This window comes from Pseudomonas sp. 18175, assembly GCF_050432925.1.
Taxonomy (GTDB): Bacteria; Pseudomonadota; Gammaproteobacteria; order Pseudomonadales; family Pseudomonadaceae; genus Aquipseudomonas.
In genome coordinates, this window is record NZ_JBKFTO010000011.1 from 1 (window position 1) to 111,645 (window position 111,645).

The 111,645-nt window shown below is 58.8% G+C and carries 112 protein-coding genes and 1 tRNA gene (1 of these 113 only partly in view); 62 read left to right on the forward strand and 51 right to left on the reverse strand.

What is annotated here, in order from left to right; genetic code table 11:
• Positions 1–118 precede the first annotated feature (118 nt).
• On the forward strand, positions 119–706 hold the full coding sequence (locus ACLD1Y_RS16165; protein ID WP_429478887.1) for a zinc-binding dehydrogenase: 588 nt from the start codon (positions 119–121) through the stop codon (positions 704–706).
• Positions 707–783: 77 nt separating this feature from the next.
• Positions 784–2,103, forward strand: a complete 1,320-nt coding sequence (locus ACLD1Y_RS16170; RefSeq protein ID WP_429478889.1) for an MFS transporter — start codon at positions 784–786, stop codon at positions 2,101–2,103.
• Positions 2,104–2,136: 33 nt separating this feature from the next.
• Here ACLD1Y_RS16170 and ACLD1Y_RS16175 read toward each other — a convergent pair whose 3' ends face one another.
• From ACLD1Y_RS16175 to ACLD1Y_RS16190, 4 genes are all read right to left on the reverse strand, one after another.
• Positions 2,137–2,979: a GntR family transcriptional regulator gene (locus ACLD1Y_RS16175; protein WP_429479101.1), complete on the reverse strand. Its 843-nt coding sequence runs from the start codon at positions 2,977–2,979 to the stop codon at positions 2,137–2,139.
• A gap of 578 nt (positions 2,980–3,557) precedes the next feature.
• Complete coding sequence (locus tag ACLD1Y_RS16180) at positions 3,558–3,941, reverse strand: hypothetical protein (protein ID WP_429478890.1); 384 nt, start codon at positions 3,939–3,941, stop codon at positions 3,558–3,560.
• A 91-nt stretch (positions 3,942–4,032) separates the two neighbouring features.
• On the reverse strand, positions 4,033–4,479 hold the full coding sequence (locus tag ACLD1Y_RS16185) for a hypothetical protein (RefSeq protein ID WP_429478891.1): 447 nt from the start codon (positions 4,477–4,479) through the stop codon (positions 4,033–4,035).
• A gap of 47 nt (positions 4,480–4,526) precedes the next feature.
• A complete protein-coding gene (locus ACLD1Y_RS16190; RefSeq protein WP_314481801.1) occupies positions 4,527–4,922 on the reverse strand; it encodes a DUF6957 family protein in 396 nt (131 codons plus the stop codon).
• A gap of 257 nt (positions 4,923–5,179) precedes the next feature.
• On the opposite strand from ACLD1Y_RS16190, the gene ACLD1Y_RS16195 reads away from it, so the two are divergent.
• On the forward strand, positions 5,180–5,677 hold the full coding sequence (locus ACLD1Y_RS16195; RefSeq protein WP_314481797.1) for a transcriptional regulator: 498 nt from the start codon (positions 5,180–5,182) through the stop codon (positions 5,675–5,677).
• A gap of 349 nt (positions 5,678–6,026) precedes the next feature.
• On the forward strand, positions 6,027–6,362 hold the full coding sequence (locus tag ACLD1Y_RS16200; RefSeq protein WP_314481794.1) for a hypothetical protein: 336 nt from the start codon (positions 6,027–6,029) through the stop codon (positions 6,360–6,362).
• Between the two features lie 240 nt (positions 6,363–6,602).
• On the opposite strand, the gene ACLD1Y_RS16205 is transcribed toward ACLD1Y_RS16200, so the two are convergent.
• Positions 6,603–7,433, reverse strand: a complete 831-nt coding sequence (locus tag ACLD1Y_RS16205) for a hypothetical protein (protein ID WP_429478892.1) — start codon at positions 7,431–7,433, stop codon at positions 6,603–6,605.
• Between the two features lie 255 nt (positions 7,434–7,688).
• On the opposite strand from ACLD1Y_RS16205, the gene ACLD1Y_RS16210 reads away from it, so the two are divergent.
• The 4 genes from ACLD1Y_RS16210 to ACLD1Y_RS16225 all read left to right on the forward strand — a co-directional run bounded on the left by ACLD1Y_RS16210 (position 7,689) and on the right by ACLD1Y_RS16225 (position 10,407).
• On the forward strand, positions 7,689–8,018 hold the full coding sequence (locus tag ACLD1Y_RS16210; RefSeq protein ID WP_429478893.1) for a hypothetical protein: 330 nt from the start codon (positions 7,689–7,691) through the stop codon (positions 8,016–8,018).
• 312 nt (positions 8,019–8,330) lie between these two features.
• On the forward strand, positions 8,331–8,603 hold the full coding sequence (locus ACLD1Y_RS16215; protein ID WP_314481785.1) for a hypothetical protein: 273 nt from the start codon (positions 8,331–8,333) through the stop codon (positions 8,601–8,603).
• A gap of 35 nt (positions 8,604–8,638) precedes the next feature.
• Positions 8,639–9,283: a hypothetical protein gene (locus ACLD1Y_RS16220; RefSeq protein WP_314481782.1), complete on the forward strand. Its 645-nt coding sequence runs from the start codon at positions 8,639–8,641 to the stop codon at positions 9,281–9,283.
• Positions 9,280–10,407, forward strand: coding sequence for a hypothetical protein (locus ACLD1Y_RS16225; RefSeq protein ID WP_429478894.1), 1,128 nt, complete (start codon positions 9,280–9,282; stop codon positions 10,405–10,407). The genes ACLD1Y_RS16220 and ACLD1Y_RS16225 overlap by 4 nt, the downstream gene beginning before the upstream one ends.
• Before the next feature lie 245 nt (positions 10,408–10,652).
• Here ACLD1Y_RS16225 and ACLD1Y_RS16230 read toward each other — a convergent pair whose 3' ends face one another.
• The 5 genes from ACLD1Y_RS16230 to ACLD1Y_RS16250 form a co-directional block, all read right to left on the reverse strand.
• Positions 10,653–13,250, reverse strand: a complete 2,598-nt coding sequence (locus ACLD1Y_RS16230) for an AAA family ATPase (protein WP_429478896.1) — start codon at positions 13,248–13,250, stop codon at positions 10,653–10,655.
• A gap of 143 nt (positions 13,251–13,393) precedes the next feature.
• Positions 13,394–14,176, reverse strand: a complete 783-nt coding sequence (locus ACLD1Y_RS16235; protein WP_429478897.1) for an SIR2 family NAD-dependent protein deacylase — start codon at positions 14,174–14,176, stop codon at positions 13,394–13,396.
• Positions 14,177–15,062: 886 nt separating this feature from the next.
• Positions 15,063–15,719, reverse strand: coding sequence for a hypothetical protein (locus ACLD1Y_RS16240; protein WP_314481773.1), 657 nt, complete (start codon positions 15,717–15,719; stop codon positions 15,063–15,065).
• 4 nt (positions 15,720–15,723) lie between these two features.
• Positions 15,724–19,131 (reverse strand): hypothetical protein, encoded by a 3,408-nt coding sequence (locus tag ACLD1Y_RS16245; RefSeq protein WP_429478898.1) that lies wholly within the window; start codon positions 19,129–19,131, stop codon positions 15,724–15,726.
• Positions 19,128–20,546 (reverse strand): tyrosine-type recombinase/integrase, encoded by a 1,419-nt coding sequence (locus ACLD1Y_RS16250; protein WP_429478899.1) that lies wholly within the window; start codon positions 20,544–20,546, stop codon positions 19,128–19,130. The genes ACLD1Y_RS16245 and ACLD1Y_RS16250 overlap by 4 nt, the downstream gene beginning before the upstream one ends.
• A 350-nt stretch (positions 20,547–20,896) precedes the next feature.
• Between ACLD1Y_RS16250 and ACLD1Y_RS16255 the strand changes: the two genes are divergently transcribed.
• Complete coding sequence (locus ACLD1Y_RS16255) at positions 20,897–21,187, forward strand: hypothetical protein (RefSeq protein WP_314481767.1); 291 nt, start codon at positions 20,897–20,899, stop codon at positions 21,185–21,187.
• A gap of 273 nt (positions 21,188–21,460) precedes the next feature.
• Here ACLD1Y_RS16255 and ACLD1Y_RS16260 read toward each other — a convergent pair.
• Positions 21,461–21,548: transfer RNA gene (locus ACLD1Y_RS16260), tRNA-Ser, on the reverse strand.
• A gap of 285 nt (positions 21,549–21,833) precedes the next feature.
• Between ACLD1Y_RS16260 and ACLD1Y_RS16265 the strand changes: the two genes are divergently transcribed.
• On the forward strand, positions 21,834–22,505 hold the full coding sequence (locus ACLD1Y_RS16265; RefSeq protein WP_424081513.1) for a Bax inhibitor-1/YccA family protein: 672 nt from the start codon (positions 21,834–21,836) through the stop codon (positions 22,503–22,505).
• A 67-nt stretch (positions 22,506–22,572) separates the two neighbouring features.
• Here ACLD1Y_RS16265 and murB read toward each other — a convergent pair whose 3' ends face one another.
• The 8 genes from murB to ACLD1Y_RS16305 all read right to left on the reverse strand — a co-directional run bounded on the left by murB (position 22,573) and on the right by ACLD1Y_RS16305 (position 29,418).
• Positions 22,573–23,592, reverse strand: a complete 1,020-nt coding sequence (gene murB, locus ACLD1Y_RS16270; RefSeq protein ID WP_429478901.1) for a UDP-N-acetylmuramate dehydrogenase — start codon at positions 23,590–23,592, stop codon at positions 22,573–22,575.
• A complete protein-coding gene (locus ACLD1Y_RS16275; RefSeq protein ID WP_429478903.1) occupies positions 23,589–24,053 on the reverse strand; it encodes a low molecular weight protein-tyrosine-phosphatase in 465 nt (154 codons plus the stop codon). The genes murB and ACLD1Y_RS16275 overlap by 4 nt, the downstream gene beginning before the upstream one ends.
• Positions 24,053–24,817, reverse strand: a complete 765-nt coding sequence (kdsB, locus tag ACLD1Y_RS16280; protein WP_429478905.1) for a 3-deoxy-manno-octulosonate cytidylyltransferase — start codon at positions 24,815–24,817, stop codon at positions 24,053–24,055. The genes ACLD1Y_RS16275 and kdsB overlap by 1 nt, the downstream gene beginning before the upstream one ends.
• Positions 24,814–24,999 carry a Trm112 family protein gene (locus ACLD1Y_RS16285; protein ID WP_105522807.1) on the reverse strand — a complete coding sequence of 62 codons (186 nt, stop codon included), beginning with the start codon at positions 24,997–24,999 and terminating at the stop codon, positions 24,814–24,816. Before ACLD1Y_RS16285 ends, kdsB begins: the two co-directional genes overlap by 4 nt.
• 24 nt (positions 25,000–25,023) lie before the next feature.
• Positions 25,024–26,034, reverse strand: a complete 1,011-nt coding sequence (gene lpxK / locus ACLD1Y_RS16290; RefSeq protein ID WP_429478906.1) for a tetraacyldisaccharide 4'-kinase — start codon at positions 26,032–26,034, stop codon at positions 25,024–25,026.
• Positions 26,034–26,462 carry an ExbD/TolR family protein gene (locus tag ACLD1Y_RS16295; protein ID WP_429478908.1) on the reverse strand — a complete coding sequence of 143 codons (429 nt, stop codon included), beginning with the start codon at positions 26,460–26,462 and terminating at the stop codon, positions 26,034–26,036. The genes lpxK and ACLD1Y_RS16295 overlap by 1 nt, the downstream gene beginning before the upstream one ends.
• A complete protein-coding gene (locus tag ACLD1Y_RS16300) occupies positions 26,459–27,094 on the reverse strand; it encodes a MotA/TolQ/ExbB proton channel family protein (protein WP_065885051.1) in 636 nt (211 codons plus the stop codon). Before ACLD1Y_RS16300 ends, ACLD1Y_RS16295 begins: the two co-directional genes overlap by 4 nt.
• A 98-nt stretch (positions 27,095–27,192) precedes the next feature.
• Entirely contained in the window at positions 27,193–29,418 is a 2,226-nt protein-coding gene (locus tag ACLD1Y_RS16305; protein WP_429478910.1) for a DNA internalization-related competence protein ComEC/Rec2, read from the reverse strand.
• Between the two features lie 135 nt (positions 29,419–29,553).
• Between ACLD1Y_RS16305 and ACLD1Y_RS16310 the strand changes: the two genes are divergently transcribed.
• Positions 29,554–30,069 (forward strand): DUF2062 domain-containing protein, encoded by a 516-nt coding sequence (locus ACLD1Y_RS16310; protein ID WP_429478912.1) that lies wholly within the window; start codon positions 29,554–29,556, stop codon positions 30,067–30,069.
• 3 nt (positions 30,070–30,072) lie between these two features.
• Here the strand turns inward: ACLD1Y_RS16310 and ACLD1Y_RS16315 are convergent, their stop codons facing one another.
• Positions 30,073–31,443, reverse strand: a complete 1,371-nt coding sequence (locus tag ACLD1Y_RS16315; RefSeq protein WP_429478913.1) for a histidine kinase sensor domain-containing protein — start codon at positions 31,441–31,443, stop codon at positions 30,073–30,075.
• Positions 31,430–32,158, reverse strand: coding sequence for a response regulator transcription factor (locus ACLD1Y_RS16320; protein ID WP_429478914.1), 729 nt, complete (start codon positions 32,156–32,158; stop codon positions 31,430–31,432). The genes ACLD1Y_RS16315 and ACLD1Y_RS16320 overlap by 14 nt, the downstream gene beginning before the upstream one ends.
• A 205-nt stretch (positions 32,159–32,363) precedes the next feature.
• On the opposite strand from ACLD1Y_RS16320, the gene ACLD1Y_RS16325 reads away from it, so the two are divergent.
• The 4 genes from ACLD1Y_RS16325 (at position 32,364) to ACLD1Y_RS16340 (ending at position 37,046) form a co-directional block, all read left to right on the forward strand.
• Positions 32,364–35,117: a response regulator gene (locus tag ACLD1Y_RS16325; RefSeq protein WP_429478915.1), complete on the forward strand. Its 2,754-nt coding sequence runs from the start codon at positions 32,364–32,366 to the stop codon at positions 35,115–35,117.
• A 26-nt stretch (positions 35,118–35,143) separates the two neighbouring features.
• Complete coding sequence (locus tag ACLD1Y_RS16330) at positions 35,144–36,133, forward strand: 2-hydroxyacid dehydrogenase (protein WP_429478916.1); 990 nt, start codon at positions 35,144–35,146, stop codon at positions 36,131–36,133.
• Between the two features lie 71 nt (positions 36,134–36,204).
• Positions 36,205–36,645 carry a hypothetical protein gene (locus ACLD1Y_RS16335; RefSeq protein WP_429478917.1) on the forward strand — a complete coding sequence of 147 codons (441 nt, stop codon included), beginning with the start codon at positions 36,205–36,207 and terminating at the stop codon, positions 36,643–36,645.
• A complete protein-coding gene (locus ACLD1Y_RS16340) occupies positions 36,642–37,046 on the forward strand; it encodes an META domain-containing protein (protein ID WP_429478918.1) in 405 nt (134 codons plus the stop codon). Before ACLD1Y_RS16335 ends, ACLD1Y_RS16340 begins: the two co-directional genes overlap by 4 nt.
• A gap of 142 nt (positions 37,047–37,188) precedes the next feature.
• Here the strand turns inward: ACLD1Y_RS16340 and ACLD1Y_RS16345 are convergent, their stop codons facing one another.
• Complete coding sequence (locus tag ACLD1Y_RS16345; RefSeq protein WP_429478919.1) at positions 37,189–37,650, reverse strand: TlpA family protein disulfide reductase; 462 nt, start codon at positions 37,648–37,650, stop codon at positions 37,189–37,191.
• A gap of 115 nt (positions 37,651–37,765) precedes the next feature.
• Between ACLD1Y_RS16345 and arsC the strand changes: the two genes are divergently transcribed.
• From arsC to ACLD1Y_RS16360, 3 genes are read left to right on the forward strand one after another with little or no spacing between them, the layout of a single operon-like run.
• Entirely contained in the window at positions 37,766–38,119 is a 354-nt protein-coding gene (gene arsC, locus ACLD1Y_RS16350) for an arsenate reductase (glutaredoxin) (RefSeq protein ID WP_429478920.1), read from the forward strand.
• A complete protein-coding gene (gene wrbA / locus ACLD1Y_RS16355; RefSeq protein ID WP_429478921.1) occupies positions 38,116–38,730 on the forward strand; it encodes an NAD(P)H:quinone oxidoreductase in 615 nt (204 codons plus the stop codon). Before arsC ends, wrbA begins: the two co-directional genes overlap by 4 nt.
• The gene (locus ACLD1Y_RS16360) at positions 38,714–39,121 is read left to right on the forward strand and encodes a DUF2069 domain-containing protein (protein WP_429478922.1); all 408 of its coding nucleotides are present in this window, start codon (positions 38,714–38,716) and stop codon (positions 39,119–39,121) included. The genes wrbA and ACLD1Y_RS16360 overlap by 17 nt, the downstream gene beginning before the upstream one ends.
• A gap of 125 nt (positions 39,122–39,246) precedes the next feature.
• On the opposite strand, the gene ACLD1Y_RS16365 is transcribed toward ACLD1Y_RS16360, so the two are convergent.
• Entirely contained in the window at positions 39,247–39,918 is a 672-nt protein-coding gene (locus ACLD1Y_RS16365; RefSeq protein ID WP_429478923.1) for a DNA-3-methyladenine glycosylase I, read from the reverse strand.
• A gap of 67 nt (positions 39,919–39,985) precedes the next feature.
• Positions 39,986–40,810, reverse strand: a complete 825-nt coding sequence (gene ttcA / locus ACLD1Y_RS16370; RefSeq protein ID WP_429478924.1) for a tRNA 2-thiocytidine(32) synthetase TtcA — start codon at positions 40,808–40,810, stop codon at positions 39,986–39,988.
• A gap of 413 nt (positions 40,811–41,223) precedes the next feature.
• Here ttcA and ACLD1Y_RS16375 point away from each other — a divergent pair, with 413 nt between their 5' ends.
• Together ACLD1Y_RS16375 and ACLD1Y_RS16380 are read left to right on the forward strand one after the other, a co-directional pair.
• Positions 41,224–41,826 (forward strand): Yip1 family protein, encoded by a 603-nt coding sequence (locus tag ACLD1Y_RS16375; RefSeq protein ID WP_429478925.1) that lies wholly within the window; start codon positions 41,224–41,226, stop codon positions 41,824–41,826.
• Between the two features lie 129 nt (positions 41,827–41,955).
• Positions 41,956–42,450, forward strand: a complete 495-nt coding sequence (locus ACLD1Y_RS16380) for a SprT family zinc-dependent metalloprotease (protein ID WP_429478926.1) — start codon at positions 41,956–41,958, stop codon at positions 42,448–42,450.
• A gap of 105 nt (positions 42,451–42,555) precedes the next feature.
• Here ACLD1Y_RS16380 and ACLD1Y_RS16385 read toward each other — a convergent pair whose 3' ends face one another.
• The gene (locus ACLD1Y_RS16385; protein ID WP_429478927.1) at positions 42,556–43,719 is read right to left on the reverse strand and encodes a CaiB/BaiF CoA transferase family protein; all 1,164 of its coding nucleotides are present in this window, start codon (positions 43,717–43,719) and stop codon (positions 42,556–42,558) included.
• Between the two features lie 157 nt (positions 43,720–43,876).
• On the opposite strand from ACLD1Y_RS16385, the gene tusD reads away from it, so the two are divergent.
• From tusD to ACLD1Y_RS16415, 6 genes are all read left to right on the forward strand, one after another.
• Positions 43,877–44,269, forward strand: coding sequence for a sulfurtransferase complex subunit TusD (tusD, locus tag ACLD1Y_RS16390; protein ID WP_429478928.1), 393 nt, complete (start codon positions 43,877–43,879; stop codon positions 44,267–44,269).
• 1 nt (position 44,270) lies between these two features.
• Positions 44,271–44,621, forward strand: coding sequence for a sulfurtransferase complex subunit TusC (gene tusC / locus ACLD1Y_RS16395; protein ID WP_122489804.1), 351 nt, complete (start codon positions 44,271–44,273; stop codon positions 44,619–44,621).
• A complete protein-coding gene (gene tusB, locus ACLD1Y_RS16400) occupies positions 44,621–44,899 on the forward strand; it encodes a sulfurtransferase complex subunit TusB (protein WP_185706677.1) in 279 nt (92 codons plus the stop codon). The genes tusC and tusB overlap by 1 nt, the downstream gene beginning before the upstream one ends.
• The gene (locus tag ACLD1Y_RS16405; RefSeq protein WP_429478929.1) at positions 44,896–45,231 is read left to right on the forward strand and encodes a TusE/DsrC/DsvC family sulfur relay protein; all 336 of its coding nucleotides are present in this window, start codon (positions 44,896–44,898) and stop codon (positions 45,229–45,231) included. Before tusB ends, ACLD1Y_RS16405 begins: the two co-directional genes overlap by 4 nt.
• Positions 45,228–46,229, forward strand: a complete 1,002-nt coding sequence (locus tag ACLD1Y_RS16410; protein WP_429478930.1) for a glycosyl transferase family protein — start codon at positions 45,228–45,230, stop codon at positions 46,227–46,229. The genes ACLD1Y_RS16405 and ACLD1Y_RS16410 overlap by 4 nt, the downstream gene beginning before the upstream one ends.
• Positions 46,230–46,317: 88 nt before the next feature.
• Positions 46,318–47,313 carry a glutathione S-transferase family protein gene (locus ACLD1Y_RS16415; protein WP_429478931.1) on the forward strand — a complete coding sequence of 332 codons (996 nt, stop codon included), beginning with the start codon at positions 46,318–46,320 and terminating at the stop codon, positions 47,311–47,313.
• Between the two features lie 107 nt (positions 47,314–47,420).
• Here the strand turns inward: ACLD1Y_RS16415 and cysG are convergent, their stop codons facing one another.
• Genes cysG through ACLD1Y_RS16445 form a run of 6 tightly spaced genes read right to left on the reverse strand, consistent with a single transcriptional unit; the run spans position 47,421 to position 54,923 of the window.
• Positions 47,421–48,815, reverse strand: coding sequence for a siroheme synthase CysG (gene cysG, locus ACLD1Y_RS16420; protein WP_429478932.1), 1,395 nt, complete (start codon positions 48,813–48,815; stop codon positions 47,421–47,423).
• Positions 48,816–50,096: a serine--tRNA ligase gene (gene serS / locus ACLD1Y_RS16425; RefSeq protein WP_105698586.1), complete on the reverse strand. Its 1,281-nt coding sequence runs from the start codon at positions 50,094–50,096 to the stop codon at positions 48,816–48,818.
• 16 nt (positions 50,097–50,112) lie between these two features.
• Entirely contained in the window at positions 50,113–50,487 is a 375-nt protein-coding gene (gene crcB, locus ACLD1Y_RS16430) for a fluoride efflux transporter CrcB (RefSeq protein ID WP_429478933.1), read from the reverse strand.
• Positions 50,487–51,809, reverse strand: coding sequence for a replication-associated recombination protein A (locus ACLD1Y_RS16435; RefSeq protein WP_429478934.1), 1,323 nt, complete (start codon positions 51,807–51,809; stop codon positions 50,487–50,489). The genes crcB and ACLD1Y_RS16435 overlap by 1 nt, the downstream gene beginning before the upstream one ends.
• Before the next feature lie 27 nt (positions 51,810–51,836).
• A complete protein-coding gene (lolA, locus tag ACLD1Y_RS16440; protein ID WP_429478935.1) occupies positions 51,837–52,460 on the reverse strand; it encodes an outer membrane lipoprotein chaperone LolA in 624 nt (207 codons plus the stop codon).
• A 54-nt stretch (positions 52,461–52,514) separates the two neighbouring features.
• Positions 52,515–54,923 (reverse strand): DNA translocase FtsK, encoded by a 2,409-nt coding sequence (locus tag ACLD1Y_RS16445; protein ID WP_429478936.1) that lies wholly within the window; start codon positions 54,921–54,923, stop codon positions 52,515–52,517.
• Between the two features lie 496 nt (positions 54,924–55,419).
• Here ACLD1Y_RS16445 and aat point away from each other — a divergent pair, with 496 nt between their 5' ends.
• From aat to infA, 3 genes are all read left to right on the forward strand, one after another.
• Positions 55,420–56,100 carry a leucyl/phenylalanyl-tRNA--protein transferase gene (aat, locus tag ACLD1Y_RS16450; RefSeq protein WP_429478937.1) on the forward strand — a complete coding sequence of 227 codons (681 nt, stop codon included), beginning with the start codon at positions 55,420–55,422 and terminating at the stop codon, positions 56,098–56,100.
• A gap of 55 nt (positions 56,101–56,155) precedes the next feature.
• The gene (locus ACLD1Y_RS16455; protein ID WP_429478938.1) at positions 56,156–56,863 is read left to right on the forward strand and encodes an arginyltransferase; all 708 of its coding nucleotides are present in this window, start codon (positions 56,156–56,158) and stop codon (positions 56,861–56,863) included.
• 100 nt (positions 56,864–56,963) lie between these two features.
• A complete protein-coding gene (gene infA / locus ACLD1Y_RS16460) occupies positions 56,964–57,182 on the forward strand; it encodes a translation initiation factor IF-1 (protein ID WP_002553999.1) in 219 nt (72 codons plus the stop codon).
• 246 nt (positions 57,183–57,428) lie between these two features.
• On the opposite strand, the gene clpA is transcribed toward infA, so the two are convergent.
• Together clpA and clpS are read right to left on the reverse strand one after the other, a co-directional pair.
• Positions 57,429–59,699 (reverse strand): ATP-dependent Clp protease ATP-binding subunit ClpA, encoded by a 2,271-nt coding sequence (clpA, locus tag ACLD1Y_RS16465; RefSeq protein WP_429478939.1) that lies wholly within the window; start codon positions 59,697–59,699, stop codon positions 57,429–57,431.
• A gap of 29 nt (positions 59,700–59,728) precedes the next feature.
• The gene (clpS, locus tag ACLD1Y_RS16470; RefSeq protein ID WP_005789091.1) at positions 59,729–60,097 is read right to left on the reverse strand and encodes an ATP-dependent Clp protease adapter ClpS; all 369 of its coding nucleotides are present in this window, start codon (positions 60,095–60,097) and stop codon (positions 59,729–59,731) included.
• A 225-nt stretch (positions 60,098–60,322) separates the two neighbouring features.
• Here clpS and cspD point away from each other — a divergent pair, with 225 nt between their 5' ends.
• Complete coding sequence (gene cspD, locus ACLD1Y_RS16475) at positions 60,323–60,592, forward strand: cold shock domain-containing protein CspD (RefSeq protein ID WP_429478940.1); 270 nt, start codon at positions 60,323–60,325, stop codon at positions 60,590–60,592.
• Between the two features lie 63 nt (positions 60,593–60,655).
• On the opposite strand, the gene icd is transcribed toward cspD, so the two are convergent.
• Positions 60,656–61,912, reverse strand: a complete 1,257-nt coding sequence (gene icd, locus ACLD1Y_RS16480; RefSeq protein ID WP_429478941.1) for an NADP-dependent isocitrate dehydrogenase — start codon at positions 61,910–61,912, stop codon at positions 60,656–60,658.
• Between the two features lie 494 nt (positions 61,913–62,406).
• Between icd and ACLD1Y_RS16485 the strand changes: the two genes are divergently transcribed.
• The 24 genes from ACLD1Y_RS16485 to ACLD1Y_RS16600 all read left to right on the forward strand — a co-directional run bounded on the left by ACLD1Y_RS16485 (position 62,407) and on the right by ACLD1Y_RS16600 (position 89,469).
• Positions 62,407–64,632 carry an NADP-dependent isocitrate dehydrogenase gene (locus tag ACLD1Y_RS16485; protein ID WP_429478942.1) on the forward strand — a complete coding sequence of 742 codons (2,226 nt, stop codon included), beginning with the start codon at positions 62,407–62,409 and terminating at the stop codon, positions 64,630–64,632.
• A 156-nt stretch (positions 64,633–64,788) separates the two neighbouring features.
• Positions 64,789–65,235, forward strand: coding sequence for an NUDIX hydrolase (locus ACLD1Y_RS16490; RefSeq protein WP_429478943.1), 447 nt, complete (start codon positions 64,789–64,791; stop codon positions 65,233–65,235).
• A gap of 59 nt (positions 65,236–65,294) precedes the next feature.
• The gene (gene mnmA / locus ACLD1Y_RS16495) at positions 65,295–66,419 is read left to right on the forward strand and encodes a tRNA 2-thiouridine(34) synthase MnmA (RefSeq protein ID WP_429478944.1); all 1,125 of its coding nucleotides are present in this window, start codon (positions 65,295–65,297) and stop codon (positions 66,417–66,419) included.
• Entirely contained in the window at positions 66,416–67,039 is a 624-nt protein-coding gene (hflD, locus tag ACLD1Y_RS16500; protein ID WP_017737157.1) for a high frequency lysogenization protein HflD, read from the forward strand. The genes mnmA and hflD overlap by 4 nt, the downstream gene beginning before the upstream one ends.
• 125 nt (positions 67,040–67,164) lie before the next feature.
• The gene (gene purB, locus ACLD1Y_RS16505; protein WP_429478945.1) at positions 67,165–68,535 is read left to right on the forward strand and encodes an adenylosuccinate lyase; all 1,371 of its coding nucleotides are present in this window, start codon (positions 67,165–67,167) and stop codon (positions 68,533–68,535) included.
• Between the two features lie 84 nt (positions 68,536–68,619).
• Positions 68,620–69,786 (forward strand): JmjC domain-containing protein, encoded by a 1,167-nt coding sequence (locus tag ACLD1Y_RS16510; RefSeq protein ID WP_429478946.1) that lies wholly within the window; start codon positions 68,620–68,622, stop codon positions 69,784–69,786.
• Positions 69,779–70,201, forward strand: a complete 423-nt coding sequence (locus ACLD1Y_RS16515; protein ID WP_429478947.1) for a GNAT family N-acetyltransferase — start codon at positions 69,779–69,781, stop codon at positions 70,199–70,201. The genes ACLD1Y_RS16510 and ACLD1Y_RS16515 overlap by 8 nt, the downstream gene beginning before the upstream one ends.
• Positions 70,202–70,421: 220 nt before the next feature.
• Positions 70,422–71,159, forward strand: a complete 738-nt coding sequence (locus ACLD1Y_RS16520) for a secretin N-terminal domain-containing protein (RefSeq protein WP_429478948.1) — start codon at positions 70,422–70,424, stop codon at positions 71,157–71,159.
• Between the two features lie 484 nt (positions 71,160–71,643).
• Positions 71,644–72,969: an isocitrate lyase gene (gene aceA, locus ACLD1Y_RS16525; RefSeq protein WP_017737152.1), complete on the forward strand. Its 1,326-nt coding sequence runs from the start codon at positions 71,644–71,646 to the stop codon at positions 72,967–72,969.
• Positions 72,970–73,627: 658 nt separating this feature from the next.
• Positions 73,628–74,041 carry an NADH-quinone oxidoreductase subunit A gene (locus tag ACLD1Y_RS16530; protein WP_003219575.1) on the forward strand — a complete coding sequence of 138 codons (414 nt, stop codon included), beginning with the start codon at positions 73,628–73,630 and terminating at the stop codon, positions 74,039–74,041.
• 10 nt (positions 74,042–74,051) lie between these two features.
• On the forward strand, positions 74,052–74,726 hold the full coding sequence (locus ACLD1Y_RS16535; protein WP_012724951.1) for a NuoB/complex I 20 kDa subunit family protein: 675 nt from the start codon (positions 74,052–74,054) through the stop codon (positions 74,724–74,726).
• A 73-nt stretch (positions 74,727–74,799) separates the two neighbouring features.
• Entirely contained in the window at positions 74,800–76,584 is a 1,785-nt protein-coding gene (gene nuoC, locus ACLD1Y_RS16540; protein ID WP_105522763.1) for an NADH-quinone oxidoreductase subunit C/D, read from the forward strand.
• 2 nt (positions 76,585–76,586) lie between these two features.
• Positions 76,587–77,084, forward strand: a complete 498-nt coding sequence (gene nuoE / locus ACLD1Y_RS16545; RefSeq protein ID WP_105698603.1) for an NADH-quinone oxidoreductase subunit NuoE — start codon at positions 76,587–76,589, stop codon at positions 77,082–77,084.
• The gene (gene nuoF, locus ACLD1Y_RS16550; protein ID WP_105698604.1) at positions 77,081–78,436 is read left to right on the forward strand and encodes an NADH-quinone oxidoreductase subunit NuoF; all 1,356 of its coding nucleotides are present in this window, start codon (positions 77,081–77,083) and stop codon (positions 78,434–78,436) included. The genes nuoE and nuoF overlap by 4 nt, the downstream gene beginning before the upstream one ends.
• Before the next feature lie 135 nt (positions 78,437–78,571).
• Positions 78,572–81,283 carry an NADH-quinone oxidoreductase subunit NuoG gene (gene nuoG, locus ACLD1Y_RS16555; protein WP_429478949.1) on the forward strand — a complete coding sequence of 904 codons (2,712 nt, stop codon included), beginning with the start codon at positions 78,572–78,574 and terminating at the stop codon, positions 81,281–81,283.
• Positions 81,280–82,287, forward strand: a complete 1,008-nt coding sequence (gene nuoH, locus ACLD1Y_RS16560) for an NADH-quinone oxidoreductase subunit NuoH (RefSeq protein WP_017137518.1) — start codon at positions 81,280–81,282, stop codon at positions 82,285–82,287. The genes nuoG and nuoH overlap by 4 nt, the downstream gene beginning before the upstream one ends.
• Positions 82,288–82,298: 11 nt before the next feature.
• Positions 82,299–82,847, forward strand: coding sequence for an NADH-quinone oxidoreductase subunit NuoI (gene nuoI, locus ACLD1Y_RS16565; RefSeq protein WP_003174725.1), 549 nt, complete (start codon positions 82,299–82,301; stop codon positions 82,845–82,847).
• Between the two features lie 9 nt (positions 82,848–82,856).
• Positions 82,857–83,360 (forward strand): NADH-quinone oxidoreductase subunit J, encoded by a 504-nt coding sequence (gene nuoJ, locus ACLD1Y_RS16570; protein WP_003174726.1) that lies wholly within the window; start codon positions 82,857–82,859, stop codon positions 83,358–83,360.
• 2 nt (positions 83,361–83,362) lie between these two features.
• Positions 83,363–83,671 carry an NADH-quinone oxidoreductase subunit NuoK gene (gene nuoK, locus ACLD1Y_RS16575; RefSeq protein ID WP_003174727.1) on the forward strand — a complete coding sequence of 103 codons (309 nt, stop codon included), beginning with the start codon at positions 83,363–83,365 and terminating at the stop codon, positions 83,669–83,671.
• Positions 83,668–85,521 (forward strand): NADH-quinone oxidoreductase subunit L, encoded by a 1,854-nt coding sequence (gene nuoL / locus ACLD1Y_RS16580; RefSeq protein WP_429478950.1) that lies wholly within the window; start codon positions 83,668–83,670, stop codon positions 85,519–85,521. Before nuoK ends, nuoL begins: the two co-directional genes overlap by 4 nt.
• Before the next feature lie 49 nt (positions 85,522–85,570).
• Complete coding sequence (gene nuoM, locus ACLD1Y_RS16585; protein ID WP_010209575.1) at positions 85,571–87,103, forward strand: NADH-quinone oxidoreductase subunit M; 1,533 nt, start codon at positions 85,571–85,573, stop codon at positions 87,101–87,103.
• Between the two features lie 7 nt (positions 87,104–87,110).
• Positions 87,111–88,574 (forward strand): NADH-quinone oxidoreductase subunit NuoN, encoded by a 1,464-nt coding sequence (gene nuoN, locus ACLD1Y_RS16590; RefSeq protein WP_429478951.1) that lies wholly within the window; start codon positions 87,111–87,113, stop codon positions 88,572–88,574.
• 240 nt (positions 88,575–88,814) lie between these two features.
• Positions 88,815–89,165 carry a toxin gene (locus tag ACLD1Y_RS16595; RefSeq protein ID WP_429478952.1) on the forward strand — a complete coding sequence of 117 codons (351 nt, stop codon included), beginning with the start codon at positions 88,815–88,817 and terminating at the stop codon, positions 89,163–89,165.
• Entirely contained in the window at positions 89,155–89,469 is a 315-nt protein-coding gene (locus tag ACLD1Y_RS16600) for a helix-turn-helix domain-containing protein (RefSeq protein ID WP_429478953.1), read from the forward strand. Before ACLD1Y_RS16595 ends, ACLD1Y_RS16600 begins: the two co-directional genes overlap by 11 nt.
• Positions 89,470–89,606: 137 nt before the next feature.
• Here the strand turns inward: ACLD1Y_RS16600 and ACLD1Y_RS16605 are convergent, their stop codons facing one another.
• Together ACLD1Y_RS16605 and ACLD1Y_RS16610 are read right to left on the reverse strand one after the other, a co-directional pair.
• Positions 89,607–90,359 carry an outer membrane beta-barrel protein gene (locus ACLD1Y_RS16605; protein WP_429478954.1) on the reverse strand — a complete coding sequence of 251 codons (753 nt, stop codon included), beginning with the start codon at positions 90,357–90,359 and terminating at the stop codon, positions 89,607–89,609.
• A 133-nt stretch (positions 90,360–90,492) separates the two neighbouring features.
• Entirely contained in the window at positions 90,493–91,320 is an 828-nt protein-coding gene (locus tag ACLD1Y_RS16610; protein ID WP_429478955.1) for an arylamine N-acetyltransferase family protein, read from the reverse strand.
• A 121-nt stretch (positions 91,321–91,441) separates the two neighbouring features.
• On the opposite strand from ACLD1Y_RS16610, the gene ACLD1Y_RS16615 reads away from it, so the two are divergent.
• Positions 91,442–91,678 carry a DUF6555 family protein gene (locus ACLD1Y_RS16615; protein ID WP_429478956.1) on the forward strand — a complete coding sequence of 79 codons (237 nt, stop codon included), beginning with the start codon at positions 91,442–91,444 and terminating at the stop codon, positions 91,676–91,678.
• A 31-nt stretch (positions 91,679–91,709) separates the two neighbouring features.
• Here the strand turns inward: ACLD1Y_RS16615 and ACLD1Y_RS16620 are convergent, their stop codons facing one another.
• Complete coding sequence (locus ACLD1Y_RS16620) at positions 91,710–91,907, reverse strand: DUF6021 family protein (protein WP_429478957.1); 198 nt, start codon at positions 91,905–91,907, stop codon at positions 91,710–91,712.
• Between the two features lie 14 nt (positions 91,908–91,921).
• Complete coding sequence (locus ACLD1Y_RS16625; RefSeq protein WP_429478958.1) at positions 91,922–92,098, reverse strand: hypothetical protein; 177 nt, start codon at positions 92,096–92,098, stop codon at positions 91,922–91,924.
• Between the two features lie 118 nt (positions 92,099–92,216).
• Between ACLD1Y_RS16625 and ACLD1Y_RS16630 the strand changes: the two genes are divergently transcribed.
• Complete coding sequence (locus ACLD1Y_RS16630) at positions 92,217–92,738, forward strand: DUF3087 family protein (RefSeq protein WP_429478959.1); 522 nt, start codon at positions 92,217–92,219, stop codon at positions 92,736–92,738.
• Positions 92,739–93,291: 553 nt separating this feature from the next.
• Here ACLD1Y_RS16630 and ACLD1Y_RS16635 read toward each other — a convergent pair.
• The 11 genes from ACLD1Y_RS16635 to ACLD1Y_RS16685 all read right to left on the reverse strand — a co-directional run bounded on the left by ACLD1Y_RS16635 (position 93,292) and on the right by ACLD1Y_RS16685 (position 101,559).
• Positions 93,292–94,425, reverse strand: coding sequence for an MFS transporter (locus ACLD1Y_RS16635; protein WP_429478960.1), 1,134 nt, complete (start codon positions 94,423–94,425; stop codon positions 93,292–93,294).
• A 46-nt stretch (positions 94,426–94,471) separates the two neighbouring features.
• Entirely contained in the window at positions 94,472–95,836 is a 1,365-nt protein-coding gene (locus tag ACLD1Y_RS16640) for an MFS transporter (protein ID WP_429478961.1), read from the reverse strand.
• Positions 95,837–95,922: 86 nt separating this feature from the next.
• On the reverse strand, positions 95,923–96,378 hold the full coding sequence (locus ACLD1Y_RS16645; RefSeq protein WP_429478962.1) for an alpha/beta fold hydrolase: 456 nt from the start codon (positions 96,376–96,378) through the stop codon (positions 95,923–95,925).
• Complete coding sequence (locus tag ACLD1Y_RS16650) at positions 96,371–97,120, reverse strand: HvfC/BufC family peptide modification chaperone (protein ID WP_429478963.1); 750 nt, start codon at positions 97,118–97,120, stop codon at positions 96,371–96,373. Before ACLD1Y_RS16650 ends, ACLD1Y_RS16645 begins: the two co-directional genes overlap by 8 nt.
• Positions 97,121–97,136: 16 nt before the next feature.
• A complete protein-coding gene (gene bufB / locus ACLD1Y_RS16655) occupies positions 97,137–97,961 on the reverse strand; it encodes an MNIO family bufferin maturase (RefSeq protein ID WP_429478964.1) in 825 nt (274 codons plus the stop codon).
• Positions 97,962–98,117: 156 nt separating this feature from the next.
• On the reverse strand, positions 98,118–98,390 hold the full coding sequence (bufA2, locus tag ACLD1Y_RS16660) for a BufA2 family periplasmic bufferin-type metallophore (RefSeq protein ID WP_429478965.1): 273 nt from the start codon (positions 98,388–98,390) through the stop codon (positions 98,118–98,120).
• Between the two features lie 25 nt (positions 98,391–98,415).
• Positions 98,416–99,177 carry an alpha/beta fold hydrolase gene (locus ACLD1Y_RS16665; RefSeq protein ID WP_429478966.1) on the reverse strand — a complete coding sequence of 254 codons (762 nt, stop codon included), beginning with the start codon at positions 99,175–99,177 and terminating at the stop codon, positions 98,416–98,418.
• A 12-nt stretch (positions 99,178–99,189) separates the two neighbouring features.
• On the reverse strand, positions 99,190–99,603 hold the full coding sequence (locus ACLD1Y_RS16670; protein ID WP_429478967.1) for a DoxX family protein: 414 nt from the start codon (positions 99,601–99,603) through the stop codon (positions 99,190–99,192).
• Positions 99,600–99,872 (reverse strand): BufA1 family periplasmic bufferin-type metallophore, encoded by a 273-nt coding sequence (locus ACLD1Y_RS16675; protein WP_429478968.1) that lies wholly within the window; start codon positions 99,870–99,872, stop codon positions 99,600–99,602. The genes ACLD1Y_RS16670 and ACLD1Y_RS16675 overlap by 4 nt, the downstream gene beginning before the upstream one ends.
• A gap of 220 nt (positions 99,873–100,092) precedes the next feature.
• Positions 100,093–100,563 (reverse strand): hypothetical protein, encoded by a 471-nt coding sequence (locus ACLD1Y_RS16680; RefSeq protein WP_429478969.1) that lies wholly within the window; start codon positions 100,561–100,563, stop codon positions 100,093–100,095.
• A gap of 120 nt (positions 100,564–100,683) precedes the next feature.
• Positions 100,684–101,559 carry a Dyp-type peroxidase gene (locus ACLD1Y_RS16685; protein WP_429478970.1) on the reverse strand — a complete coding sequence of 292 codons (876 nt, stop codon included), beginning with the start codon at positions 101,557–101,559 and terminating at the stop codon, positions 100,684–100,686.
• Positions 101,560–101,697: 138 nt separating this feature from the next.
• On the opposite strand from ACLD1Y_RS16685, the gene ACLD1Y_RS16690 reads away from it, so the two are divergent.
• Both ACLD1Y_RS16690 and ACLD1Y_RS16695 read left to right on the forward strand, forming a co-directional pair.
• Positions 101,698–103,314, forward strand: a complete 1,617-nt coding sequence (locus tag ACLD1Y_RS16690; RefSeq protein ID WP_429478971.1) for an NADP-dependent glyceraldehyde-3-phosphate dehydrogenase — start codon at positions 101,698–101,700, stop codon at positions 103,312–103,314.
• 187 nt (positions 103,315–103,501) lie between these two features.
• Positions 103,502–104,563: an FUSC family protein gene (locus ACLD1Y_RS16695; RefSeq protein ID WP_429478972.1), complete on the forward strand. Its 1,062-nt coding sequence runs from the start codon at positions 103,502–103,504 to the stop codon at positions 104,561–104,563.
• A gap of 181 nt (positions 104,564–104,744) precedes the next feature.
• Here ACLD1Y_RS16695 and ACLD1Y_RS16700 read toward each other — a convergent pair whose 3' ends face one another.
• Entirely contained in the window at positions 104,745–105,503 is a 759-nt protein-coding gene (locus ACLD1Y_RS16700) for a TetR/AcrR family transcriptional regulator (protein WP_429478973.1), read from the reverse strand.
• Between the two features lie 358 nt (positions 105,504–105,861).
• Here ACLD1Y_RS16700 and ACLD1Y_RS16705 point away from each other — a divergent pair, with 358 nt between their 5' ends.
• From ACLD1Y_RS16705 to ACLD1Y_RS16720, 4 genes are read left to right on the forward strand one after another with little or no spacing between them, the layout of a single operon-like run.
• Entirely contained in the window at positions 105,862–106,569 is a 708-nt protein-coding gene (locus ACLD1Y_RS16705; protein WP_429478974.1) for an ABC transporter ATP-binding protein, read from the forward strand.
• Positions 106,566–107,765 carry an ABC transporter permease gene (locus ACLD1Y_RS16710; protein ID WP_429478975.1) on the forward strand — a complete coding sequence of 400 codons (1,200 nt, stop codon included), beginning with the start codon at positions 106,566–106,568 and terminating at the stop codon, positions 107,763–107,765. Before ACLD1Y_RS16705 ends, ACLD1Y_RS16710 begins: the two co-directional genes overlap by 4 nt.
• Positions 107,758–109,236: a TolC family protein gene (locus tag ACLD1Y_RS16715; RefSeq protein WP_429478976.1), complete on the forward strand. Its 1,479-nt coding sequence runs from the start codon at positions 107,758–107,760 to the stop codon at positions 109,234–109,236. Before ACLD1Y_RS16710 ends, ACLD1Y_RS16715 begins: the two co-directional genes overlap by 8 nt.
• Entirely contained in the window at positions 109,226–110,470 is a 1,245-nt protein-coding gene (locus ACLD1Y_RS16720) for an efflux RND transporter periplasmic adaptor subunit (protein ID WP_429478977.1), read from the forward strand. Before ACLD1Y_RS16715 ends, ACLD1Y_RS16720 begins: the two co-directional genes overlap by 11 nt.
• Positions 110,471–110,722: 252 nt before the next feature.
• Here the strand turns inward: ACLD1Y_RS16720 and ACLD1Y_RS16725 are convergent, their stop codons facing one another.
• A protein-coding gene (locus ACLD1Y_RS16725; protein ID WP_429478978.1) for an FAD/NAD(P)-binding protein crosses the window boundary here: on the reverse strand, positions 110,723–111,645 show its 3' portion. Its footprint extends 472 nt past the window's final position; only the last 923 of its 1,395 coding nucleotides appear in the window; its start codon lies beyond the right edge, outside the window — the gene reads right to left on this strand; it ends in the stop codon at positions 110,723–110,725.

Genomic DNA, 111,645 nt, shown 5'->3' on the forward strand with positions numbered 1-111,645 from the left:
CGCTGGAATAGGACTTTCGCATCATCTGCACACCTCGGGTTTGGGCGCCATCATAGCGCCCTATTGATGTGTCCAAATTCATTAGGCCAGTTCAAGCCCGCTCCCTGAAGGCTTAGATATGGGAAGCGGCGCTCTGATCGAGCCCTTGGCATGTGTACTACACGGTTTCCGCCGCTCTCCATCAATGCGACATAAAAGAGTGCTGGTTTACGGTGCGGGCTCAATTGGTTTGCTGGCCACCGCTGTGGCGCGGGCCGAAGGAGCGACATCAATTGATATCATCGAGCCTAGCAAGGTGAGACGCGATGCAGCGATTGAGTTCGGTGCTACAAAGGTATTTGCACCAGGCCAACGCACGACTGAGCGCGATATCGATATCGTAATTGAAGCCAGTGGGCATATCAGCGCTGTATCGGACGCAATTAAACGTCTCGCATATCGTGGAACGCTTCTACAGATGGGGGTATGCAGCCCTGAAGATCATATCCACCTGCACCCTTACGATTTGTTCGACAGAGAACTCACATTGTCCGGGTCGCAATCTCTCGAGTCATCCTATCCCGACGCGATAAAGAAGATTACCGACTTGCCGAACCTGGCAGAGCGCATGGTGAGTCACACCTTCCCACTGGCTAACTTCGCTGACGCTCTAGAAGCAGCTCGTTCCGAAGGCGCTCGGAAAGTGCAAATCCTGCCCCAAGTGTAATACCACCTGAATTCGTAACACCCATTAGCGTGCTGGAATATTCAGCGCGCTGCCTTTGATCACCCGGAGAATAACAAATGACCGTTAATAAGGTTTCCGGATTCAGCAATGCAGCTCCTGCTTCAACCGTTATCGAACGCAGTGGCCTGCCGCCGTCGTTGATATGGGGTTTTATCGGCCTGCTTTTGTTCATGATCGGCGACGGGGTTGAGTCTGGATTTATCGCGCCCTTCATGACTGAGAAGCTCGGTTCAATGCACCAAGCTGCTATTGCGATCACGCTTTATGGCTTTACTGTGACGCTTGGTTCTTGGTTGGCCGGAGCGCTGTCAGATGTATGGGGGCCACGCCGAGTTATGCTACTTGGACTCACCATTTGGGTAGTTTTCGAAGTGCTCTTCCTCGGCTGGGCAGTGCCGTCACAAAACTTTGAATTGATGATGGCGTTCTATGGACTGAGGGGTTTTGGATATCCATTCTTCGCGTATGGCTTCCTCGTATGGGTGCTTTCTGCTACTGAAGCACGCCGCCTAGGGTCAGCTGTAGGCTGGTTCTACTTCGCATTCACGGGCGGCCTCCCCACTCTGGGTTCTCTCTTCGCAAGTGCTTCTGAACCGCTAATTGGTGAATATGCGACGCTCTGGATATCGTTGGGGTTATTGATTACAGGCGGGATTACCGCCTTGATAGGTCTGCGAGGTAAAGCTGGCGGTGATCGGTTGGCGCCAGAAGGCGTAACAGCAGTTCAAAGCATTATTGCCAGCTTCACAATCGCCTTTTCGAATCCCAAAATTGGAATGGGTTGCCTAATACGCATAGTCAATACAGCGCCCCAATTTGGATTCTTGGTTTTCCTCCCAACCATTTTTGGTGAAGAGCTGGGGTTCGGGACTGCCGGATGGCTGAAGCTTGTGTTTACCCTAGGTGCCGCGAATATTTTTGCGAATCTTTTTTTCGGCGTCCTCAGCGATAAGCTGGGGTGGCACTTCACTCTTCGGTGGTTTGGATGCGTCGGATGTGCTGTCAGCACCCTGTGCCTTTACTACCTTCCACACTATTTTCCTGGGCAGTATTGGATCGCAGTCCTGTGCGCTGCCTTCTATGGAGTTGCTCTAGCGGGCTTTACGCCAATATCAGTCTTAATGTCACTGATCGCACCTGAGCAAAAGGGAAACGCGATTGCGGTTTTGAACCTCGGAGCAGGTGCCGCGACGTTCGTAGGCCCTCTAGTGGTGGCAGTTTTCATGAGTTCGATCGGTGCGGGCGGGGTGACAATCATTTTCGCTGCAATGTATGTCCTAGCAGGCCTCTCAGTCCGCTGGCTCACCATTCCTGAAGAGTCACGCGTCGCTGTCGAGAAAGGAAAAACGCTGCAAGAGCTTGCTGATCCAATCTGATTTGTACAGTTTCAGCGGTCGCGCGATAGACCCTTATCGCGCGCCCAACTGGACGGTGCTGACATTGACCTCTAGGGGAATCACATCACTACTCACCCAAGTGTCATAGATATCGAAACGCTGTCCATCTTGCGACCACGATACAGACCGAATGTGAAGGACGGGGCTACCCTCAGGAATCTGCAAGTGATGTGACACTGGATGAACTGCAGCCATCGCCCGGATGGTTCTATTTGCGCCCGCCAAAGAATACCCCGCTTCAGTTAAAAGCTCACTGAACGAAGCATCACCGCTCAAAACCCCAACTGCGCCCTCTATGGTAGAGACCAGAAAGGGTGGGCTGTAGTTGAAACTATAAAGAGCGGGCTTTCCGTCCAGGCAACGAAGACGCTCAAGACAGTACCCTTCGGTATGTGCAGGAATATTGAGAGCGACGCACGCAAATGGAGGCAGCTCAGCTCTGCCGGAGCTTAGAACTTGCGTTGTGACAGATCGGTTTTGATGGCCCATCGCGTTTTCCAAGAAGCCTTGGACGCCTTGTATCATCCACCCGTGATTTTCCTCAGGGACTAACGCATATACTCCTCGTCCGTTGACCCTCGTCGCGCAGCCACGAGTTTCAAGCAGCCTTAGAGCCTGCCTAACAGTAGCCCGAGATAAGCTGAACTCCGTGCAGAGGTCATTTTCGCTCGGAAGCCTTGATCCGGCTTCTATATCACCCAACGCGATTCGGTGCTCCAACACGTCGGACAATTGCTGGTAGTAAGGCGTTGTAGATAAGCGATCAATCGAGGTTGCGGCGATGGTAGTCATTGATTCTGCTAACTGGTTTTGAGACAGATACGTACAGTACATACAGCTTAGCTCCCGCGCCATAGGGAGCCAAGCAAATTCCAGCAGGCTCCCCCAGGTCTGGACACCCCACAACAGCGCCAAAAGATAATTTTTTAGAAACCGCCGAAGGATTAATCGCTTTCACAGCCCTGCCGCCTTCTAGAGATGGGGTTTCCTACGAGCTCAGCTGTGTATCTCTCGCGAGAGTGAGTTTGTCATTAACCGGCTTAACGTCCAGAACCGCATTGATTGGTTGTGCTCATATGGCAGTGAAAAACGCCAGATTGAAAGTCCTTCTCCTTCGACTTAACGTCACCCAGACCCTATGTGAATTCGCCGGCAAGTAGTTCAACAAGAAAACGTTTGCTGAACAAGCGTTCAATAAGCCTCAGAAAGCACTCCGCTGACTTCCCTGGTTTGCATGACAGCGGACACGGACTTGGTGACAAATGTACCAAGACCTAAATTCGGGGTGACTACAAATGGCCCATCGCGGCTGTACAACTCAAAGATACCGGAAGCAATAGTGATGACCTTGCCTTTCCTCAAGAGCATGAATCCACCTCGACCCATAACTCACAACAGCAAGCAGAGGCCTCCCCTGCCCCACCAATGAAATATCACTGCAAGATCCGAGGAGTCGGATGGTACGGCCCCTTAGTAGTACGCAGAAAATCACGCAAGCTCGCGCGGCCATTTTGGCGCTGAAAAGTCGCCAAGACATAACGGCTATTCTCCGTCGTCATTATCCAGAACCGCCCCTCGCGCTCGACTTTCAGCACGTCAGAAGTACGGATCAAATGACCGTCGCCAAACCGCCCGTACTGATCCTTGCGCTTGTGACCGAAGACCACACCGATACCTGCGCGCGACCTGATGAAAACTCCACAAAGGTAAGCGGTCACCGGAACATCAAAGCCTTGCTGCTGAGCCCGAATGATTCGCACGAGGTCAAAATCCGTATGCCGCTTCCCATGAAAATTCACATCAATCGTATCCAGCATTCATTGCTCTCCGTTAGCGGAATGTATGGCTTTACCAGGAACTGCGCACGCTACCAAGCGTGCTGGTATCGTGCGAAAAACTTGGTATATTTCAGGCTGATCGAATCATACTTTCGAGAAAAATCGGCCGATGATTTTTGAGCGAGTCGACACGAAAACCCGAGCGGTGCGAGCTGTGGTATACAAGCCCAGCTTTAACCTCGATTAGGCAGACTTCAAAGTCATCACCGTCGTCACCAACTGTCACTTTAACTACGCGATCCATACTCCAGCCGTCACGGCTATTCATCCATGGCGGGGTGACTACACATACGTCGACTATCATCTCCTCAGCGCTTTGCTGCACAAGCATTTGCTGCAGTTTGTGCTCACCTTCAATCATGCGTGTGAACTCGGTGCTGCGGCCTTGCTCGGTGATTCGGACGGTAAGGTGATACCAGTGCGATCTAAGTACCCGTGACACACCCTGCCAGTGCATCAAGCCTTCGCCGAACAATCCTGGAATGCCAATAGCGTCTGAGTCTTCGGTTCTGAACATCAGGTGCCTCAGTTTTCTGCGGGCGCAAAGCAGCCCGGTTGGTTAATTCAAAATAGAGAAAAGATCTCTTTAATGGTTGCTGATTTGCGATGACCCGGCCCGAGAAGCACGTAGACGCTATTCCGAGTTTCGAACAGAAAGCCGTCGTTGAATGCAGTACCAATACTCGATCTCACCCACTGGCCTGGCTCGAAACGCCTCTGCTCATCGTCCACGACTTTGTGAGCAAACATAAACATTGGTTGGCAGCCTGCAGCGGCTACTTTGGCTCGCTCGCGGTCGGTGACGATGGCGTCCAGGATGATCCACTCCTCAACAGCACATAGAGGCAGTCGTTTGTATCGTGTTCTGGCTGCTGTCATCGCGTCTTCCAGGCTGAGTTCTGAGCCCGTTAGAGGGGCTCCGCTGCCTCCCAAAAGCCCTTCATCGACAACTCCAACCATGTGCGACCCCTTGAATCCATTTATGAGTGATAAAGCCCGCCTTACGGGAAGCTGGCAGCGAGTAGCGAGTAGCGAGCTATTTTTTATGGACACCGAAACGTGCTCAGCTAATTTCCATGAATTGTCAAAACCGCGACAGAAAGCATGGTCTTGGGTCGTCTTGCCCCTCGCCTCAGCATGATATGCGCAATATTACCTCATTTTGACATTTAACGGAAACCCTCCTGTGTGGCTATATCCTGACTTTTGAGTGAGCCATGCAACTTAGAATCGCACTCGCTGGCGCAATCCGAGCCCTACGCCTGCAGCGTCAGCTTCGACACGAAGATCTTTCCGACGCTTCCGCGAAATCCAAACTCAGCGCCCTTGAGCGAGGCGAAACAAGTATTACCCTTGAGAAGTTCGAGAACCTTGCTGAGGGCCTTCGAATAGACCCTCTGGCCCTACTCGCCTTGTGTCTATCCAAACGTCTAAATACCCCCTATCCCGCTCTAATGGAGACGGCTTTAAAGCAGCTTCGAGCTTTTGAGAAAGAAGGAGGGCTGGGGATTCTTGCAGAACAGTTTCCTGACGGAGAAGTCTGCCGCCGTAAGCCAGGCAAGCCTCAGAATAGGGTGAGCGAAAACGTCGTTCGCGAGCTCAAGGCGGCAGGGATGAATCAATCGCAGATTGCACGCGAAACAGGCCTAGCTCTATCGACTGTCCATCGATACTGGAAGAGGATTAACGCTACCGATACTGAAGCGAATGGATGATGAGCATCGAGTTGGTTTCGTGGACGACTTCGGTAATTCCGACCAGGAGGCATCGAAAGGCGGAATCTCTGGCTTCTCCGTCGTTTCTGCCATTCTCGTAACTGATCAAGATCTGGAGGTCATGTACGAACAAACGAAGGCCTGTAAAAACTTCACTTTCGGGCCGGGGATATCGACTCAAGGAACCTGAAGTCCAAGGACGCCAACCGCCACGTCCAGATGTTGAATGACTTGGCGGTGATACCATTCAAGCCGTACTTTTCAACTGTCGATAAATTTCGGATCCATAACGACGAAAAACTTCGTTTCAAAACCTCGTTCATTAAGCACTACCCAGTTGAGGCGTTCTATGAGTTCAGAGCTAACTGAAGAAGAAATGCGTCGTGCCCTATTCGGTGCGGCTCCGCCCGGAGTCCAGGCTTCTATTACTCCGGTGCAGGAGCCTGCGCCAGAGGTTGTTTTCACCAAGCCAGTAGCAACTCACGCAGCCAAAAAGAACGTGGGGAAAGCAATTACGTCCAGGCTTAGGGTTACGCTCCGTGTTGGGAACGAATTCGAAGGGACGATGCACGAGCTGATCCACGAGGCCGACACGCTGAGCTCGCTGCTTGCTGGGCAGGAAGCTATGAGGGCCGCAAGGAAGAAGTACAAGTATGTGGAATTTGTATCGGTTAAATCGATGTAGACTACGCAGTAGGGCCACTAGATAAACCAATTTTGGACGGTCAATAGTAGGAATACCCAGCGCCTACTTGCCATGTATGTAGCGATGACGCCCCAAACTCACCCTGGCAATAGACAGACGAGCGCTAGGCGAGGGAGAAGCATTTGAGGCCAGCTACGCGAGCAGGGTTGGAACATCCAGCTTTGTAGCCTTCTGAATGCCAACCCCAACCCATTCCGTGACGGAAATGACCAGACCGCCTTAAACGCCGGAATCGCTCACAGGCTTCTTCCAACGCCATCTCAAACGGTCATCCTGATCCAAAACCCACAAGCCCGACCAGATCGCCAGCCAGAACTGAGCCGTCAACAGCCATCGGTTGCTCATGACCCACCCGATAGCCTTGGCGCCCACGCGCACCCATGGGGCAGCATATTTTGGCCCACCGTCAGCTACAGGAACATACATGCCCGAGTAGGAGTAGGTGCCAAACCATCGCCAATAAATTTCGAGCTCCTGTTTGGCAAATTTCACCGCATCCAAATTCCAATCCATGTCCCAGCGCTTAGACCACTGGGAGTTCCATGTCGATGTTTGAGTTAAGGTCTGAGTCAGACCATCCGGAACAACGATGTTGTGACCATTGCTCAGATCGATGCTGCAGTGGATGAGGCGATAGGTATCTAAAGAGAACCGCACCCTGTCGTTCGTCACCTCGATCAGCTCGCACACTGGCTGGTTAATCAATTTGAAAATGGCCGGTGACGTGTCCAAATCAACTGCGATGATCCTGTCTTGGTATTTCACACCCATGCCGCGACCTTCGAATACACATTCGAGGCGGTTAACTGTGCCTTCCATTGACCTCAAAGCGATTCTGGATTCCTGAGGCTGCGCGTCTGTGGATTCCGCGAGATAAACGCTGTACTCCAAATACTCGCCGAGCGGATTCCAAAACGAACCCAGGTCATGCTTGCTCGTCCAGCGACGATGAGAATGGAGGTAGGTTTTATAGAACAATGCCCTCTCTACCTTTCTCCAGCACCAGCCAGCTACAAATCCAACGACGCCCAAAGGAATTGAAAGGGCCATTCACTTTTCCTTTTGACTAAACATTGCAGCGGTCGCACACCCGTGTACCACCGTCCAGAAATGACTATCTTGCCACATGCGGCACTAGGGAAGTTATGGGGGCCAACAAACGAAAATACAATCAGCATGATTTCTGCCAGCTCAACTATCCTCCCTTCCACAATGCACCAGTGGACGAAGATTGAGGTTGTAAAAAGCATGAAGAAAAGAAGACCATCGACGGCCTAGCCCCATTACATTGCAAGGATGCTCTGCATGCAAGCCAAAACGCTCAAATCCCTTATCTCTGAACACGGTGTTTCCTTCGACGCGACGACCATCATGAACGCACTGGTCAAAACCGGGCATGCGGAGGTGTTCCAGTACCCCAGCACGACGGGGAGCGGAGTGATGAAGTCATTCAAGCGTCTCACGGATCTAGCTGAACCCTTCGGGATCAATAAGAGTTCAACGGGCCACCCGTTCAAAACTGAGCCGAAATTCTACGCCGAAGCCTTCGCTGATTTGCTTAGTGTGGTGGTGCGTCAACTTCATGAAGAAACAACCGTGCTCGCAGCAGCATGTGGGGGACTGAAGGATGTTTGATCACAACGCCCACCCCTAACCCAAAACCAAGTAGTGGGAGCTACCAGCGTTGCTGGCAACGACTTAAATAGCTGGAACATCTGGGCCAGGCCCTGGGCGATGCAGGCGGAGTGCACAGGCGTGAAGATGGACGCCTGCTTGGCCAAGACCGGTCAGCACGAACGGGCTAGATTTACGAAAGCCGACCCAAAACGGATATATCAAATACTCGCCTTGGCCAGCTCCCAGCGCTGGTACGCGCGCCCGCCAATCGTTACTGCCACACGGTGATGACAGGCTTCGCCCATCGCGCGATCTACCTAAGGAACAGCAATGATCGACACCGTACACAACCAGCGTCTAGTAAAAGCCTACGAACGCATTGATTTCATAGGAACGGCTACAGACCTTGAAAGCCTCGTGCTGTTGTTTGGCAGAGCATACGGATATATCGAATCGCTTCGTGACACCAATGTATTGCCCAGTGGCACGTTTGCAAACATGGAGAAGCAAGCACGGGCGAACTTCGAAACGACCAACGCCCGCCTAGGAGCCAACGCCCGATCGCCTGAACTCGTAGCGCCATCGTGGAATACTAAAAAGTGAGGCTGGGCTAGGAACCACATTTGAAGGGAAGATCAGTGAACGCATTACAGGCAATCAGCAAGGCGCTTCAAATGAAGCTTGCAGCCTTTCAGAGGTGTCCTCAAGAGGAGGATGAAGAACACCTGCGCGGAGCAGCGCTTCTCGCAATCGATGTAGGAATCATCATGAACGCTCCAGCACTCCTAACCGAAGCACAGCAAGTGATCAGTTGGATTGAGGAATGGACTACTGAGCAGTGGCATGATCATGCGGCCGCAATGGAAGAAAGCCATCTGGCCTGGGAAAAAAGCCAAGAGCCTTTGTACGAATCGAATCGATTGGCAAAGGCTCTTGTGGGCCGCGAGTACAATGACCCAAGATGGGTCGAGCTTGTAGACGCATACCGCGAGGCCTTCCCTACATTCATCGTACGCAATTGCGTGTTTGCAAGGCTTTCCCCAAAACAGATGGCATTTCGACTCCGCGATTTTTTGAGCAAAACCATCCAGGAAAAAAAGCTTGGCCGAACCCCGACCGAGCCCGACATGTTGGAGTGCCTACCTGAAGCGAAAGCCCGACTTCAAACCCAGATACTGAGCTATCTAGAGCGGGCGCTACCAGGCTTCGATTTCGACGGCCATCCAATTCTTGAACGATACTCAGAAACGCGCACTGACACGCTATTTAAGGGGAGAATATGAGCGTAGAGAAGAACGGATTTCGAGACATCTTCAACTTGGAGCACCACCTCCCCTCTGAGGGAGAGTTTACAATTGGCCCCTACCGGATCAGCGTCAGCAAGGGGCTCATTGAAGCCGACTTTGCCCGGTCGCAACGGCTTGTATTTGGTTCCGCCTTCCGATCTTCCGGGCTTATGAACACCGTAACTGAAGAGCCAGCAACTTCAGGCTCTTGGGGCGTAACGGCTGCGGTGGCTGAGCACGAGGGGTTAGATCAAGCCTCAGTCCTCCTGCCCGACAATCCGTGGGTGAATGGAGCCTATGACCTGTCTGTCATCCTTTCTCTTCTTACCGGTCGCCATGTGCGCGTAGGGAACGATGCTGAACCCTATTTGCCTATTTCTGCTGGCTTGGGTCTAACTAGCAAAAACTTTTTCCGCACTCATCCTGCGATCGATTGGTCATTACTTCCAGCATTACGGGCAGCTGGCGCTGGCGAAGCGATGGAAGCGGTGATGCTAGCAATGACAAACAGTAATATGGGCGTGAAAGTCGCGATGGGATCGGCGGCGCTCGACGGCCTCAACACCCGATGGTTTAGCGCCTCTGACACTAATCGTTATACCAGGGAAGTGAAAGAGCAGGTCAAGGCCGCATCGCTGGCCTTCAAGGCTCATCTGGAAACAGCAGGCATAAGCCAGGATCTCATTGCTGACATGATGCCCCGCCTGCCAAACGTTGCGAATGAATCTGCGCTCGCTAAGCTCACAGCCTTCTTGAAGGCCTGTGGCATGTATCCGGAAAATCCTAATGAAGAGGCCCCGAAACGGCTCAAATGGCTGAACGTGCTTCGAAATTCCATTGCCCATTCGGGCTCAATTAAGTTCGATATTGCGGAAACCCCTGAGGTGTCCTTCCAGGTAGCGGGCGCTATAGCGCTGCTGCTCCAGGACATCAGCCGAATTTACATTGCGAAATACCTACTCAAGATCGAAGATCGGGGTGTTGATGAAGCGCAACAGGCCGTGATGACCTTCTTCCTGAATGGAAAGTACAATGGCCAAGACATCATTGCAGAGGACTATGAGACCTACCGGCAGCGGTTGATCGACCACTACGAAGAATTTGGCAATCTTGACCTCTAAGGCAAAAGTTGTTTGGGGAGAGCAGAAATACTCTCTCAATCATAACAAGAGCCACTGTCCTTCTATGACTATTCACCAAAGATCGTGGCAGGCAGGGTGGTGAATAGCTAGGGTGAACACCTACATCCCAAAATACAAATCAGGCCTTTTGCTGATAGTTAAAAGTCTGGACATTCTGAAAATCGAAAGGTCTGCGGAGGTCAGAATCGGAAGGCCCAACTCGATTCTAACCTCTATTCAACAGGTCAAGCGGCTCGAGACCCAAACTCCGCAATCCAGCGTTGCAAGCCCGTGACATCGACTTCAAATACATCCAGTTCAAGTGTGCTGCTGGGCTTCTCGTCGGACTGAGCATGTTCAAATACTGAGTAGCGGGTCATCAGGTCATCAATGAATACGCAGTCTTCATTCGTCACCTTAGCAACCTTGTGCAGCTTGCCTTGAGTATTGATCGCGCGTCTGAAGCGGCCTACGACATCCGCCAAAAGAATGTGCTCAACCGTTTTCTCGACGATCACCCTGAAGTCACTGCATGCGCTTTTGCCTAGCGTCTCGTAATCGTCGACCTCAACCCTGTCCTGGTGTTTTTTCAGACGCGTAATAGTGTTGTCGATTAATCCGCGAAGTGCGCTCTCCGGCTTCAGGTCTCGAGCGCTAGCGGTAGCGACGATTCCTGCCACCTTGTCCATTCGCCTTAGAGAGACCAATGTCGGCTTAACGGAAGGCATTCCTGGCATCTTGTTCCATTTTTCCGTAACCGCGTCGACTAATGCCACTAGAGAGAGCCGGTGAGTAAAAATGATGACCTGTCGAGTCGCTGATAAGGACACCAAACGCTCGACGACTCTCTCCTCAAAATCTTGGTCAAGCGACGAAATTGGATCATCAAAAATGAAGGGGGCAAGTTGGTTCGAGCCCGTGGTGTCTGCCAGAAACGCAGCCAATGCGGCAATTCTAGTTTCACCCTCGCTCAATATGTAATCCAGGCCATGTGAGCCATACGCACCGACGAGATTCAATCCGAAGGTGATCTTCCCTTTACCACCCGATTTACTCTGCGGAGCAATTGGCATGCGGTGGCCGCCCAATAGCTTCAGTTCCTCTAGGAATCGCGTTTGATAACCAGCGTCCAGCTCGGTTTTGGCCAACTCATTTTTCTTGGAGGTCAGGGAGTTGGTAGCGGCTGAACGGGAGGCTTTGTCTATTGCCGCAACGGCGATCAACCTAGCCCTTTCAGCACTGATTGACGCCTTGTTCTGTGAAAGCCATTGCTTGGCTTGGAGTTGCTGGACTTGGTTCTGCACTGCCTGACGATGTTCATCTTGTAACAGGGCAGACAGGCTCGCTTCCTCGGTGATCAAATCTGCAGACTTGGTTTTTACCGCTTCACTGATACTCGTCCAGTCGAAAGCTTGCAAGGTGCCAACAGGGCTTCCCAGTACGACTTGATCACGCCTCGTTTTGAGCATGCCAAGCCACGTGATCGCATCGGCTTCCTCGAAGCCCAACGTGGACATGTGAACGATCCAGTCGGCTTGCCCTGGAAGAGTTGGCAAGCGGGCTTTGTGGTCAGTAAAACTTTTTTCAGCCTTCTTGGCGGCTGTCTCAAGGCCGTCAGTGACGAACTTCTCAAAACCAGCCAGGCGGGCTTTGGCATCCTCGTCAAGGCTTTGATGGCAAAGCACGCAGCGTGAGTCAGCTGCAATATTGGGAAACTGAGATTCTGTGTAGGCCGTGCCGTTGGAGTACGCGCGTGCGTACTCCCACATATCCTGCCAGGTCGCAGAGCCAACACCGTCGAGCTCGGCTTTACCGAAAATCGCTGCCGCCGCTTCCTGGCTCGAATTCCTGGCCTTAACAGCGGCGTTTTTCAGGGTCTCTAGCGTACCTGCCGTCGCATCGTTCAATCCCTGCTGAAGTGTCGACATTGCTGTTTCAATACTTTTCAGCGCAGTTTTTTCTTTGCTGATGCTCAGCAGCCGACCCGCAATATCCTTCTCTGCGAGTAAGGCCTCTTTCTCGATGCGTTCCCGATCAAGAAGATCGGTGTACAGACATTCCTTATCAATAATCGCGGTCGTGGTTGAACTCTTCAGGCCTTGAAGCCATTTTGCTTCTGCGGTGTGATTTAGCGTTTCTGGAATGGCGGGTAACGCTTTGCTGAGCAGTGATTTCTCTCTTGCAAGCTCTGCGCTAACAGCGTCCGCTGTGACAATCAGCGCGGATACAAACTTCATCCGACTGGGCTCGTAGCATGCCTCAGTCCTGCCCATGTATTGCTGGGCAGCCTTGCTATCAAACACCTGTGCGTGTCTTAGCGCTTTGTGGGCCCCGCTAGGAATGTCCCAGTGAATATCAGCCGGCTTACCGTCAATTGACACCTTGAAATGAGCACGACAGGGGGTAGGTTTTGGATCGAAGACGTTGCTTCGTATCTCGTCCTTGGATCTTGATCCGCAGATCTCCTTTAGCAGCCTTGCAAACCCGCTCTTGCCAGTTCCATTCTGTCCGTAGATCACTGAGAGATTACTTTTGCCGAATTGGAGGTTGGCGCCAGCCTTGATGGCGTTCAGCCCATGCACATCCAAGATCTCCTCGATCCGAAGCAAAGGTCTATTGGCTACCTGCGACAGCGTTCCAGGAGTAACTGTTAAAAAGCGTGGGTCAGCCTCGTCCTTGGCTTCGAGCTTGCAAAGCGTGGCAAGCGTTTTGATTTCATCTTGATTCAGCTGCCGCTTCGAGTCGATCAGCATACGAGCTGCGGTCTGTAGCCATTTGGGCCGTCCGTTCAACCAAATCTCAAAATCATCGGCTACAACCGGTTCTGTCTCAATTATCGACATGGCAGACCTACCTCACGAGGGAATCCATGAGCGTAGATGCAATATGGCCTTTTGCCTCTACCTAGCCACCATAATGGTTACAAGATGTGGCCGTCAGGAATTCTAAGTGAGCCCAAGTCGCGGAGCGCGGGCACTGAATAGCCTCATTCTACGAAGCATTCGGGCCCAAGAGGATCGCCAAAAGCTTCGGTAAGTAGACCTCGCATCAACACCGAAGCCGGCCCTTGAAGAAAATGCTCCCGACCGCTGATGTCGAACCGCACGGGATTGATGTGAACGACAGTCGCCCCATGACCCAGAGCACGTAGCGGAAGCTCAGCAGCTGGATAAACGATTCCGGACGTACCAATCGAGAGGAAGACATCACACTTCTCTGCGGCATCCAGCCCTGAACTCCAAGCATCCTCAGGCAGCATCTCACCGAACCAAACAACCCCAGGCCGGACGTACCCGCTGCAGGCACTACATTGTGGCGGCTCAATCCGACTTCCGTTTTCGGGCAGTGCATCCGACGTACCGGGCAACGTGTACGCCTGCCCACAATCGATGCACCGAGGAGAGTGCAGGCTTCCATGCAGATGAATCACCTCTTGGCTGCCCGCGCGCTCATGAAGGTCATCAACATTTTGCGTGATGACAGTCAGCTTGGGCACGCGCTTGGCAAGCTCCGCAATGGCTCGATGGGCCTCATTGGGTTGCGCCCGGACAACCTTCTGTCTGCGCCACTCGTACCATCCCCAGCAGAGCGCAGGGTCGCCTCTGTACGCATCACTGGTGGCAAGCTTGGCAGGGTCGAAGTGCTCCCAAAGACCCGTCAAAGCATCTCTGAAGGTAGGAATACCGCTCTCCGCTGAGGCGCCAGCACCAGTAAATACGACTACGTGCTTAGCCTCCCTCAATTGCTGAGCCAGCGTACTGCTTGTCATGAGCACTCCTTGGACATGGGTTTCATTTTTGGTGCCGTCACTCTGGGTGCTGAATGGGTAGCTGGTGATTGTCAGTCAAAAACTAAGAAATTCTAAAAAATTTAGATAGGTAATTTCTTGCAGAGGTTGATTGCCGTGCCATCTCCACTCCCTGCTCAGCCGAGGTGATTTCGATGAATTGCCATTTGATCCTCGGGAAGATCAGTTCGGGGTTCTGCGTTGGGATAGTATGAATAAACAGCGCGGTAAAGAATTAGAAATTTAGAAATTCAATGCCTTGAGGAACTCAGTTTCTTGAGCAATGGAGGGTGCTACATGCACGAGCAGCACCGACTTGGTCTGGTCTCGGAGAAGGCCAAGATTCAGGACTCGTCGACATTTCTTCATGTGAAGCTGGGCAATGCCTATTAGCTCGAGAAGCTCAATCTGATCCGCAGCATCGAAGCAGGTAATCAGTATGGCGAATACCGGGGAGACGAAGACGATCAGGATGATAACGATGAAACCAATCGTGGAGACCGCCTCTCCGACGTGTTAAAGCGGGTCAAAGAGTCAGAAACTATAGGTTGCGCTTATCGCTGAGCAACTGCTGCTCTCGGGGTTGGCGGATGCCGCGCGGGAGCTTGGCTAGACGTGGACGACCATCAATAGGCTATGGACGACCGACCCGCAGGTCGATAATTAGTGAAAAGCATTGTTGTTATTGGGAACTAACACAGAACACGGATAAATTGCTTTCTTCAGTACGGGCCGCTCACCTTCGCAATGTAGGCCACGGCTATTGGGTTTTGGGCGCAAACATATGATCGATAAAGGCGAACTATCCCTAGCAACGACATCATACCTTTGCGAACTATGCCTCTGCATTACCGAGACCAGCAAGAAGCTAAAAATGCAACTTTTTACGCAATGCTTCAAGTCGTAAAAGATCATCGTAAGTCGCAACCAAATCCATTGGCCCATGTAAACCTGCGACTTTGAAGTCCCTATCTTCCTCACCAGGCATTTTGGTGATAAACATTCCGCCCGCGCCGCTAAGCACGTCATCAAGCATCCTGATAACGAATTTAAGCTCCTCTGCTAAATAGTCGTTATCCTGCCTTAATTTCTCACCATCCATGCTCAACGCCGGGTCAATGCCTGAGTCAAGATTCCGAATTGTGAGCTTGAGCTGCTCAATGTGGCCCGCAAGACTGGCATTTCGAATTTTCAGAGCTTCGAAGTCCGAGGAGCTTACGGATACAGGAACAGAAGACTCAATACTCAGACTCAAATGCTGTTCGAGAAGTCCTCGGTATTTATCATTTCGTAATAACGTGACATGACTGATGGGCTTGAATTTTTTAACCTGCTTATCGGTAGGCAAGGTTAAATAGACCCTCAACTCAATTTCAGCGACAATCTTGGCAACACCTACGGCCAAATTCGTCACATTCTCAAAAGTTGCAGATGACAAAACATCCAAAGCGTTCTGGATTCTCGTAATCCGGGCAGCCCTGGCATCTTCTCGGTGTGCTTCAAATGGATCAACGCGCGGTGCCAAGAGATTAGCCCTCCAAAAGAGTGACGCCGATTTTAGCAGAGATGTATTCTGCCGGCTTAGCTTCAAAGGACGGATTAGCAGCAGCATGCCCGATTTTAACCACATCCCTCACGTCCAACACCCCGGCTGAAAGCATGCTCGCAATCTGCGATGAAAGCTGATGACTCGGAGGTCTAGGGTCGACACGCAACAACTCTTCAAATTTACCTTGTTGGACAAGCATCATGCCACGCATATAGGCAAATTTCTGATCAAGACGTGCACTGTTAACATCTGGGAAATTTTGTACATCGATAAGACGCTTCAACAAATGCTCACCGTCTGAAAGGCTAATTTTCTTATAATGAGCGGCCAACCCGTTCTTGTCGCTTAGGAAGAGGCTTTTGAAATCCCCATCATTAGCCATCTTATAAAGTTGCTGTTCAATTGCTTCCAGTGCACACGCCTCTCTGGCATGGCGGTCATACTCACCATTGAGAGTCTCCTCTACCTGGTGATTCCGAGAGGACGGTTTCAAAGCCTGATATTCCTTCAGTTTGTCCAAAACACCCCGCATCATTTCTTTAGACTTATCCTTCTCTGCACACACAGCAGGCAGGTGGTCAACGCCTCGGATTGCGTAAGGGCAAAGCGCGCAGGGTCTACCCACGCCGATTTGATCCACGACCTCTTTCGGACAACGGTTGCCGAAAGGACAAATATGACAATTATTGTATGCCAGTGTCGTGTAGCGTTTGGCGCGTAAGACCTCTAGACCGTTTTGCTCCTCCTTCACCCCAGTCAAACTCATCAGGCCATGCGTTTCAATAGCCTTGATTGGGTCTTGATGGATACTGTCCTTCAACCTTGCATTCAGCTTGAGAACTGCCTGCGCAAGTTCTGGTGCTTCCCCGCCTTGAAGCTTGTCCATATTTTTGGTCATATAGTCAGCGAGTAGTTTCTGGTGGTCGGGCATATTCTCATCATCGAAAATGGTGTAATACCATACAAGCTCTTCTGTCTGCCCCGTCATAAATTGACCAATGATTGAAGGTGGCAGAAAGCGCATCGCTTCAGTCACAAATCCAGCACGCAAACCGTGGGGGGTATGCGGACTGCTGAGTGAGCTTACTGAAACCTTACTCAGAGACAAATCGTCGTACCCTGCGATCGGCGTTTTCTCATTCGATGCAGTCTTAATGAAAACCAAATCCTCACCAGAGTCATCCTCCATAACAACTTTGATGAAGTACTGAAGAATCATTAAAAAAATAGGAAAATACCGGTTATTTTTCCAGTTACTGTCAGCGGTGCCCGAGTTACGAAAGAGAGGTTTGTATTGACCAAACTTCGAACCCTCCGTCATACCGTACCAAAGATCTTCCTTGTAGGACTCGGAACTGCATGAGTCATACCATTTCTTTTGGCGATCCATGATATGGATGACATGCCTGGACACAATGGCAGTCCATTCACCATGAGACTTGTCTGAACTTACGAAAAGCGGCGCCAAGGGGCTCTTCCAGTAGCGATCAAGAACACAATCGTATTTATCCTTGTTAAGCCAAGCGAGGTGGTGCTGACGAAGCCCCGTCTCACACATGAGCTGTGTCAATCGGACTTCGTTAGGTGAGACAAGTTGTAACACTCGCCCTCCAGTTTCGAAGTCAACGACTTTATAAAAGCGCGGCAAAAAATCAAATCGATATATCCGTTTCTCATGATAAAAAATAGGCGTGTAATTCAACAAGGATTGGCTGACCTGATCCAGCCCCTGAACCTCACGCGAAATTAAACCTGCCCATGCATGGGAGTGCAGAAGATCAGCCATAGACGGCTGAATTAGCTCTCCATCCATCACGCCATAATTGATATCCATCTCCCTCCTACCTGCGACGGATGGCATCAAATTGATGTGTTCAACCAGGTACTCGAAGCTATAGAGCATGCTGAGAAATGTGGCGAAATAAGGGCGTGGAATGGGGCGCTTCACTGTTCCCGACTTTTTTTCAATGGGAGGGAAGCACGAACTTGTAAAAGTACACTTAGATTCGTCAGCATCAGGCAAGGCAAGACGATTATCTTCAACATACTCACAAAAATGCTGCATAATCAGCACTCGCGAATAATGAGTCTCGTTAGTCCAACCATGTGCTCTAGCAAACGCCTCTAAATATGTCAGAAAGGTGTGTGGCGGCACCCGCACAAACTTGATAACGCCGTCCAAGAAAATTGATTCACGTGTAAAATACAGACTACAAGAAAAATCATTAAGTGTTCTGGGATAATTTTCAAGCGACCCATCACGGCGCATGAAAAAATTCGGTAGATAGGCTAACAAGTAGCTCATAAGCATACCAAGCATGAACGTGTGACCGTGCGATTTCTGCAATCGTTTAGACTTCATAAAGGATTTATAAACCGCATTAATATGAAGCGCGAACGTTTGTACTTGATGATGTGACCAGTCAAAAAGCGGGAATCGCGCGCCCTCCTCCCCCAAACTAAATACCTCTCTGATACGAGATGAAGGGAAGTGCATTTTGAAAGTTTCTTTGAAGTCGAAATCACGTTTCCCAGAAGCTAACTGCTGCGCAACTTCAAGCGACCTTAAAACTGACTCTTCAGCTGCAGTCTTTGCCTTCACCTTAGGCAAGACGCGACGCCCCAATCGAACACGCTCCGGCCTGGCTACTTGCTTAGATATCTTATACTGGGCAAAGATCGCCTCTACTACTGCCTTTTTCTTCTCGCATGCAGAAGTAATATTCAGCAGGAAGTCGTTAACATAATATCTACGAAGCGGCAATACACCAACGCCATTCGCACTATCGAATAATCTCTGACAGTCCTCCGACTGGATATCATCTAAACCATAAAAAGTCGTACTCAGAAGCAACCTCAACCAGAAATTAACTCGACTACTTCCGTCATTGAATTCGCCTCTTTTGAAAATACTCTCGATTTTTGATTCAGGATGCAGGCCTCGAACCAAGGTGAGTGACGCAACATCCAGCTTCTCACAAAGCATATCAAAACATTCAACCTGGTGATTGATTGTCTGAATTGACAGAGGTGCAATCAGCACCCTCCGGCCCCAAAGGGCAATGAATACCATACGAAAAAATTGGCTGAGTGCCATGTCGTAGGAGGGAGGAGTATTACCGAGCGCGCGGTCAACATCGCTAAGAGAGGTTTCACTATCACGAAATGTCACTTGCAAAAGGGTATCGAGTTCAAGCCTCCCCCAACTGCTGATGTCCACACCAGAATTCAAGACAGCCTCAACTTTATAAGCCAAACTATTATTGTTGCTTGCACCATGAACTTTTCTGTAAATTTGGCGCACAAGCGAAACCGCCTTTCGAAACTCGCCATTCAAGTGCTCATCGGAAACCAGCCAAATAGCGCTATTCTTGTCCAAATTAATCATGCCGCACTCTCCACACAGAGTGAAAGTTTCAACTGCTCAATTTCGCTCTCTAAATGTTTGATCTGCACTTGAGTTGTGCTGAAATTTGATGCAGACATTCGCAGCATGTTAATGGCGGCAAACGTCGCCTCGAGCATTTTTGCATCTTTGCGCGCGTAACGCTCCGTAGACTTGATTGACTTATGCCCCATCAATGTTTGCACCACTTTGAGTTCCAACCCGAACTTGTTTTTACCCACTGGATTAGGACAATGATTAACAAGATAATATGCGTACATATGGCGCAGCGAATGAAAGCCATAGCTAGTACCCGTCAAGTTGGCCGCTGCCCTACTGAATCGTTCCCAAACTGCCTGGTAGGATAGAGGCATAGCATTGCCATTTCTGAGGTTACGAAAAAGAAAACGATGCAGTACTGGCCTGCGCCTTTCTTTTTCCTTGTCACGCTGCTCTTCATTGTAAAGACCAAGGTTGTACCAAAACATCGAGGCAAACGGCTCAATAAGGAAAGTACCAGGCGTGTCCCTTCCTTTATGATCAAGCTTATTCAGATCTGCTTCAGAAATATAATCAATCAGCACATCCCGACGCGTATCAGGGTCTACGATATATACCTTGTTCAGTTTCGGATTCTCAGTATCAATCTCAATATCATCAAGTAGTACCGTCAAAGCTTCTGAAATCCTACAACCAGACGCAGCGATGAGCGACCACAGCACCTTGTCTCTCAGACAAGCTGCACTGTCAATCAGGGCCTTACACTTATCAATCGGAAATGCTTTTTCATCGCCCCCAAACTCATCAGTGCGCGCCAGAGTTGAAGGCTTTGATTTGGGTGCAAGGTTTTGCGTCTTAATTCTCTTGGCACCGCCTGCAAGGCAACCTGCCAACCAACTATTAGCTTTGATAGAGGCACTAACAGCTTTAGGGGCATCGATATGTTTAGAGATAGTAATAGGCATCATCGAGATCGCCACTTCAGATACATAACCACTGCGCTGCATTTGCAGCAAGCCGTCTCGCATAGCCTCACTAGCTGCGATGAAACGGTTTACAGCAACAAGATGCACGCAAACAGATGCCCCCGAAATTTTCTGGGAACCCAGTACCTTTGCAGCTTCACGAGCGATCGGTGCGTCACTATTTTCTCCGAAAACCAGATAACTTTCATAGCTATCCAAAGCATCATTGAGAAGAGTCGGGGTAAGGCCGTGGTTATAGATGCTGACTTGGTGCATAAAGTTAAGAAGGCTTTGAACCGCATAGCAGTACGCCTTAACGGTTTTGAATTTCTTCAATTTGGCTAGTTGATAAGCCCAGCTATCGAAAAATTCAGACATCGCCTGATCCGGACAGAGGAGTCGGAAAGTAGGGATACCGTTACGGGTGGTTTCATACAGTTCTACGTGCTTCATAACCTGACATGCGCCTCATATGTGTCGTCAGAGCACGACTGGCTCCAAATTTCGGGCGCATCCTTCCACATCAAAATGATGAACGCAACAAGATGCAACTAATTAGTTGCATCTTACAGTATGCTGGGAGCATACCGTTTTTTAAACGCCCGATTAGGGCAACTCTTATGGCGTAACAACGCTCCCAATGGAGGGCTAGCGGTGTCGCTGCGATTAACAGTGACGAACGAAGCAGGGGGCTCTGCGTCCATTCGAGCGATTAGTCAACTCCAACAGTCCTATAGCGCAATCCAATCTCATTTTGCTGATGCCAAGGAGGCGGAAGTTAAGGTCAGACCAGGAGGAGATTTATGGCCGTCACCACATCAGCGGCTTTGCTGATACGGAAATCTAGCAATCTCTTGCTGGGCGAGGTCGGCAGGGAGCGAAAGGAGACTGGTCGCTTGGTGAAGACTCTGAGTGATATGCCATCTTGCTCAAGTGAGGGAGCCAATCTGTTTGCCAGCCTGAATATGTGCCTGCCGGGCATTTTACGAGTTGAGCTTTTTAGTTTCTGGCAATCACAAATGGGGCATCAAATGCCCGTCACTCACCGCCCATTAGCGACCAACTGTCAAACCGCAGGCTTCAGCTCAAAATAGGATTCGGGCACATCGCCAGGCCAGCGATGCAGATATCACCTAATGGACGCGAGCGCAGCTGAAGAATAAAGAGGGAATTGCAAGCTAATGAAAAAACTACGCCAAAGCTTCAGCGGACAGGAGGCCTAAGGTGCAACCAAAATTGTTGCACCCTTAGGGAAGCACTTTTTAGATGCGAGGGGTTTTGCCCCCCCTATCCCAGACTGTAGCTGAAAAAGCACAAAAAAAGGGCCTAGATTTTCATCTAAGCCCTTGATTTTATTGAGTTCGCGGCGGGAAACCAGGGATTCGAACCCTGGGAACGCTATTAACGTTCGCCGGTTTTCAAGACCGGTGCATTCAACCACTCTGCCAATTTCCCGTTTATTCCGATGACGCGATGAAGCGGTACTGCAAGGTGCAACTGGAGATAGCCTTAGATAAGAACCCTGGGAACGCTATTAACGTTCGCCGGTTTTCAAGACCGGTGCATTCAACCACTCTGCCAATTTCCCTTGTGCATCACAGGATTAGAATAGCTCATCCTGCCTCAGCGGGCGCCATAATACCCGAATGAAACACACTGTCAAACTCTCGGCATCGCTTGTTACAGAGCGTCTGTTATGATCTTTGCGACTGAACGTTTCAAAACCGAAGGAGTGTCGCCATGCGCGAACAGAATTACGCAGTGAATGGTAACGCGCAGGCTGAGCAGCTTGAAGTCAGCCGCGTGTTGCGCAACACCTATGGCTTGCTCGCCCTTACCCTCGCATTCAGCGGCGTGATGGCGTTCGTGGCTCAACAGATGCGCGTCGGCTACCCGAACATTTTTGTTGTGCTGATCGGCTTCTACGGGCTGTTCTTCCTGACCAACAAGCTGCGTGACTCGGCCTGGGGCTTGGTGTCGGCATTTGCCTTGACCGGTTTCATGGGCTTTATCCTTGGCCCGATCCTCAACCGCTACCTCGGCATGGCCGGCGGCGCGGAAGTGGTCAGTTCGGCGTTTGCCATGACGGCACTGGTGTTTGGCGGCCTGTCGGCCTACGTGCTGATCACTCGCAAGGACATGAGCTTCCTGGGTGGTTTCATCACCGCGGGCTTCTTCGTGTTGCTGGGAGCGGTTGTAGCGAGCATGTTCTTCCAAATCAGCGGGCTGCAATTGGCGATCAGCGCAGGTTTTGTGCTGTTCTCCTCTGTGTGCATCCTGTTCCAGACCAGTGCGATCATCCACGGTGGTGAGCGTAACTACATCATGGCGACCATCAGCCTGTATGTATCGATCTATAACCTGTTTATCAGCTTGCTGCAGATCTTCGGCATCATGAGCCGCGATGACTGATCCTTTACCGCAATAAAAAATGCCCCGTATCGAAAGATGCGGGGCATTTTTGTTTTCACTGATTGGCTCAGTACTGGTTGGGTTCCATTTCCAGGTCCACCTTGAAACGCTCCGCGATATCCCGTTGGATACGCTGCGCCAGGTTTGCAATGTCATGGCCTGTGGCGTCGCCGTAGTTCACCAATACCAGCGCCTGCAACTTGTGTACGCCTGCGTCACCGTCCCTGAAGCCCTTCCAGCCGGCCTTGTCGATCAGCCAGCCGGCAGCGAGCTTCATTTGCCCATCGGCCTGCGGGTAGGCCACCAGGTCCGGGTACAGCGCCTGGAGTTCAGCCGCAAGCACCTGGGGCACCAAGGGGTTCTTGAAGAAGCTGCCAGCATTGCCGAGTTCCGCCGGGTCTGGAAGCTTCTCGCGGCGAATACTGCAAATCGCCCGGCTGACATCGCTCGGTGTCGCCTCGGTGATCCCCTGCCCAGCCAAGCGCTGCTGCACCGGGCCGTAGTCAAGTTTCAGGTGGCTGGCGCGACTGAGGGCAAAACGCACCCGCAGGATCAACCAGCGCCCGGTTTCGTGCTTGAACAGGCTGTCACGGTAGGCGAAATTGCATTCCTGCAGGCTGAAATCCCGCAGCTCGCCGGTATGGCGGTCCAGGGCCGTCAGGCCAGCGAATACATCTTTGATTTCTACACCGTAGGCGCCGATGTTTTGCATCGGCGCAGCGCCGACGGTGCCGGGGATCAGGCTCAGGTTTTCCAGGCCGCAAAAACCCTGCGCCAAGGTCCACAACACAAACGGGTGCCAGGTTTCACCGGCTTCGGCCTCGACGACCACCTGCTGACCATCATCCTGCAACACCCGGATGCCCTGGGTCGCCATGCGCAACACCAGTGCTGAGATGTCTTGGGTCAGCAGCAAGTTGCTACCACCACCAATCACCAACAGCGGCAGTGCGTGTGCGGCAGCATAGGCCAGAGCTTCGCGAACGTCGCTGTCGCTGTGGGCCTCGGCAAACAATTGCGCACGCACGTCGATGCCAAAGCTGTTGAATGGCTTGAGCGATACCTGCGCAAGCACGTGCAAGGTCATAACCGCCCCTTCAATTCGATCACCAATAGGTCACAGGCCTGCTCGATCAGGTCCAGGACCCGCTCGAAGCCTTGCTCGCCCTCGTAATACGGGTCGGGCACTTCGTCCACTTCTGCGTCGTAGCGGCGCAAGAACAGGTCCAGCTGCGCCTTGCCTTGTGCCGGCTGCATCGCCTTGAGGTTCCGCAGGTTGCTGTGGTCCATAGCCAGGATCAGGTCATAACGCGCAAAGTCGGCGCGAGAGACCTGCTGGGCACGTTGGGCCGACAGGTCGTAACCGCGCGCCAGCGCTGCACGCTGGCTGCGCTGGTCCGGCGGATTGCCGATATGCCATTCGCCCGTACCCGCGGACGCAACCTCTACCTGCGCCGCCAGGCCCGCTTCGCGCAATTTATGGCGCAGCACGCCTTCAGCGGTGGGCGAGCGGCAGATATTACCGAGGCAGACAAACAAAACCTCCATCAAGCCCCCAGCAGGCGACGGACGCGCTCAAGGTCTTCTGGCGTGTCCACACCGGCCGGTGGCGCTTCCAGCGCATCGCCCACATGGATGCGCACGCCGTGCCACAGGGCACGCAGTTGCTCCAGGGATTCGGTGTTTTCCAGCCAGCATGGGCCCCAACTGACAAAGTCATGCAGGAAGCCTGCACGGTAGGCGTAAATGCCGATGTGACGGCGGTACGGCACGCCTTCTGGCAGCACGTCAGGGTGCTTGGCAAAAGCATCACGCGCCCAGGGCAAGGTGGAGCGACTGAAGGTCAGTGCCAGGCCATTGATGTCGCTGACCACTTTCACCACGTTCGGGTTGAACAGCGTATCGATGTCTTCGATGGGTTCAGCCAGTGTGGCCATGCGTGCTTCGCTGTGGGCCGCGAGGTTGGCCGCCACTTGGTCAATCACGCTTGGCGGGATCAACGGTTCGTCACCTTGCACGTTGACCACGATGGCATCGGGCGCCAGCCCCAACTGCGTGGCCACTTCGGCCAGACGGTCGGTGCCGGAGTTGTGGTCTTCCCGGGTCAGCACCGCTTCAGCACCAAAACCTTTGCAGGCCTCGATGATGCGTGGGTCGTCGGTGGCGATCACAACACGCTCAGCGCTGCTTTTGCAGGCCTGCTCCCACACCAGTTGAACCATCGGCTTGTTGCCGATCAGTTGCAACGGTTTGCCGGGCAGGCGTGTGGAGGCGTAGCGCGATGGAATGACAACGGTAAAGGCAGTGGTCATTTATCCAGACGCTCGTCATTGGTCAAGGTGCGGGCTTCGCTCTCCAGCATAACCGGAATGCCATCACGAATCGGGTAGGCCAGGCCGGCGCCTTTGCTGATCAGCTCGGTTTTGTCTGCGCTGAGCTTGAGTGGGCCTTTGCAGATCGGGCAAGCGAGGATGTCGAGCAGTTTGGTGTCCATGAATGTTTCCTGGAAATAAGCGATTTAAGGCAAGAGTCGGGCGGGCAGCAGGCGCATCAGCTGCGTGTCGAACCAGGCGACGAACGCTGGCGATGGCACCGCATCCACCGCAAGGTACCACCAGTCGGGCTGGGCAAAGGCGCGGCACTTCACCGCGTCCTTCTCGGTCATGACCAGCGGCAATGACGGCGTAAAATTCAAGACCTCGGCACTGTAGGGCGCGTGGTCGGCAAAAGCATGGGGTATCGGCTGCCAGTGTAGCGTTTGCAGGGTATTGAAGAAACGTTGCGGGTTACCAATGCCGGCGACCGCATGAACCTGCTGGCCTGCCTGGAAATAATCGACCGGCTGACGTTCACCTGTGTTCAAGTTGACCAGCGCCGTGGGCGCCAGGCGAAAGGCAAAGCCATCTTCACGGTCTGATTCAGCGCCGTTGTAAAGCAGCGCATCAACGCTTTGCAAGCGCTCTACAGGCTCGCGCAACGGCCCGGCAGGAAGGCAACGGCGGTTGCCCAGGCCACGGGCGGCGTCGATCAGCACCAGCTCCAGGTCGCGGGCCAGGCGGTAATGCTGCAGGCCGTCGTCGGAGAGAATCAGGTCCAAGGGCTCGCTGGCCAGCAATGCCTTGACCGCACGGCTGCGGTCAGGATCGATCATCAACGGCACACCACATCGCTGCACGATCAAGAGCGGCTCATCACCGGCCACTTCGGCGCTATGGCTGGACTCAACCCGCCACGGCAACTGCGGCGGCTTGGCACCATAGCCACGACTGACCACGCCGACGCGCAACCCACTGCGTCGGCAATGCTCAATGAGCCACAGGATCAACGGTGTCTTGCCGGTGCCGCCCACGGTGATATTGCCCACCACCACCACTGGCACCGGAGACTGATAGATCTCGCCCTCGCCCGCCAGGAATCGTGCGCGTTTACGCTGCACGACCCGGCGATACAACGACTCCAGTGGCCGCAACAGCGCAAGGGCCGAATGACCCTCGTACCAGGCCTTGAGCAAGCGATCAGACATGGCCATCAGGGTTGGCTCGCCGCCTCGATGGTGGTCATGCGCAAGTGGCTGAAACCCAGCTTGCCAGCAGCATCCATCGCGGTAATTACTGCCTGGTGCTGGGTCTTGCCGTCGGCGCTGATGGAAAGTGGCATCTTGGTATCCCCCCCGGACTCTTTTTCCAGAGCAGCCATCAGGCTGGTGAGGTCATTCTTCTCAAGCAACTGGTTATTCACCGAAAACACCCCATCGGCGCTGATGGCTATGTCTAGCTGCTTGACCTGCTGGTCTTCGGCCGGCGAACCGCTGACGGCTTCTGGCAGGTCGACACGCAATTCGGTCTGGCGCGTGAAGGTGGTGGTGACGACAAAAAACAGCAGCAGGATAAACACCACGTCGATCAGCGACGCGAGATTGATATCGACATTTTCCCGTTGCTTGCGGCGAAATTTCACGCTTTGCCCTCAACCAGGTCTACATCACGATCGCCTTGCACCACTTCCACCAGTTTGATGGCTTCCTGCTCCATGCCAACTACCAATTCATCGATACGGCGCTGCAGGAAGCGGTGGAAGAACACTGAGGGAATACCCACCATCAAGCCCGCCGCTGTGGTGATCAAGGCCTTGGAAATACCACCGGCCAACACGGCTGCATTGGTGGTCATGCCCGAGCCCATGAACGAGCTGAAAATATCGATCATGCCCAGCACCGTGCCCAGCAACCCCAGCAAAGGTGCCATGGCGGCGATGGTGCCGAGGGCGTTGATGTAGCGCTCCAGTTCATGGATAACCCGGGCAGCGGCCTCTTCGATGCACTCCTTCATGATCTCGCGACCATGCTTGGAGTTGGCCAGGCCCGCCGCGAGGATTTCACCCAGTGGCGAGTTGGCACGCAGTTCCTTGAGTTTTTCCTTGTCCAGTTGCTTGTTCTTGATCCAGCCCCAGACCTGCCCCAGTAGATGCTCGGGGGTCACGCGACTGGCGCGCAGGGTCCACAGGCGTTCGGCAACGATGCCGAGTGCGGCGATAGAGCTCATGATGATCGGCAACATCATCCAGCCGCCGGATTTGACCAGTTCCCACACAGTGAATATCCCCTCGAAAAAGTACGCCACTTTACCATATAGGTTCGGCAGCGGGGTTCGTCGACCCAGGACCTGCGTCGGCCCTTTGTAACCTGGGATTAAGGTAACCGCCCGCGCCAGAAGCTGCGTTGACTGCGCGCAACAACCGGTGGCGAAAAAGCCCCCAGCCTCAGGCGCACGGCCCCTTGCTCTGCACTGTCGTATACCCGGCTGCCCAGCGCCTGGTAGCGTTCCATCACCTGCGGGTGGGGGTGGCCGAAGCCATTGCCGCGCCCCCGGGAAATCAATACAGACGAGGGTGCCAAACGCTGTACAAACGGCCATGAGGAAGACGTGCGACTGCCGTGGTGAGGCGCCTGCAGCCAGTCGGTTGGCAGCGCCAAGGGTGAGGCCAGGAAGGCCTGCTCGGCCGCACGATCGATATCGCCGGTCAGCAGCAACCGCTCACCGTTGGCCTGCACCTGCAGTACACAGGATTTCGCGTTGCCATTAGTGGCGTCAGGCCACTGCCAGAGCTCGAATGACACACCGTCCCATGTCCAGCGCTCGCCGCTCAGGCAAGGCTGTGTACCGAGAAATGCCGGCAGCCCGTCGGTCTCCCCGCCCACCACGCGCTTGACCGGCATGCCGTTGGCAACCGCCGCCGCACCACCGGCATGATCGGCGTCGGCGTGGCTGAGCAGCATCATATCCAACGCTCCTACACCCAGCTTGCGCAACGACGGCAGCACCACGCGCTCGCCCAAGTTGAATGCGCCAGCGCGCGGGCCGGCATCGTAAAGCATAGTGTGATGGCGAGTGCGCAGGATCAGGGACTGACCCTGCCCGACATCTAGCTGCACCACCTCTACCTGCCCGTGGGGCACCAGTTCTCGCGGCGGGAACACCGCCAGCAACAGCATGGGCCAGCCCAACAAGCGAAACGGCACGCCCTGGGGCAGCAAAAGTAGAACAGCCCCCATCAGGCTTATCACCCAGTACCTCAACGGCACCTCGGGAGGGACCCATGCCGGCACCAGCCCGGCGAGCCATTCCAGGCCCCTGAACAACCCATCCAACGCCCCGCCCGCCAACCACAACAAACCCTCCCCCACAATGGGCAATGGCAGCAGTACTGTACCCAACAACGCCAGCGGCAACACCAGCAGGCTGATCCACGGCACCGCCACCAGGTTGGCCAACGGTGCACTGAGACTGATTGGCAGCCCCAACACCAGCAGTACCGGAAACAGTCCGATCGCGATCAACCATTGTGGCCGGGTCCACGCCTGCCAGAGGCTCCAGGACCCCAGCCGCCCACCAAAGGCCAGGATCAACACCGCCACCGCTGCGAACGACAACCAGAACCCCGGCTGCAGGCTGGCCAATGGCTCAAGGATCAACACACCATTGAGTGCCAGCAACAACGGCCACCAAAGGCCAAGATGGCGAAATCGCAAGCGCCATACCAAAACCAGCCCCAGCATTACGCAGGCGCGCTGCACCGGTACGCCAAACCCCGCCAACACGCCGTAAGCCAACGCGGCAGTAAAGGCCAGGCCACAGGCCCATGGTAGCCAGGGCCACGTGCGGGGCCAGCAGCCGTAACGCGCCAATACGACGATCAGCCCGTAGACCAGACCCGCCAACATGCCGATGTGCTGGCCGGAAATGACCAAAAGGTGCACCGTTCCAGTGTCCTGCAATACCCGCCATTCCTCGCTGGCCAACCCGGAACCGTCCCCCAGCACCAACGCTGCCAAGCTTGCCTCGCGCCCCTGGGCATCCACCGCCATCAAGCGCTGGCGGAGTGCGTCGCGCCAGGCATGGTGCGCTGGCGCCAGCCGTTCGCCATCCTTCACCGTGCCCGTGGCCCCGATGCGCTGGGCCAATAGCCAGGCTTCCTGGTCGAACCCATGAAAATTCAGCAACCCGGACGGTCGTCTGAGGGTGATTGCCAAGCGCCAGCGCTCACCACTGCGCACTGCCGGCCCGCCCCGCCAGGACACCCGGATACGCTTGGGTAGCCGGCTACTGCGCGACCGGCTGTCGGCCAACTCAAACCGCACCCCTTCACCCGTTTGTTGCGGCAATCCGGTTACCCACCCTTCGACCCAGCGGGTCTGGCCGTCCAACACGGGCAGCAGGCGATCATCCAGCGCTCTTTGCGCGCTGATGCATGCCCAGCTCAACCCCAGCAGGAAAAACGCCAACGGATAGGTGCGAAAGGGCAACAGCATCAACGCCAGCACCAACATGACAATCAGCCACCCACCAGGTGGCAGCGCGGGCAACCAACGCAACGCCAACAAGCCCAGCGCCAATGCAAACATCCCTGTCCTCATGAATCATCCTTTTCAAGTGATCCACTGAGTCTTAGCCGGGCCTGGAAAGCGACCTATGATCTTTTGTCACAAAGTCTGAATTTTCTGTTTATAGAATGCGGGCATACTTGCCCCTCGAATTGACCTGGACCCCTTATGCCCCGGCGCTTATTCAAACGGTACATGCCCGACCCCACCAGTATCCGGGAACACAAGTCATTACAGTTTCTCGGCACGCTGTTGCATGACCCCAACCTCTGGCACCTGAACCGGCACTCAGTGGCACGGGCCATGGCAGTGGGATTGTTCGCAGCGTTCATCCCGATTCCCTTGCAGATGCTCTTGGCAGCGATCCTGGCGATTGTGGTGCGGGGCAACATGCCCATCGCCGTTAGCCTGGTGTGGCTGACCAACCCGATCACCATGCCGGTGGTGTTTCTCTGCACCTACATGACCGGCGCCTGGCTGATGAATGTGCCACCCCGCAGCCTGCCCGATGACCTGACCTGGGAGTGGATCAGCGGCCAGTTGAGCACGCTCTGGCAGCCGTTCCTGCTGGGTTCGGTGGTATTGGGCCTGGTACTGGGCGCCCTGGCCTATTGCCTGACCATGGGGTATTGGCGCTGGTGGGTTGCGCACCAGTGGAAGAAGCGCAAACAGCGTCGCGGTTGACGCCTAGCGGGCCGGCAACCGCAAGTGCACTCGCAACCCGCGCCCGGTGTTTTCCGCCCACAAGCTGCCGTCTTGGCGTTGCACAGCATTGCGGGCAATGCTCAAGCCCAGGCCAAAACCGCCATCGCCTGGGCGTGAGCCCTCCAATCGGGTAAAGGGCGCAAAGATCCGCTCCAGATCCTGCTCATCAATGCCCCCGCCCTGGTCCTCCAACCACAAATGCCAGTGGTCACCCTCGCGCCTCCCATCCAGGCTGACCACGCTGTCGGCAGGCGAATGTCGGATCGCGTTGCGCAGGATGTTTTCCAGCGCCTGGGCCAGCGTATTCAAGTTACCCCGCACCCAACAATCAGCCTCCAACAGGCACGGCAGGCGCGACGCCGGCCAATCGCTTTCAAAACACGCATTCTCGCGAAGCATGTCCCACAGGGCCTGGAGCTGGATGTCTTCCTTGGGCAGTGGTGCGCGTTCGGTGTCTAGCCACGCCAGTTGCAGGCTGTCTTCCACCAGGCGCTGCATGGCATCGATCTCACGGCCAAGGCGTTCACGCAACTGCGCCAAATCTTGCTCGCTGTCACAGGCCACCCGCAAACGGCTCAGCGGGGTTCGCAGCTCATGGGACATGTCCCGCAGCAGTTGTTGCTGCAACACGACGGTGCCCTGCAAACGCTCGGACATATGGTCAAACGCCCTGCCCAGTTCGCCCAATTCGTCCTGGCGGCTGGTGGCGTCGTGGGACAGCCGCGTATGCAGTTGATCAGCCCGCCACGCATTGGCCTGCTCACGCAACTGATTGAGGGGCATGATCAACAGCCGATACAGGCCAATACATAACAACAGGGTAAACAAGCCTGGGATGACGCCATTGGTGACCACGCGCCAGAATAATTGGTAGCGCCCCGGCAGGAAGCGCTGCGGCAACTCGATCACCAGGGAGCCCGCATTCGGGTCCACTGCAAACGGCACTTTCAGCCACGGCAAGCCCTTCACATGGCGGCTTACCGGCCAGTCCAGGCCGCGCAGGAAGGTCAGGCGCTGGCTTTCCTTGTCAGTCAGTGGGGTACTGCTCAACGACTGCAGGTCATTGCCAATCACGCCGATCCAGGTGGTTTCCCGCGTGCGCATCGCGTGCAGCCATGCGTCAACGCCCGCGCTGCCACCTCGCCTCCAGGCCTGCTCGGCGCTGACGGCGTAACCACTCAAAGTAGTGCGCGCGTTCTCGTCCAGGTAGGCATTCTGCTCCTCCATATACCGCCCCCAGGACCAACTGAGCCAGATCATCAGCAAGCAGAAGGCGATCAACAGGCAAGCCAGTTTCCAGAACAGCGAATGTTTACCCGGCAGGCGCTTCAAGGGACGTTCAAAGGCTGTCATCGGGACCGCTCAGCACATAGCCCTTGCCCCACACCGTGCGCACTTCACGCTCGCTGTAGCCAATGGACTTAAGCTTGCGGCGGATCTGGCTGATATGCATATCGAGGCTACGGTCATGGGGTGCGTAGCCGCGTTGCAGTACGTGCTGGTAAAGGAAGGCCTTGCTGAGGACCTCTTCGCTGTTGCGATGCAGGGTTTCCAGCAGGCGATATTCGCTGCGGGTCAAGCCCGCCCAGTGATCCAGGTGGAAGACGTCGCTCAGCTCATCGTCAAAACGCAGGGTACGGGCATCGTCACGTGCAGGCGCCAGGGTCTGCAATGGGCGCCGGTCCAGGGCCACGCGCCGCAGGATGGCCTCGATGCGCACCCGCAGTTCGATCATGCTGAACGGTTTGGGCAGGTAATCGTCGGCGCCCAGGCGAAAACCGCTGATGCGATCGGCTTCAGCGCCCAGGGCCGACATCAGGATAACCGGGATTGAATGGCTCTCACGCAGATGGGTCAGGACCGACAAGCCGTCCATCCCCGGTAGCAGGATATCCATCAACACCACATCGAACGCCTGGTCGCGGGCCATTTGCAGGCCTTGCTGGCCGTTCTGGCACCACGTGACCTGGAAACCACAACGCCCCAGATGCTCGTGGACATAGGCGCCGAGCACGGGGTCGTCTTCGATGGTCAGGATACTGGGCAAGCCAACTGCTGCGGGATTCATTAGCGTCTGCAAGTCATTCTCAATCGCCGATTATTCAAGATTAACCCGCCGCAGGCAATCGCCATCCGGCAACCCATGGCCCGAAGATTGCCGTATGTCATTAATTTGCAAGATTCCACCCCGCGCAAATGGCTACACTGCGCAGGTGGCGCGGGCCGGATGCCTGCGCAAATCATCGATACTAATGTGGTAGCAGGAGAGTGGCGTGCTTAGAAGAATGGGGATAAAAGGCCGCGTACTGTTGCTGACCTTATTGCCGACCAGCCTGATGGCCTTGTTACTGGGAGGCTATTTCACGTGGATGCAGCTCTCGGAACTGCAAACTCAACTGTTGCAACGCGGCGAAATGATCTCCGAGCAGTTGGCCCCGCTGGTGGCGCCCGCCCTGAGCGCCAAGAACACCGACCTGCTGGAGCGCATCGCCACCCAGTCCTTGGAACAACAAGACGTACGCGCCGTGTCCTTCCTCGGCCCGGACCGCTCCCCGCTCGCCCACGCCGGCCCGACCATGCTCAACCAGCCGCCCATCGGCAATAGCTCTCACCTATTGCAACGCACCGGCAATGACGCCACGCGCTACCTGCTGCCGGTATTTGGCCGCCATCGCAACCTCGCTGGCGACTTGATCCCGGATGAAGCCGACCGCCTGCTGGGCTGGGTCGAGGTGGAGCTGTCCCATAATGGCATGTTGTTGCGCGGCTACCGCAGCCTGTTCGCCAGCCTGCTGTTGATCGCTATCGGGCTGGTCTGCACCGCAGCGCTGGCGTTGCGCATCAGCCGCACCATCAACTCGCCGATTGGCCTGATCAAGCAAGCAGTAGCACAGCTCAAGGATGGCAACCTGGAAACCCGCCTACCGCCCCTTGGCAGCCAGGAGTTGGACCAGCTCGCCTCGGGCATCAACCGCATGGCCGAGACCCTGCAGAACGCCCAGGAAGAATTGCAACACAGCATCGACCAGGCCACCGAAGACGTGCGCCAGAACCTGGAAACCATCGAAATCCAGAACATCGAGCTGGACCTGGCCCGCAAGGAAGCCCTGGAAGCCAGCCGCATCAAGTCGGAGTTCCTGGCCAACATGAGCCACGAAATCCGCACCCCACTCAACGGCATCCTCGGGTTTACCCACCTGCTGCAAAAAAGCGAACTTACGCCGCGCCAGCTCGACTACCTGGGCACCATCGAAAAGTCCGCCGACAACCTGCTGGGCATCATCAACGAGATCCTCGACTTCTCGAAGATCGAGGCCGGCAAGCTGGTGCTCGACAGCATCCCCTTCAACCTGCGCGACTTGCTGCAAGACACCCTGACCATCCTCGCCCCCGCCGCCCATGCCAAGCAGTTGGAATTGGTGAGCCTGGTCTACCGCGACACGCCGCTGGCGCTGGTGGGCGACCCGTTGCGTCTCAAGCAGATCCTGACCAACCTGATCAGTAACGCGATCAAGTTCACCCGCGAAGGCACCATCGTGGCCCGGGCGATGATCGAAGATGAACAGGAAGACAGCGTACAACTGCGCATCAGCGTGCAGGACACCGGCATCGGCCTGTCCAGCCAGGATGTGCGCGCGCTGTTCCAAGCGTTCAGCCAGGCCGACAACTCGCTGTCACGCCAACCCGGCGGTACGGGCCTGGGGCTGGTGATTTCCAAGCGCCTGATCGAACAGATGGGCGGTGAGATCGGCGTCGACAGCACGCCGGGCGAAGGCTCGGAATTCTGGATCAGCCTGAACCTGCCCAAGACCCGCGACGATGTCGAAGACCTGCCCTGCGCGCCGCTGCTGGGCCATCGCGTGGCCGTGCTGGAAAACCACGAACTGGCACGCCAGGCCTTGCAACATCAGCTGGAAGACTGCGGCCTGGAAGTGACACCGTTCAACACCCTGGAAAGCCTGACCAACGGCATCACCAGTGCCCACCAGACCGAACAAGCCATCGACCTGGCGGTACTGGGCGTGACGGCCAACGACATCCCACCCGAGCGCCTCAACCAACATCTATGGGACCTCGAACACCTGGGCTGCAAGGTGCTGGTGCTGTGCCCCACCACCGAACAGATGCTGTTCAACCAGTCAGTGCCCAACCCCAACAGCCAGTTGCAGGCCAAGCCGGCGTGCACCCGCAAACTGCGTCGCGCCTTGTCTGACCTGATCAGCCCACGGCCGTCGCGCAGCGAACCGGGGGAGCCGCTTTCCAGCCGTGCGCCACGCGTGCTGTGCGTGGACGACAACCCGGCCAACCTGCTGCTGGTACAAACCCTGCTCGAAGACATGGGCGCCCGAGTGCGTGCGGTCGAAAGCGGTTATGCCGCCGTTGACGCGGTGAAACAAGACACCTTCGACCTGGTGCTGATGGACGTGCAAATGCCCGGTATGGACGGTCGCCAGAGCACCGAGGCGATCCGCCAGTGGGAAAGCGAACGCAACGGCACGCCACTGCCGGTGGTGGCCCTGACCGCCCACGCCATGGCCAATGAAAAACGCGCCCTGCTGCAAAGCGGCATGGACGACTACTTGACCAAACCCATCAGCGAACGGCAACTGGCCCAAGTGGTGCTGAAATGGACCGGCCTGGCCCTGCGCAACCAGAGCCCCGACCGAGCAGCCGATGGCACCGGCCCTGGCGTGCAACTGCCCGTATTGGACCACGAGGAAGGCCTGCGCCTGGCCGCCGGCAAGACCGACTTGGCAGCAGACATGCTGGCCATGCTGCTGGCCTCCCTCGAAGCCGACCGCCTGGCCATTGCCATCGCCCGCGACGCCAATGACAACAACGCCCTGATCGAACGCGTCCACCGTCTGCACGGTGCCACCCGCTACTGCGGCGTGCCGCAACTGCGCGCCGCCTGCCAACGCGCCGAAACCCTGCTCAAACAGGACGACGCCAAGGCCCTGGCTGCACTGGACGAGTTGGATATTGCCATTACGCGGCTGGCCGGTGAGGCACGGGTCAGCGCCTGAATTCATCAGAAAAAAGGAAGCCTTTGATGCGCGTCATTCTGTTCAGCAGCCAAACCTACGACCGCGACAGCTTCCTCGGCGAACCATTGCCGTCGGGCATCGAGCTGCAATTCCAGCCAGCCCGGCTCAACCTCGACACCGTGGCCCTGGCCGAGCACCACGACGTGGTCTGCCCCTTTATCAATGACGACCTCAGCGCCCCGGTGCTGGAACACCTGGCCAAAGGTGGCACGCGGCTGATTGCCCTGCGCTCGGCCGGCTACAACCATGTCGACCTGGCCGCCGCCAAGCGCCTGGGCCTGACCATCGTGCGCGTACCGGCCTACTCGCCCCACGCCGTGGCCGAGCACGCTGTGGCGTTGATTCTGGCCCTCAACCGCCGCCTGCACCGCGCCTACAATCGCACCCGCGACGGCGATTTCAGCCTGCATGGCCTCACCGGTTTCGACCTGGTGGGCAAGACCGTCGGCGTAGTCGGCACCGGGCAGATCGGCGCCACCTTTGCCAAAATCATGGCGGGTTTCGGCTGCCAGTTGCTGGCCTACGACCCCTTCCCCAACCCACAGGTGCTGGCACTTGGCGCCCGTTACGTGAGCCTTCCCGAGCTGCTGGCGCAGGCGCAGATCATCAGCCTGCACTGCCCGCTCACCGCCGACAGCAAGCACCTGATCAACGCAGGCTCCCTGGCCCATATGCAGCCCGGTGCGATGCTGATCAACACCGGTCGCGGTGGCCTGGTAGACACGCCCGCCTTGATCGAGGCCCTCAAGACCGGCCAGCTCGGCTACCTGGGGCTGGATGTGTACGAGGAAGAAGCCCAACTATTCTTTGAAGACCGCTCCGACCTGCCCCTGCAAGACGACGTACTCGCGCGCCTGCTGACCTTTCCCAACGTGATTATCACCGCCCACCAGGCGTTCCTCACCCGTGAGGCCCTGGCAGCGATTGCCGGCACCACCTTGGCCAACATCGCGGCATGGGCCGATGGCCGAGCGCAGAACCTCGTAGAAGGATGATCAGCGGTCACATACCAGGCTCATGATAGGTGGGCACCCGTGATAGGATGCCGCGCCTATTTGGAGGATCCATGGCCGAACACGATTTCCGCTTCAGCTTGCTGAGCCCGCAACACACCCTGATCGAATGCCGCGCCCTGGTGCCGGGCCGTTACCAGATCACTGGCAACGGTGGTTCGATCAAGCATGGCGACGTTTTGATCGTCACCCTGCGTGGCAGTAAAACCCTGTCGATGCGCCTGACCGTCGAAGGCGATGCGCGTTACTCCATCCGCCCGGCGGGCCAGTGGGTCGCCATGGCCCAAGGGCCGAAATTCGGCGAATTGGAAATACACACCTGGAAGGTCAACTGCGACAGCTGCGATGCCGTGTTGGAGTTTGAATTCGCGGTGGAAACCAAGCTGACCAAAGAGCCGCTGCAACCGGCCGCCAATGCGCGCATCCAAGCGCTTGGCTGGTCCAGCGAAGGCGACAAGCACCGCTGCCCGAAATGCCAGAAGGCCGCGCAATGAAAGGCCTGCTTCTGCTCGCCGCCCTCGCCGCCGGCCTGGCCGGTTGTGCCGGGGATACGGTCAAGCTCAAGCAGGATCACAGCTACGTAGTGGAATGGATTGGTGAACGGCCGCTGATGGACTACGCGCACCTGACCGTCACCCTCGGCGCCGATGGCCGTGCCTACGGCAATGGCGGCTGCAACCATTGGTTTGCGCCGTACACCGTAGAAGGCGACAAGCTCAGCTTCGGCAAGATCGGCAGCACCCGCAAACTCTGCGCCGAGGCGTTGATGGAGCAGGAACACCGCTTCTTCCAGGCCCTGCAAGGTGTGGAGCGTTGGGATATCTCGCCGATCGAGCAAACGCGCTTCTGGCCGGCCGAGGGCAAGCCGATTCGCTTGTGGCTTGAAGAAGGCTGACAGCACCAGCCTCAGGCCTGATCGAGGTCAAAATGTGGGAGCGGGCTTGCTCGCGAAGGCAGTGTGTCAGTCAATAGATTCATTGGCTGGTTCACCGCCTTCGCGAGCAAGCCCGCTCCCACATTGGTTTTGTGGTGTTGCTTTAACCGCGCAGGGCCTTGAGTTTGGCCAATACACCTTCCGCCGTCTGCTCGCCCATCAACTGCTCGCGCACCTTGCCCTTGTCATCAATGATGTAGGTCACCGGCAACGCTTCGCTGCGTGGAATTTCAAAGATCCCATCCGGGTTCTGCGCAAGCACTGTGAACTTGATGCCCAGTTTCTCACTGGCCGCCTTAAGCTCTTCACCCTGCACATTGTCGAAGTTCACCCCGAACACACCCACGTTCTGCCCTTTCAACTGTTCGGCCAGGGCATTGAGTTCCGGGATCTCCGTGCGGCACGGCCCGCACCATTCGGCCCAGTAGTTGACCACCACCCACTGCTTGTCCAGGCGTTCGGCCGCGACTTTATTGCCGTATTGGTCAACGCCGTAATCGTTACCGCAGCCGCTGAGCAGCAGGGTGGTGATGATCGCCAATGCACCGATCAATTGCCTGGTCATGGGGTATTCCTTCGTAAAAATGAACGTTGGCTGCGGCCTATCGCCTCTTACGGTTTAAGGACGGGGCGCAGCGCGGGTAGAATACCCGCCACCTTACGCAAGATGCGACCCGCACATGACCGATCTGACGCTTTATCACAACCCGCGCTGCTCGAAATCCCGCGGTGCGCTGGAACTGCTCGAAGCCCGCGGCCTCACCCCGACCGTGGTGCGCTACCTGGAAACCCCGCTGGATGCCGCGCAATTAAAGGCGCTGCTGGCCAAACTGGGCCTCAGCGCGCGCCAATTGCTGCGCACGGGTGAAGACGAATACAAAACCCTCAACCTGGCCGATGCCAGCCTCAGTGAAGCGCAATTGATCGCCGCCATGGCTGCGCACCCGAAGTTGATGGAGCGCCCAATCCTGGAAACCCGCGATAAAGCCATCATCGGCCGTCCCCCGGAAAACGTGCTGGAGGTCCTGCCGTGACTACGCCGTATGTGCTGGTGTTGTATTACAGCCGCAACGGCTCAGTGAGCGAAATGGCCCGGCAGGTTGCCCGGGGCATCGAGCAAGGCGGGATGGAAGCGCGCCTGCGCACCGTACCGGCCATCTCCAGCGAGTGCGAAGCCGTGGCGCCAAGCATTCCGGACGAAGGCGCGCTGTATGCCAGCATCGACGACCTCAAACACTGCTCGGCCCTGGCCCTGGGCAGCCCGACCCGTTTCGGCAACATGGCCGCGCCGCTCAAGTATTTTATCGACGGCACCAGCAACCTGTGGCTTACCGGCGCCCTCGTCGGCAAGCCGGCCGGGGTGTTCACCTCCACCGCCAGCCTGCACGGCGGCCAGGAAACCACCCTGATGTCGATGCTGTTGCCGTTGCTGCACCACGGCATGCTGATTACCGGCCTGCCCTACAGCGAGCAAGCGCTGCTCGACACTAAAGGCGGCGGCACCCCCTACGGCGCCAGCCACCACGCAGGGCCGGACGGCAAGCGCATGCTCGATCAGCATGAAATCGCCCTGTGCCGTGCCCTGGGCCTGCGCCTGGCGAACACCGCCACCTTGCTGGAGGGCGGTCGTGGCCAAGAAGCCTAAGGTGTTGCCGCCCCAGGCCTGGCTCGAGCCACGGGTGAAGCTGGCACGCGCACTGAGCCTGCTGGCGTTTTTCGCCTTGGTGGGTTTGCTCTGCGGCTATTACCTGTTCGTCGCCGACCTGCACGGCGCACGGCCGTGGGTGATCCTGCTGATCGAACTGGTGCCGCTGCTGGTGCTGGCGCCGGGCATGTTGCTGGGCAGCGCGCGCGGGCATTCGTGGATGTGCTTTGTGGTGAATCTGTATTTCATCAAGGGCGCGCTGGCGGCGTATGACCCGAACCGGCAGTGGTTTGGGGTGCTGGAGATGGTGGCGAGTCTGGCGGTGTTTTGTACGGCGTTGCTGTATGTGCGTTGGCGGCATCAGTTGAATCGACGACTCGCTGAGGCCTGATAGAGCTGTAGTGCCTGTCAGGCAGCCTTCGCGAGCAAGCCCGCTCCCACATTTGACCGATTTCCTTCAGTTGAAATGCGGTCAAATGTGGGAGCGGGCTTGCTCGCGAAGGCATCACCTCGGTCTCAATGATTCACCGTATATGCCAGCATCATCGACAACTGACACATCGGCCGCCCACTCTCGGCATGCCACTGGTTAAACGCCCCTTGCACCGTCGCCAAGTCCCGCAAGCTGGTGGGCGCCTTGTCGACGATCTGCTGTGCATTCAACGCCGCCACCACGTCATAACTGGGCACAAACGTGTCCTTGCCCACCATGCGCAAAAAGCGCGGCGCCGACAGCCCCCCCAACTGATGGCCGTGCTTGCTCAGGTACTTCCACAGCCCGACGATATCGGTCACCGGCCAATCGGCGATAAACGCACCGAAACTGCCCTTCTCCTGAGCGATGTCCAGAATCATCTGCGCATTGCGCGGCACGCTCTTGAGCTTGCCCAGGTGGCGAATGATGCTGGTGTCTTGCATCAGCCGCTCCAGGTGCTCGGCGCCCATCAGCACGACTTTTTCTGGATCGAAGCCGAAGAACACCTTCTCGAACGCCGGCCACTTGGCGTCTACCACGCTGTGCTTGAGCCCCGCGCGGAATACCCGCAACGCCAGGGTCGACAGGTAGCGGTCATCGCTGATCTTGCGCAATTGCGCCGGGGTATTGGGCACCGGCAGGTGGGCTTCCAACTCGGCCGCGGAACCGAAGCGGTTCAGACAATATTCGTGCAGCCACTTGTAATCGCGCATGCCCTCTCCTGGGGATTCAAATGAAAACGGCGCCCATGAGCGCCGTCTTTCAGAGCGTTGAAGAACCTTAGAGGTTCACTACATTGACGAAGCGCGACGCGGCGCTCTCATCGATCTTGAGGCTGGTGAAGTCAAACAGGTTGCGGTCGGCCAACTGCGAGGGCTGCACGTTCTGCAGGCTGCGGAAGATGCTTTCGGTGCGGCCCGGGGTCTTGCGTTCCCAGTCCACCAGCATCTCCTTGACCACCTGGCGTTGCAGGTTTTCCTGGGAGCCGCACAGGTTGCACGGGATGATCGGGAACTGCTTGAGGTCGGAGTAGGCCTGGATGTCCTTCTCGTTGCAATACGCCAGCGGGCGAATCACCACGTTGCGCCCGTCATCGGCGCGCAGCTTGGGCGGCATGGCCTTGAGAGAGCCGTTGAAGAACATATTGAGGAAGAAGGTCTCGACGATATCGTCGCGGTGATGCCCCAGGGCCATCTTGGTTGCGCCGATCTCATCGGCAAAGGTGTAGAGCGTGCCGCGGCGCAGGCGCGAGCACAGCGAGCAGGTGGTCTTGCCTTCCGGGATCAGCTCCTTGACCACCGAATAAGTGTCTTTCTCGACGATGTGGTACTCAATGCCCAGCTCTTTGAGGTAGGCCGGCAGCACGTGCTCTGGGAAACCCGGTTGTTTCTGGTCCATGTTGACGGCCACGATCTCAAACTTGATCGGCGCGACCTTTTGCAGGTGCAGCAGCACGTCGAGCATGGTGTAGCTGTCTTTGCCGCCGGAGAGGCAAACCATGACCTTGTCGCCGTCCTCGATCATGTTGAAATCGGCGACCGCTTCACCGGCCAGGCGACGCAGGCGTTTTTGCAGTTTGTTCTGGTTGACCGTAAGAGTGCCCATGGCGCTTGGATCCGCTAGAGGTGTGTGACGAAAAGCGCGGTATTTTACCGTTATGCGCGACTGAGATCCAATGTGGGAGCGGGCTTGCTGTGGTGAGCGGGCTTGCCCCGCGCTGGGCTGCGAAGCAGCCCCAAAATCTTGGGAGCGCTACGCACTCCAGCGCGGGCGGTGCGACGATTCGACAAGCCCGCTCACCACAACAGCCCACCTACAGTTTGATCGAGTGGAACCTATCCTCACCGCGATTAAAGCCCGTGTTTACAGCGCAATTCGCTCTAAAGACCCTACAGTTATTCAGGCCATCCCTTCCTATACTGCGACGTGAGGTCGCACATATATCCAGACCTTTCAGGCCAATTGGCCCGTGGGCGCTCCGATGGGGGGCGATGGTAATAACGACAGGAGTGACTGGCATGATCCATCACGTCGTGGGGCTATTTACCCATCCCGACCAGGAATGGCGGGAAATCCGTGGCGATAAAGAAGAAAGCATCAGCCACATGTACCTCACTCACACGCTGATCCTTGCGGCGATCCCCGCCGTATCAGCCTTTATCGGCACGACCCAGGTCGGCTGGGTCATCGGCAACCGCTCGCCGGTCATGTTGACCCAGGAAAGCGCACTGTGGATGACCATCATGTCCTACGCGGCCATGCTCGGCGGCGTGGCGGTGATGGGCGCGTTCATTCACTGGATGGCCCGCACCTACGACGCCAACCCCAGCATGGCGCGTTGCGTAGCCTTCGCCACCTACACCGCCACACCGTTGTTTATCGGCGGGCTGGCGGCGCTTTACCCACATATGTGGTTAGGCATGGTGGTGGGCACGGCAGCCATCTGCTACACGGTGTACCTGCTGTACGTGGGGTTACCGACCTTTATGAACATCGACCCGGACGAGGGTTTCCTGTTTTCCAGCTCGGTACTGGCCGTGGGGCTCGTGGTGCTGGTGGCAATCATGGCATTTACCGTGATCGTCTGGGGCCTGGGCGTAGGGCCGATCTACACTAACTGAGCGCGTTCAAGCCGTGAGCAAGGCCACCGCAAGGTGGCTTTGTGCGTTATGCATGACCATTCGGCGCCTGACAGATTCGGAAACACCCGGCTTTGCGGCATACTGGGGCCCTCTGGAGATATGTACAGCATGCCCGAGCAACTCAATACCCGCGTCGAAGATTGTTTCCAACAAGCCGAATCCTTTTTCAAACGAAGCTTCAAACGCCCCCAGGTCAGCCTCAAGCTGCGGGGCCAGAAGGCCGGTGTCGCGCATTTGCACGAGAACCTGCTGCGTTTCAACCCACAGCTTTACCGTGAAAACAGCCAGCACTTCCTGAAGCAGACCGTGGCGCATGAAGTGGCGCATCTGATCGCCCACCAGTTGTTTGGCGAGCGCATCCAGCCCCATGGCGAGGAATGGCAATTGATCATGCGCGGGGTCTACGAGCTGCCGCCGGACCGTTGCCACACCTATGAAGTGAAGCGTCGCCAGGTGACCCGTTATATCTACCGGTGCCCGTGTGCGGACAGTGACTTTCCGTTTTCGTCACAGCGCCATGGGCTGGTGGGCCAGGGGCGGCGGTATTTGTGTCGGCGGTGTCGGCAGACGTTGGTGTTTACTGGAGAAACTCGGGTGGAGTGAAGGCCTCTTCGCGAGCAAGCCCGCTCCCACATTTGATCGGTGATCGACCTGACAACGCGGTCGAATGTGGGAGCGGGCTTGCTCGCGAAAGCGCCAGTCCAGGCACTACCCAACCACATTGGCACGCCGCAACTCCGCTATCCGCTGCGCACTGAACCCCAACTGCGCCAACACCTCATCACTGTGCGCCCCCACGGCACCCCCGATATGCCGTGGTTCCGGCAGGCCTTGCGAGAATTTCAACGGACAGGCCAATTGCGCCTGCGTCGAACCATCCCCACGGGGCACCTGACAGATCAGCTCGCGGGCTTTAAGCTGAGGATGCTCCACCGCCTCACTCATGCTCAACACCGGCTCGACACACGCATCCACCCCCGAAAACAGCTCACACAGCTCATCGAAGCTGCGCTTTTCAAACTCGACTTGCAGCGCAACCTTGAGCTCGGGCGCCATGCCCTGTGCCGCCAACTCCGGCCGTCCCAATGCCATGCACAACTCCTGCATAAAACCTGGCTCCAGACTCCCCACCGACATCCAGCGCCCGTCCCGGGTGCGGTAGTAGTCATAGAAACTCCCTCCGTTGAGCACGTGGCTCTCCCTGTCCGGCTCCACCCCGCATGCCAGGTAACCCGCACCGGCCATGGCGTTCAGGCTGAATGAACAGTCAGTCATGCTCACGTCCAGGTACTGCCCCACCCCGCTCTGCTGCCGCGCAATCACCGCCGCCAGCAACCCGACCACTGCATGCAACGAGCCGCCGCCCACGTCCGCCAGTTGCACGCCCAGCGGCACCGGCCCACTGTCCTTGCGCCCGGTGTAGCTGGCCACACCCGCCAGTGCCAGGTAGTTGATGTCGTGCCCGGCGCGGTCCCTGTAGGGGCCTGTCTGGCCGTAACCGGTGATAGACACGTAGATCAACCGGGGATTGATCGCTTTCAATGCCTCATAACCCAAGCCCAGCCGCTCCATCACCCCGGGCCGGAACTGTTCCAGGACGATGTCGTAGTCCTTGACCAACGCGCGCACAATCTCCAGCGCCTCGGCCTGCTTGAGGTCCAGCGCCAAGCTGCGTTTATTGCGGTGGAGGTACGCATGGCTTGCCGACGTACCCTGGTCGTGGGGCGGCAACACCCGCAGCAGGTCCATGCGCGTGGGCGATTCGATGCGCAGCACTTCGGCGCCCATGTCCGCGAGCATCAAGGAGGCAAACGGACCGGGCAGCAAGGTGGAAAAATCCAGCACTTTGAGGGACGCCAAGGGACCTGACATGGGCACTCCAATTCCGTTTCGGTTGCCCACAGACTAGGCAGCCTTGGTCCTACCGGCAATCGTCAGAACGATCAGCAACAGTGACTGTTTTGATCACGGCGGGCTTTTTCACGGCGCGGGCTTTATCATTGGCCCACGATTGCTGGCAGAGTGTTCCATGAAGTTTGCGATAGCCCTGTTTTCCGCGGCCCACGCGCCCTCCTCGCGCCGCGCGCTGCTGTTTGCCCAGGCCGCATTGGCTGGCGGGCACGAGATTGTGCGGCTGTTTTTCTACCAGGATGGCGTGTACAGCGCGTCCAACAACATCGTTACGCCCCAGGACGAGCAAGACATCGCTCGCCAATGGCGTGAGTTTGTCAGCCTGAATCATCTCGATGGGGTGGTGTGCATCGCGGCGGCCTTGCGCCGTGGCGTGCTCAACAGCGAAGAAGCCACGCGTTACCAACGCAGCGCCGTGAACCTGGAGGCGCCGTGGGCGCTGTCGGGCCTGGGCCAATTGCACGACGCCGCCCAAACGGCCGACCGCCTGATCTGTTTTGGAGGGCCGTGACATGTCCAAATCCTTATTAGTCATCAGCCGCCAGGCGCCGTGGTCCGGGCCGAGCGCGCGGGAAGCGCTGGATATCGTGCTGGCCGGTGGCGCGTTTGATCTGCCCATCGGCTTGCTGTTCATGGATGACGGCGTGTTCCAGCTCGCGCCGCACCAGAACGCCAAGGCCGTGCAACAAAAGGACCTCAGCGCCAACCTACAGGCATTGGGGCTGTTCGGCATCGACGATGTCTTTGTCTGCCGCCACAGCATGGCCGTGCGTGGCTTGACGCCGCCGACCGAGGCACAACCGTTGAGCAACGAGGCTATTTCCCAATTGATTGACCGTTACGACCAGGTGATTACCCTCTGATGTCGACTTTACATGTGGTGTCTCACTCGCCGTTTTCCGACAGTCGCCTCGACAGTTGCCTGCGTATCTGCGGCGCCGAGGACGCGATCCTGCTGTGCGGCGACGGCGCCTACGGGCTGCACGCCCCCGCCCTACACACCAAGGGCGTGAAGGTGTTTGTGCTGGCCGAAGACATGCAGGCGCGCAACCTGCCCTTACCGGACTGGGCCGACAGCGTGGACTACCCCGGTTTCGTACAACTGTCGCTCGACTACGACAAGGTCAACAGCTGGCTATGAACACCTTGACCGTAGGCGAACGCACCTATGCCCTGGACAAAGACGGCTACCTCGTCGACTTGAACGACTGGTCCGTCGAGGTCGCCAATGCCCTGGCCGCCGCCGAGCCGCTGGCGTTGACGCCCGATCACTGGGAAATCCTCGAACTGCTGCGCGGCTTTTACGCCGAATTCCAGCTGTCGCCGGCCACCCGCCCGCTGATCAAGTACACCGCCTTGAAGCTAGGCCCGGAAAAAGGCAACAGCCTGCACCTCAACAAACTGTTCAACGGCACTCCCGCCAAACTCGCCGCCAAGCTGGCGGGCCTGCCCAGGCCGACGAATTGCTTATGACCGACTTTGCCCCGCTGACCCTTGAAACCCCTGCCGAGCACCCGTTTGCGCAATTCGTGCGCATCCTGGGCAAAGGCAAGCGCGGCGCGCGCAACCTCACCCGCGAGGAAGCCCGCGAAGCCATGGGCATGCTGCTCGACGAAAAAGTCGAAGACACCCAGCTCGGCGCCTTCCTGATGCTGTTGCGCCACAAGGAAGAAAGCCCGGAAGAACTCGCCGGCTTCACCGAGGCCCTGCGCGAACGCCTCAATGCTCCAGCGCTGAACGTGGATGTGGACTGGCCAACCTATGCTGGCAAGAAACGCCACCTGCCGTGGTACCTGCTGGCCGCCAAGTGCCTGGCGCAAAACGGCGTGCGCATCTTGATGCACGGTGGCGGCGCCCACACGGCGGGCCGGTTGTACACCGAGCAATTGCTGCAAGACTTGCAGATTCCCCTGTGCCGCAACTGGCAGCAGGTCGAAACAGCTTTCGAGCACGCCAACCTGGCATTCATCCCGCTGGGGGACTGGGCGCCGCAACTGCAACGCATGATCGACCTGCGTAACACCTTGGGCCTGCGCTCGCCGATCCACTCCCTGGCGCGCCTGCTCAACCCACTGAATGCGCGCTTGGGCCTGCAGAGCATTTTCCATCCGGGCTACCAAGGTGTGCACCGCGACGCCAGCGGCCTGCTGGGGGATAACGTGATTGTGGTGAAGGGCGACGGCGGTGAAATCGAGATCAACCCCGACTCGGCCAGCCACCTCTATGGCACCACCGGCGGCGACAGCTGGGACGAAGAATGGCCCGCCCTCTCCGCCCAGCGCCACGTCAAGCCCGCCAGCCTGGAACCCGAGCATTTGAAGGCCCTGTGGCGTGGTGACGTCGAAGACAGCTACCCGCAACTGGCCTTGATCGCCACCATGGCCCTGGCCTTGCGCGGCCTTGGCCACACTCGGGATCAGGCGTTCACAGTGGCCCAGCAATATTGGGATGCACGGGATAAATCGATTTAATCGATAATTCACCCGCAGTCTTTGCGCTTTTAAATCGAACCTATCCCTTTAGACTGGCCTCCAACGTTTATTAGTTGAGGAGCCAGTCATGGGTTTGCTGATCGAAGGACACTGGAAAGACCAGTGGTACGAAAGTAGCGCAGACGGCGCTTTCCAGCGCGAACAGGCGCAACGCCGCAATTGGGTGACCGCCGACGGCGCACCCGGCCCCAGCGGTGAAGGTGGCTTCAAGGCTGAAGCCGGTCGTTACCACCTGTATGTATCCCTGGCCTGCCCGTGGGCCCACCGCACCTTGATCATGCGCAAGCTCAAGGGCCTGGAAAGCCTGATCGACGTGTCCGTGGTCAGCTGGTTGATGCTGGAAAACGGCTGGACCTTCGACAAGGCCTACGGCTCCAGCGGCGACGCCCTCGATGACTTTGCCTTCATGCATCAACGCTACACCGCCGATACCGCCGACTACACCGGCCGCGTCACTGTACCGGTGCTGTGGGACAAGCAGCTCAACCGTATCGTCAGCAATGAATCGGCGGAGATCATCCGCATGTTCAACAGCGCGTTTAACGGGTTGACTGGCAATACATTGGACTTCTACCCCGAAGCGCTGCACCCGACGATCGACGGACTGAACGAGCGCATCTACCCCGCCGTGAACAACGGCGTGTACCGCGCAGGCTTCGCCACTTCGCAGCAGGCGTATGAAAGCGCGTTTGATGATGTGTTTGCCGAGTTGGATTATCTGGAACAGCATCTGAGCGACCATCGCTACCTGGCCGGTGAGTACCTCACCGAAGCCGATGTGCGCCTGTTCACCACGCTGATTCGCTTTGATGCGGTGTATTACGGGCACTTCAAATGCAATTTGCGCAGGATTGCTGACTATCCGAACTTGTCGAACTGGCTGAGGGAGATGTATCAGTGGCCGGGGGTGGCCGAGACGGTGGATTTTGCGCATATCAAGGGGCATTACTATGCCAGCCACCGCACGATCAATCCGACGGGGATTGTGCCGAAGGGGCCATTGCAAGCGTTTGATGCAGCGCATGATCGACAAAAGCTAAGCGGCAAAGGTGTACAAAACTAACCTGTAGGAGCGAGCTTGCTCGCGAAGAACCCAACGAAAACGCGGGCCTTCAGAAGGCCCGCGTTTTCGTTGGCGATTTTCGCGAGCAAGCTCGCTCCTACAAAGGTTCAGATTTGGGACTGAGCGCCTTCAAACCACTTGAGCTTCTCGCGCAACACCACCACTTCACCGACGATCACCAATGTCGGCGCATGCACTTCATGCTCCGCCACCATGCGTGGCAAATCGGCCAGGGTGCCGGTGAAGACACGCTGGTTGGTCGTGGTGCCTTGCTGGATCAGTGCAGCCGGGGTGTCCCCCGCACGTCCGTGCTTGATCAGCTGTTCGCAGATGATCGGCAGGCCAATCAAACCCATGTAGAACACCAGGGTCTGGGATGGCCCCACCAGGTCGTGCCAGGGTAGGTCCGAAGTCCCATCCTTTAAGTGCCCGGTGATAAACCGCACTGACTGTGCATAGTCACGGTGAGTCAGCGGAATCCCGGCATACGCCGCGCAACCACTGGCAGCCGTAATACCGGGCACCACCTGGAACGGGATGCCATGGGCCGCCAGCTCTTCGATCTCTTCGCCACCACGCCCAAAGATAAACGGGTCGCCGCCCTTGAGGCGCACCACGCGCTTGCCTTGCTTGGCCAGGTCCACCAATTGCTGGTTGATCTGGTCCTGGGGCACGGCGTGGTCGGCGCGACGTTTGCCGACGTATACGCGCTCGGCGTCACGGCGGCACAGCTCTAGAATCGCTGGCGCGACCAAACGGTCGTATAGCACCACATCCGCTTGCTGCATCAGGCGCAGGGCGCGGAAGGTCAGCAGGTCCGGGTCACCGGGGCCAGCCCCTACCAGGTAAACCTCACCCGGTGCGTTTGGCGGTGCACCGTTGACCTTTTCGATCAACAGGCGCTCAGCCTCGGCGCCCTGCCCGGCCAACTGGCGGTCGGCAATCGGGCCTTGGAATACGTCTTCCCAGAATGCGCGGCGTTGCTGCACATCCGGGTACAAACCTTTGACCTGGGCACGAAAACGCGCCGCCAACCCCGCCAATTGGCCGTAGGTGGACGGAATCCAGGTTTCCAACTTGGCGCGGATCAAGCGCGCCAGCACCGGCGCATCGCCGCCGCTGGACACCGCAATCACCAGCGGCGATCGATCGACAATCGCCGGGAAGATCACGCTGCACAATGCCGGCGCATCCACCACATTGACCGGTACACAACGACGCTTGGCATCGCTGGACACCTGGGCATTGAGCGACTCATCGTCGGTGGCGGCGATGATCAGGGTGCAACCGTCAAGGTCGGCTTCCTGATAACCGCGCAGAATCAATTCCCCGCCACTGCCCAGCACCAACTCATTGAGCTGGTCTTCAATCTGGGGAGCAACCACCCGCAGCAACGCGCCGGCGTCGGCCAGCAGCCGGGATTTGCGCAAGGCAATCTCCCCGCCACCGACGACCAACACACGACTGCCGCGCAGGTTATGAAACAGCGGCAGAAATTCCATTTAGCCGATGACCTCAACGCCCGCCATGTACGGCTTGAGCACGTCTGGTACGCGTATGGAACCGTCGGCCTGCTGGTAGTTTTCCAACACGGCCACCAGGGTACGGCCTACGGCCAGGCCCGAACCGTTGAGGGTGTGCACCAGTTCCGGCTTGCCGGTTTCCGGGTTGCGGAAACGCGCTTGCATGCGACGGGCCTGGAAATCACCGCAGTTGGAGCACGACGAAATTTCGCGGTACTTGTCCTGGCTCGGCACCCACACTTCGAGGTCGTAGGTCTTCACGGCGCTGAAACCCATGTCGCCGGTGCACAGCGCCAACACGCGGTACGGCAGCTCCAGCAGTTGCAGGACGCGCTCGGCGTTGGCCGTCAGGCCTTCCAGCGCTTCCATGGACGTCGACGGCTCGACGATCTGTACCATCTCCACTTTGTCGAACTGGTGCTGGCGGATCATGCCGCGCGTATCGCGACCCGAGGCACCGGCTTCGCTACGGAAGCACGGGCTGTGGGCGACGAACTTCAACGGCAGCTCTTTAGCGTCGAGGATCTCGCCGGACACAATGTTGGTCAGCGACACTTCAGCGGTCGGGATCAGGTACAGGTCGGCTTCGCCTTCGCGGCTGATCTTGAACAGGTCTTCTTCGAATTTCGGCAGCTGGCTGGTGCCCATCAGCGCCGGCGCCTGCACCAGGTACGGGGTGTAGGCTTCTTCGTAACCGTGCTCGGCGGTGTGCAGGTTGATCATGAACTGCGCCAGGGCGCGATGCAGGCGAGCCACCGGGCCGCGCAGCAACGAGAAACGTGCGCCGGACATCTTGGCCGCGGTTTCGAAGTCCAGGCCCCCGGTCAATTCGCCCAGGGCAACGTGGTCCTTGACCGCGAAATCAAAGGCTTTTGGCGTGCCCCAGCGGCGCACTTCGACGTTGCCGTCTTCGTCTTCACCCACCGGCACGGATTCGTGCGGGATGTTGGGAATGCCCAGCAGGATCGAATCCAGCTCGGACTGAATGCCTTCCAGCTCGACCTTGCCGTCGGACAGCTCGGTGCCCATGCGCTCGACGTCGGCCATCAACGGCGCGATGTCTTCGCCGCGCTGCTTGGCCTGACCGATGGATTTGGAACGGGCATTACGCTCAGCCTGCAGTGCTTCGGTGCGGGTCTGGACGGTCTTGCGCTGTTCTTCCAGCGCTTCGATGCGCGCAACATCCAGGGCAAAGCCACGGGATGCCAGGCGGTCCGCTACGTCCTGAAGGTTGCTACGTAACAGTTTGGAATCGAGCATGTCGGTCTCTCGTTTATCAAAGTTTGGTCAAGGACAGGCCAGCCCAAGTGGCGAGCAGCCCGCCGAACACGCTGACGCCCAAGTACCCGAAGGCTACCAGGGCTTGCCCGCTTTCCAGCAGGCGCAGCGTATCCAGTGAAAAGGATGAAAAGGTCGTCAGACCGCCTACAAAGCCGACAATCAAGCCGGCGCGAATCTCAATCGGCACTTCCGGGCGTAACAGGAACCAACCGTACAACAGCCCGATAATCAAGCAGCCCACCAGGTTGACCGCCAGGGTCGCGGCATAAAAATGCTTCGGCCAATTGGCGCTGACCCAGGTGCCGGTGGCGAAACGCAATAATGTACCAGCGATGCCGGCTACGGACACGGCAAGAATCGTCTTGAGCACTACTTTCTCCGCTGTTTGGGGCTGAGTCGATCGAGTTGGGCGAGGTGATTGAGCTTTTCCCCGATCTTCAGCTCCAGGCCACGGGGCACCGGCTGGTAGAGCGCCAGTGGCTCAAGCTCATCGGGGAAGTAGTCTTCGCCGGCCGCGTAGGCGTCCGGCTCATCGTGGGCGTAGCGGTATTCATCGCCGTAGCCCAGTTGCTTCATCAGCTTGGTCGGGGCGTTGCGTAAATGCAGTGGCACTTCCAGCGAGCCGTACTCGGCGGCCGCGCGCAACGCGGACTTGAAGCCCATGTACACCGCGTTGCTCTTGGGCGCGCAGGCCAGGTAGGTGATGGCCTGGGCCACTGCCAACTCACCTTCCGGGCTGCCCAGGCGCTCCTGCACGTCCCACGCCGCCAGGCACAGGCTCAGCGCCCGTGGGTCAGCGTTGCCGATGTCTTCGCTGGCCATGCGCACCACGCGCCGCGCCAGGTACAGCGGGTCGCAGCCGCCGTCGATCATGCGTGCGAACCAGTACAGCGCGCCGTCGGGGTTTGAGCCGCGTACGGATTTGTGCAGCGCCGAAATCTGGTCGTAGAAGGCTTCACCGCCTTTATCAAATCGGCGGCGCGTATCACCCAGCAGGCTCTGCAGCAGGTCTACACCAATTTCAGTGCTGTCTTCGGCCAGGTCGGAGGCGTTTTCCAGCAGGTTGAGAAAACGCCGGCCATCGCCATCTGCGGCGGTGAGCAGGATCTTAAACCCCTCGTCGCTGACGCTCAGTTGGCGCTGGCCCAACCCCTTGTCTTCGTTCAGGGCGCGGTGCAGCAACTTTTGCATCGCTGCTTCGTCCAGGCTCTTGAGCACATAAACCCGCGCCCGTGACAGCAAGGCGTTGTTCAGCTCAAACGAAGGGTTTTCGGTGGTGGCGCCGATAAAGATCAGCGTGCCGTCTTCCACATACGGCAGGAATGCATCCTGCTGGGACTTGTTGAAGCGATGCACTTCGTCCACGAACAGGATGGTGCGCTTGCCGTACTGCCCAGCCTGCTGCTTGGCCACGTCTACGGCCTGGCGGATCTCCTTGACCCCGGCCAGTACCGCCGAGACCGTTTCGAAGTGCGCATCCGAGACTTTCGCCAGCAGCCGCGCCAAGGTGGTCTTGCCCACCCCCGGCGGCCCCCAGAAAATCATCGAGTGCAGCGCACCCTGCTCCAGGGCTTCGCGCAATGGCTTGCCGCGAGCGAGCAGGTGTTCTTGCCCGACGTACTCATCCAGGTTGGTCGAGCGCAAGCGCGCGGCCAGGGGCTGGGCAATCGGGTCACTTCGAAACAGGTCCATGGGCAGCGTTTGAAACCTCTGTGCAGATTATTCCTGGATCACGTCGGCACCCTTGGGGATGTCGAACTTGAACTTGGACGCCGGTACCGGCTGGTTGGCCTTGACCCCGGAGAACAGGATATCGGTGCGCTGGCCGACGCTGTCGATCAGGCGCATGTTGTTGATCACACCGTTACCAAACGACAGGTTCAGGGTGTCGAACAAGGTGTCCTTGGACTTGGGCTTGAGGGTGAACTCGATCACGTTGCTGGTTTGCTTGGAGGTGATGTCGAAGCTGTCGTTGATCTTGGAGACATCACCCGACAACAGCAATGCTGGGGTCTGGTTCAGGCGAGGATCGAGCTTCTTGATGGTCGCCTGCTCCAGGTCCGGGTCCCACAGCGTGACTTTCTGGCCGTCGGAGACGATGGTCTGCTCCGACTTGCCTTCGGTATGCCAATAAAACAGCCCTGGGCGCTGCACGGCCATTTCGCCTTCGGTCTGCTGCAACTGAGTGCCGCCGGCATCCAGGGTCAACTGGGAGAAGCGCGCAGTCAGGGTCTGGGATTTGTCCAACAGGTTCTTCAGGCTGGCGACGGAAGCCGGATCAGCGTGAGCCGAAACAGCGGTCAGGGCCAGTGCCGGCAACAACAGCATGCGGATAAGACGCATGGGAGTCCTCATTGAGTCGTTAAGGCGCGCCGCGTGCTACCACGCGGCACGGGATCAGTCGCGCATCTGCCCGGGGGCGATGACTTCACGCGAGCCGTTGGTATTCATTGCGGTCACGACGCCGGCCATTTCCATGGCTTCGATCATGCGGGCGGCGCGGTTGTAGCCGATTTTCAGTTTGCGTTGCACCGCGGAAATCGAGGCGCGACGGCTTTCCAGCACAAAGGCCACGGCTTCGTCGTACAGGGCATCGGTTTCTGCATCGTCGTCACCGCCACCGCCGCCATTTTCGAAGCCGCTACCGGCTTCTTCGACGCCGTTGAGAATGTCGTCGTTGTATTCCGGGGCGCCTCGCAGCTTCCAGGCTTCCACCACGCGGTGAACTTCATCGTCGGACACGAACGCGCCGTGTACACGGATCGGCAGGCTGGTGCCGGGCGGCATGTAGAGCATGTCACCGTGGCCCAGCAGTTGTTCGGCGCCGCCCTGGTCGATGATGGTCCGCGAGTCGATCTTGCTCGATACCTGGAACGCCATGCGCGTCGGAATGTTGGCCTTGATCAGACCGGTGATCACGTCCACCGAAGGGCGCTGGGTGGCGAGGATCAGGTGAATACCGGCGGCCCGCGCCTTCTGGGCGATACGGGCGATCAGTTCTTCAACCTTCTTGCCGACGATCATCATCATGTCGGCGAATTCGTCCACCACCACCACGATGGTTGGTAGCTTGGTCAGCTTTGGCGCTTCGTCGTGAATGCTTTCGCGCTTGTACAACGGGTCATCAATGGTCTCGCCACGATCGTGAGCTTCCTTGATCTTGGCGTTGAAGCCCGCCAGGTTGCGCACGCCCATCTTCGCCATCAACTTATAACGGCGCTCCATCTCGGCCACGCTCCAGCGCAGGGCGTTGGCGGCGTCCTTCATGTCGGTGACTACGGGGCACAGCAGGTGCGGAATGCCTTCGTAGATCGACAGTTCCAACATCTTCGGGTCGATCATGATCAGCTTGGCGTCGTCCGGCCCGGACTTGAACAGGATCGACAGGATCATCGCGTTCACACCCACCGACTTACCGGAACCGGTAGTACCAGCCACCAACAAGTGGGGCATTTTCGCTAGGTCAGTGATCACCGGCTTGCCGCCGATGTCGTGGCCCAGGGCCAAGGTGACCGGGGATTTGAAGTTGTCGTATTCCGGGGTCGAGAGCACTTCGGAGAAGCGCACGATCTGGCGATCTTCGTTGGGAATCTCGATACCCACGGTGGTCTTGCCGGGGATCACTTCCACCACGCGCACGCTGGTCACCGCCAGGGAGCGGGCCAAGTCTTTGGCCAGGTTGGAAATACGGCTGACCTTGACGCCAGCGGCCGGTTGGATTTCGTAACGGGTAATCACCGGGCCGGGGTGGATCGAGTCCACGGTCACTTCGACGCCGAACTCTTTGAGTTTGATTTCCAGCAGATGGCCGACCGCAGCCAGCGACTCTGGGGAATAGTTGAGTTGTTTCTTTTCGGCCGGGTCGAGAATCGAGATCGGCGGCAAGGTGCCTTCGACGGCGCTGTCGACGAACAACGGCGCCTGCTTCTCTTTCTGCACGCGGTGGCTCGGCTCCGGTGGCTTGGGCGGCGCCGGAGCGATCACCGGCGGCACCTGCTTCTCGCGGTCCGACATGTGCTTGCTCAGGGCCTGCTCGCGTTCGATCAAGCGTTCCTTGACCTTGGCCTGTTCGCGGCGGTCTGGCGTGCTTGGGGCCACCACTTCGTTGACGCGGGTGTCCACCTCGCGCAGTTGGGCCACCATGCGCTTGCGGTCAACCCGGGCGGCCCACCAACGGTTAGCGGCGCCCTGGAACAGCTCCAGCAGGTCGAGGGTGATCTTGCCGGTCACGTCCATCACCTTGAACCACGACAGGTCGGTGAACACGGTGAGGCCGAACAGGAACAGTGCGATGAACATCAGGGTGCTGCCCTGGATATTCAGGGTCTTGCGCGCCAAATCACCGAGGCTTTCGCCCAACGCCCCGCCAGCGCCCGCTGGCAGGCCGGTGGGTGCGTGAAAATGGATATGGGCCAAAGCGGCGCCGGAAAGTACCAGGAATACCAGGCCGATCAGGCGCCAGGAGAACAACCAGCCGCTCCACTGCCACGGCTCGTGGCGCTGGCGGAATATCTGCCAGGTCTTGATCGCCAGCAGCAACGGGAAGATGTAGGCGAAGTAACCCAGCACCATAAACAGGATATCGGCGCTGTAGGAACCGGCGGGGCCGCCAAAGTTCTGCACGTCTTCGATCTTGCTGTTGTGGCTCCAGCCCGGATCGTCCTTGCCGTAGGTGAGCAAGGCCATCATCAGGAACAGGCACAGCGCACCGATAGCGATCAGCGCGCCTTCCTTGAGTCGGTAATGCAGGTGCTGGCGCCAGGCCGGCACGACAGCTGCTTTGGGTGTTGCGGCGGATTTCTTCAAAACGGGTCTATTCCTGCGCCTTTAGCGCGTCCATCGACTGAATGACTGTAAATACTGCCCAATCCGAGCAGCTGAAAAATGAACAAGCGTCGTTGAATCTACTTTTAACACTGGGTGAACGCTTGGTGGAATGGCGATAACGCCACAACTCCCGCATTGTACGGGTTTGTGTCCGCGATGCCACGCCCTTGCCCCTCACCCAACAGCATAGCTAATTGAAGTGTCACAACATGTTCAATTTGAGCATGCATTGTCTTTGCTGACAAAGGCTTATGAGCTGTTTTTACCAATCCAGAGCAGCTTGGCAAATGGCCTGCATCCTACAGACCCGATTACGACCACATCCCCGGCATAGAGTTGCAGAAACACCGATTCACACTAATGCAGGCCAGGGCCAGATTCGGGCTGGCCCGATAGCGCCGCGTCGACAATAATCAGCACTGCGAGGCAGGTGTCATACCTGCCACTCCCCTCCCCTTCCGTAAGCCTGGATGCCATGCTGACCTGGTTACAACGCGACTCCCTGACATTCCCCCCGCTGGCCAAGGCCATGCGCGAACCCAATGGCCTGCTTGCCGCCGGTGGCGACCTGTCCGCCGAGCGACTGGTGCAGGCCTACCGCCATGGCTGCTTCCCGTGGTTTTCGGAGGGTCAGCCGATCCTCTGGTGGTCACCCGACCCGCGCACCGTGATATTCCCTGAAGAACTGCACGTATCCCGCAGCCTGGGCAAATTGTTGCGCCAACAACGCTACAGGGTGACCTTCGACCAGGATTTCGCCGCCGTCATCCAGGCCTGCGCCGCACCCCGCGCCTATGCCGATGGCACCTGGATCACCGAGGGCATACAAAGCGCGTATCTGGAACTGCACCGTCGCGGCCACGCTCACTCGGTGGAAGTGTGGGACGACGACACACTGGTGGGCGGGCTGTATGGCCTGGCCATGGGGCAATTGTTCTTTGGCGAGTCCATGTTCAGTCGCGCCGACAACGCCTCGAAATTCGGATTTGCCACGCTGACCCGTCAGTTACAGGCTTGGGGCTTTGTATTGATTGACTGCCAGATGCCCAACGACCACCTGCACAGCCTGGGTGCCCGCGCCATATCCCGTAGCGACTTCGCAGGTTTCCTGCGCGACCATCTGGACCAACCCAACTCTGGACCGTGGGTTTCTTAGGCGACTTGCGCGCACCTGGCTTACACTTATTTCAAAGCTTATCCGAGGGTTGATCATGACCGAGTTGGCGCGTTTGAAGTTTTATGCCACTCAACCCCACTCTTGCAGCTATCTGCCCGACGAGCAGGCCACCACGCTGTTCCTCGACCCCAGCCAGCCTATGGACGTGCATGTGTATGCCGACCTGTCGGAAATGGGTTTTCGGCGCAGCGGCGATCATCTGTACCGGCCCCACTGCCAGAACTGCAATGCCTGCGTCCCGGCGCGCATCCCTGTGGCGCAGTTCCTGCCAGACCGCAATCAGAAACGCATTCTCAAGCGCAACGCCGACCTGACCGTGACAGCAACCAAGCCACGGTTTACCGAGGAGTACTTCGACCTCTACCAGCGCTATATCGAGCAGCGCCACGCCGATGGCGATATGTTTCCGCCCAGCCGCGACCAGTTCTCAACGTTCCTGGTGCGTGACCTGCCCTTCTCGCGCTTTTACGAATTCCGCGCAGACGGCCGCCTGCTGGCGGTGGCCGTGACCGACTTGCTGCCCAATGGCTTGTCGGCGGTCTACACCTTCTATGAACCCCGCGAAGAGCGTCGCAGCCTGGGGCGTTTTGCGATCCTCTGGCAAATCGGTGAGGCCATTCGTCAGGAACTGGAAGCGGTATACCTTGGCTACTGGATCAAAAACTGCAAAAAAATGAGCTACAAGACCCAATATCGCCCCATAGAACTGCTGATTAATCAAAGATGGGTCGTGCTTAACTAGAACCCCTTGGCTTAAACACCCTTTTTCGGGCACAATGCACGCCGCTTTTGCCTGGCGCAGTTGCACCGGGCCATTCACTGGATACCGAGGGCTTTACTGCATGTCGAAAGAAGACAGCTTCGAAATGGAAGGCACTGTCGTCGACACCCTGCCCAACACCATGTTTCGTGTGGAGTTGGAAAATGGGCACGTCGTAACCGCGCATATCTCCGGCAAGATGCGCAAGAACTACATTCGTATTCTTACCGGTGACAAAGTGCGCGTCGAGCTGACGCCCTATGACTTGAGCAAAGGGCGCATCACTTACCGCGCTCGCTAAACAAGTCAATACAAAACGCCCGGTTATGCCGGGCGTTTTTGTGTGCGCACTCTTTTTATCCAACACCACAAATCCACTGTGGGAGCGGGCTTGCTCGCGAATGCGGTGTGTCAGGCTACTAATTTGAGCCTGATGCACCGCATTCGCGAGCAAGCCCGCTCCCACATTTGATCTTCTACGCCCTTAAGATAGCGCACACAGCAAAAAGGCGCCTTTCGGCGCCTTTTGCTTTGTTGCGATCAGCTATCAGGCCATTTCAGCCGTGGTCTCGAACTCGAAGGTCAGCTCGCCGTCCTTCAGGTCGATATGCACCACGCCGCCATGGTCGGAAAGCTCGCCGAACAGGATCTCTTCGGCCAATGGCCGCTTGATCTTGTCCTGGATCAGACGCGCCATTGGGCGAGCGCCCATTGCCGCATCGTAACCACCTTCGGCCAGCCAACTGCGTGCCGCATCTGTCACTTCCAACTGCACGCGCTTGTCTTCCAACTGCGCTTGAAGCTCGGTAAGGAACTTGTCCACCACGCTTTTTATAACCTCATGACTGAGGCGACCAAACTGGATAATGGTGTCCAGGCGGTTGCGGAACTCCGGCGTAAAGCTCTTCTTGATCACTTCCATCGCATCGGACGAGTGATCCTGATGACTAAAGCCAATCGAAGCCCGCGCGGCCGTTTCGGCACCGGCGTTGGTGGTCATGATCACGATCACGTTGCGGAAGTCCGCCTTGCGCCCATTGTTGTCGGTCAGGGTCCCGTGGTCCATGACCTGCAACAGCAGGTTGAAGACTTCTGGGTGGGCCTTCTCGATTTCATCGAGCAGCAGCACGCAATGGGGTTGCTTGGTAATCGCTTCGGTCAACAAGCCACCCTGGTCGAACCCAACATAGCCCGGAGGTGCACCGATCAGGCGCGACACAGTGTGGCGCTCCATGTACTCGGACATGTCGAACCGCACCAACTCGATCCCCATGGCCTTGGCCAACTGCCGCGCCGCTTCGGTCTTGCCAACACCGGTCGGGCCGGCGAATAGGAACGAGCCGACAGGCTTGTCCGGAGACTTGAGGCCCGCACGCGAAAGCTTGATGGCGGTGGACAACGCATCGATAGCTGCATCTTGACCAAATACAGTGAGCTTGAGGTCACGCTCCAAGTTACGCAGCAGTTCCTTGTCGGAGCTGTTGACGTGCTTAGGCGGAATCCGCGCAATCTTCGCCACGATGTCCTCGACCTGAGGCACGTCGATACGTTTCACACGCTTCTCGACCGGCTGCAGGCGCTGATAGGCACCCGCCTCGTCGATTACATCGATAGCCTTGTCTGGCATATGGCGGTCATTGATGTAGCGCGACGCCAGCTCAGCGGCCGAACGCAGGGCTTCATCGGTGTACTCGATGCCATGATGCGCCTCGAAGCGCCCCTTGAGCCCACGCAGGATACCGATGGTGTCTTCAACCGAAGGCTCGGATACGTCGACTTTCTGGAAGCGACGCGCCAGGGCACGGTCCTTTTCGAAGATCCCGCGGAATTCCTGGAACGTGGTCGAGCCGATGCAACGGATATCACCCGACGACAGCAACGGCTTGAGCAGGTTGGAAGCGTCCATCACCCCACCGGATGCCGCACCGGCACCAATGATGGTGTGGATCTCATCGATAAACAGGATCGCCTGCGGGCGTTTTTTCAGCTCGCCGAGCAACGCCTTGAAGCGCTTCTCGAAATCGCCACGGTACTTGGTCCCGGCGAGCAATGCGCCCAGGTCAAGGGAGTAGACGACGCTGTTGGCCAGCAGGTCAGGCACCTGGTTGTCCACGATGCGCTTGGCCAAGCCTTCGGCAATCGCGGTTTTACCCACGCCCGCCTCACCCACCAGCAACGGGTTGTTCTTGCGACGACGTGCAAGGATCTGCGCTACACGCTCAACCTCAAGCTCACGCCCCACCAGCGGATCGATCCGCCCCTGGCGCGCCAGCTCATTGAGGTTACTGGCATAGGCATCCAATGGATTGCCCGAAGAAGAAGACTCACCACCCTCGTCGTCCTGCATCTCCTGCTCACCCTCGGAATGATCGCCGTGCCCAGGCACCTTGGAGATACCGTGGGCGATGTAGTTGACGACATCAATACGGGCAACGCTCTGCTGCTTGAGCAGGAACACCGCCTGGCTTTCCTGTTCGCTGAAGATCGCCACAAGCACATTGGCGCCTGTGACTTCACGCTTACCGGAGCTCTGAACGTGGAACACAGCACGCTGAAGCACACGCTGAAAGCCCAGGGTTGGCTGGGTTTCACGGTCTTCATCGTGGACTGGAATAAGTGGCGTCGTGGAGTCGATAAACTCCTGCAGGTCATGCTTGAGTTTGTCGAGGTTGGCGCCGCACGCACGCAAAACGGTGGCGGCAGCTTCGTTATCCAAAAGTGCCAGCAGCAGGTGTTCGACGGTCATGAATTCATGACGCTTCGAACGAGCCTCCTTGAAGGCAAGATTGAGGGTGACTTCGAGCTCGCGGTTTAACATAGCTTCACCTCATACCCAAGTGGTCGGCGTTAACCGTCCTTCTCGATTTCACAGAGTAGCGGATGCTGGCTTTCCCTGGCGTACTGGTTGACCTGCATGGCCTTTGTCTCGGCGATGTCGCGGGTAAACACTCCACATACTGCCCGTCCTTCTGTGTGAACGGCCAGCATTACCTTGGTCGCCAACTCGCGGTTCAGGTTAAAAAACACCTCGAGTACTTCGACCACGAAATCCATCGGTGTGTAGTCATCATTGAACAAAACCACCTTGTACATCGGCGGCGCCTGTAGAGCAGGCTTGGCCTCCTGAACAGCAATGCCTGCAGAACCGTCGTCATCATGTTCCTGATCCGGTCGATCCTGATTGAATGTTAGTCGAATCTGGCTGTTTGCATGCATGGAAAGAAAGGTTCGTCAGTGGTTCAAATACAGTGGTGGGGGCGACCTGTCAGAATTTCAACTCTGAACGACTAGTCACCTTGACTATCGGCAAATCGGTGTTACAACCAATAGAACCCACAGTGGGTAAAAAAGGTCCGCGCAGTCAACCTTAATTTATTCGGGTTAGGACGGATAAACTGGATGATACTCCAGTGATGGAGTCTGGTGCAGAGGGATATGGGTATGGCTAGTGGTAAGGTCAAGTGGTTCAACAATGCCAAGGGTTACGGTTTTATCAACGAAGACGGTAAAACCGAAGACCTTTTTGCGCATTATTCAGCGATCGAAATGGACGGATACAAGACGCTGAAAGCGGGCCAACCTGTGAGTTTTGAAGTCATTCAAGGACCGAAAGGCTTGCACGCCGTGAAAATCAATCACGTCGTGGTTGCAATTACCCCCGAAAAATCTGAAAAAACCGCTACACACAAACAAAAAAAACTGACGACCTAACCTATCGCAAGCGAAAAATGGCCACCCCAATAAACACGGGGTGGCCGTTTTTGCATTTGGCGGTTACATGTGCGAAATCAGTGCATCCCCAAAGCCCGAAGAAGACACCAACTTCGCACCATCCATCAAGCGTTCGAAGTCATAGGTCACCGTCTTGGCCGAGATGGCGCCATTGGTGCCCTTGATGATCAAGTCCGCCGCCTCGACCCAGCCCATGTGACGCAACATCATTTCCGCCGACAGGATCAACGAACCCGGATTGACCTGATCCTTGCCTGCGTATTTAGGCGCCGTGCCATGAGTGGCCTCGAACATCGCCACGGTGTCGGACAAGTTAGCCCCCGGCGCGATACCGATCCCGCCTACTTCCGCCGCCAGCGCATCGGAAAGATAGTCACCATTCAAGTTGAGGGTGGCGATCACATCATACTCAGCAGGACGCAGCAGGATCTGCTGAAGCATGGCATCGGCGATGGCATCCTTGACCACCACGTTCTTGCCAGTTTTCGGGTTCTTAAACTGCATCCACGGGCCGCCATCGAGCAGCGTGGCACCAAATTCCTCACCGGCCACCTCATAGGCCCACTCTTTAAAGGCGCCCTCGGTAAACTTCATGATGTTGCCTTTGTGCACGATGGTCAGCGAGTCGCGGTCGTTATCCACCACATATTGCAGGGCTTTGCGCGCCAGGCGCTTGGTGCCTTCTTTCGATACTGGCTTCACGCCAATGCCGCAGTCCTGGTCGAAACGGATCTTGGTAACGCCCATTTCCTCCTTGAGGAACTTGATCACCTTGATGGCTTCCGCAGAGCCGGCCTTCCACTCAATGCCGGCGTAAATATCTTCGGAGTTTTCACGGAAGATGGTCATGTCCACATCTCCCGGCTTTTTCACCGGGCTCGGCACGCCTTCAAACCAGCGCACTGGGCGCAAACACACATAGAGGTCGAGCTGCTGACGCAGGGCCACGTTCAGCGAACGAATGCCACCACCGACCGGGGTGGTCAGCGGCCCTTTGATTGAAACCACGTAATCCTTGACCGCATCCAGGGTTTCCTGGGGCAGCCAGGTGTCCTGGTCGTAGACTTGAGTCGCCTTTTCGCCGGCATACACCTCCATCCAAGAGATTTTGCGCTTGCCGCCATAGGCCTTTTCAACAGCTGCGTCGACCACTTTGATCATCACCGGGCTGATGTCGACGCCGATACCGTCACCTTCGATATAGGGGATGATCGGTTGGTCAGGAACATTGAGAGAATGGTCTGCATTGACGGTGATTTTGTCGCCGACGGCTGGAACCTGAATCTTCTTGTATCCCATGCTGAACTCCATCTTTGGATTGAACATCTGGCTGCGTTCGAGCCTACTCCAGATAAATGGCGACTGAAACCTCACGCCATGCTCATTTGCATCGAAAACAGCACAATTAGTCGCCTACAAGCCTGAAATCAAAGGCAAAATCGCCAATCTTGAGCACGCCATGCGACTTTGGGCGCGACGAAGTACCTGCGACCTTTAGACCAATGGACGACACACCTTTTGTATGAAGGCTCGGCGTAAGCATAGCGACCTATGTATAATGCCGCCGCTGACCCAAGAGTCACGACGGCTGACCGCTCTGGAACAGGTGCCTTCAGCCATAAAGCCGGACTATTACAATAGTCCAAACGCTTGACGCTCGACTGATGCAACCCAACATCACCGCGAAGAAACCTCGACATTTCGCTCATGGATGACTTTGAACGAACGCGCTCCACCCGGCGCATCTCGAGTTTCTGCGCACGCTTTCAGCAAAGAAGAGAGTTAATCCGAATATGCCCACCCGCTCGAAGATCATCTACACCTTCACCGACGAAGCCCCGGCCCTCGCCACCTATTCACTGCTGCCTATCGTAGAGGCCTTCACCGCTTCCGCTGATATTGCCGTGGAAACCCGCGACATTTCCCTCGCCGCGCGCATCCTCGCAAGCTTCCCCGAGCAACTGGGCGCCAAGGCTATCCCGGACCACCTCGCCGAACTGGGCGACCTGGCCGTTACGCCTGAAGCCAACATCATCAAGCTGCCTAACATCAGTGCCTCGACCCCCCAGCTGCAAGCCGCGATCAAGGAACTGCAGGCCCAGGGCTATGCCCTGCCGGACTACCCGGAAACCGTAACCACCGACGCGGAAAAAGAAACCCGTGCACGTTACGACAAGGTCAAGGGCAGCGCCGTGAACCCGGTACTGCGCGAAGGCAACTCCGACCGCCGCGCACCGCTGTCGGTCAAGAACTACGCGCGCAAGCACCCGCACAAAATGGGCGCCTGGGCAGCTGACTCCAAGTCCCACATCGCTCACATGAGCAATGGCGACTTCTACGGCAGCGAAAAAGCCGTACAGATCGAAGCAGCCGACGCGGTGAAGATCGAACTGATCGCCCAAGACGGCACCGCGACCGTATTGAAGGAAAAGACTTCCGTACAAGCTGGCGAGATCATCGACAGCGCCGTACTGAGCAAGAACGCCCTGCGCAGCTTCATCGCCGCCGAAATCGAAGATGCCAAGAAGCAAGGCGTGCTGCTGTCGGTTCACCTCAAAGCCACCATGATGAAGGTCTCCGACCCGATCATGTTCGGCCAGATCGTAGCCGAATTCTATAAAGACGCCCTGACCAAGCACGCCACCGTGCTGGAGCAGATCGGCTTCAACCTGAACAACGGCATCGGCGACCTGTACGCTCGCATCAAAGCGTTGCCAGCCGACCAGCAAGCGCAGATCGAAGCTGACATCCAAGCGGTGTACGCCGCTCGCCCATCCCTGGCGATGGTCAACTCCGACAAAGGCATCACCAACCTGCACGTGCCGAGCGACGTGATCGTTGACGCCTCGATGCCAGCCATGATCCGTGACTCCGGCAAGATGTGGGGCACCGACGGCCAACTGCACGACACCAAGGCGGTGATCCCGGATCGCTGCTACGCCACCATCTACCAAGCCGTCATCGAAGACTGCAAGGCCAATGGCGCATTCGACCCAACCACCATGGGCAGCGTGCCAAACGTTGGCCTGATGGCGAAGAAAGCCGAAGAGTACGGCTCCCACGACAAGACCTTCCAGATCAAGGCTGACGGCGTAGTGCGCGTCACCGACAGCAAGGGCAACCTGCTGATGGAACAGAACGTCGAAGCTGGCGACATCTTCCGCATGTGCCAGACCAAAGACGCGCCGATCCAGGACTGGGTCAAACTGGCCGTCAACCGTGCTCGCGCCAGCAACACCCCAGCGATCTTCTGGCTGGACCCTAAGCGTGCGCACGATGGCGTCGTGGTCGAGAAAGTTCAGGCTTACCTGAAAGACCACAACACCGAAGGCCTGGACATCCGCATCATGGCTCCGGTCGATGCGATGAAGTTCACCCTGGAACGCACCCGCAAGGGCCTGGACACCATCTCGGTGACCGGCAACGTACTGCGTGACTACCTGACCGACCTATTCCCGATCATGGAACTGGGCACCAGCGCCAAGATGCTGTCCATCGTGCCGCTGATGAACGGCGGTGGCCTGTTCGAAACCGGCGCCGGCGGTTCGGCTCCGAAGCACGTGCAGCAACTGGTGGAAGAGAACTTCCTGCGCTGGGATTCCCTGGGCGAGTTCCTGGCCCTGGCGGCCTCCCTTGAGCATTTGGGTGTGACGTACAACAACCCGAAAGCCCTGGTCCTGTCCAAGACCCTGGACCAGGCCACTGGCCAGTTCCTCGACAACAACAAGTCGCCATCGCGCAAAGTCGGCAACATCGACAACCGCGGCAGCCACTTCTACCTGGCGCTGTACTGGGCTCAAGCCCTGGCCGCCCAGAGCGAAGACACTGCACTGCAAGCGCAGTTTGGCGAACTGGCCGAGACCCTGACTGCGAACGAGGCAACCATCGTTGCCGAACTCAACGCCGTACAGGGCAAGCCAGTGGACATCGGCGGCTACTACGCGCCGAGCCCGGAGCTGACCAGCAAAGCCATGCGCCCAAGCAACACCCTCAACGCGGCAATTGCCAAGTTGAAGTAAGGTTGTAAGGATGCAAAGAAGCCCCGGCCTAGTGCCGGGGTTTCTGTTTGCGGACTCCACCGATTTCATTGACGAAACCCAATCAAATGTGGGAGCTGGCTTGCCTGCTCCCGCAACGACCGAGCTTCTCCAGCCCCACCTACCTTGAGGCCGCTTATGACCTGGCAACCCCACATCACCGTCGCCACCATTGTCGAAGACAACGGCCGCTTCCTGATGGTCGAAGAACTCAAAGGCGGCCGCGCCGTGCTCAACCAGCCTGCAGGCCATCTCGACCCGCACGAAACCCTCACCGAAGCCGCCATCCGCGAAACCCTCGAAGAAACCGGCTGGGACGTCGAAGCCACCGGCATCGTCGGCATTTACCTCTACACCGCCCCCAGCAACGGCGTGACCTATCAACGGGTGTGCTTTATCGCCAAAGCCCTCAAACACCACCCAGACTATCAACTCGACGAAGGCATCCTGCGCGCACGCTGGCTGACCCGCGACGAGCTGATGGCGGTGCGCGACAGCTGGCGCAGCGAGCTGATCATCCGCTGTATCGATGATTATTTGGCCGGCCACTGCCACAGTCTCGAATTGATCCGCCCTTCTCTTTAGCCTTGAAGGCCTGAGCCTGATAGAATCGCGTCCTTTTTCAAGACACCCGTTGAAACCCTATGCGTGATCCAGCCCCTTCTGACACACAAAAGAAGCGCGTCATCGTCGGCATGTCCGGCGGCGTGGATTCTTCCGTTTCCGCCGTTCTGCTCATGGAGCAGGGCTATGAGGTGGAAGGCCTGTTCATGAAGAACTGGGAAGAAGACGATGGAACGGAATATTGCACCGCCATGGACGACCTGGCAGACGCCCAGGCCGTGTGCGATAAGATCGGCATCAAGCTGCACACCGCCAACTTCGCCGCCGAGTACTGGGACAACGTGTTCGAGCACTTCCTGGCCGAATACAAGGCGGGCCGCACGCCCAACCCAGACATCCTGTGTAACCGCGAGATCAAGTTCAAGGCGTTCCTCGACTACGCCATGATGCTTGGCGCCGACCTGATCGCCACTGGCCACTACGTGCGCCGCCGCGATATCGATGGCCGTACCGAATTGCTTAAAGGCCTGGACCCAAACAAAGACCAGAGCTACTTCCTGCACGCCGTCGGCGGCGAACAGATCGCCAAGACCCTGTTCCCGGTGGGCGAGCTGGAAAAACCCGAAGTGCGCAAGATCGCCGAGAAACACGGCCTGGCCACCGCCAAGAAGAAGGATTCCACCGGGATCTGCTTTATTGGCGAACGCCGTTTCAGCGACTTCCTCAAGCAATACCTGCCGGCACAACCGGGTGAAATCAAAACCACCGACGGTGAAGTGATCGGCCGCCACCACGGCCTGATGTACCACACCATCGGCCAGCGCCAGGGCCTGGGCATCGGCGGCTTGAAAGACGCCGGGGAAGAGCCGTGGTACGTGCTGGTCAAGGACCTGGAAAACAACGAGCTGATCGTCGGCCAGGGCAACGAGCACCCGCTGCTGTTCTCGGGCGCACTGCTGGCTTCGGAAATCTATTGGGTCAACCCGATCGACCTGAGCACCCCGCGCCGCCTGACCGCCAAGGTGCGCTATCGTCAGAGCGACCAGCCGTGCACGCTGGAAAAGACCGCTACCGGCTATCGCGCCACCTTTGATGACCCACAACGTGCGGTCACGCCCGGCCAGTCCGTGGTGTTCTACGACGGCGAAATCTGCCTGGGCGGCGGCGTGATTGAAGTCGCACAAGCCGGGAGCCACGAGGCATGAGCCCGACCCAGGAGCAATTGACGGCACTGGGCGGGGTTTTCCTCGCCGCCGTTTTGGTGGACAAGATCGCCAAAACCGGCCAGGTGACCGAGGCGGGCCTGACCTGCATGCTCGGCAGCCTGCTGATCCGCGACCCCAAGGACACCCTGGAAGTCTACGGCGGCGACGATATCGCCCTGCGTGAAGGCTACCGCGCACTGATCGGCGCCCTGGAGCGCGACCCCAGCACCTTGCAGCGCGAACCGTTGCGCTATGCCTTGTCAATGCTCGGCCTTGAACGACAACTGGCCAAGCGCGAGGACATGCTGGAAGTCATCGGCAAGCGCTTGCCACAGATTCAATCCCAAGTGGAACACTTCGGCCCGGCCCACGAAAACGTGATCGCCGCCTGTGGTGCGCTGTACCAGGACACCTTGAGTACCCTGCGCCAGCGCATCCAAGTGCACGGCGACATGCGCAACCTGCAACAACCAAACAACGCCTCGAAAATACGTGCCCTGCTGTTGGCCGGTATTCGTTCGGCGCGGTTGTGGCGCCAGTTGGGCGGTCATCGTTGGCAGTTGGTCATCAGCCGGCGCAAATTGCTTAAAGAGCTTTACCCGTTGATGCGCAACGAATAAGTCGCAGCAACACCGTTTTTTTCAAGCGTTACGCGTAATACGCCGGTCAGTTGGCGACGGACCGGCGGATTTTTTCATGTATGATACGCGCCCCATTTCGTTGCCCGACTGTCCGAGAACACCCCATGCAGCTCTCTTCGCTCACTGCGGTTTCCCCTGTTGACGGCCGCTACGCCGGCAAAACCCAGGCCCTGCGCCCTATTTTCAGCGAATACGGCCTGATCCGTGCTCGTGTTCTGGTTGAAGTGCGCTGGCTCCAGCGCCTGGCCGCTCACCCTGCCATCAGCGAAGTACCGGCGTTCTCCGCCGAAGCCAACGCTGTGCTCAACACCTTGGCGGAAAACTTCTCCCTGGAGCACGCCGAGCGTGTGAAAGAGATCGAGCGCACCACCAACCACGACGTAAAAGCCATCGAATACCTGCTCAAAGAGCAAGCGGCCAAACTGCCGGAACTGGCCCAAGTCAGCGAGTTCATCCACTTTGCCTGCACCAGCGAGGACATCAACAACCTGTCCCACGCCCTGATGCTGCGCGAAGGCCGTGATGACGTAATGCTGCCGCTGATGCGCCAGACCGCCAACGCCATCCGCGAACTGGCCATCCGTTTCGCCGACGTGCCGATGCTGTCGCGCACCCACGGTCAGCCGGCGTCGCCGACCACCCTGGGTAAAGAACTGGCCAACGTGGTGTACCGCCTGGAGCGTCAGATCGCTCAAGTTGCGGCCGTGCCATTGCTGGGCAAGATCAACGGCGCCGTGGGCAACTATAACGCACACATCTCCGCCTACCCTGAGATCGACTGGGAAGAAAACGCCCGCGCCTTCATCGAAGACGAGCTGGGCCTGGGCTTCAACCCGTACACCACGCAGATCGAACCGCACGACTACATCGCCGAGCTGTTCGACGCCATCGCCCGCTTCAACACCATCCTGATCGACTTCGATCGCGATATCTGGGGCTACATCTCCGTGGGCTACTTCAAGCAGCGCACCATTGCTGGCGAAATCGGTTCGTCGACCATGCCGCACAAGGTCAACCCGATCGACTTCGAAAACTCCGAAGGCAACCTCGGCATCGCCAACGCCCTGTTCCAGCACCTGGCCAGCAAGTTGCCGATCTCCCGCTGGCAGCGCGACCTGACCGACTCCACCGTACTGCGCAACCTCGGCGTGGGCTTTGCCCACAGCGTGATCGCGTACGAAGCCAGCCTCAAAGGCATCAGCAAACTGGAACTCAACGAGCAGAAAATCGCCGCTGACCTGGATGCCTGCTGGGAAGTGTTGGCCGAGCCGATCCAGACCGTGATGCGCCGCTACAACATCGAAAACCCTTACGAGAAGCTGAAAGAATTGACGCGCGGCAAGGGCATCAGCCCTGAAGCACTGCAAACTTTCATCGACGGCCTGGACATGCCAGCCGCTGCCAAGGCCGAGCTGAAACTGCTCACCCCGGCCAACTACATCGGCAACGCCGTGGCTCAAGCCAAGCGCATCTGATCGTTGCTCGACCCTTTGAGACGCCCGGCCGCGCCGGGCGTTTTTATTCCAGTCTGAAAAGTGCTTTCTTTCAATAGGTTACACATGAATCCTGATATCCCTCTTCAACTTCTGGGCGGCATCACGGCACGGGAATTCCTGCGCGATTACTGGCAGAAAAAACCCCTGCTGATCCGCCAGGCCATCCCGGATTTCGAAAGCCCGATCGACGCCGATGAGCTGGCTGGCCTGGCCCTGGAAGAAGAAGTCGAGTCGCGCCTGGTGATCGAACACGGCGAACGCCCTTGGGAACTGCGCCGCGGCCCGTTTGCCGAAGATGCTTTCAGCACTTTGCCTGAACGCGAGTGGACCCTGCTGGTGCAGGCTGTCGACCAGTTCGTGCCGGAAGTCGCCGAGCTGCTGGAGCAGTTCCGCTTCCTGCCAAGCTGGCGCATCGACGACGTGATGATCAGCTTTGCCGCGCCCGGCGGCAGCGTTGGCCCGCACTTCGACAACTACGACGTGTTCCTGCTGCAAGCCCAGGGCAAGCGCAACTGGAAAATCGGCCAGATGTGCAACTCCGAAAGCCCACTGCTGCAACACGCCGACCTGCGCATCCTCGCCGAATTCGAAGAAAGCGCCGAATGGGTGCTGGAACCGGGCGACATGCTCTACCTGCCGCCGCGCCTGGCGCACTTCGGCATTGCCGAAGATGACTGCATGACCTACTCCGTGGGCTTTCGCGCACCGAGCGCTGCCGAAGTGCTGACCCACTTCACCGACTTCCTCAGCCAGTACCTGACCGACGAAGAGCGCTACACCGACGCCGACGCCCAGCCGGTCAGCGACCCGCATCAGATCCAGACTGATGCCCTCGACCGCCTGAAAAGCCTGCTGGCCGAGCACATGAGCGACGAGCGCATGCTGCTGACCTGGTTCGGCCAGTTCATGACCGAGCCACGCTACCCAGAACTGGTAGCCGGCGAAGAGCTGGGCGAGGAAGACTTCATCAGCGCGCTCGAAGAAGGCGCGATCCTGGTGCGCAACCCAAGCGCGCGCATGGCGTGGTCGGAAGTAGACGATGACGTACTGCTGTTCGCCAGCGGCCAAAGCCGTTACCTGCCGGGCAAACTGCGCGAGCTGCTCAAGCTGATCTGCGCCGCTGACGCCCTGCACGCCGAAAACCTCGGCCCATGGCTGGCCGACGAAGACGGTCGCGATCTGCTGTGCGAACTGGTCAAGCAAGGAAGCCTGGGGTTTGCCGATGAATAAGATTCACGTAAGTGTCGCGGACTGGCAAAAGGATATCGCTGAGATACGGCGCATTCGTGAAGCGGTATTTATCGCTGAGCAATCGGTTCCACCTGAGCTGGAATGGGATGCGGATGACGCTGATGCGGTGCATTTCCTGGCATTCGAAGGCGACTTTCCGATTGGCACCGCACGCCTGCTGCCCAGCGGCGAAATCGGGCGTGTCTCGGTGCTCAAGGATTGGCGCGGGCTTAAAGTCGGCGACAAGCTGATGGAAGCGGTGATTGGTGTGGCTGAGAAGCGTGGCCAGGCCAAGCAGTTCCTCAGTGCGCAGGTGTATGCCGCGCCGTTTTATGAGCGGTTGGGTTTCAAGATCGTCAGTGAGGAATTCCTGGAAGTCGGGATTCCGCATGTGGATATGGTGCGCGAGGGCTGAGCTGTCTCGTTCGCGAGCAAGCCCGCTCCCACATTCTGACCGCATTCCAAGGGATGTACTCAGTCAAATGTGGGAGCGGGCTTGCTCGCGAAAACTATTTCAGCAGCACCACAAATGCCCTGCCTTGCCAGGGCATTTTGCCGTCTACGATTCAACAAGCCCCCCGCCCGGCCGACAAACTGGCACTATCAAGCCCAACTGACTCGCAGAGATAACGGACATGTCCCTACGCACCCTGCTCACCGCCCTTCTCCTGACTACCAGCGTCACCGCCATGGCCGACACCGAAGTGGTTAACCTGAGCAACCGCACCAGCGCTGACCTGCTGCCGGTGGCGCAGAATTTCATCGGCAAGGACGGCACCGTCAGCGCCTACGGCAACCAGCTTATCGTTAAGGCAGACCCCGGCAAGATCCAGGACCTGCGGGCCCTGCTTAGCCAGTTGGATACACCGGCCAAGCGCCTGCTGATCACCGTCGATACCAACGAAACCAACCAGCAAAGCAGCGGCGACAGCCAGACCCGCATCATCAGCTACGGCACCGCCAGCCGTGACGGTGGGGTCCAGCAGATCCAGGCAAGCGAAGGCGTACCCGCGTTGATTCAAGTCGGCCAAAGCGTACCGCTGACCACCACCCAACCAGACGCCTACGGCCGCCCGCAAAACCAGACCCAATATCGCAATGTGACCCAAGGCTTCTACGTGACCGCCAGCGTCACCGGCGACACCGTTCACTTGGCAATCAGTACCAATCGTGACCGCATGAGCCAGGAACGTCCCGATGTAGTGAACGTACAAAGTACCGACACAACCATCAGCGGTCGCCTTGGCGAATGGATCACCCTGGCCGGCATCAATCGCGAGACCCAGGCCGACAAATCCTCTACAACCCGCACGTACTCTACCCAGGGCCGCGATGACCTGACTTTGCGGGTCAAGGTCGACACCCTGAACTGAAGCACCAAAAACTGACTGATGAGTCGTCTTAGACTAAAGATGTAGTGCCTGAAAAAAAGCACTACAAAACATTTGACGATACAAAAAAGCATGGGCATGATGGCCTCGCTCCCGCTAATCAGGGGCCCTGGCAAGGGCCTTCGGATCGCCGCTCTAAGCTACCCACCTGAGCCGATTCGTGTCTGTACCGCCCACAAGGTGTGTTTGACGAGGTTGCGACTGGAACGAAGTTGTCCCGAGGGACGGAAGCTAACCAGGTAACCCGGCTACACACTGCGAATACCCAAGGGCCCACGACGCCCGACGACTGTTCTCGGTCCGCCTTTTACCTACCCGCCCCTCTCGCCAATCGTTCATCCCGTCGCATTCCCCGCCAGACCCGACATGACCGCCTAAGCTTCTGGTCAGCGAGTAGCCCCGCCCATGCATTGAACGCACGGCTGGCAAATGGATCTTCCAACAAGACGCGACGAGGTTTATCTCCATGGCACTGACACGCGAACAGCAAATTGCAGCCCTCGAAAAAGACTGGGCTGAAAACCCACGCTGGAAAGGCGTGACCCGCGCTTATTCCGCTGCTGACGTCGTCCGCCTGCGTGGCTCGGTTCAACCCGAGCACACCTTTGCAAAACTCGGCGCCGAGAAGCTGTGGAACCTGGTGACCCAAGGTGCCAAGCCGTCCTTCCGTCCCGACAAAGATTTCGTCAACTGCATGGGCGCCCTTACTGGCGGCCAGGCAGTACAACAGGTAAAAGCCGGTATCCAGGCGATCTACCTGTCCGGCTGGCAAGTGGCAGCGGACAACAACTCCGCTGAATCCATGTACCCCGACCAGTCGCTGTACCCGGTGGACTCGGTTCCAACCGTGGTCAAGCGCATCAACAACTCGTTCCGTCGCGCCGACCAGATCCAGTGGAAAGCCGGCAAGAACCCAGGCGACGCAGGCTACATCGACTACTTCGCGCCAATCGTGGCTGACGCAGAAGCCGGTTTCGGTGGTGTACTGAACGCCTACGAGCTGATGAAGAGCATGATCGAGGCAGGCGCTGCCGGCGTGCACTTCGAAGACCAACTGGCGTCCGTGAAAAAATGCGGCCACATGGGCGGCAAGGTACTGGTACCGACCCAGGAAGCCGTACAGAAGCTGACCGCTGCTCGCCTGGCCGCTGACGTTGCCGGCACGCCGACCATCATTCTGGCGCGTACCGATGCCAACGCAGCAGACCTGCTGACCTCGGACTGCGACCCGTACGACCAGCCGTTCGTAACCGGTGAACGTACCCAGGAAGGCTTCTATAAAGTGCGCGCCGGTCTCGACCAGGCCATCGCTCGCGGCCTGGCCTACGCGCCATACGCCGACCTGATCTGGTGCGAAACCGCCAAGCCGGACCTGGACGAAGCCCGCCGCTTCGCCGAGGCGATCAAAAAGGAATACCCGGACCAACTGCTGTCCTACAACTGCTCGCCTTCTTTCAACTGGAAGAAGAACCTGGACGACGCGACCATCGCCAAGTTCCAGCGCGAACTGTCGGCCATGGGCTACAAGCACCAGTTCATCACCCTGGCGGGCATTCACAACATGTGGCACAGCATGTTCAACCTGGCGCACGACTACGCCCGCAACGACATGACCGCCTACGTGAAGCTGCAAGAGCAGGAGTTCGCTGATGCCGCCAAAGGCTACACCTTCGTGGCGCACCAGCAAGAAGTGGGCACCGGCTACTTCGACGACATGACCACCGTGATCCAGGGCGGCTCCTCGTCCGTGACCGCGCTGACCGGTTCGACCGAAGAAGAGCAGTTCCACTAAGTACCGCGTACACGGCCACTGCGGCCCCAAGGAAGACCTAACCGCAGTGCCGCAAAAAATCACGCCCCGACTGGTTCGGGGCGTTTTTTTGCGCCGATGAAAACCCGCCTGACACAACACAGATCAAAATGTGGGAGCGGGCTTGCTCGCGAATGCGGTGTGTCAGTCAACAGATTCATTGGCTGACCCACCGCATTCGCGAGCAAGCCCGCTCCCACAAGGGGAATGCATTCAACCTGAGGGTTTTGCGCAAAACATTGATCTAGAGCGGTATCCGCTTCACTCGGATCGGTTAAAAGATCCCCGTCATCAACTAAGCGACAACCAAGCAAGTAACGGCAACTTCCCCCGCCACACGAGAAACATTCGCTTAAACCCTGCGCAAACAATATTCATTATCATTTGGCGCATGAAAACTTCGTTACAGGTTAAACAAAACATAATTGATCAAAAGCCCGCTAATGCCCGCCCTGCAAGGGCTACAGCCCCAATGAGGTGCACTATGTCCTTATTCCATCGAATAATTTCGCTATAGGAATTTTACTTGCCCGGTGTTTAGCCATAAAATCACCGCGATTGATTGCACTGCGACATATCGTCACTGCATCGTTACTTTTTCGAGCTCAGAGACCTTTGCTCTCTGTTAAGGATTTCCAGCATGACCGAAGCGACAGGACTCATGGCCCACAACTGGGGCTTTGCCATTTTCCTCCTCGGTGTTGTCGGCCTTTGTGCCTTCATGCTTGGTGTTTCCAGCCTCCTCGGGTCAAAAGCCTGGGGCCGCAGCAAAAATGAACCGTTCGAGTCCGGCATGCTGCCTACAGGTGGCGCCCGCTTGCGGCTCTCAGCCAAATTCTATCTGGTCGCGATGCTGTTCGTGATCTTCGATATCGAAGCCCTCTTTCTCTTTGCCTGGTCTGTGTCCGTCCGCGAAAGCGGCTGGACCGGATTCGTCGAAGCTCTCGTTTTCATAGCAATTCTGTTGGCAGGCCTTGTCTACCTATTCCGAGTGGGCGCCCTTGACTGGGCTCCGGAAGCTCGTCGTAAGCGGCAAGCGAAGCTGAAACAATGAGGCTTTGGCGATGCAATACAATCTCACCAGGATCGACCCGGATGCTCCTAACGATCAGTACCCTATCGGCGAACGGGAAACCGTTTCCGATCCGTTAGAAGATCAAGTCCACAAAAACATCTACATGGGCAAGCTGGAAGACGTGCTGAGTGGCGCGGTCAACTGGGGGCGTAAAAACTCCCTGTGGCCGTACAACTTCGGTCTTTCGTGCTGCTATGTGGAAATGACCACCGCCTTCACGGCGCCCCACGACATCGCGCGCTTTGGTGCCGAAGTTATCCGGGCATCGCCGCGCCAGGCGGATTTCATGGTTATCGCCGGCACCTGCTTTATCAAGATGGCGCCGATCATCCAGCGTCTCTACGAGCAAATGCTCGAACCAAAATGGGTTATCTCCATGGGTTCGTGCGCCAACTCCGGTGGCATGTACGACATCTACTCCGTGGTTCAAGGAGTGGACAAGTTCCTGCCCGTGGACGTCTACGTGCCTGGCTGCCCGCCTCGCCCTGAAGCATTCTTGCAAGGCTTGATGCTGCTGCAGGAATCGATTGGCAAGGAGCGTCGCCCGCTTTCCTGGGTCGTCGGCGATCAAGGCGTATACCGCGCCGAGATGCCTTCGCAAAAGGAACAGCGCCGCGAACAGCGAATCGCAGTCACCAACCTGCGCAGCCCTGACGAAGTCTGATCCAGCCCCGCTTCTTTTATAGAACGAACACCTGGCTTCATTCTTTACGTTGACCGAAAGCGATAAAAAAACCATGACTACAGGCAGCGCTCTGTACATCCCGCCTTATAAGGCAGACGACCAGGATGTGGTCGTCGAACTCAATAACCGTTTTGGCCCTGACGCCTTCACCGCCCAGGCCACGCGCACCGGTATGCCGGTGCTGTGGGTGGCGCGTGCCAAGCTCGTCGAAGTCCTGACCTTCCTGCGTAACCTGCCCAAGCCGTACGTCATGCTCTATGACCTGCATGGCGTGGACGAGCGTCTGCGCACCAAGCGTCAAGGGCTGCCGAGCGGCGCCGATTTCACCGTGTTCTACCACCTGATGTCGCTGGAACGTAACAGCGACGTGATGATCAAGGTCGCCCTCTCCGAAAGCGACCTGAGCATCCCGACCGTCACCGGCATCTGGCCCAACGCCAGCTGGTACGAGCGTGAAGTCTGGGACATGTTCGGTATCGACTTCCCTGGCCACCCACACCTGACGCGCATCATGATGCCGCCAACCTGGGAAGGTCACCCGCTGCGCAAGGACTTCCCTGCCCGCGCCACCGAATTCGACCCGTTCAGCCTCAACCTGGCCAAGCAGCAGCTTGAAGAGGAGGCCGCGCGCTTCCGTCCGGAAGACTGGGGCATGAAGCGCTCCGGCACCAACGAGGACTACATGTTCCTCAACCTGGGCCCGAACCACCCTTCGGCCCACGGTGCCTTCCGTATCATCCTGCAACTGGACGGCGAAGAAATCGTCGACTGCGTACCGGACATCGGCTACCACCACCGTGGTGCCGAGAAGATGGCCGAGCGCCAGTCGTGGCACAGCTTCATCCCGTACACCGACCGTATCGACTACCTCGGCGGCGTGATGAACAACCTGCCGTACGTGCTCTCGGTAGAGAAGCTGGCCGGCATCAAGGTGCCAGACCGCGTCGACACCATCCGCATCATGATGTCCGAATTCTTCCGCATCACCAGCCACCTGCTGTTCCTGGGTACCTATATCCAGGACGTGGGCGCCATGACCCCGGTGTTCTTTACCTTCACCGACCGTCAGCGCGCCTACAAGGTCATCGAAGCCATCACCGGTTTCCGCCTGCACCCGGCCTGGTACCGCATCGGCGGTGTTGCCCACGACCTGCCGAACGGCTGGGAGCGCCTGGTTAAAGAGTTCATCGACTGGATGCCCAAGCGTCTGGACGAGTACCAAAAGGCTGCGCTGGATAACAGCATCCTCAAGGGTCGTACCATCGGCGTCGCCCAGTACAACACCAAAGAGGCCCTGGAATGGGGCGTCACCGGTGCTGGCCTGCGCTCCACCGGCTGCGACTTCGACCTGCGTAAAGCGCGCCCGTACTCGGGCTACGAGAACTTCGAATTCGAAGTGCCGCTGGCCGCCAACGGCGATGCCTACGACCGTTGCATCGTGCGCGTCGAAGAAATGCGCCAGAGCCTGAAGATCATCGAGCAGTGCATGCGCAACATGCCGGCCGGCCCGTACAAAGCGGATCACCCGCTGACCACGCCGCCGCCGAAAGAGCGCACGCTGCAGCACATCGAAACCCTGATCACGCACTTCCTGCAAGTTTCGTGGGGCCCGGTCATGCCGGCCAACGAATCCTTCCAGATGATCGAAGCGACCAAGGGTATCAACAGTTATTACCTGACGAGCGATGGCGGCACCATGAGCTACCGCACCCGGATCCGTACCCCAAGCTTTGCCCACTTGCAGCAGATCCCTTCGGTGATCAAAGGCGAGATGGTCGCGGACTTGATTGCGTACCTGGGTAGTATCGATTTCGTTATGGCCGACGTGGACCGCTAAGCATGAACAGCACGCTTATCCAGACAGACCGTTTCACCTTGAGTGAAACCGAGCGCTCGGCCATCGAGCACGAGCTGCATCACTACGAAGACCCGCGCGCGGCGTCGATCGAAGCCTTGAAGATCGTCCAGAAGGAACGTGGCTGGGTGCCGGACGGCGCCCTCTACGCCATCGGTGAGATCCTCGGCATCCCGGCCAGCGACGTTGAAGGCGTGGCCACGTTCTACAGCCAAATCTTCCGCCAGCCGGTTGGCCGCCACATCATTCGCGTGTGCGACAGCATGGTCTGCTACATCGGCGGCCACGAGAAAGTGGTTGACGCGATCCAGACCAAACTGGGCATCGGCCTCGGCCAGACCACTGCAGACGGGCGTTTCACCCTGCTGCCGGTGTGCTGCCTGGGCAACTGCGACAAAGCGCCGGCGTTGATGATCGACGACGACACATTCGGTGACGTACAGGCAACTGGCGTGACCCAATTGCTTGAGGGCTACCCATGACCCTTACATCTTTCGGCCCGGCCAACCTGATCAAGCGTTCGCCTGAAACCCATCCGCTGACCTGGCGCCTGCGTGACGATGCCGAGCCTGTGTGGCTCGACGAGTACCAGGCCAAGAACGGCTATGCCGCAGCGCGCAAAGCCTTCGCCGACATGGCCCAGGACGATATCGTCCAGACCGTGAAAGACGCAGGCCTTAAAGGTCGCGGCGGTGCAGGCTTCCCCACGGGTGTTAAGTGGGGCCTGATGCCCAAGGACGAATCCATCAACATCCGCTACCTGCTGTGCAACGCGGATGAAATGGAACCCAACACCTGGAAAGACCGCATGCTGATGGAGCAACTGCCCCATCTGCTGATCGAAGGCATGCTGATCAGCGCCCGCGCGCTGAAAACCTACCGTGGCTATATCTTCCTGCGTGGCGAGTACACCACCGCCGCCAAGCACCTCAACCGGGCGGTCGAAGAAGCCAAGGCAGCGGGCCTGCTGGGCAAGAACATCCTCGGCTCGGGCTTTGACTTCGAGCTGTTCGTGCACACCGGCGCTGGGCGTTATATCTGCGGTGAAGAAACCGCACTGATCAACTCCCTCGAAGGCCGCCGCGCCAACCCGCGCTCCAAGCCGCCCTTCCCTGCCGCCGTGGGCGTGTGGGGCAAGCCGACCTGCGTGAACAACGTCGAGACCCTGTGCAACGTGCCGGCGATCATCGCCGACGGCGTGGACTGGTACAAATCGTTGGCCCGCGAAGGCAGCGAAGACATGGGCACCAAGCTCATGGGCTTCTCCGGCAAGGTCAAGAACCCTGGCCTGTGGGAGCTGCCATTCGGCGTGACCGCACGCGAGCTGTTCGAGGACTACGCCGGTGGCATGCGCGACGGCTACACCTTGAAAGCCTGGCAGCCAGGCGGTGCAGGTACTGGCTTCCTGCTGCCTGAGCACCTCGACGCACAGATGTATGCCGGCGGCATCGGCAAGGTCGGCACCCGGATGGGTACGGGCCTGGCGATGGCGGTGGACAACACCGTGAACATGGTCTCGCTGCTGCGCAACATGGAGCAGTTCTTTGCCCGTGAATCCTGCGGCTTCTGCACCCCATGCCGCGACGGCCTGCCGTGGAGCGTCAAGCTGCTGATGGCCCTGGAAAAAGGCGAAGGCCGCGAGGGTGATATCGAGACCCTGCTGGGCTTGGTCGGCTTCCTCGGCCCAGGCAAGACCTTCTGTGCTCACGCACCGGGCGCCGTGGAGCCATTGGGCAGCGCCATCAAATACTTCCGCTCGGAGTTCGAAGCCGGCATCGCGCCTACCAGCGCCGCCGTCCCGCCTCTGGCAAGGCCGATCGTAGTCGGCGCGTAACGCTTAAAGAAGCGAAGGGTCCGTGCCCTTCGCTTTCTCATGTGCTGACGCCTCAAGGGCTGTGTAGATGCACATGAATAACAAGATTCCATTAGCCACGCCCGCTGACAACGGGCCAACGAAGAACTTTGAACCATGGCCACTATCCACGTAGACGGCAAAGCGCTCGAAGTCGATGGGGCAGACAACCTGTTACAGGCATGTCTGTCACTCGGCCTCGACATCCCGTATTTCTGCTGGCACCCCGCACTTGGTAGCGTCGGTGCCTGTCGCCAGTGCGCGGTCAAGCAATACACCGACGAGAACGACACCCGTGGTCGTATCGTCATGTCGTGCATGACCCCAGCCACCGACAACACCTGGATCTCCATCGAAGATGAAGAGTCCAAGGCGTTCCGCGCCAGTGTTGTGGAATGGCTGATGACCAACCACCCCCACGACTGCCCGGTCTGTGAGGAAGGCGGTCATTGCCACCTGCAAGACATGACGGTGATGACCGGCCACAACGAGCGCCGTTATCGCTTCACCAAACGTACCCACCAGAACCAGGACCTCGGCCCGTTCATTTCCCACGAAATGAACCGCTGCATCGCCTGCTACCGTTGCGTGCGTTTCTATAAAGACTACGCCGGCGGCACCGACCTGGGCGTTTTTGGCGCCCACGACAACGTGTACTTCGGTCGCGTGGAAGACGGCGTGCTCGAAAGCGAGTTCTCCGGCAACCTCACCGAGGTCTGCCCGACCGGTGTGTTCACCGACAAGACCCACTCCGAGCGCTACAACCGTAAGTGGGACATGCAATTCGCGCCGAGCATCTGCCATGGCTGCTCCAGCGGTTGCAACATCTCCCCAGGCGAGCGCTACGGCGAACTGCGTCGCATCGAAAACCGCTTCAACGGTTCGGTCAACCAATACTTCCTGTGCGACCGTGGCCGTTTCGGCTATGGCTACGTCAACCGCAAGGACCGCCCGCGCCAACCACTGGCCGGCGGCGCCAAGCTGAGCCTGGACGACGCACTGGATAAAGCCGCCGACCTGCTGCGTGGCCGCAACATTGTCGGTATCGGTTCGCCCCGCGCCAGCCTCGAAAGCAACTACGCGTTGCGCGAACTGGTGGGTGCAGAGCACTTCTACAGCGGCATCGAAGCCGGTGAACTGGAACGCATCCGCCTGGTCCTGCAAGTACTGAACGACAGCCCGCTGCCGGTTCCGAACATGCGCGACATCGAAGACCACGACGCCATTTTCGTGCTCGGCGAAGACCTGACCCAGACCGCCGCCCGCGTGGCCCTGTCGTTGCGCCAGTCGGTCAAAGGCAAGGCTGAAGAAATGGCCGACGCCATGCGCGTACAGCCGTGGCTCGACGCCGCCGTGAAAAACATCGGCCAGCACGCATTGAACCCGCTGTTTATCGCGAGCCTGGCTGAGACCAAGCTCGACGACATCGCCGAAGAATGCGTACACGCCGCGCCCGACGACCTGGCCCGCATCGGTTTCGCCGTGGCCCACGCCCTCGACGCCAGTGCTCCTGCCGTCGAAGGCCTGGACAGCGAAGCCGTTGAACTGGCCCAGCGCATCGCCGACGCCCTGCTGGCCGCCAAGCGCCCATTGATCATTGCCGGCACCTCGTTGGGTTCCAAGGCGCTGATCGAAGCCGCAGCCAACATCGCCAAAGCCTTGAAGCTGCGTGACAAGAACGGCTCCATCAGCCTGGTGGTGCCGGAAGCCAACAGCCTTGGCCTGGCCATGCTTGGTGGCGAGTCTCTGGACGCTGGCCTGCAAGCGGTGATCGACGGCAATGCCGACGCCATCGTGGTGCTGGAAAACGACCTGTACACCCGCACCGATTCGGCCAAGGTTGACGCCGCGCTCAACGCCGCCAAGGTGCTGATCGTTGCCGACCACCAGACCACCGCCACCAGCGAACGTGCCGACCTGGTGCTGCCAGCCGCCACCTTCGCCGAAGGCGACGGTACTCTGGTGAGCCAGGAAGGCCGCGCCCAGCGCTTCTTCCAGGTGTTCGATCCGAAGTACATGGACGCCAGCATCCTGGTGCACGAAGGCTGGCGCTGGCTGCATGCCCTGCGCGCCACCTTGCTGAACCAACCGATCGACTGGACCCAGCTCGACCACGTGACCGCCGCCACCGCCGCCAGCGCGCCGCAACTGGCCCGTATTGTCGATGCCGCGCCGTCAGCCGCGTTCCGCATCAAGGGCATGAAACTGGCCCGTGAACCGCTGCGTTACTCCGGTCGTACCGCCATGCGCGCCAATATCAGCGTGCACGAACCGCGTACCCCACAAGACCCGGACACCGCGTTCGCGTTCTCCATGGAAGGTTACTCGGGCTCCGCCGAACCGCGTCAGCAGGTGCCGTTCGCCTGGTCGCCGGGTTGGAACTCGCCGCAAGCCTGGAACAAGTTCCAGGACGAAGTCGGTGGTCATATCCGCGCTGGCGACCCGGGCACCCGCCTGATCGAAAGCACCGGTGACTCGCTGAACTGGTTCGCTGCGGTACCGCGTCCGTTCAACCCGGCCCAGGGTACCTGGCAGGTTGTGCCGTTCTTCCACCTGTTCGGCAGCGAAGAGAATTCTTCCAAGGCCGCACCGGTGCAAGGCCGCATTCCAGAAGCCTACGTGTCCGTGGCCAAGTCCGAAGCCGACCGCCTGGGCGTCAACGACGGTGCTCTGCTCAGCCTGACTGTTGCCGGCCAGACCCTGCGTCTGCCGCTGCGCATCAACGAAGAGCTGGGCGCTGGCCTGGTTGCCCTGCCAAAAGGCATCGCCGGTATTCCAGCGGCGATCTTTGGCAAAACCGTTGACGGTCTGCAGGAGGCAGCGCAATGACTTGGTTCACGCCGGAAGTAATTGACGTGATCATTTCGGTGGTCAAGGCCATCGTGATCCTGTTGGCCGTGGTCGTGGCGGGCGCCCTGCTCAGCTTCGTCGAACGTCGCCTGCTGGGCTGGTGGCAGGACCGTTACGGTCCGAACCGCGTTGGCCCATTCGGCATGTTCCAGATCGCGGCCGACATGCTGAAAATGTTCTTCAAGGAAGACTGGACCCCGCCGTTTGCCGATAAGGTGATCTTCACCCTGGCACCCGTCGTGGCCATGAGCGCCTTGCTGATCGCCTTCGCGATCATCCCGATCACCCCGACCTGGGGCGTGGCGGACCTGAACATCGGCTTGCTGTTCTTCTTCGCCATGGCCGGTTTGTCGGTCTATGCGGTGCTGTTCGCGGGTTGGTCGAGTAACAACAAGTTCGCCCTGCTGGGCAGCTTGCGGGCTTCGGCCCAGACCGTGTCCTACGAAGTGTTCATGGGCCTGGCGCTGATGGGCATCGTGGTGCAGGTTGGCTCGTTCAACATGCGCGACATCGTTGAGTACCAGGCGCAGAACCTGTGGTTCATCATTCCGCAGTTCTTCGGCTTCTGTACCTTCTTCATCGCTGGCGTCGCCGTGACTCACCGTCACCCGTTCGACCAGCCGGAAGCGGAACAGGAACTGGCCGACGGTTACCACATTGAATATGCCGGCATGAAGTGGGGCATGTTCTTCGTCGGTGAGTACATCGGCATCATCTTGATCTCGGCCCTGCTGGTCACGCTGTTCTTCGGCGGCTGGCACGGTCCGTTCGGCATCCTGCCGCAGTTGGCGTTCTTCTGGTTCTTCCTCAAGACCGCGTTCTTCATCATGTTGTTTATCCTGCTGCGCGCTTCCATTCCGCGTCCACGATACGACCAGGTGATGGATTTCAGCTGGCGCTTCTGCCTGCCGCTGACCCTGATCAATTTGCTGGTGACGGCTGCCGTTGTGTTGTTGAACACGCCCGCCGGCGCGGTTCAGTGAGGATTTGACCCATGTTCAAATATATTGGCGACATCGTTAAGGGTACTGGTACCCAGTTGCGAAGCCTGGTGATGGTGTTCGGTCACGGTTTTCGCAAGCGCGACACCCTGCAATACCCGGAAGAAGCGGTGTACCTGCCGCCGCGTTATCGCGGCCGTATCGTGCTCACCCGCGACCCCGATGGCGAAGAACGCTGCGTAGCCTGCAACCTGTGCGCCGTGGCGTGCCCGGTGGGTTGCATCTCCCTGCAGAAAGCTGAAACCGAAGACGGTCGCTGGTACCCGGACTTTTTCCGCATCAACTTCTCGCGCTGCATTTTCTGTGGCCTCTGCGAGGAAGCTTGCCCGACCACCGCGATCCAGCTCACCCCGGATTTCGAGATGGCCGAGTTCAAACGTCAGGACCTGGTGTACGAGAAAGAAGATCTGCTGATCTCTGGTCCCGGTAAAAACCCTGATTACAACTTCTATCGTGTTGCAGGTATGGCCGTTGCCGGTAAGCCGAAGGGCGCCGCACAAAACGAAGCCGAGCCGATCAACGTGAAGAGCTTGCTGCCTTAAGGAAGAAAGATGGAATTCGCTTTCTATTTCGCGTCCGGTATTGCAGTGGTGTCCACGCTTCGCGTGATCACCAACACCAATCCTGTGCACGCCCTGCTCTACCTGATCATTTCGTTGATCGCCGTGGCCATGACCTTTTTCAGCCTCGGCGCACCGTTCGCCGGTGTGCTGGAAGTGATCGCCTATGCGGGCGCCATCATGGTGCTGTTCGTGTTTGTGGTGATGATGCTCAACCTGGGGCCGGCTTCGGTCGCCCAAGAGCGCGTCTGGCTCAAGCCCGGCATCTGGCTTGGCCCGGTTGTGCTGGCAGCCCTGCTGCTGGGTGAACTGCTGTATGTACTGTTCGCTCACCAGAGCGGCCAGGCCATCGGCCACACCACCGTAGACGCCAAGGCCGTGGGCATCAGCCTGTTCGGCCCGTACCTGCTGGTGGTCGAACTGGCTTCGATGCTGCTGCTTGCTGCAGCCATCACCGCCTTCCACTTGGGCCGCAACGAAGCCAAGGAGCAATGACGATGCCTGCTATCCCTTTGGAGCATGGTCTGGCGGTCGCCGGCATCCTGTTCTGCCTTGGCCTGGTCGGCCTGATGGTTCGCCGTAACATTCTGTTCGTGTTGATGAGCCTGGAAATCATGATGAACGCTGCGGCACTCGCGTTCATCGTTGCCGGTGCACGTTGGGGCCAGCCGGATGGACAAGTCATGTTCATCCTGGTGATCAGCCTGGCAGCCGCCGAGGCCAGCATTGGCCTGGCGATCCTGCTGCAACTGTATCGTCGCTTCCACACGCTTGATATCGACGCTGCCAGTGAGATGCGCGGATGAACATGATCTTTCTGACTTTCGTATTTCCCCTGATCGGTTTCCTGCTGCTGTCGTTCTCTCGCGGACGCTGGTCGGAAAACCTCTCTGCCTTGATTGGCGTGGGCTCCATTGGCCTGTCGGCCATCGTCGCCGCCTACGTCATCTGGCAATTCAACGTGGCGCCGCCGGAAGGCGGCCACTACACCCTGGTGTTGTGGCAGTGGATGTCGGTGGAGGGCTTCAAGCCTAACTTCGCCCTCTACGTCGACGGCCTGTCGATCACCATGCTTGGCGTGGTGGTGGGCGTGGGTTTCCTGATCCACCTGTTCGCGTCCTGGTACATGCGCGGTGAAGCCGGTTACTCGCGCTTCTTCTCGTACACCAACCTGTTTATCGCCAGCATGCTGTTCCTGGTGCTGGGCGATAACCTGTTGTTCCTGTACTTCGGCTGGGAAGGCGTGGGCCTGTGCTCGTACCTGTTGATCGGTTTCTACTACAGCAACCGCAACAACGGTAACGCGGCACTCAAGGCGTTTATCGTCACCCGAATCGGTGACGTGTTCATGGCCATCGGCCTGTTCATTCTGTTCCAACAGGTGGGCACGCTGAACATCCAGGAACTGCTGGTGCTGGCACCGCAGAAGTTCCAAGTCGGCGACTTCTGGATCACCCTGGCGACCCTGATGCTGCTGGGTGGCGCCGTGGGTAAATCCGCGCAACTGCCGCTGCAAACCTGGCTGGCGGATGCGATGGCCGGTCCTACCCCTGTTTCCGCACTGATTCACGCGGCAACCATGGTAACCGCCGGTGTCTACCTGATCGCCCGTACCCACGGCCTGTTCACCCTGGCGCCGGACATCCTGCATCTTGTAGGAATCGTTGGTGGCGTGACCCTGGTACTGGCCGGTTTTGCTGCCCTGGTACAGACCGACATCAAGCGTATCCTCGCCTACTCGACCATGAGCCAGATCGGTTACATGTTCCTGGCCTTGGGCGTTGGCGCCTGGGACGCGGCGATCTTCCACCTGATGACCCACGCCTTCTTCAAGGCCCTGCTGTTCCTTGCCTCCGGTGCGGTGATCGTTGCCTGCCACCACGAGCAGAACATCTTCAAGATGGGCGGCCTATGGAAGAAACTGCCACTGGCCTACGCCAGCTTCATCGTCGGTGGTGCCGCCCTGGCCGCCCTGCCGCTGGTGACTGCCGGTTTCTACTCCAAGGACGAAATCCTCTGGGAGGCCTTCGCCAGCGGCCACCAGAACCTGCTGTACGCAGGCCTGGTCGGCGCCTTCATGACCTCGCTGTACACCTTCCGCCTGATCTTCATCACGTTCCACGGTGAAGCCAAGACCGAAGCCCACGCAGGCCACGGCATCTCCCATTGGTTGCCGTTGTCGGTGCTGATCGTGCTGTCGACCTTCGTCGGCGCCATGATCACCCCGCCGCTGCACGGTGTACTGCCGCAAAGCGTCGGCCACGCCGGCGGCGATGCCCAGCACAGCCTGGAAATCGCCTCGGGCGCCATTGCCATCGCCGGTATCTTGCTGGCCGCGCTGCTGTTCCTGGGCAAGCGTCGCTTCGTGACGGGCGTTGCCAACAGTGGCATTGGCCGCTTCCTGTCGGCCTGGTGGTTCGCTGCCTGGGGCTTCGACTGGATCTACGACAAACTGTTCGTCAAGCCTTACCTGGCCATCAGCCATGTACTGCGCAAAGACCCGCTCGACCAGACCATCGGTTTGATCCCGCGTGCCGCCAAGGCCGGTCACACCGCCCTGAGCCGCAGCGAGACTGGCCAACTGCGTTGGTATGCAGCCTCTATGGCGGCCGGCGCCGTGCTGGTGATCGGCGCCATCGTCGTGGTAGCGGTGTGACTATGAACTTTGCCAACTTTGCGAACTTGCGAAAGGAAACGAGCCTGTCATGATTCTGCCCTGGCTAATCCTGATCCCCTTTATCGGCGGCCTGCTCTGCTGGATGGGTGAACGCTTCGGCGCCACCCTCCCCCGCTGGATTGCGTTGCTGACCATGTCCCTGGAACTCGCACTCGGCCTCTGGCTGTGGGCCCACGGCGACTATTCATTTGCTCCGGCACCGGGTGTCGATCCAACGTTCGCGCTTGAATTCAAGCACGTGTGGATCCAGCGCTTCGGCATCAACGTGCACCTGGCCCTCGACGGCCTGTCGCTGTTGATGATCCTGCTGACCGGCCTGCTGGGTATCCTTTCGGTACTCTGCTCGTGGAAAGAGATCCAGCGTCATGTGGGCTTCTTCCACCTGAACCTGATGTGGATCCTGGGCGGCGTTGTTGGCGTGTTCCTCGCCCTTGACCTGTTCATGTTCTTCTTCTTCTGGGAAATGATGCTGGTGCCGATGTACTTCCTCATCGCGCTCTGGGGTCACAGTTCTTCGGACGGCAAGAAAACCCGGATCTACGCGGCGACCAAGTTCTTCATCTTCACCCAGGCTTCCGGCCTGATCATGTTGGTGGCGATCCTGGGTCTGGTACTGGTCAACTTCAACAACACCGGCGTGATCACCTTCAACTACGCCGACCTGTTGAAAACCAAGATGTCCCTGACCACCGAGTACATCCTGATGCTGGGCTTCTTCATCGCCTTCGCGGTGAAGCTGCCGGTGGTGCCGTTCCACTCCTGGTTGCCTGACGCTCACGCCCAGGCGCCGACTGCCGGTTCCGTGGACCTGGCCGGTATCTTGCTGAAAACCGCTGCTTACGGCCTGCTGCGTTTCGCCCTGCCGTTGTTCCCGAATGCCTCGGCTGAATTCGCACCGATTGCGATGACCCTGGGCCTGATCGGGATCTTCTACGGTGCGTTCCTGGCCTTTGCCCAAACCGACATCAAGCGTCTGATTGCCTTCTCGTCCGTTTCCCACATGGGTTTCGTACTGATCGGCATCTACTCCGGCAGCCAACTGGCGCTGCAAGGCGCAGTGATCCAGATGTTGGCCCACGGTGTGTCGGCCGCGGCCCTGTTTATCCTGAGTGGCCAGTTGTACGAGCGCCTGCACACCCGTGACATGCGTGAGATGGGTGGCGTGTGGTCGCGCATTGCCTACCTGCCAGCGATCAGCCTGTTCTTCGCTGCGGCCTCCCTGGGCTTGCCGGGTACTGGCAACTTCATCGGCGAGTTCCTGATCCTGATGGGTGCCTTCGTGCAAACGCCGTGGATCAGCGCCATTGCAACGTCGGGCCTGGTCTTCGGTTCGGTCTACTCGCTGATCATGATCCACCGCGCCTACTTCGGCCCGGCCAAGTCCGACACCGTCCTGCAAGGGATGGATGCTCGCGAACTGATCATGGTGCTCGGCCTTGCGGTGCTGCTGATCTACATCGGCGTGTACCCGCAACCGTTCCTGGACACTTCTGCCGCGACGATGCATGGCGTGCAGCAGTGGTTCGGCACCGCCTTCTCTCAACTCGCTTCGGCCCGGTAAGAGCGCTATGGAATTCACGATCCAACACTTTATCGCGCTTGCGCCGCTGCTGATCACCAGCCTCACCGTTGTCGCGGTGATGCTGGCCATCGCCTGGCGCCGCAATCACTCGCAAACGTTCCTGCTGTCGTGTGCCGGGTTGAACCTGGCCCTGCTGTCGATCATCCCGGCCCTCAAGGTCGCGCCACTGGCGGTCACGCCATTGATGATGATCGATGACTTCGCCTTGCTGTACATCGCACTGATCCTGGTGGCCACGTTGGCCTGCGTCACCCTCGCCCACGCCTACCTCGGCGAAGGCGGCACCGGCTACCCAGGCAACCGCGAAGAGCTGTACCTGCTGATCCTGCTGGCTGCGGCCGGTGGCATCGTGCTGGTCAGCGCACAGCACCTGGCGGGCCTGTTCATCGGCCTGGAACTGCTGTCGATCCCGACCTACGGCCTGGTAGCCTACGCCTTCTTCAACAAGCGCTCCCTGGAAGCCGGCATCAAGTACATGGTGCTGTCGGCCGCCGGTTCCGCGTTCCTGTTGTTTGGTATGGCCCTGCTGTATGCCGAAGCTGGCAGCCTGAGCTTCACCGGTATCGGCCACGCCCTGGCCACCACCAGCATGCCTGCGCCGATTGCCCAACTGGGCCTGGCGATGATGCTGATCGGCCTGGCGTTCAAGCTGTCGTTGGTGCCGTTCCACCTGTGGACCCCGGACGTGTACGAAGGCGCCCCGGCGCCGGTGGCCGCGTTCCTGGCTACCGCGTCGAAGGTGGCTGTGTTTGCGGTGATGGTGCGTCTGTTCCAGATCTCCCCTGCGGCCAACACTGGCGTGCTGAGCAACGTGCTGACCGTGATCGCCATTGCGTCGATCCTGTTCGGTAACCTGCTGGCCCTGACCCAGAACAACCTCAAGCGTCTGCTGGGTTACTCCTCCATCGCGCACTTCGGCTACCTGCTGATCGCCCTGGTGGCGAGCAAAGGCTTGGCCGTGGAAGCCATGGGCGTGTACCTGGTCACCTACGTCATCACCAGCCTCGGCGCGTTCGGCGTGATCACGCTGATGTCCTCGCCGTTCAAAGGCCGTGACGCCGACGCCCTGTACGAATATCGCGGCCTGTTCTGGCGCCGTCCGTACCTGACCGCCGTGCTCACCGTGATGATGCTGTCCCTGGCCGGCATTCCGCTGACCGCAGGCTTTATCGGCAAGTTCTACATCGTGGCTACCGGTGTTGAAGCCCACGAATGGTGGTTGGTTGCCTCCCTCGTGCTGGGCAGCGCCATCGGCGTGTTCTACTACCTGCGCGTGATGGTGACCCTGTACCTGATCGAGCCAAACCTGCGCCGTGTGGATGCCGAGCTGCATTGGGAACAGAAGGCAGGCGGCGTGATGCTGCTGGCCATCGCCCTGCTCGCGTTCTTCCTGGGCGTGTACCCACAACCGTTGCTCACCCTGGTGCAGCATGCGGTGTTGGGGGTTTGATCGCTTAGCGTGATGTCAGTAAACAAAACGGCGCCTTCGGGCGCCGTTTTGCATTTCTAGGCCAAGTGCTTTTGCCCTCCTCCACTTGCTGAAAATTCCTCTCCTGCCTGCCTGCTTCGTCCGGCATCTAGCCGCCAAAGGTCGCCGTATGGTGGCTGCGTTTTAGGAAAACTCCCACAGTCGGGTCACTTGACCCAAAACAAGTGGGCCAGCAAACTCTACGCAGGCTACGTACAGAACATGGATGCTCTATTTATCGAACTGCCGGCCTTTGAACGGCATCGCAAGGACTATCTGAGTGACGAGCTTTTCCGAGGTTTTCAACAAGAATTGATGAGGAACCCGGAAGCAGGAGACGTGATCGAGGGAACGGGAGGGTTACGCAAGGTCCGCTTCATCGATGAACGACGAAACAAGGGCAAGCGCGGTGGGCTGCGAGTCATTTACTACTGGTGGTCAGGCGGCACGCAATTTTGGTTGTTCACCCTGTACGGCAAACACGAACAGGACGACCTGACACCGCAGCACAAAAAAGCCCTAAAACACATGCTGGACAGGGAAATCAAAGCGAGAACACATCATGAAACGTGAAATCTTTTCCGAACTGGTCGAAGGCTTCGACGCATTGGCAGACGAACGCCAAGGCAAAATCACCCTACGGACCCACAAGGTCCAACTAAACAAACTCTCACCCCTTACCGCAGAAGAAGTGGTCGCGGTGCGCCAACAGCTCAACCTCTCCCGCTCGGTATTTGCCATGTATCTGCGCACCAATACCCGCACACTGGAGAATTGGGAGCAAGGCCGGGCCAAGCCCAATGCCCAGGCCGTCACCTTGATTCGTCTGGTGGAGCGTTTTCCGGAAACCGTGGCGCAACTTGCTGCATTGAGTTAACACCCCGTACCAGTGTGGGAGCGGGCTTGTGTGGGAGCGGGCTTGCTCGCGAATGCGCAGTGTCAGTCACAGATACTTCGACTGACCCACCGCTTTCGCGAGCAAGCCCGCTCCCACAGGCGTGATGCGGTGTGGCGTTAAAACGCAATACCAACCTTCAGCCCATACTCATCACGCTTGAGCTTGGTGTTGTCCGCCACGTCCGAGTCTTCATCCAGCTTGTACTCGGTGCGGGTGTAGTACAGGCCCGCCACCACCGGCAGGTCACCGTTGCGGTTCATCAGCAGGCTGACTTCGGCGTAGGGGTTGGTGCGGTCCTTGAGGTCCACGGTGTCGCTGCCCAGGCCGTCCACCTTGATCTTGGCGCGGCTGTCGAGGGTGCGGCGGGCACCGGCTTCGACACGCAGGGTCATGTCATCAAACTGGTGGTTGTAACCCAGGGCCGCCTTGGCAAAGGGCGACTTGCTGGTGAGCTCCAGGTCGTAGTCGTTGGAGTCCAGCTCGTAGCGCGTCCAGCTGTAGCCGCCACCCACAATCACATCAACCGAGTTGCGGGCATCCATCGCGGCACGCCAGCCCAGGTCCAGATCGGCCTGGCCGTCCTTGAGCTTGTTGTCACTTTTCTTGCCGTACTTGGCCTGGACACCGGCCTGGTAGATAAACCCGGATTCGGCGGTGAGTTTGTTGCCGAAGTTGTAGAACAGACCGGCTTCGGGCATATCGTCCTTGTCACTCTCACTGCCGCCTTCGAGTTTGAAATCGTTGTAGCTGCCCAACAGACCGAAGGTGGAAATCGGCGCAGTGGACGGTGCGGCGAACACCACGGCAGGCGCAGCGACCAGCGCCAGCAGCGAGGAACCCTTGAGGACTTTTCCGAATAGCTTGGACATCGTTTTACATCTCCTTGTCTGGTGAGCAAATTATTCAGGAACCGCTTCGAGCCCCAATACAGGGAAAAGGTTCGAAAAAATCTGCAACCATTTAGACGTAAAACGGTTCAGCGAAGGCTCTATCTCAATATTCTCAAGTGCCAGCCTTTACTAAGCCATCCAGCGTTTTACGCAGCTGTGCATGGGCCGGCAAGCGAATGCCAAAGGTGTCCTGCAACAGGGCCATGAGCTCATCGGCGCTACCCAGGGCATGCTTTTCGCTCGGCCGATCCAGGTAATGCACTGCGTAGTTGGCGTTGGCCAGCGTGTGGCGTTTACCCGTTGCCAGCCGTGCGACCTTGAGCTGCCCCACGAACGGTGATTCCGGATGGGTGGACACGTACCAGTTGCCGATGGTGTAGTCGATATCCGTCTGCACCTGCAGGTCGAACACATACAATCCCCGCCACTCCCCGGCAACCTGCGCCCACAGGGTATAACTGCCCTGCCCGTCGAACGTCAGCCGATACGGCTCGTGAGCCGTGGCCTGCACCACCTCGGTGTCCAACTGCAACGGACTGCTGGGTACCATGCCGCCAAAGCCGACATCGGTGATGTAGCGCACCCCATCCAAAGTCACCAGGCTCAGTCGATGGGTACGCGCCGTGTGCGCATCCGCCGGCCCGCCCATCACAACCCGGCCGGTAATGCCCCGCGCGTCGAAACCCAGCTCCTGCAACAAGGCCAGGAACATCTGGTTCAACTCATAGCAGTAGCCGCCCCGCCCATCCAGCAGCACTTTCTGCTCAACGCTGGGCAGGTCGATGGGCACTGGCAGGTGCAGCAAGGTCGACAGGCTTTCAAAGGTGAACGCGCACACGTGGCGCAGTTGCAGATCCTGCAGGGTGTGCAGAGTGGGCGGAGGCGATGTGTCGTAACCCAGGCGTTGCAGGTAGAGCTGGCGGTGGGTCAGGCGGGACATTGCACAATCCTTGGGCACGGGGCTAGGCCGCCTACTATGCCGCGCCGGCATGCAGGTTGTCATTTTGAATGAACCTTTTTGAACGCCCTCCTATCCATTGATAACAACACAGGGAGGCAACATGAGTACCGCAAAAATCTACACGATCAATTACCAACTGCACGGTCAACCGAAATCCTTTGTGGTACGTGCCGAAGTAATGAACAACGCCGAGGCCTGGCACTGGGCGGCGGTGGATGCCGACATCGCCCATGTGAGCCGCATAGGGCGCGTGGGCCATGAACAGGTGAAGAAGACCACGCGGCCTTGGGCGGAGAAGTTTGGCGTGACCGAAGTGACGTGGATAGCACCCAAATAAACACAAACCCCGCACTACGGCGGGGTTCAGGTCATGGCTTCAAGCCGCCCAATGGATCATAGGGCGGCTTTTTTTCGGCCTGGTGTTTTTCCTTGTCCAGCGGCGCAATTGCCGGCCCAATCGGGTCCACCTGCGGGTCGGCCACATCTGGCGAGTCTGGATCGAAACCCAGTTCGTCCTTGCCGCTTGCATGCTCGCCCGAGCCCGGGCCTTTTGGGGGATTACTCACGGTGTTCTCCTTGCTCAGAGTGGACGAGCCCTGTCGTGGAGGTTCTCCAAGTTTTCCTCAGCTTCTTCCACGTCTTGCTCTTGGCGTTCGGCCGGGTCGTTGGGGCGCAGTGCGTCGTTATCGCGCTCCTCTTCGCCGGGCATGCGGTCTGGATTGGGTGTTCCAGGGGGTGGCTGTTTGTACTCGGGCATGATGATTCACCTTCAGGTGGGTTACAGGTTTTAGAGAAACCCCGCGGCGCCATCGTTCAACTTGTTTACCCCATCCATGCGAAGATGCCAGCCCGCCCCTTCTGGAGATTTGAACCGGATGTTCGAACTCAAACCCTGCGACCCCGTGACCTTTCGCCGACAAACCCGCCGCAGCACGCTGATCGTGGCGGTGCTGTTCCTGTTGCTGGCCATGCTGCTATCGACCCTGGCCGTGATGCTGTTCGGCGAGCCGGGCGGCGATAATTTTCGTTTCAATGTCGGCGGCGTGTTTGCCGGCGTGCTGATTACGGTGGCCCTGGTACGTGGCCCGCTCTGGACCCGGTCCTGGATGGCGGCAGCGGTGTATGGCTGGCAGCTCAAGCGCTGCCTGATGAGCGTGACGAATGTGATGCACAAGGTCACCGAGCGGGTGCAAGCGAATGATCCAACGGCGCTCAAGGTGTTGCGCTTTTATCACCTGGGGCTGACGCAGATGCATGAGCTGGACGCCAATTCCAGCGCCCAGGCGCAGATGGTGGGTGAGGTCGAAGCGCATAAAGCCAAGCTGCAGGCGCTGGGGATCGCCACCGAGCAGACCCGTTTTGAACCCGCCTGGATCGAGACCCTGAAAAGCGTTTGAATGCTCTGCCTGATGTACGCAGATGCAAATGTGGGAGCGGGCTTGCCCGCGAAGACGGCCCATCATGCGACTGGGGTTTCTTGGGTGTAAATCGCGCTAATGTGGGGGGCTTGCCTGCGATAGCTTTGTGTTAGGCGCTGGAGGAGTTTGGGCGGAGTACATATCCGTTATTTGGGGGAAGTCTGATATGGGTTTCGCCCTTACGGCGAGTCACTTTGGAAAAGAGCCCCAAAGTAACCAAAGGGCTCTTGCCCCACCACTCGGCACCTCGCCTAGGCTCGGTGTGCCCTCTCTCCGGCTTGAATCCGTGGGCCGCCGTCATGGGCCATCCTTGGCCCAGGACGGCTAACCCGGCGTCCTGCCGGGTTACCCACGGATTCAAGCCTGCGTTCGGCCAGCGTGGTTAACGGGGCGCCTGAGATCAAGATCAAAAGCCAAATCAAAAGCCAGAGCCAGAGCCAGAGCCAGAGCCAGAGCCAGAGCCAGAGCCAGAGCCAGAGCCAGAGCAAACCACTATCTAAGTGATGTATGGAGATCCAAATGTGGGAGCGGTTTACGCCGCAGAAACCTTGGCCCGCCAGCAGAACACCGCGCTCACGGCAATCGCCGCGCCCGCTACGCCAAACACCCAAGGCGCTGAAGCAATCGGCAGTAGCAAGCCGGCCAGCAACGGCCCCAGGCCCGCGCCGATATCCCGCCACACCGCGTTGGACGCCAACGCCGACACACGCATCGACCCAGGGTTGCGTTCGGCCACCAGGGTGGTCACCAGCGGCAGTTGCAAGGCGCGCAACACTAGCACCGCCGCAGCGCCGACAATCACCCAGTAGCTGCCAAACGCGGTCAGGGCCAGGGCGCTCAGGAACGAAAACAACAAGAGCATCGAGGTGGCGCCAAAGCGCTGTGCCGCGCGGCCGCCCAAGGGGCTCAGGAGCATTTCCGAGACGTACCGCAGCGCCATCAAGCCACCGGCGATCAGCACCGCGTCACCGCCGAGGATCTTCTGCGCCTGGATCGACAGGCCGAAGATAAACAGCCCATCCAGGGCCACGCCTTCGATAAACGACCACATCGCCACGCTGTCCGGCCACTTGAAACGCCGCCCTGGCGTGCTGTGCAAATCATGGCCGGCCGTAGGCAAGCCGCGAGCCATCCACAAGCCCACCAGACAAGCCCCGGCCAGGATCAGAAAGATCGGCCGCGGCCCAGCCCACAGCGTCAGCCAACCGCCCAGGGGCAAGGCCAGCATCGGGCCGAGGGCGATCAATGCCCGCGAACGCCCGGCCCTGCGTGCAGCACCGGCAGGCTCGGCGGTGGCCAACACTTGGGTCGAGAGGTTCAACGCGGCAAAACATAGGCCCCATACCAATCGCAGCCCCAACAGGGCGGCAAACCCCGAAAGCATCGAGTTGCCCACCGCGCACAGCGTCGCGGCGCCAGCGGCGATCATGCAGGTCAGGCGGTCGCCGTTACGGGCGTAAAAATTCAGCACATGCCGGTAGCCGAAGATCCGCACCAGGCGGTTGGCCGCCAGCAACACCCCGGCCTGGGCCAGGGTGATGCCGAAGGCCTGGGATTCCATGGGCAGCAGCAGGTAGAGCAACACGTCGCTGGGCAGGCACAAAGCCAGGGTCAGCGCGGCGCGGCGGGACTGGGTGTCGGCGGTGCGGAGGGCCTGGCTGGTCATAAATCTGAAACATCCCGAAATATTCAGGTCGCCACGGTAGCCTTAATCAAGCCGTTTTCCCATAGGGCAACAGCCGCAAACCACTGGCGACCGCCCCCACCAACGCAAACCCGCAGCCCAGCCACAGCGCGTATTGCGGGCCGCTGCCCAACGACAGGTGGAAACACAACGCCACCAACGACGCCCCCAGCGTCTGCCCCAGCAGGCGCGAAATCGCCACGATGCCACTGGCCCCACCGCTGCGGGCGAGCGGCGCACTGGTCATCAATGCCTTGAGGTTGGGCGACTGGAAGAACCCGAACCCTGCGCCGCACAACGCCATGCGCCAGCCGATATCAAACGCCGACGCGCCATCCCCCAGGCTAGCCAATGCCGCCATGCCCACGCTGAGCATCAACAAGCCAATGCCACACAGCACGCCCAGCGACACACGGTCGGCCAGACGCCCCGCCACCAACGCCATCACCGCCACCACAGCCGGCCACGGGGTCATCAGGAAACCGGTTTCCACCTGGCTGTGACCCAACACCGCCTGCAACAGAAAGGGCAATGACACAAACGCCAGGCCCTGGGCGCTGAATGCGCAAATGGCGGTCAGGGAAGACAAAGCAAACACCGGCCGTTTGAACAGGTCCAGGGCCAACATCGGCGCCGGATGGTCAGCCTGGCGACGTAGCAACAAGGCGCCGCATACCAATGCCACGGCGACCAGGCCGAGGGTCAGGGCGCCTTGGGCACCGTGCACGGCGGTGCCCAAGCCCAACACCAGCAAGGCAAACAACGCCGCACACAGCAACGCCGCGAGACGGTCGAAGGCGTGCCCGGTCATCGGCAGGGTCGGCAGGGAGCGCAGGCCCAACCCCAGGGCCAACAACCCCAGCGGTACGTTGATCAGGTACAGCCAATGCCAGGTGGTCACCGACAGAATCGCCGACGCTGCTGTTGGCCCCAAGGTAAATGCCAGCCCCACCACCAGCGAGTTATAGCCCAAGCCACGCCCGAGCATTTTCGACGGGTAGATATGCCGCAGCAACGCGGTGTTCACACTCATGATCGCCGCCGCCCCCAGCCCCTGCACCACCCGCGCAGCCGTCAGGGTCGCCAACGACCCCGCCAACCCGCAAAACAGCGACGAGACGATAAACAGCAGCAACCCGCCCAGGTACACCCGGCGATGGCCCAGCACGTCACTCAACGAAGCGAACGGCAGCACCGTGGCGATAATCGCCAACTGGTAGGCATTGACCACCCAGATCACCGAGGCCGAATCCGTGCCAATCCCCTCGGCCAAGGTGGGCAACGCGGTGTTGACGATGGCCGTGTCCAGGGTTGCCATGCCGATCCCCAGGGAGATCGCGATCACAGCCGGCAGGCGTTTATTGAGGGGCAACCCATCGGCAACAGAAGACATGAACGATCCGCACAGGTGACAAAGGCGTCTAGATTACGGGCAGCGGGGATTTTTTTCAGTGGGTGATTGCGTGGCTGACGGAGTTTTCATGTTCGCCAGTGCCCAGTCTTGGCCATCACCGCCACCGCTTCGGCAAACCCCGCTTGGGGCGCGGCGTTCAAGGTCACCAAGCCCACACACCGACTCGGCTTCAACCCCGCCGCTCGCGTGGCCACCCGCGCGCCCTGCTCCACACCGGCCAGCACGGCTTCGGGGATATGCAGGGCATTCATCAGTTCCAGCACGTCCTGGCCCAGCACCGCCTCGTCCTGCTCGCGCAGGTACGGCACGATCACCCGAAACCCCTGGGCCGCCAACGGTGCCGTCACCTGGGCAAACGCCTGCACATCCGCCGCCAGCAAGATAATCGCGCGTCCCTCCGAGGGGCCGAACTGTTCATAGCGCAGTTGCATGTCGTCGTCGCTCATCACCTGTTGCACGGCAAACGCCGGTGCCGCGGCCACCACGGCGGCCAGCAGCAAAAAACCACGTCGATCAAACATGATTCACCCCCACGATCAATTCACTGCCCAGCCATGTGGCCAGGTATTCACCCGCTTGCATCACGCCCTCCTCTTCCCCCAGGCGTGCCACCAAAAACTCGCACAGGCCGGCGAAGCTGCCGTCGGCCTGCAGATGCAGCAGGGTCTGCAATTCCAGTGCATCCACCTGGCGCAGGCGCGAGGTGAACTGGCGGCGCCACACCAGCAGGCCGCCCGCGTCCGGCAGCATCATTGCCTCGGGCGCGTCCGTGTCCTGCCACAGCGCCGACCAGATCGCTTCGGCATTGGTGGTCAGGGCGCGGCAGCGCAGCGACGACGTGAGTTGCAGCACCGCGGTGTCCCAGTCCACGTGGGCCAAACTCTCCACGGCCAAGGGCTGGGCATCGGCGGCGATAAAGGCCTCGCTCAAGGCCCATTCGATCCAGGCCAGTTCGTGCACGTCCGGGTTGTGGGGAAACTCGGCTTTCAAGGTGCGATAGAACAACGCGGGGTAAGCATCCAGGGTCCAGGCATGGGGTGGGTACTGGTCGATATGGTGGATGCTGGCCACCAGGAACAGCTCCTCGCCGACCCAACGACGCAAGGTAGGGAACGCTTGCTCCAGGCAACCCACCAATTGTGCGCGGTAGTTGTTCTGGTACACCGTAAGGCCCGCGTTATTGTTGCCCAGCAACTGCGCGGACTCATCCGACGCACTCACCAACCAACGTTGAAAGGTGTGTTGCAACTCGGCCAGGTTCATTGCTGCGCTCCTAAGTTCATCGCTGCGCTCCCAAAGCCCGAGCCATCGACAACTCTTGCAGCAACTCGGCCAACGGCGGAATTTCATCGTCACGCTCGATCATGGTCGCCACTGGCCCTAGCTTGGCCATGGCCTGCGCGTACAAATCCCAGACCCCGGCACACACCGGGCCGTCGTGGCTGTCGATCAACAACTCGCGGCCCTGGCTATGCCCGGCCAGGTGCACCTGGCGCACCCGTTCGGCAGGGATGCCAGCGAGAAACGCCTGGGCATCAAAGCCATGGTTGCTGGCGCTGACAAATACATTGTTGACGTCCAGCAACAGCTCGCAGCCGGTGCGCTGGGCCATGGCGGCGATAAATTCCCACTCGCTCATGGACGCGCCCTCGAAGGCCAGGTAGCTGGAGGGGTTTTCAAACAGCATCGTGCGGCCCAGCACGTCCTGGGCCTGGTGGATATTGGCGCACACACGGTCCAGTGCTTCATCGGTGTAGGGCACGGGCAGCAGGTCATGGGAATTGAAATGGCCAGTGCGCGACCAGCTCAAGTGGTCAGACACAAACAGCGGTTCAATTTCATCGACCAAGGATTTAAGGCGATACAGATACGCCGCATCCAAACCTTCGGCGGTGCCAATGGACATGGACACGCCATGCAGCGCCACCGGGTAACGCTCACGGACCTGACGCAGAATATGCCGGGGCTGGCCGCCGGCAACCATGAAGTTCTCGGAGATCACTTCGACAAAATCCACGGGCACCGGGGTCTCCAGAAAGTCGCTGTAATGCTCCTTGCGCAGCCCCAGGCCGTAGCCTGAAAAGTGGGGGTTGGGTGGCGACATGCAGGGTTCTCCGTAAAACTTGTAGGCGCGATCTTGTTTGTGGCGAGGGAGCTTGCTCCCGCTGGGGTGCGAAGCGCCCCCCAAAAACGGGGACCGCTACGCAGTCCAACGGGAGCAAGCTCCCTCGCCACGAAAGCCAGCGCCTGAAAGGGGCCGTTACTTCGGTTCAGTCAAGGTGCCGCCCGCCTTGAGGCATTCGGACGGGGTCTTGACGATCACCCCTTCGGCCTTGCAGCTGTTGAGGCCCTTGCAGTCGTTCTTGGCGGTGGCGCACAGGCTGGTGCCTTTGCAGGTGTTGACGCCGTAGCAGCGGCCGGGTTTTTCCGGTTGGTCGGCGGCGCTGGCACCAGTGGCAAACGAGGCCGAAGCCATGGCGATCATGGCGGCCGCAGCGGCCAGGCTCAGACGGGATTTGAGTGCAGTGTTCATGGGTATGTCTCCAGGGTGTTGGGGGTTATTTGATAACGGAAGCCGCGTCTTCGATGACCTTCGCCACAGCCTCAGGCTGGGAGATGTACACCGCGTGGCTGGCCTTGATTTCGGTGACCTTGGAACCGGCGCGCTTGTACATCCAGCGCTGCAGGTCGGGGCTCAGGGCACGGTCTTCGGTGGACACCACGGCGTAGGTCGGCTTCTTGTGCCAGGCGGCTGCCCAGACGGTGCCGCCAAACAGCGCGGTGGTGGACGGCACTTGGGAGGCGGCCATGAAGTCGGTGCGGTTGGTGGTCAGGTCAGCGGCAAAATCGGCGTTGAATTTGGTGCGATCGAAGAACAAATGACCGTCGCGGGTTGGCCGTACGTCATCGCTGGGAGACGGCATGGAGCCGATCAACTGGCCCATGGTCTCGCCCACTTCCGGTTGCAGGGCCGAGACGTAGACCAGCGACTTGACCTTATCGCGGTCACCAGCAATCGAGATCACGCCGCCAGCGGAGCTGTGGCCCACCAGCACCACCGGGCCGACTTGTTGCTCCAGCACTTCACGGGCCTCGGCCACATCGGCAGCCAGGCTTTCATGGCCCTGATGCACCACGGTGACCTTGTAGCCCTTGTGAATCAGGATGTCGTGCACCACTCGCCAGCCGGAACCGTCCACAAACGAGCCGGGCACAATCACCACGCTTTTAACGGCGCCGGGTTGCGGCACGTCGGCGGCCTGGGCCAGCATTGGAACGGTCATGGCCACGGCAAGGGCCAGGGAAGAAAGCATGCGCATAAGAAGTCTCCATCACAGTGATAAACGTTTGCCTGACACCAGGCGATCCAGCGACCAGTCCCCACCGCCCTTGGCCAGTAATGGCAGCAACAGGCCGGCCCAAGTCAGGTGCACGGGCCAAGCGTTGGGGTACACAAACACCTCGATCACCAGCGTCATGCCCAGCAACGCGGCGGCGGCCGGGCGGGTCAGCAGGCCCAACACCAGCAGCAGCGGGAACAGGTGCTCGGCGTAGGTGGCCAGGTGCGCGGCCCAGTCCGGCGGGATCAGCGGCAAGGCGTACTCCGAACGGAACAGCGTGTAGGTGGAGGGCTTGAGCTCCAGTACGCCGGTGACCTTGGTGCGGCCCGACAAAAAGAACACCGCCGCCACCGCCACGCGGGCCACCAGCAACAGCAGCGCTTCGGGCAGCAGGCGCTGGATCACGGCTGCTCCGTCAGGCTGCCGTAGCCTTTGGGGGTCTTGATCTGGGTGCAGGTGCCTTTGTCCACCAACACCCAGGCGTTGCCTTGGTAGTCTGTGGTTGAAGTGGCGGCGCACGAGGTACCCGCACCGGCGGCACAATCGTTGGCACCGGCCAGGGACACGCCGAAGCATTTTTCCTGGGGCTTGGCTTCATCGGCATGGGCCATCGCCGCGAAGGCGCTGAGGGACAGGGCGAGGGTTGCCGCGAGGGCTGCGTAAGGGCGCTTCATGGGGTGAGTCTCCTGGCTTGTCTGAAAGTGGCCAGGGCGCCTTGACGGTGAGTGACCGCGTGCGCCAGCTGGTAGACAGATTTAAAGCCAGGCGTGTATCGGGTCTGTGTCGCGAACGCGGTAGAACGTCATGCTGATGTATCAGGAGGGGGTGGGGACAAACTGCGATACAAAGCCAACAATGGCTTGCACGCTGGATGTGCAAGCCAGTGCCTTTTGGTCAATATGACACTCGGGTCATCGTGAGGCTCACGCTCGCGTAACGAAGGCGCTCGAGCCTGTCGTTGTCCTGCGCATCATCGGATTTACAACCGCAAGGCTTGGGGGGACTTGAACACAACTTCTTGGCGGCCATCGCCGGATTCCAGGGCCCTATCACGCCGTCCCTGACCCCGTTGTCATCCACCGAGTCCAAGGCATCCAACACGTTGTCACGCTTGAGCACTTCCTTGGCCAGCAAGGTGTCTTTGTCCTTATTTGCATCGCCCGTCAGCGGGCGCGCAGCGACTTCGCGGATCTTATCCAACGTTGCATTGGCGGTCGTCGGATGTTTGAACGCCTGGAATTGGTCGCCAAACGCGGTTGCCAACTGCGAGTCCGACATTTGCGAATAGTGGTTCTTGCCTGGCACATGTTGCGCACTGGCGGTGGTGGTGGTCGTTTGCTGCAAAACACTGCTGGTTATCGTCATGGGAGTCACTTCCTGAGCAATAGGAAAAACTCTGTGGCGAGCTGCCATTGATCGGTTCCGGCCTTCGGCCACCTTGACGCCCGCTATGCACCCTTTACATAGCTGGGCAGGTGCAACCGTTTAGCGGTGCAGCGTCAAGGGAATAGCACTCAGGTCCAGATGCCCCTCCTTGATCGGTGGACACCAGTAATACCCACCGGTCAACGGCGTGCTGATGCGATACAGGCCGTCGACAATCCCGTCTTCCAACCCGCTCATGCGCCGCAGTTGAGCTTCAAACGCATCGAAGGAATGGCCGAACGCGAGGAACATCAACCCTGCCTGGCCGTTCTCGGCCCAGGGCATCGAGCGGCGCACCACGAAGGCTTCGGGGGTGAAGCTTTCCTGGGCGGTACGTTTGGTGTGGGCCGATTCGGGGGCGTCGTCGAGTTCTTCGTTGTCGCCGTGGCGGCGGCCGATGATGTGGTCGCGCTCCTGGGCGGGCAATGCAGCAAAGCCGTCGAGGTCGTGCTGCCATTGCTGGATCGCGGCGAAGCTGGCGCCGCTGTCCGTCAGGGCGGCTTCGACGGCGGCGTCGTCGTGGGGGTTTTCGGTGCCGTCTTCGTAGTCGGTGAGATCAAAGCCGGTCTTGTAGCGGAAGCCTTCGGTCATCTGCACCAGGGCAAAGGCCGGGGCCAGGGCTTTTTCAAACGCGCGGCTGCGCAACAGCAATTCACCGCGATCCACGCCGTGCAACCACACCCACAGTGCCTGTTGGGTGGACGGGTTATGGGCGCCTGGCCCGCTGACGGCAGGAAAACTGCGCAGGCCGTCGATCTGTACACCGAGTGCGGTTACCAGCGGCTCGCCAAAACCGACCACTGCCGCCGAATCGGTCAACTGCACCAGCGCGTCCAGCGCAGCGGGTACGGCGGCCAGGGAATCCACGGCAAAAAACAGATGGCGTGCCTGCAATGGCACCGGTGCGGCAAGAATGCCCGGCTGGTACTGACTCATGTGAACTCCTTCAAGAAAGCCGCGCAGTTTAACCGGCGATCACGGTGCTGCGTAGGAGAAAGCGCACAAGCCTTGCCATAGAGCCTGTTGTTGGGTGACTCTCTAGTCATGTTTTGCAACTATTCCAGGGGTAGCGACATGACCACCAGCAACCTGCTTGCCAAGCTGTTTCCCACCTCGGCCGCCGATATTCCCGAGCAATTTCGCCTGGCGGCGCCCATTGAACAGCGTGATTACCTGGTCGACGGCCAGTTGCAGGTGTGGAACGGCCCATTGGCCCAAGTACAAAGCCCGGTACAGCTGGGGGAAAAACGCGTGCATATCGGCAGCACGCCACTGCTGGATGCCGACACCGCCCTCACCGCCCTGGATGCCGCCGTGCGCGCCTATGACCGTGGCCAGGGTGAATGGCCGACAATGCGCGTGGTGGACCGCATCAGGCACGTCGAAGCATTTTTACGGCGCATGCGTGAACAGCGCGACGCGGTGGTCAAGCTGCTGATGTGGGAGATCGGCAAGAACCTCAAGGACTCGCAAAAAGAGTTCGACCGCACCTGTGACTACATCACCGACACCATCAATGCCCTCAAGGAATTGGACCGCCGTTCCAGCCGCTTCGAGCTGGAGCAGGACACCCTTGGGCAAATCCGCCGCGTGCCGCTGGGCGTGGCACTGTGCATGGGCCCTTACAACTACCCGCTCAACGAGACCTTCACCACGCTGATCCCGGCGCTGATCATGGGCAACACCGTGGTGTTCAAGCCGGCCAAGCTCGGCGTGCTGTTGATCCGCCCGTTGCTGGAAGCCTTCCGCGACAGCTTCCCGACCGGGGTGATCAACGTGATCTACGGCAGCGGCCGCGAGACCGTGAGTGCGCTGATGGCCAGCGGCAAGATCGATATCTTTGCGTTTATCGGCACCAACAAGGCCGCCAGCGACTTGAAAAAGTTGCACCCCAAGCCACACCGTTTGCGTGCGGCGTTGGGCCTGGACGCGAAAAACCCCGGCATCGTGCTACCCGAGGTGGACCTGGACAATGCCGTGAGCGAGGCGGTCACCGGCTCCCTGTCGTTCAATGGCCAGCGCTGCACCGCGTTGAAAATCCTATTTGTGCACGAGGATGTGGTTGAACGCTTTATCGAGAAATTCAACCAGAAGCTGGCCAGCCTCAAACCGGGTATGCCTTGGGAAGATGGCGTAGCGCTGACCCCACTGCCGGAAGTGGGCAAGGTGGATTACCTCAACGGCCTGGTGGCCGACGCCGCCCAACACGGCGCCAAGGTGGTGAATGAGAATGGCGGCACCAGCCGTGGCTCGTTCTTCTACCCGGCGGTGCTGTACCCGGTGAACCCACAGATGCGCGTGTACCACGAGGAGCAATTCGGCCCGGTGGTGCCGATCGTGCCTTACCGCGACCTGGAGACCGTGATCGAATACGTGCTGGACTCGGATTTCGGCCAGCAGCTGAGCATTTTCGGCACCAACCCGCAAGCAGTCGGGCGCCTGGTGGACACCTTTGCCAACCAGGTCGGCCGTATCAATATCAACGCCCAGTGCCAACGCGGGCCGGACACCTTCCCGTTCAACGGCCGCAAGAACTCGGCCGAGGGCACGTTGTCGGTGCATGACGCGTTGCGGGTGTTCTCGATCCGCACGCTGGTGGCGACCAAGTTCCAGGAAAGCAACAAGGCGTTGGTCAGCGATATCTTGCGCAAACGTGACTCCAGCTTCCTGACAACCGACTACATCTTCTGAGTACATCGCCGAACGAAATGGGGGCTGTGGCTTTTGTGGCGAGGGAGCTTGCTCCCGCTGGGCTGCGTAGCGGCCCCAACGCTTTTGGGAGCGCTTCGCACTCCAGCGGGAGCAAGCTCCCTCGCCACAAAACCCATCCCACATTTAGATTGTGTAAATTTCCAGACCCGAGGCCATTTCAGTACCGATGAACCTGCCCCTCTTCGCCCGGCGCCTGCTGCGCCCGCTGCTCGACCCGTACCGCCGTTATCGCCATGCCAAGTTGATCCACGCCGTGCGCGTGTCCATCGGCCTGCTGGCGACGATCCTGTTGACCACCGGCATCAACCTACCCCACGGCGAGTGGGCGTCGGTGACCATGCTGATCGTGATCGGCGGCTTGCAGCACCACGGCAATATCGGCAAAAAAGCCGTGGAGCGCGCCTACGGCACCCTGATCGGCGCCAGTGTCGGCCTGGCGCTGGTGGTGCAGCAGGCCTGGCTGGGCCAGCCGCTGCTCACCTACCTGTTGATGTCGGTGGTGTGCGGGTTCTTTTCCTATCACGCCATCGGCAAGGGCGGCTACATCGCGCTGCTGTCGGCGATCACCGTGTTCATCGTGGCTGGCCACGGCGACAACCCGGTGTCGGACGGGCTGTGGCGCACCGTGGATATCCTGATCGGCATCGTGCTGGCCCTGGCCTTCTCGTTCGCCCTGCCGTTGTATGCCGTGTATTCGTGGCGCTACAACCTGGCCAGTGCATTGCGCGACTGTGCCGAGATCTACAGCCGCATCATCAGTGGCCGTTCAGTGACCGATGATGAACACCTCAAACTGCTCAACCGTTTGAACGCCGCGATGCTGCAACTGCGCTCATTGATGCCGTCGGTGTCCAAGGAAGTGCGCATCTCCATGACCGAGTTGGACGCGATCCAGCGGCACCTGCGCATGTGCATCAGCACCCTGGAGATCCTCGGCAATACGCGGCCTGATCCCCGCGATGAACAGGCGATGGCGCGCATGCAGGTGATGCTCAAGGCCGAGCACCGACAGATCCGGGTGCAACTGGTGGGAATGGCGCGGGCGTTGAAGTCGGGGGTGACGGAGCGGCTGGAGCGAGTCAGTGCCAGCAATGGCATTGAGCCTGCGCTGGATGCGCCGGTTTACAGTGCCCTGGATGGCTACCGGTTGTTGACGTTGCAACTGGCGCAAAACGTGGATGGCATGCGCCAGCGACTGGCCAAGAGTGCCGGGCACTGGAAAATCTGAGTGCGATAAACGCAATAGGAAATTTCCGACTTTTTTACAAATCCCAGCTTTTTCACACTTTCCCGTACAAGGTTTTCACGATTTATTCACATCCCGGAACGTAGTGTGAAGCCTCATCCGTTACAAATGTTGCATATCAAGCCCGCCGCCCCAGCGGGCTTTTTTTTGCCTGGGATTTAAATCAGCGCGCGGCCTTGGCAGCTGGCGCAGCGGCCTGTTCACGAATGGCACGCTGAGTATCGAGCACCCTGGCCAACGCATTTTCGGCTTCAGGGCTCTGCTGCGGCACGCGAATCGCCGCCGACACCAGGGTGATCAACTTGGCCATCACCTCGGCGTCCGTGGCCGGGCGGCCCAGGCTCATGGAATTCATCAGCAGGCGTAGCTCAGTGCCGGCCATCACCCCAGAAATCGCCTTGAGCGCAAATTGCAGGCGCACCCCCAGTTCGTTACGCGGCAGGTCAGGCAAGGCCAGGGCAAAGGCTTCAAAAAAGCGCTGGAACACCGGTTGGTAATGCACCTTGAGGTATTCCTGGATAAACGGCGACGTGTCGCTGTACACCCGGCCCAGGAAGCGGATGAACGAACGCCCTTCCCCACTGGCACTGGCCGGGTCGCTGCGTTCCAGGCCCATGGCCGGGGCGAACAGCACGCCCAGCAGCGTGTCGCAGTCCAGCGGGCCGTCGGATTCGGCCTCGCAGCGCGCCAGCAGTTCCAGGCGCTGCTCGTTGAGCGGCTCCAGGCGCTGCATTAGCAGGGTCTTCATCAGGGAGTCCTTGTCCCCGAAGTGGTAGTTCACGGCCGCCAGGTTTACCTGGGCACGCTCAGTAATCTGGCGTAACAAAACCGCGTCGTATCCGTACTTAATGAACAGGGCCTCAGTCGCATCCAGCAATCGAGTTTTGGTAACGTTTGGAGCGCTGAGTTTCTTCGCGACCATAAGGGTTCCACGGCGGAAATATTGTTTTAAAAAATAATTTGATTTTTTATACCGGGGCCGCCTTATGAAAGCAAGTAGTGACACACCGCCATATCATCCAAAGCCTTGACTGGCGGGCCTGCTGAGCTGAGTCAAAAGGGTTTTGGTAGGCCCGGAATGGCCCCGGAGATAATCGTTTCAAAGGGTAAAACCGCTCTACATCCATGGCTGGCGAAGCGCAAGGAAGGCGGTTACTATTCAAACAATATTTTAAAAACAAGAAATAAAACCAGTCCGTGACGCGTTCCAGGCAGCTCCCGAACTTGTTACAAAGCTTTACCGGGGGCATGACGGCACCGTCGAGACTGAAGGCGTAGTCATGATGACAGATACCCCCGCGCACCCAGGCTTGATCTCCCTGCAAGGCATCGGCAAACGCTATCAGTTGGCCGGGCAGCAGCTATCCATTCTCAATGACGTCTGCCTGTCCATCGCCCGGGGGGACAGCTGCGGCATCCTCGGCGCATCTGGCTCCGGTAAAAGCACCCTGCTCAATATCCTTGGCCTGCTGGACTTGCCCAACTGCGGCCAGTACCACTTCGCCGGCCACGATATTTTCAACGCCACCCCCGATGAACTCGCGGCAATCCGCAACCAGCAGATCGGCTTTGTGTTCCAGAGTTTCAACCTGTTGCCACGCCTCAGCGCCCTGGACAACGTCGCCCTGCCCCTGAGTTATCGCGGCGTGTCGCGCCATGAGTCGGTGGAACAGGCCCTGCGCAGGCTCGACCAAGTGGGCCTGGCCGACCGCGCCCACCACCGCCCGGCCGACCTCTCCGGCGGCCAGCGCCAACGTGTAGCCATCGCCCGTGCGCTGGTGGGCAACCCCTCGGTGATCCTCGCCGACGAACCCACCGGCAACCTCGACAGCACCACAGCCCAGGACATCATGGACCTGCTCCTGGCCCTGAACCGCGAACAGCAAGTCACGCTGATCATCGTCACCCACGATGCGCACATCGCCGAACGCCTGGAGCGCAAGATCCTGGTGCGCAACGGCGCGGTACAAGAGGCCCCGCGCCCATGAGCCTGCGGGTCGAGCAAAGCCTGAGCCAATTGCTGCATGAAGCATTCGTCAGCCTGCGCACGCTCGGCAAGCGCTCTGTGCTGGCCCTGCTAGGTATCATCATTGGCAGTTCCTCGGTGGTGGCGCTGATCAATATCGGCCACAACGCCGCCGTGGATGCGGCGATGATTTTCAAAGACATGGGCACCGACACCCTGGTAGCGCAGTTCCCGCCCAAGGGCGCCAGTAGCCTGCCCATGCGCACCCATCTGGACCTTGAAACCGTGCGCCAGGCAGTGCCCGGCATCGCCCATATCGGCGCCCTCAGCCTGTTCAGCGGGCCCGTGGTGTTCCAAGGGCGCACCACCAACGCCAACTTTGTCGGTAGCACACCGGACATCCAGCAGGCCATGCGCCTGACCCTGCGCGAAGGGCGCTTCCTGTCCGACTTCGACGCCAACGAAACCTACGCCGTGATCGGCGACCAGGTCGCCCAAGCCCTCGGTACCCCCGGCGCCCCGCTGAAACTGGGCGACCGGGTGCGCATCAACGATTACCTGTTTTTGATCATCGGCATCCTGCACAACCAATCCCGCGCATTGCTGATGCCGATCCAAGGCGGCGAGTCGCTGTTTATCCCCGCCGAGGGCATGCGCCGCATCTACGCCAGCCCACAGATCAGCAACGTCGTCATCCGCGCCGCACCCGGCCAGGACATGGAACGCATGGCCCAGGACGCAACCGCCGCGCTGCAACGCCAACTCACCGACCACACGGTCGACATCCAGGTGCCCCAACAAATGATCGACGGCATGACCCGGCAAAGCCGCACCTTCGCCTACTTGCTGCTGGCCTTGGGGGCGATCTCCCTGGTGGGCGGCGGCGTGGGGGTGATGAATGTGATGTTGATGAACGTGTCCGAGCGCCGCCGCGAGATCGGCATCCGCATGGCTTTGGGCGCACGCCAGCGGGACATCCGCAACCTGTTCCTGCTCGAAGCCGTCACCCTCACCGCTGTCGGCGCGCTGTGCGGCGCGGTGCTGGGCATGACCGCCGCGTGGCTCTATGCGTGGCTGTCAGGCTGGGCATTCTCGCTGGCCGTGGCGGCTCTGCCGCTGGGGGTTGGCAGTACATTACTGGTGGGGTTGTTCTTTGGCATCTACCCGGCGGTTTCGGCCTCACGGCTACAGCCGGTGGAGGCCCTGCGCGATGAATAAATGGCTTGTACTGCTGACCCTCGTGAGCCTGCCCACCATGGCCAGCACTATTGTGATCAACCCGTCGGCCCCCAGCAGCACCCGCAGCGGCTACGACCGTGGCGTGTCGCTCAATGCCCAGGTCACCACCATGACCCTGGGGGATGCCGTGTACCTGGGCTTGCGCAACAACCCGGCGATCCGCAGCGCGTACCTGCAACGGGTGGCGCAAAAGTTCGACCTGCGCGTGGCCGAAGACACCTTCAACCCCAAACTGACCCTCAACAGCTACTACCGGGGCACCCGGGGTTCCAGCGACAACGCACGCAACGCCAACCTGGCGCCGAATGCCACCCTGCTCGGCGAATACGGCACCCAACTGAGCATGAAGTGGACCCAGCAACTGAACAACGCCGACCGCGCCGGCCGCTACCGCAGCGACGGCCTGGACCTGGCGATCATCCAGCCACTGATGCGCGGCGCCGGCTGGGACGCCACCACCGCGCCGCTGCGCCTGTCACGCCTGTCGGAGCAGGCCAATCGGCTGAACCTCAAGGCCACCGTGGCGCAGACCATCAGCCAGATCATCGGCACCTACCGCGAACTGCTGCGCGCCCAGGAGCAACTGACCATCGTGCAAGACGCCCTCAAGCGCTCCACCACGCTGCTGGACGTGAACAAGGCGCTGATCAACGCCGGGCGCATGGCCGAGTTCGAGATCGTGCAAACCGAGGCCGACATCGCCACCCAGCAACTGGGCGTGGAAGAAGCCCAGAACCAACTCGACACCAGCCGCCTGGCCCTGCTGCGCCTGTTGGCCCTGGACCTGTCCACGCCGATCCGCGCCACCGAAGCCCTGCAGGCCCAGCCCATGCAGATCGATAAACGCCAGGCCTTCAACCTGGCGCAAAACCAGCAACCGGAATACCTCGCTGCCTTGCTCGGCAGCCAGCAGGCCGACCTCAACCTGGTGATCGCCAAGGACTCCGGGCGCTGGCAGGTGGACCTCGTCGCTGGCGCGAATCAGGTGCGCGATGCCTACAACACCGACGCCGGCAACAGCAACAACCGCACCTGGGACAGCTACGCCGGTGTGCAGGTGCAAATCCCCATCGGCGACATCAGCACCCGCCAGGCCGAAGTGCGCGCGCGGGTGAATGTGGAAGACCAGGAGATCCGCATTGCCGACGCCCGCCAGGAACTGGAACGCAGCGTCAACGATGTGGTGCGTGACCTCGGCACGCGCTGGCGCCAATATGAAATCTCCCAGCGCGCCGTGGAACTGTCGCGGCGCAAGATCGAGATCGAGCGGGAAAAACTCAGCGCCGGGCGCTCCACCAACTTCCAGGTGCTGAGTTTCGAGGCCGACCTGCGCAACGCCGAAAACGCGCAACTCAATGCGCTGATTGCTTACCTGAACGCCCAGACCCAGCTCGACTTGACCCTGGGCATGACGCTGGAAAGTTGGGAAATCGCCCTCAATGACTACTAATAAAAAACGCCTGCTCGGCGCTGCCGTCATCCTGGTCCTCGTGGCTGCCGGGCTGCTCGGCCTGCGCAGTCCGGCCACCGAACCCGCCAACACGGCCGATCAATGGTTGGCCGTCAAACCGGACCCGTTGGTGCACCAGATCGGCCTGGTGGGCAAGATCGAGCCCGACACCACCATCACCCTCACCGCCCCCTTCGACGGCAATGTACAGGCCAACCTGGTGGAGCAAGGCCAGCGGGTCGAAGCCGGCCAGGTGTTGTTGCGCATGGACCCGTCCACCCTCGAAGTGCAACTGCGCGACGCGCTCTCCGCCCAGCTCAAGGCACGGCGCACCGTGCAAGAGATGCAGGACTGGGACAGCAGCCCCGCTGTGGCGCGTGCCCGACGCAGCCTGCGCACCACCGAGATGACCGCCGGCAACACCCAGCGCAAACTCACCGAGAGCGAAAACCTGTTCACGCGCGGCATCATCCCGCGCAACGAGCTGGACGACCTCAAGCAGCAAACCCAGCAACAAACACTTGACCTCGCTTCCGCCCGCAGTGAACTGCAACAGGCCCTCGATCAGGGCAAAGGCGAATACCGCCAGATCGCCGACATGGAACTGACCAATGCCACAGTGAAATACGACGCGCTGCTTAAGTTGCTTGAGGGCAAGGAGGTCAAGGCGCCGTTCTCTGGCATCGTGGTGCCTGCCCCTGGCAACAACTCACCCCAAACTGGCGGCAATACCAACGCCCCGGTCCAGGCGGGCAGCAAGGTCAGCCAGGGCCAGGTGCTGTTCGGCCTGGCCAATATCGAACAGCTGAAAATCACCGCCAAGGTGTCGGAGCTGGACATCAACCAACTGCGCCAGGGCCAGGCGGTGGAGGTATTGGGAGACGGCTTCGACGGCGAACGGCTGAACGGTTCGGTGAGCGTGGTCAGCGGGTTGGCGATTGCCAGCGACAGCCAGGGCAGCGCGCAGTTTCCGGTGACGCTGTCGATCCCCAAGCTCACGCCCCAACAGTTGCAACGAGTGCGGTTGGGCATGAGTGCGCGGTTGACCATTGTGACTTACAACAATGACCAGGCGATCGTGGTGCCGGTGCAGGCGATTTCGGGGGGTGAGGTGGAGTATCGGGAGTCGATGGACAAGCCGGTGGAGCGGGTCAAAGTCACCACCGGCCAATCAACCCCGCAGGGGGTTGAGGTGTTTGGCCTCAAGTCCGGCCTGGTGAAGGTCCCGAAATAAATGAGAACCCAATGTGGGAGGGGGCTTGCCCTAATGCCAGTCAGTTAAGGGCAAACACCGTCAGTGTGGCGAGGGAGCTTGCTCCCGCTGGGCCGCGTAGCGGCCCCAAAGATGGGACTGCTGCGCAGTCCAGCGGGAGCAAGCTCCCTCGCCACAGGTTAGCTTTTACTCTTTCTAACCCTTAACTGACTGGCATTGGGGCTTGCCCCCTCCCACATTGATCTGCATTGCACAGTTGATGGCATTGCAGACTCAGAGAGTAGTCAGCCTTAAGGCCAACGCCTTGGCCTGAAGCGCCACATCCGTCACCGCCGTGCTCTCCCACCACAGCCCCCGCAACGGCGGGCCCATGGCAAACAACCGCTGGCTCACTTGCCCCGCTGCGTCCACCACCGCGCCGCTCGCATCCGCCGCAATCCCCAACGCCAACGGCCCAGGCTGGATCAGCCCACGCTTGAGCAGCTGTTGCGGCAATGGCCGGGCCACGCGGCGCCAGTCGTATTCAATGCCGCTGGAGTTGATCAGCGCCGCACCCGACATCAGGCTCAACGCTTGCTCGCCCCGGTGGCGCAGGCGGATCGTCACCCCATCAACTGACGGTTCCAAGCCCTTAAAGGACGCGGCCCGAATGCGTAGCCGCCCCTCGCCATGCAAGCGCGCCACCAACTGCGCACTCAACGGTGGCGAGCGGTGGTGATGGCTTTCCCACCAGGGCCGAACGTGGCGTACGAACTGGCGCTTTTCGCGCTCGCTGGCCTGGCTCCACAAACGGCCGATATGGGCGCGCACCGTGTCCAACGGCGACTGCCAATCAATGTTCTGCGCCTGGGCGATGCGACACTGGCGGCGCACTTCCCGTAGCAATTGCCGAGGGCTGCGCAGGTTGTGGTCTTCGCCCAGAAAATCGACCCAGCTCGGCGGTTGCCGACGCACGTGGGGCAGCAGGCCATGGCGTGAAAAGATCTCAATGGGCCCGCGATGGCCGGCCTGTTCCAGGGACACCACGGCGTCCACCATGGTCAGCCCGGAGCCGATGATCAGCACCGTGGCCTGTGGGTCGATCTGAGTCATGGCTTTAACGTCCCAGGGGTCTACCGCCGCTGCATTCAAACCGCTGGATTCAGTCTGGGGCGTACGTGCCGCCGGGAACATGCCGGTGGCCAATACCGCGAATG

Coding starts and splice junctions, on each gene's coding strand:
- ACLD1Y_RS16165 (WP_429478887.1), top strand. CDS start 119: ATGGGAAGCGGCGCTCTGATCGAGCCCTTGGCATGTGTACTACACGGT.
- ACLD1Y_RS16170 (WP_429478889.1), top strand. CDS start 784: ATGACCGTTAATAAGGTTTCCGGATTCAGCAATGCAGCTCCTGCTTCA.
- ACLD1Y_RS16175 (WP_429479101.1), bottom strand. CDS start 2,979: ATGGCGCGGGAGCTAAGCTGTATGTACTGTACGTATCTGTCTCAAAAC.
- ACLD1Y_RS16180 (WP_429478890.1), bottom strand. CDS start 3,941: ATGCTGGATACGATTGATGTGAATTTTCATGGGAAGCGGCATACGGAT.
- ACLD1Y_RS16185 (WP_429478891.1), bottom strand. CDS start 4,479: ATGTTCAGAACCGAAGACTCAGACGCTATTGGCATTCCAGGATTGTTC.
- ACLD1Y_RS16190 (WP_314481801.1), bottom strand. CDS start 4,922: ATGGTTGGAGTTGTCGATGAAGGGCTTTTGGGAGGCAGCGGAGCCCCT.
- ACLD1Y_RS16195 (WP_314481797.1), top strand. CDS start 5,180: ATGCAACTTAGAATCGCACTCGCTGGCGCAATCCGAGCCCTACGCCTG.
- ACLD1Y_RS16200 (WP_314481794.1), top strand. CDS start 6,027: ATGAGTTCAGAGCTAACTGAAGAAGAAATGCGTCGTGCCCTATTCGGT.
- ACLD1Y_RS16205 (WP_429478892.1), bottom strand. CDS start 7,433: ATGGCCCTTTCAATTCCTTTGGGCGTCGTTGGATTTGTAGCTGGCTGG.
- ACLD1Y_RS16210 (WP_429478893.1), top strand. CDS start 7,689: ATGCAAGCCAAAACGCTCAAATCCCTTATCTCTGAACACGGTGTTTCC.
- ACLD1Y_RS16215 (WP_314481785.1), top strand. CDS start 8,331: ATGATCGACACCGTACACAACCAGCGTCTAGTAAAAGCCTACGAACGC.
- ACLD1Y_RS16225 (WP_429478894.1), top strand. CDS start 9,280: ATGAGCGTAGAGAAGAACGGATTTCGAGACATCTTCAACTTGGAGCAC.
- ACLD1Y_RS16230 (WP_429478896.1), bottom strand. CDS start 13,250: ATGTCGATAATTGAGACAGAACCGGTTGTAGCCGATGATTTTGAGATT.
- ACLD1Y_RS16235 (WP_429478897.1), bottom strand. CDS start 14,176: ATGACAAGCAGTACGCTGGCTCAGCAATTGAGGGAGGCTAAGCACGTA.
- ACLD1Y_RS16245 (WP_429478898.1), bottom strand. CDS start 19,131: ATGATTAATTTGGACAAGAATAGCGCTATTTGGCTGGTTTCCGATGAG.
- ACLD1Y_RS16250 (WP_429478899.1), bottom strand. CDS start 20,546: ATGAAGCACGTAGAACTGTATGAAACCACCCGTAACGGTATCCCTACT.
- ACLD1Y_RS16255 (WP_314481767.1), top strand. CDS start 20,897: ATGGCCGTCACCACATCAGCGGCTTTGCTGATACGGAAATCTAGCAAT.
- ACLD1Y_RS16265 (WP_424081513.1), top strand. CDS start 21,834: ATGCGCGAACAGAATTACGCAGTGAATGGTAACGCGCAGGCTGAGCAG.
- murB (WP_429478901.1), bottom strand. CDS start 23,592: ATGACCTTGCACGTGCTTGCGCAGGTATCGCTCAAGCCATTCAACAGC.
- ACLD1Y_RS16275 (WP_429478903.1), bottom strand. CDS start 24,053: ATGGAGGTTTTGTTTGTCTGCCTCGGTAATATCTGCCGCTCGCCCACC.
- kdsB (WP_429478905.1), bottom strand. CDS start 24,817: ATGACCACTGCCTTTACCGTTGTCATTCCATCGCGCTACGCCTCCACA.
- ACLD1Y_RS16285 (WP_105522807.1), bottom strand. CDS start 24,999: ATGGACACCAAACTGCTCGACATCCTCGCTTGCCCGATCTGCAAAGGC.
- lpxK (WP_429478906.1), bottom strand. CDS start 26,034: ATGGCCATGTCTGATCGCTTGCTCAAGGCCTGGTACGAGGGTCATTCG.
- ACLD1Y_RS16305 (WP_429478910.1), bottom strand. CDS start 29,418: ATGAGGACAGGGATGTTTGCATTGGCGCTGGGCTTGTTGGCGTTGCGT.
- ACLD1Y_RS16310 (WP_429478912.1), top strand. CDS start 29,554: ATGCCCCGGCGCTTATTCAAACGGTACATGCCCGACCCCACCAGTATC.
- ACLD1Y_RS16315 (WP_429478913.1), bottom strand. CDS start 31,443: ATGACAGCCTTTGAACGTCCCTTGAAGCGCCTGCCGGGTAAACATTCG.
- ACLD1Y_RS16320 (WP_429478914.1), bottom strand. CDS start 32,158: ATGAATCCCGCAGCAGTTGGCTTGCCCAGTATCCTGACCATCGAAGAC.
- ACLD1Y_RS16330 (WP_429478916.1), top strand. CDS start 35,144: ATGCGCGTCATTCTGTTCAGCAGCCAAACCTACGACCGCGACAGCTTC.
- ACLD1Y_RS16335 (WP_429478917.1), top strand. CDS start 36,205: ATGGCCGAACACGATTTCCGCTTCAGCTTGCTGAGCCCGCAACACACC.
- ACLD1Y_RS16340 (WP_429478918.1), top strand. CDS start 36,642: ATGAAAGGCCTGCTTCTGCTCGCCGCCCTCGCCGCCGGCCTGGCCGGT.
- ACLD1Y_RS16345 (WP_429478919.1), bottom strand. CDS start 37,650: ATGACCAGGCAATTGATCGGTGCATTGGCGATCATCACCACCCTGCTG.
- arsC (WP_429478920.1), top strand. CDS start 37,766: ATGACCGATCTGACGCTTTATCACAACCCGCGCTGCTCGAAATCCCGC.
- ACLD1Y_RS16365 (WP_429478923.1), bottom strand. CDS start 39,918: ATGCGCGATTACAAGTGGCTGCACGAATATTGTCTGAACCGCTTCGGT.
- ttcA (WP_429478924.1), bottom strand. CDS start 40,810: ATGGGCACTCTTACGGTCAACCAGAACAAACTGCAAAAACGCCTGCGT.
- ACLD1Y_RS16375 (WP_429478925.1), top strand. CDS start 41,224: ATGATCCATCACGTCGTGGGGCTATTTACCCATCCCGACCAGGAATGG.
- ACLD1Y_RS16380 (WP_429478926.1), top strand. CDS start 41,956: ATGCCCGAGCAACTCAATACCCGCGTCGAAGATTGTTTCCAACAAGCC.
- ACLD1Y_RS16385 (WP_429478927.1), bottom strand. CDS start 43,719: ATGTCAGGTCCCTTGGCGTCCCTCAAAGTGCTGGATTTTTCCACCTTG.
- tusD (WP_429478928.1), top strand. CDS start 43,877: ATGAAGTTTGCGATAGCCCTGTTTTCCGCGGCCCACGCGCCCTCCTCG.
- tusC (WP_122489804.1), top strand. CDS start 44,271: ATGTCCAAATCCTTATTAGTCATCAGCCGCCAGGCGCCGTGGTCCGGG.
- tusB (WP_185706677.1), top strand. CDS start 44,621: ATGTCGACTTTACATGTGGTGTCTCACTCGCCGTTTTCCGACAGTCGC.
- ACLD1Y_RS16405 (WP_429478929.1), top strand. CDS start 44,896: ATGAACACCTTGACCGTAGGCGAACGCACCTATGCCCTGGACAAAGAC.
- ACLD1Y_RS16410 (WP_429478930.1), top strand. CDS start 45,228: ATGACCGACTTTGCCCCGCTGACCCTTGAAACCCCTGCCGAGCACCCG.
- ACLD1Y_RS16415 (WP_429478931.1), top strand. CDS start 46,318: ATGGGTTTGCTGATCGAAGGACACTGGAAAGACCAGTGGTACGAAAGT.
- cysG (WP_429478932.1), bottom strand. CDS start 48,815: ATGGAATTTCTGCCGCTGTTTCATAACCTGCGCGGCAGTCGTGTGTTG.
- serS (WP_105698586.1), bottom strand. CDS start 50,096: ATGCTCGATTCCAAACTGTTACGTAGCAACCTTCAGGACGTAGCGGAC.
- ACLD1Y_RS16435 (WP_429478934.1), bottom strand. CDS start 51,809: ATGGACCTGTTTCGAAGTGACCCGATTGCCCAGCCCCTGGCCGCGCGC.
- lolA (WP_429478935.1), bottom strand. CDS start 52,460: ATGCGTCTTATCCGCATGCTGTTGTTGCCGGCACTGGCCCTGACCGCT.
- aat (WP_429478937.1), top strand. CDS start 55,420: ATGCTGACCTGGTTACAACGCGACTCCCTGACATTCCCCCCGCTGGCC.
- ACLD1Y_RS16455 (WP_429478938.1), top strand. CDS start 56,156: ATGACCGAGTTGGCGCGTTTGAAGTTTTATGCCACTCAACCCCACTCT.
- infA (WP_002553999.1), top strand. CDS start 56,964: ATGTCGAAAGAAGACAGCTTCGAAATGGAAGGCACTGTCGTCGACACC.
- clpA (WP_429478939.1), bottom strand. CDS start 59,699: ATGTTAAACCGCGAGCTCGAAGTCACCCTCAATCTTGCCTTCAAGGAG.
- clpS (WP_005789091.1), bottom strand. CDS start 60,097: ATGCATGCAAACAGCCAGATTCGACTAACATTCAATCAGGATCGACCG.
- cspD (WP_429478940.1), top strand. CDS start 60,323: ATGGCTAGTGGTAAGGTCAAGTGGTTCAACAATGCCAAGGGTTACGGT.
- icd (WP_429478941.1), bottom strand. CDS start 61,912: ATGGGATACAAGAAGATTCAGGTTCCAGCCGTCGGCGACAAAATCACC.
- ACLD1Y_RS16485 (WP_429478942.1), top strand. CDS start 62,407: ATGCCCACCCGCTCGAAGATCATCTACACCTTCACCGACGAAGCCCCG.
- ACLD1Y_RS16490 (WP_429478943.1), top strand. CDS start 64,789: ATGACCTGGCAACCCCACATCACCGTCGCCACCATTGTCGAAGACAAC.
- mnmA (WP_429478944.1), top strand. CDS start 65,295: ATGCGTGATCCAGCCCCTTCTGACACACAAAAGAAGCGCGTCATCGTC.
- hflD (WP_017737157.1), top strand. CDS start 66,416: ATGAGCCCGACCCAGGAGCAATTGACGGCACTGGGCGGGGTTTTCCTC.
- purB (WP_429478945.1), top strand. CDS start 67,165: ATGCAGCTCTCTTCGCTCACTGCGGTTTCCCCTGTTGACGGCCGCTAC.
- ACLD1Y_RS16510 (WP_429478946.1), top strand. CDS start 68,620: ATGAATCCTGATATCCCTCTTCAACTTCTGGGCGGCATCACGGCACGG.
- ACLD1Y_RS16515 (WP_429478947.1), top strand. CDS start 69,779: ATGAATAAGATTCACGTAAGTGTCGCGGACTGGCAAAAGGATATCGCT.
- ACLD1Y_RS16520 (WP_429478948.1), top strand. CDS start 70,422: ATGTCCCTACGCACCCTGCTCACCGCCCTTCTCCTGACTACCAGCGTC.
- aceA (WP_017737152.1), top strand. CDS start 71,644: ATGGCACTGACACGCGAACAGCAAATTGCAGCCCTCGAAAAAGACTGG.
- ACLD1Y_RS16530 (WP_003219575.1), top strand. CDS start 73,628: ATGACCGAAGCGACAGGACTCATGGCCCACAACTGGGGCTTTGCCATT.
- ACLD1Y_RS16535 (WP_012724951.1), top strand. CDS start 74,052: ATGCAATACAATCTCACCAGGATCGACCCGGATGCTCCTAACGATCAG.
- nuoC (WP_105522763.1), top strand. CDS start 74,800: ATGACTACAGGCAGCGCTCTGTACATCCCGCCTTATAAGGCAGACGAC.
- nuoE (WP_105698603.1), top strand. CDS start 76,587: ATGAACAGCACGCTTATCCAGACAGACCGTTTCACCTTGAGTGAAACC.
- nuoF (WP_105698604.1), top strand. CDS start 77,081: ATGACCCTTACATCTTTCGGCCCGGCCAACCTGATCAAGCGTTCGCCT.
- nuoG (WP_429478949.1), top strand. CDS start 78,572: ATGGCCACTATCCACGTAGACGGCAAAGCGCTCGAAGTCGATGGGGCA.
- nuoH (WP_017137518.1), top strand. CDS start 81,280: ATGACTTGGTTCACGCCGGAAGTAATTGACGTGATCATTTCGGTGGTC.
- nuoI (WP_003174725.1), top strand. CDS start 82,299: ATGTTCAAATATATTGGCGACATCGTTAAGGGTACTGGTACCCAGTTG.
- nuoJ (WP_003174726.1), top strand. CDS start 82,857: ATGGAATTCGCTTTCTATTTCGCGTCCGGTATTGCAGTGGTGTCCACG.
- nuoK (WP_003174727.1), top strand. CDS start 83,363: ATGCCTGCTATCCCTTTGGAGCATGGTCTGGCGGTCGCCGGCATCCTG.
- nuoL (WP_429478950.1), top strand. CDS start 83,668: ATGAACATGATCTTTCTGACTTTCGTATTTCCCCTGATCGGTTTCCTG.
- nuoM (WP_010209575.1), top strand. CDS start 85,571: ATGATTCTGCCCTGGCTAATCCTGATCCCCTTTATCGGCGGCCTGCTC.
- nuoN (WP_429478951.1), top strand. CDS start 87,111: ATGGAATTCACGATCCAACACTTTATCGCGCTTGCGCCGCTGCTGATC.
- ACLD1Y_RS16595 (WP_429478952.1), top strand. CDS start 88,815: ATGGATGCTCTATTTATCGAACTGCCGGCCTTTGAACGGCATCGCAAG.
- ACLD1Y_RS16600 (WP_429478953.1), top strand. CDS start 89,155: ATGAAACGTGAAATCTTTTCCGAACTGGTCGAAGGCTTCGACGCATTG.
- ACLD1Y_RS16605 (WP_429478954.1), bottom strand. CDS start 90,359: ATGTCCAAGCTATTCGGAAAAGTCCTCAAGGGTTCCTCGCTGCTGGCG.
- ACLD1Y_RS16610 (WP_429478955.1), bottom strand. CDS start 91,320: ATGTCCCGCCTGACCCACCGCCAGCTCTACCTGCAACGCCTGGGTTAC.
- ACLD1Y_RS16615 (WP_429478956.1), top strand. CDS start 91,442: ATGAGTACCGCAAAAATCTACACGATCAATTACCAACTGCACGGTCAA.
- ACLD1Y_RS16625 (WP_429478958.1), bottom strand. CDS start 92,098: ATGCCCGAGTACAAACAGCCACCCCCTGGAACACCCAATCCAGACCGC.
- ACLD1Y_RS16630 (WP_429478959.1), top strand. CDS start 92,217: ATGTTCGAACTCAAACCCTGCGACCCCGTGACCTTTCGCCGACAAACC.
- ACLD1Y_RS16635 (WP_429478960.1), bottom strand. CDS start 94,425: ATGACCAGCCAGGCCCTCCGCACCGCCGACACCCAGTCCCGCCGCGCC.
- ACLD1Y_RS16640 (WP_429478961.1), bottom strand. CDS start 95,836: ATGTCTTCTGTTGCCGATGGGTTGCCCCTCAATAAACGCCTGCCGGCT.
- ACLD1Y_RS16645 (WP_429478962.1), bottom strand. CDS start 96,378: ATGTTTGATCGACGTGGTTTTTTGCTGCTGGCCGCCGTGGTGGCCGCG.
- ACLD1Y_RS16650 (WP_429478963.1), bottom strand. CDS start 97,120: ATGAACCTGGCCGAGTTGCAACACACCTTTCAACGTTGGTTGGTGAGT.
- bufB (WP_429478964.1), bottom strand. CDS start 97,961: ATGTCGCCACCCAACCCCCACTTTTCAGGCTACGGCCTGGGGCTGCGC.
- bufA2 (WP_429478965.1), bottom strand. CDS start 98,390: ATGAACACTGCACTCAAATCCCGTCTGAGCCTGGCCGCTGCGGCCGCC.
- ACLD1Y_RS16665 (WP_429478966.1), bottom strand. CDS start 99,177: ATGCGCATGCTTTCTTCCCTGGCCCTTGCCGTGGCCATGACCGTTCCA.
- ACLD1Y_RS16675 (WP_429478968.1), bottom strand. CDS start 99,872: ATGAAGCGCCCTTACGCAGCCCTCGCGGCAACCCTCGCCCTGTCCCTC.
- ACLD1Y_RS16680 (WP_429478969.1), bottom strand. CDS start 100,563: ATGACGATAACCAGCAGTGTTTTGCAGCAAACGACCACCACCACCGCC.
- ACLD1Y_RS16685 (WP_429478970.1), bottom strand. CDS start 101,559: ATGAGTCAGTACCAGCCGGGCATTCTTGCCGCACCGGTGCCATTGCAG.
- ACLD1Y_RS16690 (WP_429478971.1), top strand. CDS start 101,698: ATGACCACCAGCAACCTGCTTGCCAAGCTGTTTCCCACCTCGGCCGCC.
- ACLD1Y_RS16695 (WP_429478972.1), top strand. CDS start 103,502: ATGAACCTGCCCCTCTTCGCCCGGCGCCTGCTGCGCCCGCTGCTCGAC.
- ACLD1Y_RS16700 (WP_429478973.1), bottom strand. CDS start 105,503: ATGGTCGCGAAGAAACTCAGCGCTCCAAACGTTACCAAAACTCGATTG.
- ACLD1Y_RS16705 (WP_429478974.1), top strand. CDS start 105,862: ATGATGACAGATACCCCCGCGCACCCAGGCTTGATCTCCCTGCAAGGC.
- ACLD1Y_RS16710 (WP_429478975.1), top strand. CDS start 106,566: ATGAGCCTGCGGGTCGAGCAAAGCCTGAGCCAATTGCTGCATGAAGCA.
- ACLD1Y_RS16715 (WP_429478976.1), top strand. CDS start 107,758: ATGAATAAATGGCTTGTACTGCTGACCCTCGTGAGCCTGCCCACCATG.
- ACLD1Y_RS16720 (WP_429478977.1), top strand. CDS start 109,226: ATGACTACTAATAAAAAACGCCTGCTCGGCGCTGCCGTCATCCTGGTC.